Below are 92168 nucleotides of genomic sequence, written 5' to 3'. Positions count from 1 at the left end.
GGGGTTTTGGGGGGGATGGGAGATTGGTACCTTTGCTGTGGCGGGGGGGTGTGTGGAAATAGGGACGTTGAATGTCCCTGTTTCCACACACCCCCTCGATGCCCGGTGACTGTGTGGATTTTGGTGCGTTGGATGAGCGGAAATCCACACAGTCACCGGGCCCACCTGCGCGAAGAGAGCAAGGGACCTTTGCTGTCGCTTCTCTCGATGTTGAGACAAGCGGGAGCAAAGGTCCCTTGCTTCCCCGTCAGGCGTCGCGCCGCCGCAGGACGGCGGAGCCGGTGAGGAGACCGGCGGCCGCCCAAGCCGTACAGAGCGCGATGCCGACCCAGGGCGCGTAGGGCGCGACGCCGCCGAAGATCGGGTTCGGCTCCCCTGAAGTGAGCATCGCGTTGACACCTGCGAAGCCGGGGAAGTAGTTCACGATGTCTTCCCCGCCGAGCGAACCGGCGAACATCGGGATCATCACCAGCAGCACGAACACTGTCACGATCGTCCCCGCCGTGCTCCGCAACGCCGTCCCCAGGCCGAGGCACAGCAGGCCCAACAGGGCGAAGTAGCCGCCCATGCCCGCCGAGGTCGCGAGGACGTCGCCCAACGAGGAATCCCGCGCCGGGATCAGCGGCGCCGAGATCGCCACGCCGACCAGGGTGTTCAGGACGCCGTAGCCGAACAGCACCGGCACCAGGACGGCGGACTTCGCCGCGAGGACCCGGTTCCGTACCGGGACCCACTGCAAGGTCGAGCGGATGCTGCCGCTGGCGTATTCGCTCGTGACGAACAGTGTCGCCAGCGCGACCACGGCGAACTGCGTGAGGTAGAAAGCCGCCCCGGTCACCACGGCGTGCGGGGCCATCGAGCGTTCGACGCCCGCGTTCGCGGCCAAGCCCACCGCGCCGGAGTAGGCGAGCATCAGCAGGACACCGCTGATCAGGCACCACCAGGTCGAGCGGACCGACCAGAACTTCGTCCATTCCGAAGAGACCGCGTTCATCGTGCGCTCCACTGCTTGAAGAAACCGGTCAGCTCGTCACGGAAGATCCGCAGCGCTTCCCGCGAGTCGATCGAGCCGTACTGCCTCTCGACCTCTTCCTTGGGCAGTCGCGCCCGCAGTCCCATCTGGTCGATGAGGATCGCCGCGTCGGTCACCGACGAATGACCGCTGTTCTCGACCGGGAGGTCCTTCTTCGGTCCGGTGAGCCGAGGCCAGGTCTCGTCCCAAGAGGCTCCGTAGTACTTCTTGCCGGTCGGGCTGGACATCAGCAGGAACGGCCGGTCGAGGGAAACGGTGCCGAAGAACGGGCCGTCGACGTTCACGCCCGCCTTGATCCGCCGGTCGGCGACCATCGAGGCAGCGGTCGCCGAACCCCCGGCGGAGTGACCGGCCATCCCGATTTTCTTGGCGTCGATCGACCAGCGCTGGTCCTTCAGCAGGGTGTCGACGACGAACGTCGTGTCGATGGCGCGGTTCGCGATCGCGGCGGGCCAAGGGTCGGGCGACTGTCCACAAGCGACACACTGGCGCAGCCCGTCGGGGAACTCCGTCGCCCAGGCTTCGTAGGCGTGGTCGATCCCGGCGACCACGAAACCTTGCGAGGCAAGGTGTTCCGCCACCGAGGTCAGGGTGATCCGGTTGTTGCCCGCCCCGGGCGACAGCACCACCAGCGGACGTCGTCCGGGCAGCGAAGGCGCGTTCTCCTTCGAGTGGACCCGCACCTTGCTCAGCGCGTCCGGCGGCAGGTCGAGTTTCCGCCCGGCGACCGCCGCCGCGGACTCCGCTCCGGTCATGTACAGCGGATTACGCCCGATCGGGACGGCCGGGTACCAGACGTTGACCATCAGCTCACGCCGCTTTTCCGGCACCCAAGGGTCGGCGCGCTGCTGATCGGTGAGATGCAGCGTGCGCAGCCCGATCGGGAGCGGGCCGCCCGGCGCGGGCAGCGACAGATCAGGTGCGGTCGCCGCCGACGCGGTCGCCGGTACCCCCAGCAGACCGGCGACCACCGCAGCGATGACCAGGAAGGACTTCATGCCGCTACTCCCGTTCCGTATTCGACCGACGACGCGGTCAGTTCCATGTAGGCCTGTTCGAGTGACGCTGTCCGCTCGGCCAGCTCGTGCACGCGGATGCCGAGTTCGTGCACGGTGTCGCCGACGCGCTGCACGGGCAGGTCGTGCACGAGCAGTTCGTCCCGGTCGGTTTCCGTGGTCGCGCCGAGGGCGCGCAGACGCTGTTCGAGCGCTCGCAGTTCGCCGGGAACGGGCACCCGCACCGCGACCGACGTCCGCGAATTGCCCGCGATGAACTCGTCGACAGGCGCGTCGGCCAGCAGCTTTCCCTTGCCGATGATGACCAGCCTGTCGGCGGTCAGCTGCATTTCGCTCATCAGATGGCTGGACACGAACACCGTGCGGCCCTCCGCCGCGAGCGACCGCATCAGGTGCCGCACCCAGCGGACGCCGTCGGGGTCGAGGCCGTTGACCGGCTCGTCGAACATCAGCACCCGCGGATCGCCCAGCAGCGCGCCGGCGATGCCGAGCCGCTGCCCCATGCCGAGGGAGAACGCCCCGGCTCGTTTGCCCGCGACCTCGGTGAGCCCGACCGTCGCGAGCACCTCGTCCACCCGGGAATCCGGGATGCCGTTGCTGCGCGCCATCGCCAGGAGGTGCTTGCCCGCGCTCCGGCCGGGGTGCAGTGCCTTGGCCTCCAGCAGTGCGCCGACCTCGCGCAGCGGGTGCCGCAGGTCCACGTACTTCTTGCCGTCGATGCGGACCTCGCCCGCACTCGGCGCGTCGAGGCCGAGCGTCATCCGCATGGTCGTCGACTTGCCCGCGCCGTTGGGACCGAGGAAGCCGGTCACCTTGCCCGGCTCGACGGCGAAGGTCAGCCCGTCGACCACCGTCTTCTCGCCGTAGCGCTTCGTCAGTCCTCGAAGCGTGATCATCCGCGTCCTCCTTCGTGGTCCCTGAAGTCTTGTGTGCGGAGGCACCTGCGGACATTGCCCCGAAGTCATCGGTCACCCCTTACTTTCGGCAGGTGCCGCTCGGCACGAGTCCCCGCGGAAAGGCAGAATCGGCGCCATGACCACCCGCGAACAACGGCGCGTGAATCCGCTCGACCTGGTGATGCTCGTCCTCGCCGTGTTCTCCGTCGGGCTGCTCGTCTACGTGACGTTCTTCCCGCATTCGGACGAGACGGCGCACACCGTCTTCATCATCGACACGACGGTGTGCGGGATCTTCGCGCTCGAATTCCTGTGGCGGTGGCGGCGCAACGGCTGGGAGAAGTGGTTTCCGCTGCGCAACTGGTACGAGATCCTCGGCATGATCCCGATCGCGCATCCGGCGCTGCGCGGGTTCCGGCTGCTGCGGGTCCTGGTCGTGCTCGTCCGGCTCGCGCGCACGGCCGACCGCGCTTTCGGGGAACGGTTCACCCAGCGCCTGGTCGAACGGCTTTCGCGGCCGATCGTGCTGGCGATCAAGAAGCCGATCACGATCGCGGTGCTCGACGAGGTCGTCAAAGTGCTGGAAACCGGGAACTACCCGCAGAACCTCGCGCGCTCATTGGGCGACAACCAGACGCTGCTGCGCGGGATCATCGCCGAGAAGCTCAAGAACGACCCGCAGGCGGGGCGGCTTTCGAAGCTCCCGTTCCACGACGAGGTGGTGCGTTCGGTGATCGACACCGCGATGCGGGTGATCCTCGAGGTGCTGACGGACCCGCGCATCGACGAGTTCTTCGCGCATGTGGTGCGGGAGAACCGCGAGCAGATCCGGAGCGCGGTGCAGCTCGGGTTGAACGAGCGCGAGGACGACGAGGAGCTGGCGTCGCGGCTGCCGACCCGGCCCCAGCACCAGATGATGGACTGACCGGTCACGTCTCTCGCGAGTGTCATGAAAGGGGCTTTCAGGACGAAAGATGTCCTGAAAGCCCCTTTCATGACATCCGGCGCTGGGTGGTCCGCCGGGTCGGCGCGGCGCTCAGCGGGTCCTCCGGCCAGGGATGCTTCGGGTAGCGCCCGCGGAGGTCGGCACGCACGGCCGCGTAACCGTTGCGCCAGAACGACTCCAGGTCGGCGGTGACGGCGGCTGGCCGTCCGGCGGGGGAGAGCAGGTGCAGGACGACGGGAACGCCGGCCAGTTCCGGCGTCGCCAGCCAGCCGAAGGTCTCCTGGAGTTTCACGGCCAGCACCGGCTGCTCACCCGAGTAGTCGACCCGGATCCGCGAACCCGACGGGACCTCCAGCCGGTCCGGCGCCAGTTCGTCCAAACGCGACGCTTCGGGCCAGGGCAACAGCCCGCGCAAAGCGGCACCCGCGTCCAGTGAGGCGAGATCCGATCGCCGCCGGGCCGAGCCGAGATCGAGCCAGTTGTCCAAAGTGGACAGCAGCGCCGCGTCGGAGGCCGCCGGCCAAGGCGAGCCCAGCACCCGATGCAGGAACGACAACCGTTCGCGCAGGCGACGCCCGTCCTCCGACCACCGCAGCAGACCGAGCCCTTCGGCGCGCAAACCGTCCAGCAGGGCGGCGCGGATCGCGTCCGGCGCGGGTGAGCGCAACGGCTTCTCCGACAGCACGATCGCCCCGAGCCGTCGCACCGAACGTGCCACGACGTCGCCCGAAGCCCAGCGAACTTCGTCCGCCGCCGAAACCAGATTCGGCGCCGCGCGGACGGCGAGATCCTCGTCCGCGGGCGCGGCCAGCCGGATGATGCCCTGCGCACGGCCGGGATCCCGGGTCGCTTCGGCCACCGCCAGCCATTCGACGTCGGCCAGTCCGCTGCCGCGCGGCAGTTCGGCCGCGGTCCCACCGGCCATCAGATAGACCGGCGTCCCCGCGGAACGTCGTCGCGCGAGCCGTTCGGGATGCGCCAGCGCCACGACCAGCGCCGGATCGGCCGCGCCGCCACCGTCGGGCACCAGCTTGGAAAGCCGCCGCACGTCGGACTTCCAGCGTTCGTCGCCCCGCACCCGGCGCAGTTCGGCTTCGAGGTCGGTCAGCGTGCCACCGCTGTCCAGCAGCGCGACGACCTCGGCGGCCGAACGCGCGTTGGTCCGCGCCGCGCCGTCGAGCAGCGCCCGCGCCAGCCGCGGATGCAGGCCCAGCCCGGCCATCTTCCGCCCGCGTTCGGTCACCGTCCCGTCTTCCGCGGTCGCCCCGAGCGTGGTCAGCAACGCGCGACCGGCGGCCAGCGCGCCTTCGCCGGGCGGATCCCACCAGGCGAGGCCGGAACCGTCCGGAGTGGACCAGCACGCGAGTTCGAGCGCGAACCGCGCCAGTTCCGCCGTCCTGATCTCGGGTTCGGGATACGCGGGCAGGGAACCCTGTTCGTGCGCCGCCCAGCACCGGTACGCGCGTCCCGGCGCCTCACGTCCGGCGCGACCGGCACGCTGTTCCGCCACCGCGGCCGAAACCCGGACCGTCGCCAGCCCCGGCAGGCCGCGCCGGTGATCGACCCGCGGCACCCGGGACAGCCCGCAGTCCACCACCGCGCGCACGCCCGGCACGGTCAGGCTCGATTCGGCGACCGACGTCGAAAGCACCACCCGGCGGCGGGCGCGCGGGCGCAGCGCGTCGTCCTGACTCGCCGCCGAAAGCCGTCCGTGCAGGGGCAGCACGTCCGCGTCCAGGCCGTCGAGCAACCCGCTCACCCTGGCGATCTCGCCCGCGCCCGGCAGGAAAGCGAGCACGTCACCGTCTCCTTCGGACAGTGCTTTGTGGATCGCGCGGGCCACGGTCGCCTCGATCCGCTCACCGCGCACGGGCGGGGAGTACGAGACGTCGACCGGATAGGTCCGCGCCTGAGCGGTGATCACCGGCGCGTCCCCGAGCAGGGCCGCCAGCCGTCCGGCCGCCACGGTGGCGGACGTCGCGAGCAGGCGCAGATCGTCCCGCAGCCCGGCGCGGACGTCCAGCAGCAGCGCGAGCAACAGATCCGCGTCGAGGTGGCGTTCGTGGCATTCGTCGAGCAGGACGGTCGAAACCCCGGCCAGTTCGGGATCGCTCTGCACCCGCCGGACCAGCAGCCCCGAGGTGACCACTTCGATCCGCGTCGAAGAAGACACCTTCCGGTCTCCGCGCACCGAATAGCCGACCGTTTCACCGACCCGTTCGCCCAGCAGCGACGCCATCCGCGACGCCGCGGCGCGCGCGGCGAGCCGCCTCGGCTCGGCGACGATCACCCGCCCTTCGCCGTTGTCCAGGGCGAGCGGCACCAGCGTGGTCTTGCCGGTTCCAGGAGGCGCGACGAGGACAGCGGTGCCGTGGGCGTCGAGCGCGGCTTCGAGTTCGGGCAGGACGGCGCGAACCGGCAGATCGGGAAGGGTCACTGCTCGGTGACCTGCGGCGGGGGCGGGATCCGGTAGCCGGACGGGCCGATGTTGCGGTTCAGCGATTCGAGCCATTCCCCGGACGAGATCATCTTCCGGACGGCCTTGGCCACCGCCGCCCGGCCCTCGATGTCGTCCTTGCGCAGGCCGACGCCGTATTTCTCCTTCGAGAACGGTTTGCCGACGACCCTCAGCAACTCCGGGTTCTGCGCCACGTAACCGGCGAGGATGACGTCGTCGGTGGTCACCGCGTCCACCTGTCCCGCGAGCAGCGCGGTGACGCAATCCTGGTAGCGCGGGTACTCGACGAGCTGGACGGCCTGCGCGAACTTGTCGCGCACCTGCTCGGCCGAGGTGGTGCCGCCCACGGCGCACAGCTTGCGGCCGTTGAGGTTTTCGGGACCGGTGATGTCGGTCGACCGGAGCCGGACGAGCAGGTCCTGGCCGGTGTCGAAATAGGGCCCGGCGAAAGCGACGACCTGTTTGCGCTTTTCGGTGATCGAATAGGTCGCCACCATCAGATCCGTGATCCCGGAGGTGATGTCGGTCTCGCGCGACGACGGCCTGCTGTCGTGCCAGGTGATGTGATCTTCGTCGACGCCCAATTCGCTCGCGATGTATTTCGCCACGTCGACGTCGAAACCGACATAGCGGCCGTCGACCGTCTGTTTGGAGAGTCCCGGCTGGTCGAAGCGGATGCCGATGGTGAGTTTGTTGAACGCGACGGCGCGGGCGACCAGGGAATCCGACGGACCCGCCTCCTTGCCGCAGGCCGCCGCCGCTGTGACCAGCATCAACCAGGCCATCAGCAGGGCGCGTCCCCTCATCGGGTGCCTCCGTCCGCCGCCTCACGTTGTTCTCAGGGTCGACGGCTAGCCTAAGCCCGTGCGTAGACCGCCCCAAGTCGTACTCGACGCCGTGGGCACACTCGCCCGGCTCGGACTCGCCGCCGTCTGGTTGGTCTCCGGAGCGCTGAAGATCAGCGATCCGGGGCAGACCTACATCGCGGTGCAGGCCTTCGACGTCCTGCCGGACGGGTTCGTCCGACCGGTCGCGATCGGGATGCCGCTCATCGAGCTGGCGCTCGGCCTGTTGCTGCTCGCCGGGTTCGTGACCCGGTGGGTGTCGGTGCTGTCGGTGCTGCTGCTGGCGGTGCTCATCGCCGCGATCGCCCAATCCTGGGCGCGCGGGCTGAGCATCGACTGCGGCTGCTTCGGCGGTGGCGGTCAGATCGCCGCGGATCAGACGCAGTATCCGCAGGAGATCGCCAGGGACCTCGGGTTCGCGCTCCTCGGTGTCTGGCTGATCGTGCGGCCGCGGACCTGGCTGTCGGTGGACGGCTGGCTCGGGAACTCCGGGGGCCCCGCCGACGACGACTATGTGGGTATCGCTGAAGGGAACGAATAATCGTGGGTGGAGCTGAGCGCAACGCTCGGAAACGCAAGCAGCAGGAAACGGCGGCACGCTCGGTGGCACAGGCCAGGGGCGTCGCGGGCGGCGACAAGAAGAAGGTCGTCGCGATCACCGTCGCGGTGATCGTGCTCGCCGCGCTGGTGATCGGCGGCGTGATCTGGACGACGTCCAGCAAGAACTCCACCGAGGGCAAGGACATCGCGGTACCGACGGGCACCTGGGCACCCGGTGTCGTCGAGAAGCGCGACGGAGCCGTCGTGAGCGCCGGCAAGCCCGGGGCCGCGAAGACCATCGACGTCTACGCCGACTTCCTGTGCCCGATCTGCAAGCAGTTCGAGGAGACGTTCAAGGACAAGCTCCACGAGCAGGTGAACAACGGGACGCTGACCATCCGGTACCACATGCTGCCGATGCTCAACCAGCGCTCCGACCCGCCGGGTTACTCGATGGACTCGGCCAACGCCTCGCTCGCCGCGGCCGACGCGGGCAAGTTCCTCGCCTTCCACGACGCGCTGTTCAAGGATCAGCCGCAGGAGGGCGCGCGCGGGTTCGACAAGGCGCAGCTGATCAAGCTCGGGCAGGACGTCGGGATCACCGACCCGGCCTTCGTGACGGCGATCAACACCGGCGTCTACGAGCAGCAGATCCAGGACGCGTACAAGAAGATCTCGACGGATCCCTCGTTGCAGCAGGACTTCGGCAGCGGGCCCGGTTTCGGCACGCCGACCGTGGCTGTGAACGGTCAGGTCGTGAAGCTGGAGCAGGACTGGGTCGAGAAGACCCTCGGCTAGCTCATCGGAAGTACATGAAGGCCCCCTTCCTTGCGCCTAGGTGCGGGAAGGGGGCCTTCATGTACTTGAGGCGGAGGCGACGGTCGCGAAGGCCTGTACGCGGGCAGTCTCGGCGGAGCGCTGCCAGACGAGGCCCCACTCGACGTCGGGCGAACCGGCGAAGGGCACGAAGCGGATTCGCGGGTGGCTGAAGTACTCGCGCGCGTGCGCGGCTAGCGGGCAGATGCCGGCGCCGGTGGCGATCGCGGCGAGCAGTTCCTGGAACGTCGCGAAGGGCTTGCCCCGGGTCACGGGGTGCCCGGCCGGGGTCAGCCAGCGCCGCGGTTCCTCGACCCAGTACGGCTCCGGCGGATGCGCCGCGCGGAGGACGGTGTCGCGGGCGAGGTCGTCCAGGGTGACGGATTTCCGTCGCGCGAAAGGGTGTTTCGACGACACCGCGAGCACCATCGGTTCGGTGTACACGGCCGGTCCGGTGGCGAGATCGGCTTCGTCGACCGGCAGCAGGGTCACCAGTACGTCGATTTCACCCGAGCGCAGCATCGCGAACGGGTCGGCGAAATCGGCCTCGCGGATGAGCAGTTCCGTGTCCGGGTAGCGCTGCCGGAAACGGTTGAGCGGTTCTTCGATCAGATCGGCGACGCCGGGTGCCTCGAAGCCCAGTCGCAGCACGCCGCCGATCCCGCGTCCGGCCGCGACCGCGCGATCGATCCCCTCGTGCAGCGCGCGGTACGCGGGGCCGAGGTCGTCCCGGAGCCGTTCGCCGATCGGCGTGAGCCGGACCCGCCTGCTGGTGCGGGCGAACAGCGGCGCGCCGATCCGGCGCTCGACCTGTTTGATCGACTGGCTCACCCGTGCCTGCGAGACGTGCAGCCGTTCCGCGGTGCGGCCGAAATGCAGTTCGTCGGCCAGCGCCAGGAAGATCTCGATATCCCGCAGTTCCATAATTCCCAGGTTATCGATCCGGGCCGATGTCGGTCAGTGGGAACCGTCTTTTTCGCAGGTCTAGACCATGGATGCCGTGTCATGCGTTAATTCAAGCCTTGAACTTACGCCCGTGTGTCGAGGAGGACCCGGATGCGGAGATTCACCCTGGGGATAGTGACCGCCGCGCTCGTACTGGGATCGCACACCCCGGCACTGGCCGGAAACGGCCCCGCGTACCGGGACGCCTGGCGGCCGGTGAAGGTCCGCGTCGCCGATCTGCTGTCACGCATGACGCTCGAAGAGAAGATCGGCCAGATGACGCAGGCCGAACGCCTCGGCATCAAGGCGCCCGGCGACGTCACCAAGGGGCTGCTCGGCTCCCTGCTCTCCGGCGGCAGCTCCCAGCCGACCCCGAACAACGCGGTGACCTGGGCCGACATGTACGACGGTTTCCAGAAAGAAGCGCTCGCCACCCGGCTCGGCATTCCGCTGATCTACGGCGTCGACGCCGTCCACGGCCACAACGGGCTCTACGGCGCCACCGTCTTCCCGCACAACATCGGGCTCGGCGCGACGCGCGATCCCGAACTGGTCGAGAAGATCGGCCGCGCGACCGCGGAAGAGGTGTCGGGCACCGGGATCGACTGGAACTTCGCGCCCTGCCTGTGCGTCGCGCGCAACGATCGGTGGGGCCGGACGTACGAATCCTTCGGTGAGGTACCGGAAATCGCCACCGCGATGACGACGGCCATCGACGGCATGCAGGGCCGTTCACTGTCCGCGCCGGGCTCGGTCCTCGCGACCGCGAAACACTACATCGGCGACGGCGGCACGACCGGCGGCGACGATCAGGGCGAGACCGACATCAGCGAAGCCGAACTCCGCGCGGTGCACCTACCGCCGTTCCGTGAGGCCGTCCGTCGCGGGGTCGGGTCGGTGATGATCTCCTACAGCAGCTGGAACGGCCTCAAGATGCACGCCGGTTCCTACCTGATCAACGACGTGCTCAAGGGCGAGCTCGGGTTCTCCGGCCTCGTGATCTCGGACTACAACGGCATCGATCAGATCGACCGGCAACCCGGCTTCACCCCGGCCGAGGTCACCGCGTCGATCAACGCCGGCATCGACATGGTCATGGTGCCCTTCGAGTACCAGAAGTTCATGGACACGCTGAAGGCCGAAGTCCTCGCCGGGCGGGTCACGCGGGCGCGGATCGACGACGCGAACCGGCGCATCCTCACGAAGAAGTTCGAGCTGGGCCTTTTCGAGCGGCCGCTGACCGATCGCCGGTTCATCAAGACCATCGGCAGCGACGAGCATCGCGCCCTCGCGCGGAAGGCTGTCCGCGAATCGCAGGTACTGCTGAAGAACGAGAACCGGGTGCTGCCGCTGGACAAGGCACGCAACCGGATCTTCGTCGCGGGCAAGAGCGCCGACGACATCGGCAACCAGAGCGGCGGCTGGACCGTCGGCTGGCAGGGCAAGAGCGGCCCGGTCACCGAGGGAACGACCATCCTGCAAGGGATCCGGCACACCGCGAAACCCTCGTCCACGGTCACCTTCGACAAGGAGGGGAACGGGATCGACAGGTCGTATGACGTCGCGGTCGCGGTGGTCGGGGAGACGCCGTACGCCGAGGGGCGCGGTGACAAGCCGGAGGGAATGGGGCTCGACGCCGAAGATCTGGCGACCTTGAAGCGCCTTCAGGGCAGCGGGGTGCCGACCGTGGTGGTGCTCGTTTCCGGGCGGCCGCTGGACATCGCTCCGCAGCTGCCGGACTGGGACGGGCTGATCGCGTCGTGGCTGCCCGGCTCGGAAGGCCAGGGCGTCGCGGACGTCCTCTTCGGTGACTACAACCCCACCGGCAAGTTGCCGGTGACGTGGATGCGCAGTGCTGACCAGCAGCCGATCAACGTCGGTGATGGAAAGTCCGGGCTGTTCCCGTTCGGGTTCGGCCTTCGCTATCGGCATGGGTGGTGAGGTATGAGGAGATTCGCGGTCCGGCTCGCTCTGCTGTTCGTTTCGTGTCTCGCGCTGGCGATGGCGCCGGTGACGGCGCAGGCGGCACCCGCGTTCAAGGTGCTGGCCTTCTACAACGGAACCTACGACGCGGCGCACATCAGCTTCGTCAAGGAAGCCAACCAGTGGTTCCCGAAAACCGCTTCACAGAACAACTTCAGCTACACCGCGACCGACAACTGGAACCAGCTCAACTCGCTTCAGCCCTCGCAATACCAGGTCGTGCTGTTCCTGGACGACCTGCCGCAGACCTCGGCGCAGCGCTCGGGCTTCGAGCGGTACATGAACGCGGGCGGCGCGTTCTTCGGTTTCCATGTGGCGGCTTTCAACACCAACCCGTCGGCTTGGGATTGGTACCACAACAGGTTCCTGGGCACCGGCGGGTTCAAGTCCAACACCTGGGGTCCGACGACGGCGACGCTCAAGGTGGAGAACCGGCCGCACCCGTCGACCACGCGGCTGCCCGCGACGTTCACCTCTTCGGTGAGCGAGTGGTACGCCTGGAACAACGACCTGCGCAAGAATCCGGACATCAGGATCCTCGCTTCGGTGGACCCGGTGAGCTTCCCGCTGGGGACCGATCCGAACCAGTCCTGGTACAGCGGGTACTACCCGATCCTCTGGACCAACAACAAGTACAAGATGCTGTACGCCAACTTCGGGCACAACAAGATGAACTACGAGACGAACCAGCCGCTCTCGTCGACCTTCGCGAGTGAGGTGCAGAACCGTTTCACCGTCGACGGTCTGCTGTGGCTCGGCGGAAAGCAAACCGTACGACGATGAGCAGAGCCAGCCGGACCAGGTTCGCGCGATGCCATTTCTTGGCGAGTTCTTCGCGCCGGGCCTGGTCCGGCTGTTCCTTCAGCAGCGTCAAGTTCACCGAACGGACGAGGTGGACCGTGATGCCGGTGGCGACGGCCGTGCCCGCGGCGGCGGTGACGATCGCGCGCCGATCGCCGCCGTCGTGCCAGCTGCCGGTGAGGGCGAGCGCCGTCGACGCGATCGTCGCGGGCGCCGCCGGGATGAAGTAGCGCGCGGGGCTGCCGGACGCGAGGAGCCCGGGGGAGCGATCGCCGGTGAGGCGGGGAACGTCGACGACGGCTTCGTAGAGGTTCCCGAAGAACCAGTGGGCCTGGCCGACCGTGGCGAGCCGGGCCCAGCGGCCGGTCTTGACCTGCATGAACCCAGACTGCCACGGCGGCGGGCCCGGCGACGCGACAGCAAAGGTCCCTTGCTGTCTTTTCGCAGGTCAGAGGCTTCGGTGATAGCAAAGGTCCCTTGCTTCCCCGCGGCCTGGCCTCGTGCGTCGTGAAGGCCTCCTTGCCTACCTTGAAGGTCAGGGGCTCGGCAAAGTCGCCTCTCCACTGGTCAAGGAGGTTGTGAAAGCCACTTTCGCAACGTTGAAGGTTGCGAAAGTGGCTTTCACAACACACCCCCCGACACCACCTACGCGCAGGTCGGTCCAGGTGGTCGTGAGTGGCGTTTCGGGTTAGAGCGGACCGGGTGTTTACCTACCTGCGCCTGACCGGGCGTGCGTGGTGGTTCCGCGGCTGCCAGGGCGTGACGATGAAGGAATTGGGACGTTGAACGTCCCAATTCCTTCATCGTCGCCAGGGATGCCCGGTCTTGGACCTTGATCAACGGAGGATCCGGGACACTCAACGTCCCCGATCCGCCGTTGATCAAGACCGTGCCAGGCGCGACCAGTAGCAGACGAGGTGACGGGGGAAGATTACGGACGTTCAACGGCCGGAATCTCTCCCCGTCGACACCCGGTTACGCGACTTTGCCGGGACCCCTTGCGCCTAGGTACATGAAGGGGGCCTTCACGTACTTCCCTAAGCTGGCCGGGTGGGCGTCGACGCGGATGTACTGACCGGATGGTTCGACGAGGTGGGGCGCGACCTGCCCTGGCGTGAGCCGGAATGCACCGCCTGGGGCGTGCTGGTCAGCGAGATCATGCTGCAGCAGACACCGGTCGCGCGCGTCCAGCCGATCTGGCTCGAATGGATGGCGCGCTGGCCGGTTCCCTCGGCGCTGGCGGCGTCCTCACAGGGCGAGGTCGTCCGCGCCTGGGGCAAGCTCGGCTACCCGCGACGCGCGTTGCGGCTGCACGCGGCGGCCGCCGTCATCGCCGCCGAACACGGCGACGTCGTACCGTCCGATGTGGACACTCTGCTCGCGTTGCCGGGTATCGGCGCGTACACCGCGCGAGCGGTCGCGGCCTTCGCGTACGGCAAGCGGGCGCCGGTGGTCGACACGAACGTCCGGCGCGTGGTCGCCAGGGCGGTGCACGGCGCGGGCGACGCCGGGCCGCCGTCGAACACCCGCGACATGGCCGACGTCGAGGCGCTGCTGCCGCCGGAGGACGCGCCCGCCGCGAAACTCTCGGCGGCGCTGATGGAACTCGGCGCGCTCGTCTGCACCGCCCGTTCACCGCGGTGCGCGGACTGCCCGATCTACGACGACTGCGCCTGGCAGCACGCGGGCAGACCCGCCTACGCCGGCCCGGCGAAACAGGTCCAGAAGTTCGCCGGGACCGATCGCCAGGTGCGCGGGCTGCTGCTCGACGTCCTGCGCGGCAGCGAGGGCCCGGTCGAGAAGGCGCGGCTCGACCTCGTCTGGCAGGAATCCGGGCAGCGTGACCGGTGCCTCGACTCGCTGCTGGTCGACGGCCTGCTCGAACAGACCGGCGACGGCCTCTTCGCGCTCCCTGGCGAACACTAACGCATTACGACAAAAGTTGGTCAATGGTTGTCATCGACGCGATGGCGGGTTAGTTTTCCGGCCAACGCGCATGATGGGAGTTACGCCCGTGGCCGACTTCGACCGACGTACCGCGCTCAAGGGCGGCCTGACGGTAAGCGCCGTCGGGCTACTGGGGACGACGACAATTTCCGCCGCAGTCGCGGCGACTGGGGCAGTACAGGAACCGACGATCCACGACACGGCGGCCTGGGGTGCCCGGCCGCCGAACGGGGCGATCGAGGTGCAGAACCACAAACCGACGTACATCGTCGTGCACCACACGGTCGATCCGGGGAACGTCACCGACTACACGCTCGAACACGCCTACTGGGCGTCGCGCTCGATCCAGAATTTCCACATGGACACCCGCGGCTGGGTGGACAGCGGGCAGCAGTTCACGAACAGCCGCGGCGGGCACATCACCGAAGGGCGGCATCGCAGCCTGGAGATCCTGCGCGGCGGGACCCAGCACGTGCTGGGCGCCAACGTGGGCAACAACAACAGCACCTGCATCGGGATCGAGAACGAGGGCCTGTACAGCAAGGAAGACGTCACGCCCGCGCTCTGGGACTCGCTGGTGAAGATGGTCGCGTATATCGCTTCGCAGTACGGGATCTCGCCGGAGTTCATCAAGGGACACCGGGACTTCAACTCGACCGAATGCCCGGGAACCGTGCTGTACGACCGGCTTCCGGAACTGCGCACCGCGGTCGGGAAGCTGCTGGGCTCCGCGTCGCCGAAGGCCGACCTGCCGGAGTGGCCGCTGCTCAAACCCGGCGACGCCGGGCCGCGAGTTCGGGTGGCGCAGGAACTCCTGCGGACACGCGGATTCGCCGTCCCCGTCGACGGCGTATTCGGTCAGTCCACAAAGGACGCCGTCGCCGCGGTGGCGGCCAGGAACGGACTGGAGCGCGACGCCTGCGGCGCGACCATGGCGACCGACGAGACCGGGTTCCTCGGCTCCGACGTCTGGCCGCTCATCGTCGGGCCGGGCACTGATCTGCGGGCGCTGAAAGCACGACTCGCCGGCTGAACAGCAACGGCGAGAGGACCAAAAGGGCGGCGCACCACGGGAGCAGGGACGTTCCCAGTGGCAGCACGAGTCCGCCGATGAGGGCCCCACCGGCGACGGCGCCGTTCCAGGCCGCGATCGTGAGCGACTGGGCGGCGTCGGCGGTGGGGCCCGCGATCAGGGCGGTGACGGCCTGGAACGCCGTGGGCGCGCCACCGAACGCCAGGCCCCACAACGCGGCGGCGGCCAGCACCAGACCGTGCACCCCGCCGCTCAGTCCGGTCAGGACGATGGCGGTGGCCGTCATGGCGGTACAGGAGACCAGGACGGCGCGCGGATGACGGTCGAGCGCGGAACCGACCGCGACCAGCCCGCCGACCGCGGCACAGCCGAACACCAGCAGCGCCGCGCCCAGCATCGTCGCCGCGTCCAGCCCGGCGAGCACCGGGCCGATGTAGGTGTAGGCCACGTTGTGCCCCAACGAGAACAGCGCCACCGTGGCCAGCACGGGACGCATTCCCGGCAGCCGTGACGCGGCCAGCGGGCGGGTGTGCCCCGCCGGGTCCGCGGGCACGGCGGGCACCGCGACGAGCACCCACACCAGCAGCGGCACGGTGATCAGCGCCATCACGGCGAACGCCCAGCGCCAGCCGGCCAGTTCGCCGAGCGCGGTCCCGGCGGGGACGCCGAGCGCGAAGCCGATCGGGGTGCCGGACATGGCCACGGCCAGCGCGCGCCCGGTGAGTCCCGGCGGGGCGAGGCGCATCGCGTAGCCGGCGACGAGAGACCACATCACCCCGGTCAGCGCGCCGGAAACCATCCGCGTGGCCAGGATCAGCGGATACGACGAGGACACCGCGATCACCAGGTTGGTGACCAGGAAACCGGCGATCAGCGCCAGGAGCAAGCGTTTGCGCGGCACCCGCAGGGTCGCGCTGGTGAGCGGGATGGCGGTGAGCGCGGTGGTGATCGCGTAGACCGTCACGAGCTGCCCGGTGACGGAGGGGGAAACGCCCAGATCCGCGGACATGCCCAGCAGCAGCCCGGCGGGCAGCACTTCGGTGAGGCAGCCGAGGAAGACCGTCGTCGTCAGCGCGAACAGCGCCGGGAAGGGCAGCATGCTTCGACGATCTCCTCCCCGGCGCGGCGCGGATAGTTCCCGGCGGCTATGCCGTCGGGTTATCGGCCGAAGGCGTCCTTCGCCGCATCGGACACGGCAAAGGACGCCTCCACCCCCAGTCCCGGCGGCCCTTCCGGTGACTTCTCAAGAATGGCGAACACCGGATCGGTGGTCCTTCGCACTCCGTCGTCGTCAATTGGCGAGGAGTCGCTGATCCTTTCAGCCGATGCCTTCGGCGGCCGAAGGCTGGATAGTCGGTGAGAGCGGGGCCATCACGAGCGCAGGGGGACGGCAGATGCTCATCACGACGGACTTCCGGACCGACGATCTGCCCGTCGAGGACCGGGAGGACGCCTCTTTCGGCCTTCTCGGCGAATCGTCGATCGTCGAACTCCGCGGCGATCCCCGGCCCGATTTCCGATTCGCCCAGCGCGTGCTGAGCACCGGTGCGATATCCGTCGCGACAGCGACCGGCGCGATGCCCTCGATGCTCCTGAGACGGACGCCACGGCTCGTCAGGCGTTTCGATCCGGGAGTACTGCACCTCTCCTTCTCGGTGGATTCCCGGAGCATCGGGATCCGGAAGGACGAGGTCGCGCTCCGCCCGCACGACTGGTCGATCCTGGACTCCAGGGTGCCCTACGACAGACCGGTGGACGGCGGGATGCGCGGCGAGACGTGGATCGGGTTTCCCTATGCCGCGCTGCCCCTGCGGCAGGGCCGGGTCGAGAGGCTCGTCGGTCGCTCCCTCGGCGGGAGGTCCGGGTACGGCGCGCTGCTGGCCCGAGTGGTGACCCAGATCGTGAGCGACGCCGGGGTCTACCGTCCCGAGGACGCGCCACAGCTGGAGACCACGGTCCTGGACCTGGTGACCGCGTTCTTCTGCCGGGCGCTGGACGACGGCCGCACCGTGCCCACCGAGAGTAGGCGCCGCAACCTCGTCCTGCGGATCCGGGCGTTCGTGCGACAGAACCTGCACGACCCCGGCTTGTCACCCGGCTCGATCGCCGACGCCCACCACATCTCCCGTAGTCACCTGCACATGCTGTTCAAGGACCAGGAGGAGACGGTGGCGGCGTGGATCCGGCGGCAGCGGCTGGAACGGGCCCGCCGCGACCTGGCCGACCCCGCCATGTCCGACACTCCCGTGCACGCGATCGCGGCCCGCTGGGGCTTTCCCCGCGCGGCCGACTTCACCCGGGCGTTCCGGACCGCCTGCGGCGTCACGCCTCGCGAATACCGGCGACAGGCCCGGGATAACCCCGAGGCATGACCGGCTGACACTGCCGCGCGCGGCGCGGGCGTACGCACGATGGCCGGGCATCCTCCCCCGTAGAGAGAAGGCCCGTTCATGACCGTGCGGATTCGGTGGCAAGAGCCACTGTGCACCGCGTTGCTCGCCACCACGATGATCGGCACGTGCCAGGCTTCGGCGGCGGCTCAGCCGGCACCCGGCAGCGACGGGTACGTGCACGTCTCGCCCGATGGCACCGTCCTCGGCCCCGATTCTTATTACCCGAAGGACGGCAACGGCGGCTACGACGTCGACAAGTACTCGCTCGCGCTGGACTACGCGCCGTACTCGATGCTGTTGAGCGGCAAGGCGACGATCACCGCGACGGCCACTCAGGACCTGAGCCGGTTCGACCTCGACCTGCGCGGTCTCACCGTGCGCTCGGTCTCCGTCGACGGAGTGGCCGCGACGTTCCGGCGGGTCGGCGAGCACGAGCTCGTGATCACCCCGAAGACCCCGTTGGCCGCGGGCAAGCGGTTCACCGTGGTGGTCGGTTACGACGGGCGGCCGGAGCCGCTCACCACGGCGCGGGGCCGGGTCGGCTGGCTGGCCACCTCCGGCGATTCCGCCGTGGCCACCGGCCAGCCGCGGTCGGCGATGACCTGGTTCCCGGTCAACGGCACCGAAGTCGACAAGGCGACCTTGCGTGTCTCCGTCACCGTCCTGGACGAATTCGCCGTGGTGGGCAATGGTTTCCAGGTCTCCGACGTGCCGTCGGGCCTCGGACGGCACACCGTCACCTGGGCGGAGGACACCGCCCTCGCGCCGAGCACGGCGATGCTCGGCATCGGACGCTGGGAGGTCGAGCGGATCACGCTTCCCGGTGGCCGGACGGCGATCAACGCCTACCACCCGTGCGCCGTCGACAAGCGCAAGATCGGCGGGCGGCTGCCCGAGGTGCTGGAATTCCTCACCGGGAAGTTCGGCGACTACCCGCAATCGGCGGCGGGCGGCCTGTTCCTCGACCGTTCCCTCGGCTACACGCACGGCGCGCAGACCCGGCCGGTGTACGGCCGCACGGCGACGATGGCCGATCTGGTGTACGCCACCGCGTATCAATGGTGGGGCGCCGGGGTGACCGGCAAGATGTGGCGCGACACGCTGATGCCCGAGTCCATCGCGCAGTACGCGGTGTGGCTGTGGGACGAGGCCAAGAACGGCGCCGATCTGGACCGGCGATACCGCGAAACGGTGACCAAGGTGAGCGAGGACCCGGCTTTCTGGGCGCCGAAACTCACCGATCCGGGCAAGGGCGCCGAGTTCGCGCCCACCACCAAGGCGGTGCTGATGGTGCACGCGCTGCGGCGGCTGATCGGCGACGAGGCGTTCTTCCAGATCGTGTCCGGCTTCCCGGCGATCAACCCGCAGGGAAACCAGAACTGGCACGACTTCGAGCTCTACGTCTCCGCGATGACGCAGCGGGATCTCGGCGAGTTCAACGCCGCGTGGCTGGACGGCACGGTGCGGCCGCCGGACGCGCTCCTGTATCCCGGACGGTGAGCGCTTGCCCGGCGGCGGGCCGGTGACCTGAGCCTCCCTTCGCCTCGGCGCCGGAGATCTTCGTGAGCGGCGAGGTCCGTGAAGGCCTCCTTCCCTACTTTCAGGGTAGGGAAGGAGGCCTTCACGGCTTGGTGCAGGTCCCGGGCACGCGGTCCCGGCACGAGAGCGTCGCGAAAGCCACTTTCGCAACACTGGGCGCCGGACAGCACCGGGCCGAAGGGGTCGTGCTCGGTAAGGACGGCCAGTGGCGGCAGAACATAGTCGTCCCTGACGGGTGCCAAGTCCGTGAAGGCCTCCTTGAGGGACTCTGGGTCCCTCAAGGAGGCCTTCACGGACCAGTGCCCGGCGGTGATCAGCGCGGTGAAGGGGACATTTTCCTCGCGTGGGCGTCGGAGTCCCGGGGCCGACGCGTGCGGGCGGGCACGCCACCTTCGCCTTATCTCCGAATAGGGGGACCGTCCTTACCGCTCACGCTTGTCCAGGTAGGCGGCATAGACCGGCGCCTTCCTCGCCTCGGCCCAGTACGTTTCGACCACGGCGGAGATCAGCTCGTCCCGCCGCCCGGCGACGAAGGTCTCCCGATTCCAGGCGAGAATGTGCCTGCGCGGCAACACATCCCCGCGAAGCGGCCGGGTCACGATGCCGTCGTCGCACGGATCGCAGATCGGCTGCGACAGGCCGATCGCGCCGGCCTTGACCACCAGAAGCGCCACCTGCTGCGAAGTCACCTGATGACTGACCGTCGGGCTGAAGCCGTGCCCCGCGCAGGTGTCGGCGAAGTACTTCGTGAACGTGGCCGCCGAGGAATCGGACACCATCACCCACGATTCGTCCCGCAGCTCTCGCAGGTCGATGCTTTCCCTGCTCGCCAGCGGATGGTCTCTCGGCAGCAGGACGAAGGTCGGCTCGGTCGCGACCACCGCGGTGTCCACGCTCGCCGGTATTTCGAGCTCGTAGCCCGGGTAATCCTTGACCAGCCCCAATTCCGCGCGCCGCTGGGCGAGCAGCGGCAGCAGCCGCTCGGGGTGGTCGTCGTGCACGACCTGCACTTCGGAGACTTCCGGCCAGAGCCGGCTCACCAGTGACGGCAGATACGCGACCAGCGCGCTGGCCACCGCCACCACCCGGACGACGTCGGGTGGGCCGCTGGGACAGACGCGCTGCTCGATGTCTTCGAGCAGTTTGTCCAGCTGTGGCAGCAAAGCGGCGGTGCGGCGCAACAACAGTTCGCCCATCGGTGTCGGTTTGGCACTGCCCTCGCTCCGGTCGAACAACTGGTAGCCCAGCATGTTCTCCAGCCGTTTGAGTTGCGCGGACACCGCGGGCTGGGTGACACCGAGAGCGATCGCGGCACGGGAAAGACTGCCCGTGTCCGCGATCGCCCGGATCACCCGCAGGTGGTGGACATCCAGCTGTACGACGTCGAACTCCTTTGTCACGAACGGGTTTTCGACCCGCCGGAAGAAGTCATCGCCGCGGGAACCGCCGCGGCCGTGGTCCGTCTGCCGAGAAGAATATACAGGAGAAAAGCACCGAGAACGGAGTTCACCGTGGCGATTCCCCACGGCAGCCAGATCCCGACCGCGGCCCCGGCCGCCCAGCAGACCAGCGCGCCGGGCACCCAGGTCGGGCACTTCGACGGCAGTTCCCCGGACGCGCGCGTGGCCTCCAGATCCGGTTTCCAGCGCCGCACCACGTAGTACTCGGCGATCACCACCCCCGCCACCGGCGGCGTGAGCACACCGACCCAGGTCAGGAAGGTGGTGAAGTGATCGAGGATGCCGATCGCGGAGAGCACCGTGCCGAGGCCGCCGAGCAGCAGCGTCGCCGTCGTGCGGTCCAGCCGCCGGGACAGCAGCACCTGCACGGTGTTCACCAGCCCGAGCGAGGACGAGTAAAGGTTCCAGTCGTTGATCTTCAGGATCGCGGTGACCAGGATCAACGTGCCCAGCACACCGGACGACGACGTGATGATCCCGACCACGTCGGCGCTCTTCGCCGCGTGCGCGAGCAGGACGCCGATCAGGCCGATCAGGTACTGGCCGAGGGTGACGCTGACCAGCGTCTGCTTCACCACGTCGGACGCTGTCCGGTTGAACCGCGTCATGTCCGGGGTCATGATCGCGCCCATGATGAACGCGCCGGCCACCAGCGTGGTGCCCTGCGCCAGCGACATCGACGGCCCCGGCGGCGGCTCGGTCGTCAGCGTGGACAGCGAATGGCCGCTGAGCGCGGAGACGATCGAGTATCCCGCCAGCGCGAGGAAGGCGGGCACCGTGAGGTACGCCGTCCAGGCCATCGCGTGGAAACCGAACACGACGATCGCGGTGACCAGCGCGCCGCCCGCGAGCGCCCACACCCACACCGGCGGGCCGCCCATCAGGGCGTGGAGGCCGTGGGCGAACACGTCGTTCTGCACCCCGAACCAGCCGGCCAGGCTCAGCGTCATGAGGAGCCCGACCAGCGAGGACCCGCCGGTGCCGAACCCCGTCCAGCGCGCGAGCACCGACGTCGACAGCCCTTCCCGCGTGCCGGCGACACCCATCAGGATGGTGATGATCTCCAGCAGCACCGAACCGATCGTGATGGCCAGTACCGCGTCCCAGAACGTCATCCCGAACCCGAGGACCGCGCCGAGCAGGAACTGGTGGAACGAGGACACCTGCCCGAACCGTTGCAGCGCGACGGAAACCCAGGAATAGCGGCGCTCGGCGGGTACCCGGCGCAGGGAGAAGTCGTCGTTTTCCACGCCTCACTCCACCCGTTCCGAGACAGCCTGCTCCGGAACGGCCTGTTCGAGGACGACGAAGCCCTGCCCCGGCAGCGGCCGCCACGAGAGTTCGCCGCGGTAGAGCCGTTCGAGGAACGAGACCCGCTGGTGATAGGCGAACACGGAACTGCCGACGCCCGCCACCGCGACGGTGCCGACGAACATCGGCAACTCGGCCAGGAAGTACCGGACCGCGCTGCGCAACTGGTCACGGGTGGGGTGTTCGCCTTCGGGCAGCCGCCGGTCCAGCACCCAGTTCGTGGCGCCGAGACACTGCTCGGCGAACTCCGGGTCCAGGGCGAAGCGTTGGTGCGCCTCGGAAAGCAGGCCGAGATACGCGGGATCGGCTTCGAGCGCCGCGGCGTCCAGGATCAGGGTGTTCGGATCGGAAGGGCAGACCTGCAGCAGCGCCCGGACGATCTTGTTGCGCGTGTAGTTGCCTTGCCGCTGCGCCTTCTGCGCGGCACGAGCCGGGTCGTAACCGAGCGCTTCGAGGGTGAACGCGGACGGGCCGTCCGGGACGAAGAAATGGAAACCATTGAAAGCCGACATGGCCCAGCGGGCGAGATCGGCGATCCGTTCCACCGTGAAATAGCTGTTGAACGGGCTGATGCCGATGCAGACGTGCTCGGCTCGCGCGAGTGGATCAGCGCAATGCTCCGTGAGCGGCAGTGGTCGCAGCAAGACGGCTCCTGATTAGCGGATATGCGGGGAGAATGAGGCGTCGACCGAACGTAGCCACGGCGAGTGACCCCCGGTATTGCCGACCGTGGTTGTCATCGCGTTATAGGAATTCGAGAGATCTTTCGCGCGTACGCGACAACGGTGAAATCGGCGCGACCTTCGGGGGTGCCGGACACGCGCGGAGCGCGGTATACGAAGTCATGGAGATTCAGGTTCGGCATCTTCGAGTGATCTGCGAGATCGCTGCCTCCGGAAGCCTCAACCGTGCCGCCGCCGGACTCGGGCTCGGGCAGCCCGCGCTCAGCCACCAGTTGCGCCGGATCGAGCGGATGGTCGGCGGTTCCCTGTTCCACCGCGACCAGCACGGGGTGCGGCCCACCGAACTCGGCGCGCTGATCCTGCGGCGGGCCAAGGCGATCGTCCTCACCTTCGACGAGCTGGAGCACGACTTCCACCGGCAGGAACCCGAGGTGGGCGAATCGATCAGGATCGGCTGGAACGACAGTGCCATCACGGGTTCGCTGCTCGCCGGGCTGCGCGATCTGAGACCCGGGGAACCGTTTCGCACCCGCGCGGACACCTCGCGCACCCGGCTGCTCGCCCAGGTCGCGAACCGGGGCATCGACCTCGCGCTGATCATGATCTGCGGCAGGCGCGGCCTTCCGGTGCCGCCGGAGGTGCGGACCCTGACCCTGGTCGAAGAACCGTCGTTCGTCGCGGTGCCCGCGGAACACCCGCTCGCCGGTGAAGAGGAGATCGAACTCACCGAACTGGCCGGTGAGGACTGGATCGTGTCGAGCGGCGGCGACGGCTGCCGGGTGGTGTTCCGCGAAATGTGTCTCGCGCACGGTTTCGACCCCCGGATCACCCACGACGTCGACATCGACACCGCGCGGGAAGACCTGGTCAGCGGCGGGCACGGCGTCGGGCTGGTCCAGCCGACCAGGCCGCCGTCGGACGGCCTGTCCATCCGGCCGCTGGCGGGCGCGCCGATGTGCGTGCGGCACGTGCTCGCCTGGCGGGAGGACGGCCCCTGCGCGCCCGGTGTCGCGGAGCTCGCCGGCGAGGCGACGGCCGGCTACTGGCGGCTCGCCGAGCGGACGGCGCCCTACCGTGGCTGGCTGCACCGTCACGGCAGGCTGGCCGCCGGATAACCCTTCGGCATGTCGAGGCGGCACTAGATCGTGTCCCGAGAGACGGCCGACGATGGAAATCGTCAATCGAGGTCGTCTGAGAAGGGGCACCATGCTGCCGTTGATCACTCGTACGGAATTGCTCTCCCGAATGGAGGCCGGAACGGTGGTCGTGGTCGACACGATGCCGGTCGCCTATTTCGAAAAGGAACATCTTCCGGAAGCGCGCAACATTCCGGGATTCCCCTACGAACAGGCCGCCGAATTCACCGACCAGCTGGCACCGACGGTACTTCCGGACAAGACGGCCGCGATCGTCGTCTATTGCGCGAACACGCCGTGCCGCAACAGTGAATTCGTGGGGCGGCGGCTGATCGAGCTCGGGTACAAGAACGTCCGTAAGTACCGCGAAGGCATCGAAGACTGGGTCGCCGGCGGACTGCCGACCGGGTCGTCGTCCTGAGTGGACTTTCCCGCGAAGGAGATTGTCTTGTCCAAGACCAAACGGTTCGTCTGCGTGCTGGCCGGTGTGCTGGCGCTCATCACCGGTTTCGGCAACGGCGCGGCCTCCGCCGCGCCGTCACCGGCGGCCGAGAACGTGATGACGGTGACCTCGGGCAACTACGCCGAAGTCATGGACATCTCGAAACAGAAGCTGGTCATCATGGACTTCGGCGCCACCTGGTGCCCGCCGTGCCGCCAGATGAAACCGGTGATCGAACGGCTCGCCGGTGAGTACGGCGGCAAGTTCCTGCTCGGCGAGGTCGACGTCGACCAGAGCCGGGACCTGTCCACCAAGTACAACATCCGCTACCTGCCGACGCTGGTCGGTGTCCGCAACGCCGCCGAACTGCCGTCCGCGCGGAACATCGGCTACCCGGGCGAGACGAAGCTGCGCGCCTGGATCGACGCTCAGCTCGCCAAGCGCTGACCCAGGACGTCGGAGAGAAACGCTTCGACGGCACCGAGGTAGGTCTCCGGTGCTTCGTCGTGCACCACGTGCCCGGCGCCTTGGACGACGATATGCCGTCCAAGGCCGCCGGGCACGCGCGCGGCCAGTTCGGCCTGCTGGCCGTGCGGCATCGCCGTCCGCTCGCCTTCGATCGCGAGCAGCGGGCATTCGACGCGCTCGACGAATTCCCAGAAATCCCGGCGACCCCATTCCGCCGCGATCTCGTAAAGATCGGAAAGCGACGCGATCAGGTGATATCCGTCTTCCCGTTCCTCGACGCATTCGATGAAATAGTCGCCGGTGTCGCCGAAGAATTCGCGCACGTGGGCCAGTGACCGGAACGGGACCGGCCAGGATTCGAAGTAGCCGCGCCAGGTGTCCACGGTCCGGCCGCGCTGATCCGGCGCGAAGTCCTCGCAGACCACGGCGCGGACGAGTCCGGGATGCGTGGCCGCGGTGACCCACGCGTGCAGGCCGCCCATGGAATGTCCGATCAGGACCGCGGGTTCGTCGAAGGTCCGCAGCACCTCGGCGACGTCTTCGGCGAACCGCTCGGTGCGCCAGGTCCCGCCACGCGGTCCGCGACCGTGACCGCGCGCGTCGAGGCCGTGGACACGCCCGTACGGTTCGAGCCTTCGCGCGACCCGCCACCAGGTCGTCGCCCTGCCCATCAACCCGTGCAGGAGGACGATCGGCGGGCCTTCACCGCCGAAAGTGATCAACCCGTCGCGCTCGATCACCACTAAGCTCCCCTCCATGCGCAGCCGTGTCCCCGCCGCCAGTCTGGTCCTGGGGGTCGTCTGCGCCCTGATTATCGGTTGCAGTGCCGATCCTCCCCCGGCCGCGCCCCCTCCACCGCCGCCGATGCATCCGGCGCCGGGCGCGGCGGGCGCGGGCGATCCGTACTACCCGATGGACGGAAACGGCGGCTACGACGCCGTCGAATACCAGGTCGGGATCACTTACGACCCCGCGAAAGGGCGTCTCGACGGCGACACCACGGTGATCGCGAAGGCGACCCAAGACCTCGATCGGTACAACTTGGACTTACGCGGCTTGACCGTCCAATCCGTCGAAGTGGAGGGGAAACCGGCGAAGTTCGCCCGCGAGGGCGAGTTCGAGCTGGTGGTGACGCCCGCCGAGCCGATCCGGAACGGGACCACCTTCCACACGAAGGTCCTCTACGGCGGCGACCCGTCGGCGACGCCCAAGGCGGGCGGCAGCGAGAACGGCTGGCAGAAGTCCAAGGACGGCGGCGCGTTCATCGTCGGCGAGCCGCATTCGGCGTCGTTCTGGTATCCGGTCAACGAAACCCCGCGCGACAAGGCGATGTTCACCCTCACCGCCCGCGTGCCGGACGGCTGGACCGTCATCTCGAACGGCCGCGAGATCCAGAAGACCTCGGCGAACGGCTGGTCCACGACGTCCTGGCAGGAGCGCACGCCCGTGGCGCCGTACCTGACCACGGTGGCGATCGACAAGTTCACCGTCGACCGGATGGCGCTCCCGGACGGGACGCCGCTGGTCAACGCGTACGCGCCGGGCGCGGAGGACAGGCGCGACACCGGCAGGCGGCTGCCGGAGATCATCGGCTTCCTGACCTCGAAGTTCGGGCCGTACCCGGTGGACGCGGCGGGCGGGATCTACCTCGACGAGGACATCCACTTCTCGCTGGAGACCCAGACCAGGCCGACGTACGCGAAATGGGCCGACCTGATCACCGTCGTGCACGAAACCGCACACCAGTGGTTCGGCGATTCGGTGACGTTGAACTCGTGGTCCGACATCTGCCTGAACGAATGCTTCGCGTCGTACGCGCAATGGCTGTGGCAGGAATCGCGGGACAACGAGAACCTCGACGACCGCTACCGCGCCGCGCTCGAAATCATGCGGGGCAGCAAGGATTTCTGGACGCCGAAGCTGGTCGACATGGGGGTCGGGCAGGAATTCCACGGCGTCTACGACAAAGGGATCCTGGCCATCCACGCGCTGCGGCGGAAGATCGGCGAAGGCACGTTCGCGCGGCTGCTGAAGGAGTGGCCGGCGGCGTACCGGAACGCCAACGCGTCGTGGCCGGATTTCGAGGCGTTCACGATCAAGCTCGCGGAGCAGGATCTGCGGCCGTTCTTCGACGCGTGGTTCCACGGCACGACGATCCCGCCGGACGCCGAACTCCTGCCCGGCACCCTCCGAGGCTGATCCCGGACGCGGCGCGTTTTCAGGTGGCGTGATCGAGTCTCCTGCCGGGCAGGGCTTTCGGCGGCCGGCCCTGCACTGGTCCGCGGGAGCAGATCACGACTTCGACCGTCCACATGAGACACTCTTTCCAGCCGGAACGCCCGTTTTGGGCACTTTGCGCGGCTTTGCGAAGGGGTCGTGAGTGGCAAGGATGGTTCTAACCCTCTTTATCACTCACGACCCCACGCAGAACAGCCCATACAGGCATGAATCGGACGCTCAACTGCCGCTAAGTGGCCCATGTGGACGCTTGGGCCGCCCGCCAGTCCGGTCCCCGCCCTCAAGGCAGCGAGGAAACGCCTGCTCGGCAGGATCGACCTGCCATATTCGCCTGTGAAGGGCGGGTCCCCGGACCGGCGCGTTCAGTCCTCTGAATGCGGTTGAGGGCGAGCTGGGCTGTCCGTGAAGGCCTCCTTGCCTACCCTCAAGGTAGTGAAGGAGGCCTTCACGGAACGCCTGGTCGTCACAGGCGCCCCAGGGACCTCGGCGGTCACCGTCGAAGCACACGCGGCTGAGCGAAGGAAACTCGGCCTTCCCCCTCCTCGCACCCGAGACCAGCGCGTTTAGTCCTCTGAATGCGGCGTGGGGTAGTCCGGCAGGTCGATGCCGTTCACCACGTCCCGCATCTTCCGCGAGGCCAGCGCGGCGACCGGCTTCAGCCGCATCACCCGCAGCATCAGGTACCGCATCCGCAGCGCCGTCCGCGACTTCGCGAAGATCGACTCCGCGTTCGCCCGCCCCATCTCCTGCGTCTTCTCGACGAACTCGCGCATCACCGCTTCGTAGCGCTTGAGCCCGCCGTCGAGGTCGGCCGCGAGTTCCCCGGCGAGGACGTACGCGCCGACGAACGCCAGGCTCGTGCCCTGCCCCGAGAGCGGCGACGGGCAGAAGGCGGCGTCGCCCAGCAGTCCGATCCGGCCGCGCGACCACGACTCCATGATCACCTGCGCGCACGAGTCGAAGTAGAAGTCGGGAGCGTCGTCCAGCCGCTCCAGCAGCCAGGGCGCCTCCCACTCCATTCCGGCGGCGAAACCCCGGACCAGCTCTTTCTGCGCTTCGACGTCGCGATAGTCGTAGTCGACCTTCTCCGAAGCGAACCCGAAGTAGGCCATCGCCTCGTCACCGTCACGGATGCCGCGGATCCCGGCGGACCGGCCGACGTCGTCGAAGCCGATCGCCCAGTTCCGCAGGCCGAGCCGGTTCGGCACGGTGAAGAACGCCAGGTAGGCCCCCAGGTGCCGGACGTAGCGGGACTCCTCGCCGAAGGCCAGCGCCCGCACTCCCGAATGGAGTCCGTCCGCCCCGATGACCATGTCGAACGTCCTCCGGGAACCACCCGCGAAGGTGACGTCGACGCCGTCGGCTCGCTCGTCCAGCGCGGTGATCCGGTCGCCGAAGACATACTCCGTCGTCTCCCGGGTGGCCTCGTACAGCACATCGGTCAGGTCGCCGCGGAGGATCTCGATCTCGGCGACGACGCCGTCGCCGTCGAAGTCGTCCGCGCGGATGGTGGCCTTCGTGCGGTTCTTCCGGTCGACCAGCGTCTCGCCCTTGGTGTCCGTGCACGCCTCGCGGATGCGTCCGTCCAGGCCCATCCGGCGGGCGACCTCCTTGGCCGTTCCGCGCAGGTCGACGGCCTGACCGCCGGGTCGCGGCGAAGGCGCGCGCTCCACGACGGTCACCTCGAAGCCGTACCGGGTGAGCCAGAAGGCCAGGGCCGGGCCGGCGACGCTCGCTCCGGAGATGAGGATCTTCGTGTCAGCCATCCCCTGGAAGGTCCCACGCATCACATCGCGGCGCAAAAGACTTTCACCGTAGGGTGGACGGCATGGCTGTCGTGAAGATCAACGCGATCGAGGTCCCCGAAGGCGCAGGCCCCGAGCTGGAGAAGCGGTTCGCCGCCCGGCTGCACGCCGTCGACAATCAGCCCGGTTTCCTCGGCTTCGAACTGCTCCGCCCGGTTTCCGGCGAAAGCCGCTACTTCGTCTACACGAAGTGGGAGTCCGAAGAGGCCTATCAGGCGTGGGCGTCCGGCCCGGCGCGTGAGGCGCACGCGGGCGAGCGCGCGAAGCCGGTCTCCAGCGGCGCGAACCTGCTGGAATTCGAGGTCGTCCAGGCTTCGAAGCCGGGTGAGTGAGCTCGAACGAGCCGCGGAACTGATCGACGGCGCCGGCGCGCTGCTCGTCTGCGCCGGCGCCGGGATGGGGGTCGACTCCGGCCTGCCCGATTTCCGGGGTGACGAGGGTTTCTGGAAGGCGTATCCGCCGTACGAGCGGCTGGGCATCAGCTTCGTCGAGCTCGCCGACCCGCGGCATTTCGCCGAAGATCCCGAGCTCGCCTGGGGCTTCTACGGGCATCGGCTCGCGTTGTACCGCGCGACCCTCCCGCACGAAGGGTTCCGTCTCCTGCTGTCCTGGGGAGCGGCCAAACCCGGCGGCACGCGCGCGTTCACGTCCAATGTGGACGGACAGTTCCAGAAGGCCGGGTACCCGAACGTCGCCGAAGCACACGGGTCCATCCATCATCTCCAGTGCCTCGACCGGTGCACCGGCGAGATCTGGCAGGCGGACGACATCGAAGTCCCGATCGACGAGGACACGATGCGTGCGCCGGCACCGCTGCCGTCGTGCCCGCGCTGCGGCGGCCTCGCCCGGCCCAACATCCTGATGTTCGGCGACTACGACTGGCTCGGGCAGCGCAGCCAGGCCCAGCTCGACGAGCTGAACGCGTGGCGCCGGAAGCATCGCGACCTCGTGGTGGTGGAACTCGGCGCCGGCCAGGCCGTCCCGACGGTGCGGCGCTATTCGGAGCTGGCCAGCGCCGCGACCGGCGCGCTGGTCCGGATCAACCCGCGCGAGCCGCAGGTTCGGCACGGCCGCGGCGTCTCGCTCGCGACCAACGGCCTCGAAACCCTCACGGCACTGGACTCCCTGCTCGCCTCGTGAGTGGTAAGGACGGTTCTGACGACCAAAACGCTCACGACACCTCTGCCTCACTTTCGCGTGACCGGATGGACGGCACCTGTGATCAGACGGACGACACACGTGACCGGACGGACGACACACGACGGGGACTCGGCTGGCGCCGCGTGTCGTCCGTCTGATCACACGAGCCGTCCACCCAGTCGCGTGTGTCGTCCGTGCGGTCACGCGAAACCCGCCGGACGGTAGGTACTCAAGACACGATCGGCTCTAACCGTCCTTACCACTCACGAGGACGGCAGGACGACCTCCGCGTACACCGCGTCGTGATCGCTGCCGGGCATCTCCAGCACCTTGAAGTCCGCGATGGCCGTCCGTTTGTCCGCCAGCACATGGTCGATCGGCACCGGCGGCACCATCCCGTTCGTCCAGGTGCCCTGCAACGCCTTCCCGAGCTGATCGGCCGCGTCCACGTATCCCCTGGTCAGCAGCTCACGGAAGAGCGAGTGGTCGAGGCTCGCGTTGAAGTCGCCCGCCAGGATCCGGATGTCGTGCTCGGCGTCGGCGTAGGGCAGGTCCTTGGCTTCGTCGACCCACACGTGCCTGTCCCACATCGGCGCCGCCGGATGGACCGCGACGACCTCGATCCGGACGCCGTCGCCGAGGTCCAGGCTCGCGCTCGGCTGCTTGTAATCCGAAGCGCCGCTCAGCTTCAACGGCGTGAGCGGGTACCTCGACACCAGTCCGGAGCCCGACGCCCACTCCGCCGGATGCAGGACGCGGTACGGCAGGAGCTGGAACAACCCGGCCCGGTCGAGCCCGGCGATCGCCTCGGGTGTCATCTCGGTCAGGCTCAGGACGTCGACCTGGTGTTCCTTCACATAGCCGACGATCCGGTCCGGATCCGCCTGCCCTCCGAGCATGTTCGACGCGAGCACTCGGACATGCTTGCCACCGAGCGCTTTCTGCTCACCTCCGAATGCCCGGGGCAGCACCAGCGCGGCGATCGTGCAGGTCAGCACCAGGGCGACGGCCGCGGTCCACCAGCGGTGGAGGCCCAGCGCGAGGACGCCGAGCACGAGTGTCGCGATCCCGGCGTACGGCGTCAGCGCGAGCGCGGCGATCGTGTACGTGTTGCCGTCGTAGCCCACCAGCCGCATCGCCGTCAGCACCGCGAACGGGACGACCGCCGCGATGAGCAGCCCGCTGACCAGCTTCCGCCCGGCAGCCCGACGCGCCGCCGGACGGACCGGCCGTTCTTCGATCACCATGACGTCGAGTATGCCGATCGAGCGTGCTGTGACGGCGGTCTCCACAAGACCTCCACAACCTCCTCACACCGCGTCTACCAGCGCTTATCAGTTCCTGTCAGGTTCTGTCAGCGCGCTGTGCGCGGTCTGCCAGGCCCGGGGTGCACCTTTGTCCGCGGGGCGAGATCCACAGGAGGAAGCGATGACTCACGCGATCAGGGCCGAGGGCCTGGTCAAACACTATGGGGAGACGAAGGCGCTCGACGGGGTCGATCTGGAGGTCCCGGCGGGCAAGGTGGTCGGGGTGCTGGGGCCGAACGGCGCGGGGAAGACGACCGCCGTCCGGATCCTGGCCACCTTGATCCGGCCGGACCGCGGCCACGCGAGCGTCTTCGGCTACGACGTGGTCAAGAACCCGATGGCCGTCCGCGGCATGATCGGGCTGACCGGGCAGTACGCGTCGGTCGACGAAGACCTCTCCGGCACGGAGAACCTGGTCCTGATCGGCAGGCTGCTGGAGTTCTCCAGGGCGGACGCGAAGAAGCGCGCGGCCGATCTGCTGGAGCGGTTCGAACTGACCGACGCCGCCGGGCGCGCGATCAAGACCTACTCGGGCGGGATGCGGCGGCGGCTCGACCTCGCCGCGAGCCTGGTCGGCCGTCCCAAGGTGCTGTACCTGGACGAGCCGACCACCGGCCTCGACCCGCACGCCCGCAACGAGGTCTGGGCCGTGGTCCGGACGCTGGTCGCGGACGGGACGACGGTGCTGCTCACCACGCAGTACCTGGAGGAGGCCGATCAGCTGGCCGACACGATCACCGTGTTCGACCACGGGCACGTCGTGGCGAACGGGCGGGCCGACGAACTCAAGCGGCGGACCGGCGGCCAGACGTTGCAGGTCCGGCCGACAGCGCTCGCCGATCTCGACGCTGTCGAGCGCATCCTGGCCGGGCTCACCGGGACCCGGCCCAACCGGGACGACGACACCGGGCTGCTGACCGCGCCCGTCGCCGACCCGGTCCTGCTGTCCACTTTGGTCCGCAAGCTGGACGAAGCCGGGATCACCGCGGACGAGCTGGCGCTGCGGCTGCCCAGTCTCGACGAGGTGTTCCTCGCGCTGACCGGCAAGAAGACCGATGAGTCCACAAAGGACACGACTCCGGAAGGGAGCCTGGTATGACGACCATCGCCGCACCCGCACCACCACGGCGCGTTTCACTGGCCGGCAGTGCCAGGCACGGGTTCTCCCTCGCCTGGCGCGGGATTCTCAAGATCCGCAAGAACCCGGAGCAGCTGGCCGACGTCACCATCGCGCCGATCATCTTCCTGGTCATGTTCGTCTACCTGTTCGGTGGCGCGATCATGGGCAGCACCGAGGGTTACCTCCAGATGATCGTGCCCGGCATCATGGTGTTCAACATCCTGCAGGCCAGCATGACCGTCGGCGTCCAGCTGAACACCGACGTCACCAAGGGCGTGTTCGACAGGTTCCGCGCGATGCCGATCGCGCGGTCCGCGCCGCTGATCGGCGCCGTGCTGGCCGACATCGTGCGCTACCTGGTGTGCATCACCGTGCTGATGATCGTCGCGACGATCATGGGTTACCGGATCCAGACCGGTCCGGCGGAGTTCGTCCTGGCCGTCGTGCTGGCGATCGCGTTCGCCCTGTCGTTCTGCTGGGCCTCGGTGTTCGTCGGGATGCTGGTGAAGAGCCCCGGCGCGGTGCAAGGCCTGATGTTCGTGGTGCTCATGCCGCTGACCTTCGGCAGCAACGTCTTCGTCCCGACCGGCACCATGCCCGGCTGGCTGAAGGCGTGGGCCGACATCAGCCCGGTGACGCAGATGTCCGACGTGCTGCGCGGGCTGATGAACGGCGGCGCCATCGCCGGACCGCTGACCGGCTCGCTGATCTGGATGGCGGCCGCGATCGCGGTCTTCTTCCCGCTCGCCACGTGGGCTTACCGGAAGCGCGTCTGACCGGGGGTAAAGGGGGACGGGGGCTTTCCTCGCGGCGACGCGAGGAAAGCCCTCTTCAGCTTGCTTCGGAGCTGACCCAGGAGAGCACCTCGGACCTGGGCAGTCCGGCGTCCTGCGCGAGCAGTGCTTCGTACCGTTCCGCACCGAAGTGTTCGCGGAGGTCCTCGATCAGCTGCCGGATGCCGGGCTCGCCGAGGTCCAGCTTGCCGCGGATGAGTTTCGCCGCGCCGAGCAACCGGACGGCGCTCTCGGGCCGGCCCTGGCGGAACCGGATCAGGGCGAAGAGCTCGACGATCCGGCCGAGGTCGGGCATGTCCGCGCGCTCCGTCGTGGACTTCACGACGATCGCGGCCCCTCGCTCGGCCTCCTCCAGCTCTCCGGCCGCCAGCGCCACCTCCGCGTCGATGAGCCCGCCGAACTCCTCGCCGAACAGTCCCGGCAGCGGCACCTCCGCCATCAGCTCCCGGAACCTGGCGGCGGCCGCGCGTGCCTCGGGCACGCGTCCGGCGCGGCTGTACAGGTCGGCCTTGCCCACCAGCACCATCACCGCGAGCTGGTTGTTTCCCGTGTCCGTCGCGTACTGCTCCGCCTCGCGGATTTCGCGCAGTGCCGTGTCCAGGTCACCGGCCCGCGCGTACTCCGTGGCGAGCCGCCAGCGCTGTTGGATCACGTCGTCCTGTGAGCCCAGTTCGAGTGCGAGGGCGAGCCCTTGCCGGTACAGCGCGAGCGCGGCCTCGTGATCGCCCGACATCGAGATGTCACTCGCCTTCATCCCGACAGCCATCGCGGTGCCCCAGCGGTCACCCACGGCCGAGAACCCGGCCAAGGCGTTGTCCCTCGCCCGTTCGGCGCCTTCGGGGTCGCCCTGGTCGGTGAGCACGAAACTCTGCGCCCACGACCCGGCGGCGCGCGCCCACGGGTCTTCGCTCGACAGCACTCGCTCCACCTCCCGTAGGGCGAGTTCCCGGTTCTGGCAGAAGAACGCGAGCATGGGCAGGCCGATGGCCAGGCCGGCGAACCGGGTGTGCGCGTTCGTCCGCACGCATTCGTCGATGAGTTCCTGCACGGCTTCGGGGTCGCCGACGCCGGGGATCATCGCGGTGATCTCGCGCATCGCCCGGAACGCGGCCGCGAAGTCCTCGTCGAGACGGTCGCCGAAAGCGAGCACTTCGACGACGAACGACTCGACCCGGTTGCTGTCCCCCTTGATCAGCCAGTACCAGAAGACGCCGCCGAACAGATGCGTCGCCATTTCCACGTCACCGGAGTCGATGGCCTGCCGGAGGGCCGTCACGATGTTGCCGTGCTCGGCGTCGTAGCGGGAAATGGCGGTGAGCTGGTCCCTGGTCCGCAGCAACGGCTCCAGCCGCTCGGCGAGCTCGGCGTAGTAGCGGTGATACGCCTTCGTCAGCTGTTTTCGTTCGCGGGCGTCGTCGAGACGCTCCGCTCCGTACGCCCGGATCGTCTCCAGCATGCGGTAGCGCGGCTCGCCGTGATCACCCTTCGTAGCGTCCACAATGGACTTTTCGACGAGCGAGCCGAGGACGTACATGACGTCTTCGGCGAGCAGACCGTCCCCGGCACAGACGCTTTCGACCGCTTCGACTTCGGCACCGGCTCCGAAGACCGAAAGCCGCCTCGCGAGCACGCGTTCGGCGTCGTCGAGCAGGTCCCAGCTCCACTCGACGACCGCGCGCAGCGTGCGCTGCCTCGGCAAAGCCGTCCGGCTGCCGGAGGTCAGCAGGCGGAACCGGTCGTCGAGGCGCCGCGAGATCTGCGCGACGGTCATCGACCGCAGCCGCGCGGCGGCCAGTTCCAGCGCCAGCGGCATCCCGTCCAGCCGTCGGCAGATCTGCGCGACGTCGTCCACAGTGGACTCGTCGAGGACGAAGTCCGGGCGCACGGCCACCGCCCGGTCGACGAACAGCCGGATCGCGCCCGCCTCGGCGGCCTGCGGGACGGTCGGTTTCCCTTCCGGCACGGACAACGGTCCGAGCGGGCACAACGTCTCGCCGTCGATGGCCAGCGCCTCGCGGCTCGTCGCGAGGATCCGCAGGGTCGGCACCCGGCGCAGCAGGGTGTTCGCCAGCTCCGCGGCCGCGTCGACCACATGCTCGCAGTTGTCCAGCACCAGCACCGATTCGCCGGCGCCGAGCGTCTCCACGACCCGGACCAGCGCCTCCACCGGCCGTCGCATCGGGTCGCCGCTGTGCGAGAGACCGAGATCCCACAGCTCCAGCGCGGCGAAGACCGCGCCGGGCAGGTCACCCGGATCTCGGACACCGGCGAGCGGCACGAACCACACCCGCCCACGCGTATGCGCCGGATGCCGCGTCGCCACCTCGGTGGCCAGCCGTGTCTTCCCCGCGCCGCCGGGCCCGACGAGCGTCACCAGCCGCGCGCCCGCGAGGAGTTCGGCGACCAGTTTCAGCTCGTCGTCGCGGCCGACGAAGCTGGTCAGCCGCACCGGGAGATGATCCGCGGCCGCAGGTGGCGGGCCGAGTTCGCCGCGCAGCGCGGCGAGGTGGATCTCCTGGAGTTCGGCCGAGGGGTCGACGCCCAGCTCGTCGGCCAGTGCCGTCCGCACCTCCTCGTAGAAGGCGAGGGCGTCGGACTGCCGGTCCGCCGCGCACAACGCCCGGATCCACAGCCCGGCGAGCCGCTCGCGCAGCGGATTCCGCGCGGCCGCTTCCTTGAGATCGGCCAAGACCCTGTCGTGCCCGCCTAGGCGGATCTCGGCCTCGAAGCGGTCTTCTTCGGCTTCGAGACGCAAATCCTCCAGCCGGGTGGCCGGCGCTTGCGCGAACGGAGCGTCGAGAACGTCGGACAGCGCTTGACCACGCCAGAGGCCGAGCGCCTCGGCGAGGATCGCGGCCGCACCGGCGTCCCGGCCCGCCGTCAGTTCCGCGCGCCCCTCGGCGGCGAGGCGCTCGAAGCGGCAGGCGTCGACGTCCTCACGGGCGACGTCCAGCCGGTAACCACCCGAACCCGAGTCGAGGGCGACTCCCTCCGCACGCAGAACCTTCCGCAACCGCGAGACCAGTGATTGCAGCGCGTTCGCGGCGTCGGCGGGCGGTTCCGCGCCCCAGAGACCGTCGATGAGCGCCGAGGCCGGAACGGCGCTGCCGGGCTCCAGCGCGAGCCTGGCCAAGAGCATGCGGAGGCGGGCACCGCCGATGTCGACCGGGGTGCCGTCACCGGCCTCCGCTCCGACCGGACCCAGCAGCGTCACACGCACGGACCCCAGCTTTCCAGAACACGCAACCGGATACCCCGTCCAGGCTGTGTCTCGCGAAGCACGCGGCCGGGTTCCGTACCCCTTCCAGGCGACGGAAGTGGGGATTATCCGGGCACGAGGGAGCTTTCCGGGCGACCGGCCGAGGTCACGGCGTTACGTTCGGGGCCTGAACACAGCCGATCGACTGGGAGCGTGAATGAGGTACCGGAGCGCGGCAGTCATCGCCGCCGTCCTGGCCGCGAGTGTCCTCGGTGGCGGGACCGCCCTCGCCGACACCGGCAAACCCGGCGCCGACGGCGCGGGCGACAGCTACTACCCGCAAGACGGCAACGGTGGCTACGACGTCGCCGACTACAACCTGAAGGTCGGCTACGAGCCCGCCACCAAGCAGCTCACCGGCCTGCAGACGATCACCGGCCGGACGACGCAGTCGCTGAGCTCGTTCAACCTCGACCTGCGCGGGCTGACCGTCGACTCGATCAAGGTCAACGGGCGGAAAGCGACCTTCACCCGGACCGGCGACCACGAACTGGTCGTCACCCCGGCCCGTCCGCTGCGAAACCACGAGCGGTTCAGCGCCGAGGTCGCCTACCACGGCGTCCCGGAGCCGATCCAGGATCCGCTGCTGGGTGAGAACGGCTGGCAGTACGCGAAATCCGGCGGTGCTTTCGTCGCGGGCGAGCCGAAATCCGCGACGACCTGGTATCCGGTCAACGACACCCCGCGCGACAAGGCGACCTTCCACCTCGCGATCACCGTTCCCTCGGAATGGGGCGTGATCTCGAACGGCGTCGAGCGCGGACAGGTCAAGAACGGCAAGAACACCACCTACACCTGGGCCGAAGAGACCCCCGCCGTGCCGTACATGACGACGGTCGCGATCGACAAGTGGGAGTTCGAGCGGACGAAGCTGTCCGACGGCACCCCGGTCGTCAACGCCTACGCCCCCGGCACCCCCGCCGCGACCAAGCAGGCCGAGGCACGGCTGCCGGAGATCATCGACTTCCTCGCGTCGAAGTTCGGCCGGTACCCGGTGGACGCGGCGGGCGGCATCTTCCTCGCCGAGCCGATCGGGTTCTCGCTGGAGACGCTGAGCAGGCCGATCTACTCGGGCGCGGCGGGCAACGTCCCGACGATCGTGCACGAGAACGCCCACCAGTGGTGGGGCGACTCGGTCGCCGTCGACAAGTGGAAGGACGTCTGCCTCAACGAATGCTTCGCCTCGTACGCGGAGTGGATGTGGTCAGAGGCGAAGTCGGGCCAGGACCTGAAGGCGCGCTACCTGAGCGCCGTGCAGAAGGCGACGGACCGGTTCTGGGCCGGGAAGCTCTACGACATGGGCCCCGGCAACGAGTTCACCTACGTGTACTCGAAGGGCCCCGTCGCGCTGCACGCGCTGAAGAACTACATCGGCGCGGCGCCGTTCGACCGCATCCTGAAGACGTGGCCCGCCCGGCACCGCGACGGCAACGCGAGCCTGCCGGAGTTCCAGAAGTTCGCCGAGCGCGTCGCGCACAAGAACCTGCAGGGTTTCTTCGACGCGTGGTTCTACGGCAACACCAAGCCGGCGCCCGAGTACCTCTACCCGGGGGACCTCAAGCCCGCGGCCTGACGCGAGTGGTTCTCGTGAGTGGCAAGACCCGAGGTGAAGGGGACTTTCCTCGCATGCAATGAGGGGAAAGTCCCCTTCACATCACTCGTCACCGCCGAACGCCGGTCCGTGAAGGCCTCCTTGAGGGAGTCTGGGTCCCTCAAGGAGGCCTTCACGGACTTGGCACCCGACCGGACGCACCTTTGCCTCACCCCTCAAGAACCGGCTTTGCCACTCACGAGCCCCAGCCGGAGGTGTGTCACACGTTAGGGTGAGGGGCATGACGTCTGTGCTCCTCACCGGCTTCGAACCGTTCGGCGGTGAGCGGGTGAACCCGTCGTGGCAGGCGGTTTCCCTGCTCACCGGTCGGCGGCGCGACACGGTGGCCGTCGAGCTGCCGTGCGTGTTCTCGCGTTCGCTGGTCACCTTGCGCGACGCGATCGACGAGTACCGGCCGGAACTGGTGATCTGCGTCGGGCAGGCGGGCGGCCGCGCCGACGTCACCCCCGAACGGGTCGCGATCAACCTGATCGACGCCCGCATCCCGGACAACGCCGGCTCGCAGCCTGTCGACGTCCCGGTGATCCCCGGCGGGCCCAGCGCCTACTTCACGACCCTGCCGGTGAAGGCGAGTGTCGCGGGGATCAAGAACGCGGGGCTTCCCGCGTCGGTCTCGCACACCGCCGGGACGTATGTGTGCAATCAGGTCTTCTACGGGCTGATGCACTTGCTGGACAACGATTTTCCCGGCGTGCGCGGCGGTTTCGTGCATATTCCCTACACGCCGGAGCAGGCCGCGCGGACGACGGCGCCGAGCCTGGCCACGCATCGCGCGGCGGAGGCGCTGGAGATCATCGTGGACACCGCGCTCTCGGTCACCGAGGATCTCTCGACGCCGGCGGGCACCCTTCACTGATCACGGTTCGGCCTCCGGAAATGTCATGAAAGGGTCGTTCAGGACATCATTTGTCCTGAACGACCCTTTCATGACATCCGGTCAGGGCTTGAGCTGCGCGGTGAAGAACTCGACCATCTCCGCGGTCGTCCGCGTGGTGCCGTCGTTCCGGGTCGAGACGAGCATCGCGGTCAACGGCGCGTCTTCGGTCCCGAAGAGCACGATGCCGCTTCGCTTGCCGACGCCCGCCAAATAGCGTCCTCGCAGGCCGTCGGCCGCCCAGGTGCCTTCCACGGGCTTGCCCTTGGTCATCTGCTGCCGGACGCCGTCCTCCAGCCCGGTCATCGCGACGCCCTGGTAGTAGTTGATCGCGTTAGACGCCTTGTCGTCCTTGAACACACAGGTGACCGCGGTCGCCGCGCCCACCGTGGTCGCCGCGTCCGGCGCGTCCCGGCAGTCGTCCCGCTGCGGGATGACGGCGGCGATCCGGCGAAGGCAGTCCGTGAACCCCTGCGCGTCCTTCACTCCCGGCTGATCGCAGCTCACCTGCTTCACCGGGGCGGGCCCCTGCGCCGCGACAGGCTGCTCATCGCCGCCGCTGAGCAGGACGATCGTCGTCACGATCGCCGCGAGGGCGAGCCCGATGACGCCGTACGTCGTGGGCTTCTGCCAGTTCCGGCCCGGCGGGGGCGGCGTGGGTGGCGTCCAGCGCGGTGGCTGCGGGCGGCGGGGCGGCTGCTGTTGTACGGGCTGTTGCTGAACGGGCCGCTGCCGCACGGGCGGCGCGACCGGCGCGAAGGCGGGCACCGTCAGCTGGGAGTCCTCGCCGCCCGCGGGCACGTGATGCAGCCCGAACGCGACCGCCGTCTCCGGCTGGTCCTGCGTCGTCGGCGCGACCCTGAGCTGGTTCGCCAGCAGGCTCGCCAGCAACGGCATCCGGCTCGGCCCGCCGACGAGGTAGACGCCGCCGAGCCGGTCCGGGGACAGCCCGGCGCGGTGGATCGTGGCGGCCAGGAGTTCGGCGCTGCGCAGGAAACTCGGCCGGACGAGCGCCTCGAGCTCCATCCGCGTCACCCGCACGTCGCCGAACGGCTCCGGCATCGGGATCTCGGTCTGCTGGTGCCGCGACAGGCTTTCCTTGGCGTCACGGACATCCTGCAGCAACGACCGGCGCGTCCGGCGGTCGCTGACCGACTGCGGGCGCAGGATCCGTTGCCACCGCGCGGGTTCGGAATGCGACACCTCGCGGCCGATGTGCACCAGCAGCGCTTGGTCGATGTCGAGGCTGCCGAGATCGGGCAGGCCGTCCTCGGCGAGCACCGCGAACCCGTGGGCGCTGACCCCGACGACAGCGCAGTCGAATGTGCCCGCCCCGAGGTCGTACACCGCGATCGGACCGGGCGGCCGGTGACCGTGGTTCAGGGAGGCGTAATGCGCGGCGGCGGCGACCGGCTCGGGGATGAGCACCGTCGTGCCGAATCCGGCCTTGAGCGCGGCATCGTGGAGGATCTGCTTGCGATCCTGGCCCCAGCCCGCGGGATGGGAAATGCGCACCTGGGCGGGCCGGCGCTGGAGGATCAGCTCGGCCTCTTCGCCGACCCGGCGCAGGACCGCGGCGAACGCGTCGGCGATGGGGAGCGTGACGTCACCGAGCTGCAGCGCGACCTCGTCGATGCGCCGCTTCGGATTCGCCTCGAACCGGCTCGGATCCAGCCTGGCCCGGCGTTCGGCGTCGCGGCCAACGAAGACCGTGCCGTCCTTGTCGACGTAGATCGCGGACGACATCGTCACCGATCCGTCGATCTCGACGACCTGCGTCCCTCTGCCGTGGATCGAGAGCACCCCCACCGTGCTGGAGGTACCGAAATCGATCGCCAGAACGTCCACCTGACCCCCTCCCGGACCCGAGGGCATCGTCTCACGTGATGATCAGGCGGCCGGGACGGGTCAGACGGCGGTGGAAACGGTGACGTCGTGATCGTCGAAATCGGCCACTACCCGCATCCGGCCGCCCAAGGCGCCGATGTACCTGCGAAGGGTGTCCAATTCCATCTGGCTCGGATCGCCCTGCTCGAGCTGGCTGATCCGCGGCTGGCTCACGCCCATTCGCTTGGCGACCTCGGTCTGACTCAGCCCTACTTCTTCGCGGAGTCGCGACAAGCGAAAGCCGAGAACGTAGGCCTGCGTGGCTTCACGCGCCTTGGACCGCGCGGCTTCGACGTCGCGGCCCGCGTCCAGATCCGCGGCGAGCTTTTCCGCCTTGACCTCTTTCCAGGACCGACCCATTTCAGCCTTCCTCCATCGCGTCCAGATGCCGCCGGTATCGCTCCTCCGCGATCGGGATGTTGATGTCGTACCACCGTTTCCAGTTTCCGGCCTTGTCACCGGCCACCAAGAGCACTGCCTTCCGCGCCGGATCGAAGACGAACAAGATCCGGATCTCGGACCGTCCCGCTGACGCCGGGCGCAACTCTTTCAAGTTGTGCCTGCGCGAGCCGCTGATCCGATCGACCAGTGGCCGCCCGAGCCGCGGTCCCTCACAAGCGAGCATGTCGATCGCCTCTTCGACTCTGTCGGCCGTAAGCGGTTCTTCCCGGCACAGCGCTGTGAACCAGCGATCCACCTCGTCGTGAAGTTCGATCTCCCACGTCATCAGTCGACCATAATGTAGACCTTATATCGATCGGGCCTCGAAGACCAGGGTTCCCACGAAAGCGCGCTTTCGGTTGCTAGACACGAACGGGTGCTCCGCAGACGCGAGTCCCGCCCCTGATCACGCGAGTCCCGGCCCCAAGCACGCGAGTCCCGCGCCTCATCACATGTGTCGTCCGTCTGATCACATGTGTCGTCCATCCACGCACACGCGCTGTCCGTGCGGAAAAGGCGAACTCGCGTGATTGGACACGGAACTCACGTGATTGAAGGCGGAACTCGCGTGATCAGAGGACGACACGGCCCCGGACGCGAAAGTGCCCGCCGCGGCAAACCCGCGACGGGCACTTTCAGAACCAGAGAGCCTTACTCGCCCTCGGCTTCACCGTTCTCTTCGGTCGAGCCGGCGCCGATGCTGACCGGCGGGGCATCCGGGACCGACGAGGGACGGGCTTCGCCACGGAAGACGAAGTGCGCCTTGTCGTCCTTCTCGCCCTCTTCGTCGTTCCAGCCTTCGACGTCGACCAGGATGATCTGCCCGGCCTGGACCTCGCCGAACAGGATCTTCTCCGACAGCTGGTCCTCGATCTCGCGCTGGATCGTGCGACGCAGCGGCCGCGCGCCCAGCACCGGGTCGAAGCCGCGCTTGGCGAGCAGCGACTTGGCCTTGGGCGTGAGCTCGAGCTCCATGTCCTTGGCCTTGAGCTGCGTCTCGACCCGGGCGATCATCAGATCGACCATCTCGATGATCTGTTCCTTGGTCAACTGGTGGAAGACGATGATGTCGTCGATCCGGTTCAGGAACTCGGGCCGGAAATGCTTCTTCATTTCCTCGTTGACCTTTTGCTTCATCTTCTCGTACCGGTTGGTGCTGTCACCGCCGGACGAGAACCCGAGCGAGACGGACTTGGAGATGTCCGAGGTACCCAGGTTCGAGGTGAAGATGAGCACGGTGTTCTTGAAGTCGACCGTACGACCCTGACCGTCGGTGAGACGGCCGTCTTCGAGGACCTGCAGGAGCGTGTTGTAGATCTCCTGGTGGGCCTTCTCGATCTCGTCGAACAGCACCACCGAGAACGGCTTGCGCCGCACCTTCTCGGTCAGCTGGCCGCCCTCTTCGTAGCCGACGTAGCCCGGAGGGGCACCGAAGAGCCGCGAAGCGGTGTAGCGGTCGTGGAACTCGCCCATGTCGATCTGGATGAGCGCGTCGTCCTCGCCGAAGAGGAACGCCGCCAGCGCCTTGGACAGCTCGGTCTTACCGACACCGGACGGACCGGCGAAGATGAACGAACCGGAGGGGCGCTTCGGGTCCTTCAGACCGGCGCGGGTACGACGGATCGCCTGGGAGACGGCCTTGACCGCGTCCTCCTGGCCGATGATCCGCTTGTGCAGCTCGTCCTCCATGCGGAGCAGACGCGTGGTCTCCTCCTCGGTGAGCTTGAACACCGGGATGCCGGTCCAGTTGGCGAGGACCTCGGCGATCTGCTCCTCGTCGACCTCGGCGACGACGTCGAGGTCGCCGTCCTTCCACTGCTTCTCCCGCTCGCCCTTCTGGCCGAGGAGGGTCTTCTCCTCGTCACGGAGGCGGGCGGCGCGCTCGAAGTCCTGCGCGTCTATCGCGGACTCCTTGTCCCGGCGCACGTCGGCGATCTTCTCGTCGAACTCGCGCAGGTCCGGCGGCGCGGTCATGCGGCGGATGCGCATCCGGGCGCCGGCCTCGTCGATCAGGTCGATCGCCTTGTCCGGGAGGAACCGGTCGTTGATGTAGCGGTCCGCCAGGGTGGCCGCCTGCACCAGCGCGCCGTCGGTAATCGAGACGCGGTGGTGCGCCTCGTACCGGTCGCGGAGGCCCTTGAGGATCTCGATCGTGTGCTCGAGCGACGGCTCGCCGACCTGGATCGGCTGGAAGCGGCGCTCCAGCGCGGCGTCCTTCTCGATGTACTTGCGGTACTCCTCGAGGGTGGTCGCGCCGATCGTCTGCAGCTCGCCACGGGCCAGCATCGGCTTCAGGATCGACGCGGCGTCGATCGCGCCCTCGGCGGCACCCGCGCCGACGAGCGTGTGCAGCTCGTCGATGAACAGGATGATGTCGCCGCGGGTCTTGATCTCCTTGAGCACCTTCTTGAGGCGCTCTTCGAAGTCACCGCGGTACCGGGAACCGGCGACCAGGGAGCCGAGGTCGAGGGTGTAGAGCTGCTTGTCCTTCAGCGTCTCGGGGACCTCGCCCTTGACGATGTTCTGCGCGAGCCCTTCGACGACGGCGGTCTTGCCGACGCCGGGCTCGCCGATCAGGACCGGGTTGTTCTTGGTGCGCCGCGACAGCACCTGCATGACCCGCTCGATCTCTTTACCGCGGCCGATGACCGGGTCGAGCTTGCCTTCGCGGGCCTGGACGGTCAGGTTGCGGCCGAACTGGTCGAGCACCAGCGACGACGACGGGGTGCCTTCACCGCGTCCGGAGCCGGTCTCGGTCGACTCCTTGCCACCCTGGTAGCCCGACAGCAGCTGCAGGACCTGCTGACGCACCCGGTTGAGGTCCGCGCCGAGCTTGACGAGCACCTGAGCGGCGACGCCTTCTCCCTCGCGGATCAGCCCGAGCAGGATGTGCTCGGTGCCGATGTAGTTGTGGCCGAGCTGCAGCGCTTCGCGCAGCGACAGCTCCAGCACCTTCTTGGCCCGCGGGGTGAAGGGGATGTGCCCGCTCGGGGCCTGCTGCCCCTGGCCGATGATCTCCTCGACCTGCTGGCGGACGCCCTCCAGCGCGATGCCCAGCGATTCCAGCGCCTTGGCGGCGACACCTTCACCCTCGTGGATCAGACCCAGGAGGATGTGCTCGGTGCCGATGTAGTTGTGGTTGAGCATCCTGGCCTCTTCTTGGGCCAGGACGACCACCCGCCTCGCGCGGTCGGTGAACCTCTCAAACATGTGCACTCCCTCGACTGCTGCGACGGCGGCCCGTTTCCATCGTGCTTTCACCGCGATGGATTCAGCACCGTGAGACCACTCTAGTAGCCATGCGGTCGCGCTGGCGTACCACTACGGCTGATTGCGGCCCGTTCGCGCCCTGGCCGTTCTCCGGCCGTGCGCTCTTTCATCTTCCGGTTGCCCTGCACCTTTACGTCAAGCACAACGTGCGAACGCGCACGCGGATTCCGCCGGATGCGCGTTGTCCGCTGAGCGCGAACACGGTCCGCGAGCGCGAGTCCGCCCAGTGGATGGACACCCGTCCGGAGTAGTCACGGATCGCATGTAAGGTTAGGCGAACCTAATGACGGGAGGGCGACGTGTCGCGTCACCGTGTGCTCGCGTCCCCCGAAGACGGGCTCCGTGCCTCCCTATCACGGCTGCCGGAGGACGCCCGGGTCCGCGCGGACATACCCGAGGACGAGCCGGACTGGGTCCGCTGTGCCGATCTACTCGGCGAACCGGCACGGCTTGTGCGCTGGCGGGAGCGGCTCGGCGGCTGGCTGGCCGCGGAGTACCCGGAGGCACCCGGCGTCCCCGAGCGGACCCCGGCGAGCTGGATCCTGTCGTGGTACCTGCACGTCCCGGCGTTCGCCGGCGCGATGCTGCTGCACCACGCGCGCCGCGTCCCGTCGCTGGCGCCGTCCGCGCTGGCGTTCCGGATCGGCGACGGACGGCCGCATCCCGACTCTGTCGCCATCCTCGGCGGCGGCTTCCACTGCTTGCCGACCGACCCGGGCTCGGCGCGCCGGGAGGCCGTCGTCGTTCCCGACGAGCGAGCGCTGGCGACGGTGCTGCGAGGCAGGTTCGTCGCGCACGCGAGCCGGTTCATCGACGTCTACGGACCGCTGACGAGGCTCGGGCGGCGGCAGCTTTGGGCGGCGGCCACGGACGCGCTCGACAACGCGCTGTGGTCGGCGGGGCGGCTGGGCGGGACCCCGGAGGCCGAGGGCGCCGGGGTCGCGGACGCCGCGCTGGTCCTCGAATCGCGGTTCCCGCCGCTGACGTCGGCGTCGAAGCTGAGGCTCGTGCCGGGAGTGGACGGGCGCCGCGAGTGGACGAGAAACCGCGAAAGCTGCTGTTTCTCCTATCTACTGCCCGCGGAATCGGAATGCGGCGGTTGTCCGCGAATCCGTTAAAGGGTCCAGGCGGCATTCCGTCCTGTCGCACCCAAAGCGCGTTCGAAGGCCGTTGCGCCTTCCGCAACGGTGACTTCTTCGCCGTAAACCTTCATCGAGCGTGCCTGCTCGCCCATGGCGACGGCGGACACGTACACGGCCTCGGCCGCTTCGGGTGCAACGTCGATGGTGCGGCCGAGCGCGCGAGCGAGATCCCAGCCGTGGAAGACGAACTCGCCGAGCACCATGTCACCGACGATCGATGCGGGCATTTGCGCCGTGCCGAGCGCCGTCATGCCCTGCCACGCTTCAGGCGTGACGAAGACGTCCACGAGCCGGGCGGTCTGCCGTTCGGCCACGTCGAGCCAGCCGGGGCCGACGAGGGCCGCCTCCGCCTCGCCCGTGGCCACCTCGGGCGGCGGCGCCTTGCGTCCGGCGGCTTCGAGCCAGGGACCCCAGTAGAGAAGGTGGTTCAGCAACGCGCGGACGTCGTACTCGGCGCACGGGGTGCGGGCGGCGAACTCGGTCTCGCCGATCCCACGCAGGATTCCGGCGAATTCCGCGGCGGCGGGGGCGATCAGGGCGGCGTGTTCGGACATGGGGGCATGAGTTCACGGGAACGGCCGCGCCGTCTTGAAAAAACGCGACAAGGTCCGGCCTCGTGAGTGGTGAGGCTGGTTCTAACCAGCCTCACCACTCACGAGACCACCGGACGAATCCGCCTGACAGGGCTAAGTTGAGCCGGTGAGCGGGCACCGGATCCCGGCGGGGATCGTCAACGCGCGGGAAGCGAGTGCGGCGTTCGAACTCGTCCGCCATCCGCCGTCGCCGGAGCTGCGGCCGTTCGTGGACCACCACTGGGTGCTGCGCTGGGATCTGACCGGCCGCCCGTCCCATGAACAGGTGGTCCTGCCCAATCTCGCGGTCAACGTCACGTTCTTCCGCGACGCGGCCGGCGCCTTCGGGCCGGGGAAACGCCCTTTCCGCTACGTCGTCGCAGGCACGGACCACGGTATCGGCGTTCGATTCCGGCCGGGGGCATTCCGGGCATTCCTCACCGGTCCGGTCACGATGATCTCCGGTGGTTCCGTTCCGCTCGCCGATCTCTTCCCCGGCGCCGGACCGGTGACGGAATCGGTACGGAATGCGACGGACGACTTCGAAATGGTCCGCCGGTGCGAGGAACTGCTCCTGGCGAAACGCCCCGTGCTCACCGCCGCGGCCAAGACGGCCATCGAAGCGGTGGAAACAATCGCCGCGGAACCGGCGATTACCCGGGTCGGCGAGCTGTCAAGCCGGACGGGTCTGTCTCAGCGAAGTCTGCAACGACTGTTCGCCGACCATGTCGGCGCCGCCCCCAAATGGGCGATTCAGGTATACCGATTGAACGAAGCGGCGGCACGGATCGCCGCCGCGGAACGGCCGGACTACGCGGAACTGGCGACAGCGCTGGGCTATAGCGACCAAGCGCACTTCATCCGGGATTTCCGCTCCGTGACCGGATGGGCGCCCACGGAGTACGCCCGCTTGAACCGTGTACAAGAACAAGAAAGCCGCCGGGAACAGTTTCCCGGCGGCCGTCAGGTCTGAAAGACCTCAGTTCTTCTTGTGGTAGGCCTCCACGACCTCGGACGGGATACGTCCACGGTCGGAAACCTGGAAGCCGTTCTTGCGGGCCCAGGCGCGAATGGCCTGGTTCTGCTCGCGGTCCACGGTCGCGGGGCGGGCGGCGGCCTTCACGCCGGCGACCGGACGAATGGCGGTGCGCTTACGGCCACCCGCGCGACGGGCGTGCTCCACATACTGGGCCAGCGCGTCGCGAAGCTCTTCCGCGTTTTCCGCGGAAAGGTCGATCTGGTAGCTGACACCGTCCAAACCGAACTCGACGGTCTCTTCCGCCTCAGTGCCGTCGAGGTCGTCAACGAGCGAGACGAGCACCTTCTGTGCCATCTGTTTCCTCCTGCTGGGGGCTTACACGAATGATCTGGTACGGGGCATGCCCCGGACAGAAGACTTTGTCTAGCGACATTAATACCCGCTACCGAGACATAACGCAAATCTCGTTTACGAGAACGATCGAGGTATCTGTCACGCGGACGGGTTATTCAGGGCGTACGAGCGGGAACAGGATGGTCTCCCTGATACCAAGGCCGGTCAGCGCCATCAGCAACCGGTCGATCCCCATTCCGACACCACCGCTCGGCGGCATTCCGTACTCCAGGGCACGGAGGAAATCCTCATCGAGGTTCATGGCCTCACTATCACCCTGCGCACCCAGCCGAGCCTGTTCCACCAGACGCTGACGCTCGACCACGGGATCGACCAGCTCGGAGTATCCGGTGGCCAGTTCGAATCCGCGCACGTACAGATCCCACTTCTCGGCCACCCCCGGCTTGCTGCGGTGTTGCCTGGTCAGCGGGGATGTCTCGACCGGAAAATCACGGACAAAAGTAGGTTCGTGGAGATGATCGCCGACGAGATGTTCCCAAAGTTCTTCGATGATTTTGCCGTGGCCTAACTTTGGGTCGAGCTCCAGCTCGCGCGCTTCGGCATAGGAACGAAGCTTGTCCACCGATGTCTCGGGAGTGACCTCTTCCGACAACGCCTCGGACAACGACTCGTACATTCCGAGTGTGGTCCACTCGCCGGACAGGTCGTACTCCGAACCGTCGGCGAGAGTGACCACCTGAGTACCGAGAACGTTCTGCGCCGCCTCCTGGATGAGCTGACGCGTCATCACCGCGTTGGAGTCATAGGTCGCATACGCTTCGTAGTACTCGAGCATGGCGAACTCCGGCGAGTGGGACGAGTCGCTGCCCTCGTTCCGGAAGTTCCGGTTGATCTCGAAGACCTTCTCGATACCGCCGACCACGCAACGCTTGAGGTAGAGCTCCGGAGCGATCCTCAAGTACAGATCGAGGTCGAAGGCATTCGAATGCGTGACGAATGGCCGCGCCGCGGCGCCACCGTGCAGCGTTTGCAGCATCGGGGTCTCGACCTCGAGGAATCCCCGGCCGTGAAACGAGTCACGCAGGGAACGCAGCACACCGGCCCGGGTACGGACCACGTCCTGGGCCTTGGGGCGCACGATCAAGTCGACATAACGCTGCCGGATCCGCGTTTCCTCGGCCAGCTCTTTGTGCGCCACGGGCAACGGGCGCAATGCTTTCGACGCGATCCGCCAGGAGTCGGCCATCACGGAAAGCTCACCGCGCTTGGAGGTGATGACCTCGCCCTCGACGAATACGTGATCGCCGAGATCGACATCGGACTTCCACGCCGCGAGCGCGTCCGCGCCCACCTTCGCGAGGCTGATCATCGCCTGCAACTCGGTGCCGTCGCCTTCGCGGAGACTCGCGAAACACAGTTTGCCGGTATTGCGCATGAACATGACGCGGCCGGTGACGCCGACGATCTCGCCGGTGGCCGTGTCGACGGGGAGGCCGGAATGCTTCTCGCGCACTTCGGCCAGCGAGTGCGTCCGGGGCACCTCTACCGGATACGGATCGATACCCTCCGCGATTATCCGGTCGCGCTTGTCCCGGCGCACCCGCATCTGTTCCGGCAGGTCTTCGTCGGGGCTCACGCCCTCGGATGCGGGGATTTCAGTCATGGCGCACAGCGTACGAACCCACGGGTTCCCTACGCCAACCGGATTACCTTTTCCGCGTCCGGGCCGGTGGGTTTTCTCTCCATTAACCTGGATCGTGTGAACTCATCCACTCCCGGCATCGAACCCGAACTGCACGCACGCCGCGCCGCCTCGTTCGGCGCGGAGGCCGCCGCCTATGCCGAGCACCGGCCCGACTATCCGGAAAAGGCACTGGCCTGGGCACTGGACGGCGTGAAGGGAACACCGGAACGGGTCCTCGACCTCGCCGCGGGAACCGGCAAGGTCAGCGAGGGCCTGCTCGGGCTGGGCGTCGCGGTCACCGCGGTCGAACCGGACGCCCAAATGCTCGGACAACTCACCAAGACGCTTCCCGCCGTGACACCGCTCATCGGGACGGCCGAGCGGATCCCGCTGCCGGACGCCTCCGTGGACGCCGTGGTCGTGGGCCAGGCCGTCCACTGGTTCGACCTCGACCGGGCCTATCCGGAGATGGCCAGGGTGCTGAAACCGGGCGGAGTCGTTGCCGCGCTGTGGAACCACGACGACGAATCGGCGGCCTGGCTGGCCGAGTTGAACACGCTGATCAAGACCTCGATGAGCAGGCGCTGGCTGAGCGACTACGAATCGCTACCGGAACACGAGGCTTTCGAGCCGTTCGAGAAGAAGACTTTCGGTCACAAACAACCCAGGACGGCGGAAACCCTGGTGGCGACTCTCGCCACGCATTCGCACATGCTGGTGGCCACGGAGGAGGAACGCGAAGCCAAACTCCGCACGGCCCGGGAATTCCTCGACCGGAACCCGGAAACCGCCTCGGGGGAATTCGACCTGCCGATCACCACCACGGTCTTCCGCGCCGGTAAACGATGACCGACTGGAAGGCGTGACTCGCGTGATCGAACCCGGAACTCGCGTGCTTGAAGCCGTGACTCGCGTGATCAGGGCCGTGACTCGCGTGCTCGGAGGCGGATCTCACGAGTGCGGGGTCCAGACACGCGAGTGACGGCTCCAAGCACGCGTGTCACGGCTTCAAGCACGCGTGTGACGGGTTTGAGCACGCGTGTGACGGGTCACGGACAGACGCCCACGGAACCAAGGCCTCATGACGCGGAGAGTTCCGCTGGTCGCCGCCCGCTGACGCCTCGCGTTTAGTCCTCTGGATGAGGTAGTTGCACACGCAAGGACCGCATCCAGAGGACTAAACGCGGTGGTTTCGTTCGTAGACCAGCCGCAGGCCCAGCAGCGTCAGATCCGGCACGTGCTCGGTGATGGTCTCCGATTCCTCCAGCACCAGCGGTGCCAGGCCACCGGTCGCGATCACCGCGACCGGCTCCGTCCCGCCCGGGGAGAGCTCGCGCTCGATCCGCTTCACCAGGCCGTCGACCTGGCCGGCGAAACCGTAGAGGATGCCGGATTGCAGGCATTCCACGGTGTTCTTCCCGATCACCGACCTCGGCGGCACCAGTTCCACCTTGCGCAGTGCCGCGGCCCGCGCGGCCAGGGCGTCGACCGAGATCTCGATACCGGGCGCGAAAGCGCCGCCGAGGAACTCGCCCTTGGCGGAGATGGCGTCCACATTGGTCGAAGTGCCGAAATCCACCACCACGCAGGCGGTCCTGGGGTGCAGATGGTGCGCGGCCAGAGTGTTCACCAGCCTGTCCGCGCCCACCTCTTTGGGATTGTCGACCAGGAGCGGCACACCGGTGCGCACTCCCGGCTCGATGACGATCTTCGGCAGTTCGGCGTAATACCGCGAAAGCATGACGCGAAGCTCCCGCAGTACGGCGGGAACCGTCGAAAGCGCGCTGATCCCGGTGATCGCGTCGGCGTGCGGGCCGAGGAGCCCGCGCATGGTGAGCGCGAGCTCGTCGGCGGTTGTCCGCGCGTCGGTGCGCATACGCCAGTCACCGATGAGCTCTCGGCCGGAGTACAGCCCCAGAACGATGTTGGTGTTGCCGACGTCGATCGTGAGCAGCAACGACTCAGCTTTCGGCGTGCAGCAGCGCGTCGAGACGGCGGGCGTCGGCGGTTTCGGCGACCGGGAAGGTCATCGTGTCGTCGTCGGCCAGCGTCACGGTTCCGCTCATCAGACCGGATCCCTCCGGCGCGTGCCCGGGGTTGGCGCCCTTCTCGACGATCCGGTTGTCCGCGTCGACGAAGACGACCCGCGGCCGGAACGCGGCCGCCTCGGCGTTCTCCATCTGCGCGTACGAAATCAGGATCACCAGGTCGCCGGGGTGCACCAGATGCGCCGCGGCGCCGTTGATGCCGAGCACCCCGCTGCCGCGTTCGCCCGCGATCACGTAGGTCTCGAGCCGGGCGCCGTTGGTTACGTCCACAATGGACACCTGTTCGCCCGGCAGCAGATCCGCCGCGTCCATCAGGTCCTCGTCGACGGTCACCGACCCGACGTAGTGGAGATCGGCCTGGGTGACCGTCGCCCGGTGAATCTTCGATTTCAGCATGGTGCGGTACATCGTGGACTCTCCCTATTCCCCTGCGTCCAGCGCGTGTTCCGGATGGTCCGCGGCGGCGCCGAGCACCACGCCGACGTTGTCGATCAGCCGGGTACTCCCCACCCGGGCCGCGATCAGCAACCGCGCTTCACCGTCGACGGGCGCGGGCCCGAGGTCGGTTCCCCTCAATTCCAGATAGTCGATCTCGACCGCGGGCCGCGCGGCGAGGGTCTGCCTGGCGGTCGCCAGCACGGCTTCCGCTCCGTCGCGCCCGACGAAGGCACCCGCGGTGAGTGCCGCCGACAACACGATCGCGTCCTCGCGCTGCTCAGGGGTCAGGTAGACGTTGCGCGAGGACAACGCCAGCCCGTCGCGTTCCCTGACCGTCGGCACCCCGATGACGCGGGTTTCGAAGTTCAGGTCACGCACCATCTTCTTGATCAGCACCAGCTGCTGGTAGTCCTTCTCCCCGAAGAAGGCGTAGTCCGGCCGCACGATGTTGAACAGTTTCGCCACCACGGTGAGCACGCCGGCGAAATGCCCCGGCCGCACCGCTCCCTCCAGCTCGTCGCCGAGCTCGCCCGGGTGCACCGTCACGGTGGCACCCTCGGGATACAGGTCCGACGCCTTGGGCAGGAAGCCCAGTTCGACGCCGTCCTCCTTCAGCACTTCGAGGTCCTTGTCCAGCGGACGCGGGTACGCCTCGAAGTCCTCGCCTTCCCCGAACTGCAGGGGATTCACGAAGATCGATGTCGCGACGACGGTGTTCGGCAGCCGCTTCGCCCGGCGGATCAGCTCGCGGTGTCCCGCGTGCAGGGCGCCCATCGTGGGCACCAGCGCGACCTTGCGGCCGACCCCGTGCAGGGCGCGCGTCACCTGGCTGACCTGCTCCGGCGGCTGGAAGGTGTGCAGCGTGCCTCGGGCGAATTTCGGTGTGGTCACTGCTTTTGCTGCCCTTCGGCGGGATCTGCGGGATCGGCGGGATCACTGAGGAGTTCCGTGAGCTCGGCGGCGGCCGAGGCGTCCAAGAGCCCGGCGGCGTCGCCGCGCGCCAGCGTGCGCTTGGCCAGCGCGCGATAGCTCGGGACGATGTCGGGGCCACGTTCGGCCAGCACCGTGAGGTGCTTGCGCACGGTGCCGAGATCACCACGGGCCACCGGCCCGGTGAGCGCCCGGTCCCCGTGTCGCAGAACATTATCCAACGCCGCCGACAACAACGGAGCCACCACGCGTTCGGGCTGGGCGATTCCCGCCTCCCGCAACAGTTCCGCGCAGTCGGCGACCAGTGTCATCAGGTGGTTCGCGCCGTGCGCCAACGCCGCGTGATAGAGCGCTCGCGCTTCGTCAGGGACCCGGACGGGCTCCGCGCCCATCTCCACGGTCAGCGCTTCACCGACGTTCCACGCCGCTTCGTCACCCTCTGTCGCCGTGACGCCGACGCTGCACGCGGCCAGCCTGTCGAGGTCTTCGGCGCGGCCGGTGAAGGTCATCACGGGGTGCAGGGCCAGCGGCAGCGCCCCGGCCTCGGCGGCGGGCGCGAGGACGTCGATGCCGTGCGCCCCGGAGGTGTGCACGACGATCTGTCCCGGGCGCAGCGAACCGGTGGCGACGAAACCGCGCACCATCCCGGCGAGCGCGTCGTCGGGCAGGGCCAGCAGGACGAGATCGGCACGACGGGCGACCTCGTCGGGCGGCAGGAGGGGGACGTCGGGGAGTAGTTGCTCCGCCCGGCGTACCGAAGCGCTGGAAAGGCCCGATGCGGCGACGACCGTGTGCCCGGCCCTGGTGAGCGCGGCGCCGACGACACTGCCGACCCGGCCGGCGGAGATGACGCCGACGGCCAGTCGAGCGGGCCTCATCATGGCGTGCGCCAGTGGACGCTCATGGTCGAAAACTCCTCAACTCGTTCCAGTCCCGCTCGGCAATCGCGGGTACCAGACGACGGCGCGAGGGTAACCCTCCGGCACGCGTCTGAAACGGCCCTCGTGACCAGCTTCACCTGACAGTGGTCACCCGCGCGGCGCGCCGTCGGCGAGCCGCACGGCCTCCGCACGCGACGTCTTGAGCACTTGAAGCAGCTCACGCTGCCGCTGTTTCGCCTCGTCGGTGAGCTTCCGGCCGCGCCGCAGGAACGCGAGCTCGGTCACGCTGGCCTGGTAGCGGCCGACAGCCTTCGCCGCTTCCCGGCCCGACTGTTTCCTCGCCTGTTTCCGCCACGACCGCCGTCCGGACAGGCTGGCCAGCAGCGCGACCTCGGAGGGGGCGATCCAGCGCGCGTCGACCATCATCGGCAACGCCGCCGCGACGATCCGCTGCTCGCGGCGCCGCTGCATGACCACCACCGAGAAGACCCCGATGAACAGCGGCACCATGATCAGGAAGTACACGTTCAGGAAGGTCTTGGCGCCGCCGAGCAGCGCGGCGCCGTTCCACAGCGCGTGCAGCAGCACCGCGACGACGTAGCCGCCGATCGGCGCCAGGATCCGCAACGAGCGGACCTTGGTGCTCGCGGCGACACCGAGCCCGATCCCGGTCATCACGGCGAACAGCGGATGCGTGAACGGCGAAAGCACGCCGCGGAGGAAGAACGCCGCGAGCACGCCCGCGCTCGTGCCGTCGCCGAAACCGTGCTCGGCGAAGGCGCGGCCGAAGTAATAGATGTTCTCGGTGAAGGCGAAGCCCGCGGCGGTGAACCCGGCGTAGACGATGCCGTCCACGACGCCGTCGAACTCGCTCGGGCGGCGCCACCACAGCAGGAGGATGAAGGCTGCCTTCGCGGCCTCCTCGACCAGCGGCGCGGAGATCAGGCCGCTGATCTTGCCGCCTCCGCCGCTGCCGAGCAGCAGGTCACCGACGGCTTCGGCGCCGCTGTTGAGCAGCAGCGCGATGATCGTCGCGACGCACGCACCCCAGACGAAGGACAGCAGCAGGAGCTTCGGCGGTTCCGGTTCCCAACGGTCGACCCACAGGAACGCGGTGACCACCACGGCGACCGGGACGAGCGCCGCGAGCACACCGATCGTCACGGCGGGCAGGCCGACCTTCTCGGTGACCGTGCCGAAGACGAACAGTCCGCAGAGCGCGACGGCGATCAGCCCGAGCACCGGCAGCAGCACGGTGATCGACCGGGACCGGCGGGCCCGGTCGGGACCGGGTGCCGGGGAGGAAGGCTCGCTCACAGCGGGTCACCCTACCGTCGGTACGGGGTCAGTCTTCGGCACGCCGCCTGCGCCGCGGGGTGGACTCGTTCGCGCCGTTGGCGGCGAGCAGGTCCATCACCGACCGGCCGGACGCGTGCGAGCCCGCCGCGGGTGTCTCCTGATGGCTGTGCGAGGACCCGTTGCGGGACGGCGCCTCGTCTTCGTCCGGCTTCGACCGCTTGCCGCCGTGGCGGCCGCCCGACTCGGCGCCGTTCTGCCAAGCCGGGGGTTCGCCGTCCGGGCGGCGGCGACGGCCGCCCCCGGTGGGCTCCGGGACGCTCGGGGCCGGGGTGAGCGAGACCGAGGAGTCCTCCGACGCCCGGCGACGACGTCCGCCGCCGCCGTTCTGTGTCACGCGGATCTCTTCGGGCAGCGTCGGGTTGACCGCGGGCGGCTCCGCCGCGGGCGAGCCGTGCCGCGACGGCGCCTCGGCGGCCGGACGGCGCACCGGTTCGGGCTCCGGCGGCCGCGCGGGCTCGGGACGGCGGACGGGCTCGGCCACGACCGGGATCGACGGCGGGGTCGGCGGCTCCGGGTCACGACGTGGTTCAGGGCGCGGCTCGGGACGCGGTTCCGGCCTCGGCAAGGAGGCCGACTGCTGCGGCTTGGGGCGCAGCCGGTCCTGGAAGTCGTCCTTCCTGGGGAACGCGGCGCTCAGGTCGGAGACAGGCCGCTCCTGCGTCCACGACGGCTTCCACTCGCCGGTGGCCTCCATCGGCTCCGCCGCGGCGGCGGGCTTGTTCGCGGGCGCCGGCGTGCCACCGGCCGGGCGGGATCGCTCGACCGGCTTCATGCCCGGCCGGGTCAGGCCGAGCTCGCGGTTCGGCCGCGGACGGTCCGGCTCGACCTTCTTGACCGGCTTCGCCTGCGCGGCGGGCTTCACCGGCGGCGTCTGCGTGCGGGTCGGCTCGTCCGGCCGCGGGGCGGGCGGACGCTGTACGGTGCCCGCGTCGAGGCGCTGCTGCAACGAAGCCTGCTGCGGGCGGCGAGGCGGTTCGGCGCGCTGGGGCTCCGGACGCGGCGGCTCAGGGCGCTGGGCTTCGGGACGCTGTGTTTCCGGGCGCTGCGCTTCGGGGCGTTGGGGCTGCCGGGCGACGGTGGGCATCGACGGCTGCGAGACCTCGGCGCGCGAGATGCCCGGCATCGACGGGCGGGACACCTCGGCCGGGGTCACCGGCGGCGGGGTCTTGCGCCGTTCGTCGACCCTCGGCATCGGCCGGGAGATCTCGGCGGGCGACATCCCGGGGTTGGACATTTCGAGCCGCTCGCGACGGGCGGCTTCGGCGGCGAGAGCCTCGGCGGCCTTCGAAGCGCGGGCGTCCGCCTTGCGCATGCTGCGGCGCGTCGATTCGTCGGCAGGCTTCGGCCGCTGGACCTGACTGCTCTGGCCGTACCCGCCTGCACCGTTGACCTGGCCGTTCGCCGGTTTGCGGCGGGCGGCGGGCGGGGTCCCGGCTCGGGCGGCCGCGGGTTCGAGGACGCGGTCGATCATCTCGGTCGGGCGTTCTCGCTCGCGTTCACGCTCGTCGACGTCGATCGTGGTGCTGCTCTTGGCCGCCATCAGCTGGGGCTTGCCGTTGCCGTTCTCGGCCCCCGCGCTCATCAGCTGCTTGTTGTCGAGGGACCGCATCCGGGTGGCCTGCGCGGTGAGCGCGACGCGTTCGAGAAGGACCTCGCCGCCGAAGAGCGACTGGAGGCTTTCACGCAAGGCGCTCACCTCGGCTCTGAGCGCTTCGAGCTCGTCGTGGGAGCGGGTCTCGGCGGCCTGCCGGTTCTCCGCTTCCATCTCCAGCTCGAACTCGCGGCGGGCGGCGATCTCGCGTTCCAGTTCCAGCTCGTAGACGGCCTGCGCCTCGGCGACGGCGTCCTCGCTGTGGGAAACGTGTTTCCGGTAGCGGACGGCCAGGAACGCACCGATCAAGGCGGCCCACAGCGCCGCGACGATCCCCAGCCGCAAGTAGCGGAGGTCGTCGGAAAGCACCAATGCGAGAGTCGCGCCGACGGCGAGAACCAAGCCGACGACAAGCCACGGCCTACCCGCAAGGCGGCCGCGCGAGTCGTCACCCACCCCGGTCATGCCCAACACCGTACCTTCTAGTAATCCGAACGAGACCTAGTCGGTACTTCGAGCGGTGGCTCTCGAGCGTTAACCGGTCGGCTCGGGATCGCGGTCCCGATCGCTGCCTTCGGGGGTCCGGCAGCAGTGTTCGAGCCACAAAGCCGCAGCTACCAGTGCCACCGAGCTGACGATCCCCACCGTCGCCGAGCGGAGATCACCGGCGGCCGCGAGGAGTTCGTCACGTCGCGGAAAAAGATACGCGAAAGCCGCCAGCCAGACGCCCGTCATGGCGGATCCGGCGAGAGAAGAGGCCTTCGCGAGGGCCACCGATCGGGCGACCGAGATCGCGGACAGCACCCGGCCCTCCTTGATCCGCGAACGGATGATGAAGGCGAGCACGACCTCGCAGAGCGCGAGGACGAGCAACGTGATCCCGGCGAAGAGCGGGAGCGCGGGAATGGATCCGTAGGCGACCTGGAAGACGAGATAGGCCAGGACCAAGCCCAGGAGGCCGGCCACCGCCAGCTCGCGTGGCCGGGTGAAGTGCATGGTCCAACGCTACCTGGCAGGCTTGACTCTCCACCAACTGGAGAGTCGACGATGAAGCACATGGGCACCGCAGCGGTCTTCACCATCGGGGAGCTGGCCAAACGAACCGGCCTGCCGGTGAAGACCATCCGCTTCTACTCCGACGAAGGGCTCCTGCCGCCGACAGACCGCACCGATTCCGGCTACCGCCTCTACGACGCCACCGCGATGGCGCGCCTGGAGCTGGTCCGGACGCTGCGGGAGCTCGGACTGGGGCTAGCGGACGTGGAACGGGCGCTGACCAGGGAAGCGACCATCGGGGACCTCGCGGTCCAGCACGTCGCCGCCCTGGACGAGCAGATCCGGCGGCTGGAACTGCGCCGCGCGGTCCTGCGAGCGGTGGCCAAACGGGACTCGCCACTGGAGGAGGTCGAACTGATGAACAAACTCGCGTCGATGTCGGACGAAGACCGCAAACGCTTGCTCGACGAGTTCTGGGCGGACATGGTCGAGGGGCTCGAACTGGATCCGCAGTTCTACGAGCGGATGATCTCGGCGAAACCGGAACTGCCCGACGACCCGACGCCCGAGCAACTGGAGGCGTGGATCGAGTTCGCCGAGCTCGTGCAGGACGACGAGTTCCGCGCGTCGATCCGCCGGATGAGCGAGTGGCACTCGCAGCTGAGGAAGCAGGACGGGGCGGACTTCGGCTCGAAGCAGCAAGAGCTGTGGATGGCGTGGAGCGCGAAGGCGTCCGAAGCGCTCGAAGCCGGCCTCGCGCCGGACTCGCCTGAAGGCCGGGAACTGGCGGAGACGATCTTCACGCAGTCTTCGCGAAACGGCCGGGACCCTGCCGACCCGGCCTGGCGGAAACGGCTGACCGACGGGATGGTGATCAGCTACGACCCGCGGGCCGAGCGGTACTGGATGCTGCTGGGGAAGATGAACGGCTGGCCGTCGTTCCCCACGCAGATGCCGCAGGCGGAGTGGATCATCGCCGCCCTGCGCTCCGCGCTGGAGTAGCAAGGGACCTTTGCTATCGCCCCGCCCCGCCGGCGTTTCGTCCTCTGGATGCGGTAGTTGGTGGTGCGAACTACCGCATCCAGAGGACGAAATGCGAGAGGTCAGGCGAGGGCGAGGGAGGTCAGCCGGACGGAATCGCGGTCCGAGGCGGGGCGGGCGGCGAGGAGGTCGGCGATCCGACCGTGGCCGGGGAGCACCGCGGCGGGCTCGATCTCCAGCCAGGGGATCAGCACGCTCGCGCGCTCCGGCGTGCCGGGATGGGGAAGCAGCAACTGGGGGTCGTCGGAGCAGACCCCGGCCACGGTCACTATGTCGACATCCAGCGTGCGCGGCCCCCATCGGACCTCGCGCACGCGTTCGGCGGCCTCCTCGGCGGCCTGCCCGGTGCGCAGCCAGTCCCAGTGATCGCGCGCCGGGTCGTCGACCAGGACGACGGCGTTGAGGAAGTCCGGCTGGTCCTCGACACCCCACGCCTTCGTCTCGTAGACCGACGACACCGCGACGACCGCCGGGCGCACGGCGTCGACGGCCGACTGAAGGAACGCGAGCCGGTCCCCCAGGTTCGACCCGAGCGAAAGCAGCGCGCGGCTCATCGCTCCCGCCGCACACTCACGGCGACGTCGTCGAAGTTCAGCGGGATCGGCGCGGACGGCTTGTGCACCGTCACCTCGACGGCGGTCAGCCGCTCGTCGCGCAGCACCTCGTCGGCGATCTTCCCGGCGACACTCTCGATGAGGTCGTACGGCTCGCCCGCCACGATCCCGGCGGCGAGCTCCGCCAGTTCGCCATAGTGCAGCGTCTTGGTCAGGTCGTCGGACGCGGCGGCCGGACCGAGGTCCAGCCACACCACGATGTCGACGACGAACTCCTGCCCGTCGCGCTTCTCGTGGTCGAAGACCCCGTGCCTGCCGAAGACCCTCAAGCCGGTCAACGTGATCCGGTCAGACAACGGGACTCCCCTTCCGCCAAGCCGCCGCGACGGTCACGGCGTCGATACTCGCGCCGACTTCGTGCACCCGCACCCCCCACGCGCCTGCCGCGGCGGCGAGCGCGGACACGGCCGCGGTCGCGTTCTCACGACCGTCCGGCGGGGCGGGTTTTCCGTCCTTTCCGGACAGGAGGCGTCCCAGGAACCGTTTGCGCGAGGCGCCGACGAGAACCGGGAAACCCAGTGACAGGAAGGAATCCAGGCCGTTCAGCAGCGCCCAGTCGTGCTCGGCGTTCTTCGCGAACCCGAGCCCCGGGTCGAGCACGATCGCGCCGGCGTCGACACCGGCGGCGACGGCTTCGTCCACTCGGGACAGCAATTCGGCGCGCACATCGGCGACGACGTCCTCATAGGACGCCAGCGCGTTCATGTCCTTGCTGTGCCCGCGCCAGTGCATCAGAACATACGGGACACCGGTCTCGGCGGCGACCTTCGCCATGTTCGGATCGGCCAGCCCACCGGAGACGTCGTTGATGACGGTCGCGCCCGCCTCGACGGCGGCGAGCGCGACCTCGGCCCGCGTGGTGTCCACCGACATCGCCACGCCGTCGGCGGCGAGTGAGCGGATCACCGGCATGATCCGGGAAATCTCCGTCTCGGCGTCCACCCGGGACGCTCCCGGCCGCGTCGACTCCCCGCCGACGTCGATCAGGTCCGCCCCGCGCGCCCACATCTCGTGCGCGTGCTCCAGCGCCTGCTCGACGCCGAGGTACCGGCCGCCGTCGGAAAAGGAATCGGGCGTGACGTTGAGAATGCCCATCACCGCGCACCGGCCGGGCCGGGGCAGGGCGGTCATCGGCGGCCCTTGATCAGGTCCAGCGCCTCCGCCCGCGAGGACGCCGAAGACTGCAGCAGCCCGCGCACGGCCGACGTCGTCGTCCGGGCACCGGGCTTGCGGATGCCGCGCATGGCCATGCAGAGGTGCTCGGCCTCGACCACGACGATCGCGCCGCGGGGCGCGAGTTTGCGCATGAGCGCGTCGGCCACCTGTGAGGTCAGGCGCTCCTGGACCTGCGGGCGCTTGGCGTAGAGGTCGACGAGGCGGGCCAGTTTGGACAGGCCGGTGACCTTGCCGTGGCCGTTCGGGATGTAGCCGATGTGAGCGACGCCGTGGAATGAGAGCAGATGGTGTTCACAGGTTGAAAACATCGGGATGTCCGTCACGAGGACGAGTTCTTCGTGCGCCTCGTCGAACGTGCGGTCCAGGACGTGGTCCGGCTCGGTGTAGAGACCGGCGAACATTTCCCGGTAAGCGCGAGCGACCCGGGCCGGGGTCTCCAAGAGACCGTCCCGGTCCGGGTCCTCACCACAGGCGAGCAGGAGTTCGCGTACGGCTTTCTCGGCCCGATCCTGGTCGAAGACCGGGCCTTGGCCGTTACCGCTTGGTGTCGTCCTGTCCGTCGTCACGCCGTTGCTGTCCTTCGTCCTGCTGACCACCGGGCTGGTCAGGGAACCAGCCTTCACGCGGGCGGTCTTCGGCGGGACGCCAGGGCTGGTTCGGCTGGCCGCCCGGCTGGGTCGCCGGGGTCCATCCGGGAGGAGCCCCGTAGTTCGGCGGGCCGCCGACGGGACCGCCCTGGTAACCACCTGCCGGACCGCCCGGCTGCTGCCCACCATATGCCTGGGGCCAGTGGCCGGTGCCGTTCGGCCCACCGTTCGGGCGGCCCCCGTTGGGGTAGGCGCCCGGCTGCGGCGGAGCGTACGGGTTCGCGTTCGGGTCCGGCGGCGGGACCGGGGCACCGTACGGCGGGCCACCGGGAAGGTCGCCGCCGCCCTGCGCGGTACCGACCGGGGTCGGCGCCGGCTGGAGGACCGGCTGCTCCTTCTTCTCCTCCGGCGGCGGCCACGGCTCGCCGCGCTCCATCGCCAGCTCGCCGGGGGTCTTGATCGGCGGCTTGTCGGACGGCTTGCGGTCGCCGAACTCGTTGAAGATGGTGATGTGCGGGCGCTTTTCGACGGTCGCGAAGATCCGCTCGAGGTCCTTGCGGGTCAGCGTCTCCTTCTCGAGGAGCTCGATGACCAGCTCGTCCAGCACGTCACGGTAGGTGCTCAGCACGTGCCACGCCTCGGTGTGCGCGGTCTCGATGAGCTTGCGCACCTCCTCGTCGATCTCGTGCGCGACTTCCAGCGAGTAGTCCGCCTGGCGGCCCGCCGAGCGGCCGAGGAACGGGTCGCCCTGCTCCTGGCCGTACTTGACCGCGCCGAGCCGGGCGCTCATGCCGTATTCGGTGACCATCGCGCGGGCGATCTTGGTCGCCTGCTCGATGTCGGAGGAGGCACCGGTGGTGGGCTCGTGGAAGACGAGCTCCTCCGCCGTGCGGCCACCCATCGCGAAGACCAGGCGGCCGATCATCTCCGAACGGGTCATCAACTCCTTGTCGTCCTCCGGGACGAGCAGGGCGTGACCGCCGGTGCGCCCGCGCGGCAGGATCGTCAGCTTGTAGACCGGCTCGATGTCCGGCATCGCCCACGCGGCCAGCGCGTGCCCGCCCTCGTGGTAGGCCGTGATCTTCTTCTCCTTCTCGGAGATGATCCGGCTCTTGCGGGCGGGGCCGCCGACGACGCGGTCGACGGACTCCTCCAGGGCGGCGTCGGTGATGACGTGCCCGTTCTGGCGGGCGGTGAGCAGCGCGGCCTCGTTGAGCACGTTCGCCAGGTCGGCGCCGGACATGCCGACGGTCCGCTTGGCGAGGCTGCTCAGGTCGGTGCCCTGCGCGATCGGCTTGCCCTTGGCGTGCACCTCGAGGATCGCCTTGCGGCCGCGCATGTCCGGTGCGGACACCGGGATCTGGCGGTCGAACCGGCCGGGACGCAGGAGCGCCGGGTCGAGGATGTCGGGACGGTTGGTCGCGGCGATCAGGATGATGCCGCCGCGCGCGTCGAAGCCGTCCATCTCGACGAGGAGCTGGTTCAGCGTCTGCTCGCGTTCGTCGTGGCCGCCGCCGAGGCCGGCGCCGCGCTGGCGGCCGACCGCGTCGATCTCGTCGACGAAGATGATGCAGGGCGCGTTCTGCTTGGCCTGCTCGAACAGGTCGCGGACTCGCGAGGCACCCACACCGACGAACATCTCGACGAAGTCGGAACCGGAGATCGTGTAGAACGGCACGCCCGCCTCACCGGCGACGGCTCGCGCGAGCAGCGTCTTACCGGTACCGGGCGGCCCGTAGAGCAGGACGCCCTTGGGGATCTTCGCGCCGAGCGCCTGATAGCGCGCCGGGTTCTGCAGGAAGTCCTTGATCTCGTACAGCTCTTCGACGGCCTCGTCGGCGCCCGCGACGTCCCCGAAGGTCGTCTTGGGCATGTCCTTGTTGAGCTGCTTGGCCTTCGACTTGCCGAAGTTGAGGACGCGGTTCCCGCCGCCCTGGGCGTTGTTCATCATCCACATCAGCAGGCCCAGCACCAGCGCCAGCGGAATGGCGAAGATCAGGATCTGGGTGAGGACGTTCTGCTGGGTGACCTTGGTGGTGAACTTGACCGGGTTGTCACCGCTCTTGAGGCCGATGAGCTGGCCGTAGATGGTGCCCGCGACGTTCGCCGGGTACTGCGCGATGATCTGGTCGACCTGCTGGCCGTCGACCTCGATCTTCTTGTTCAGCAGCAGCTTGACCTGCTGCTCCTTGTCCTCTTGCGAGGCTTCCTTGACGTTGTTCGCGGTGATCTGCTGGTTCGCGACCGAGATCGGCACCTGGGTGTAGCCACGATCACTGTCGAAGATCGTGTTGTATGCGAGAAACGCCAGTACCGCCGCGAGAATCCAGAGCACTGGGTTCCTGAGCACGCTCTTCCGGTTCATACGACTCGGCCCTGGTGGCCTCGACCCTTCCTGGTTGGGCGGCTTCCTGTGATACCCGCCATCACGATCTTGACGACCCATGGTGCTCCGACACCCGCCCCTCAGGATACCGCCCGCCTGGACGGACGAGGGTGGTGAGCCTCTCGGACGTCAACGGCGGACGCCGCGCGAGGGTTCCCGGAGCGCGACCCTAGCGTGTGTCGACCGCCACACCGGCGGCCATTTCGCCCAGGCGCATGCGGAGTGTCTTGACGTCGGCGGGTGAGACGGTGACCCACTCGCGACCGTCCGGACCGGCCTGTGACGTGCTGAGGTAGCGGCCGCTGGAGGTGTCGAACCAGCCGAGGACCCGGGAGCGCTGCTTGGCGCCCACGTGGGACCGGCTGTTCGCGGCGAGCTGACCGCCGCGCAGCCGCGGCTGGCCGGTGAGCTTGCCGAACGCCTCGCGCGGATCCGCGGTGATGCGTTCACTGAGCGAGACGCGGGACTTCTCCTTGCGGCGGGTCTTCGCCGCTTCGGGCTCCTCGGCCTGCTTCGTCGGGTTGACGGCGCCGCGGATCGGCTCGGTGCGGCGGGCGTCGTCGATCGGCAGCGTGATGGAGGCCTCCGAACCGCGCTGCCCTGGGGGCAGCAGGTCGACGACCGCTGTCGGGAGCCCGTCGGCGGGCGCTTCGCGCAGCCAGATCCCGGACTGGTCCTGGATGGCGATCACCCCGTCGCGGCCGTCGGTGGCGCCGAGCACGGCGATCGTCGGGGCCTGGAATTCGGGGATGTGCAGCGCGTCGATGGTCAGTGAGCCGCGGGCGAGGAGATACAGCCAGTCCTCGATGCGCCGTTCGAGCCGTCCCCGGCCGTCGCGGAGGCCGCGGGCCTGGAGTTCGCCGTCGACGCGCTGGCGCAGCGCCCGGCGTTCGAGCTCTGTCGCGCCGTGCGAACGCACGCGCAGCGGATACGGCAGGTCACCGAGCTCGGCGGACTCCCAGAGGAAGTCGAACGCCAGCGGCGTGAAGTGTTCCTGGTGCATTGGTTCGTGCCCTCCCGGCACCTTGGCTTCTGGACCTCGGGACGCCCAGAGGGTTCACGATAGCGAAGGGGTACGACAGTCGTCGTCCGGATGCGGGAAGTGACACTCGCGGGACGGCAAGGCGACCGAGACGGGTCTCCCCAAGGGCGCCCCGCGCCCGGCGGAGACTTCACCGTCGCGCGCCCTCTTTTGGGCCGAAGGCCCACGGAAATTCGTTGAAGGGGCGCCCTCGCTCTCAACCCGAGTTGGTAGCGGCTCTGCGCCCCTTCGGCGAGTTTCCGTCAGCGCGCGACAGAAGATTCAGCCGCGATCTTCCCCAGCATCTCCGTGAGCCGGTGCCGCAAAGTCGCCGGATCCGCGGGCGCGATGGTGATCCAGTCGCGGCCGTCGGAGCCGCGGGTGGCCTGGGTGAAGTACCGGCCGGACTGCGTGTCGAACCAGCTCAGCACCGAAGACCGGCTCCGCGTGCCGTGCTTGCTGCGCGCGTTGGCGCCGAACTGCCCACCGCGAAGCCGCGGCTGCGCCTGGAGCCGCGAAAGGGCTTTGCGGTCCTCGTCGGACGTCGCCGAGCCGTCGACCTGCGGCTGGCGGCGCTGCAGGAAGTCCGCGCCCGAAGCGCCGACGAGACCGTCCAGCGGGAGGGTGATCGACTTCTCCGTGCCGCGCGAACCCGGCGGCAGGAGGGAGACGATCGCGCTCGCGAGGCCGTCCGGGGCGATCGGGTGGAAGTGGAAACCGCGCTGGTCCTGCACCGTCAGGAGGCCTTGACCGCCGAGCAGCGACGCGACCGCGAGCAGCGGTTCGGTGTTGGGGTTGTTGAGCTGGACGCAGTCCAGGCTCAGATCCGGCAGCGCGAGAACGCCGAAATAGTCCTCGATGTGGGGTTCGGGACGCCCGCGCTCGTCGGCGAGACGGCGCTGGTTCAGCGACTGGAGCGTCCGCGTCCGCAGCGCGCCGCGCTCGTCCATGGTCGCCCCGTGCGAACGGAGCCGCAGCGGGTACGGCAGCTCGCCGGCGTTCGCGCTCTCCCACAGGAAGTCCAGCTCGACCGCGGTGAGCAGTTCACCGTTCGCCATCTTCCGCCCCTAGTGTCTATTGGTGAACCCGCGTCCGCGATCGGCGTCGGCAGGACGCCGCCTGGTCATCTGCCTCACGACCGCGGGCAGGGCGTCCTGCCACCGCGATAGCGGGGCCTTCGGCCGGGGCGGGTTCACGCGTTGTCGCCTTTTCGGCGTCCGACTTCAGCTCCGCCGACAGGCTCGCACAAGTCAGCGGGCGCGCGGCTGGTGAACGGCCCCGCGCCCCGGGAAAACCGCGCAATCGCTCGTCGTCTTCGGTCCAGGCACCGATGACCGGCGGCGGGGTCGCCTCGTTGGCACCGAAGGCGTCGTCCGGGTCCGGCTCGATGAGGAACGACGCGTGCGTGTGCTCCTCTTCCTGCTCGGCCTGCGCACCGTGGGCGCCCATGCCCATGCCGCCGCCCATGCCCTGCATCGGCGGGGTCGGGCCGCCACCGATGGTGCCGCTGGAGGACACGATGCCCTGCTGCGGCACGGCCTGGGACGCGGCGCTCTGCGCGGGCGCGGCGTTGTCCGTCGCCGCGGCGCCGGTGCTGTCGGAGTCCTTGGCACCGGACTTGTTGCCCTGTCCGAGCGCCTTGGCACCGGCGTAGCCGAGGCCGCCGCCGAGACCGGCCGCGGTGAGCGCCTGGCCGAGCCCGCTGCCGCCGCTCGCCGCCGGGGCATGCGGGGCGATCGGGGCACCGGCACCGGACGCGACACCGGCGCCCGGCGCGACACCCGAAGCCGGGAGGTTCCCGGTGGCGGGGTTGTAGCCGGCCTGCGAGAACACGCCCGAATCCGGACCGGCGTGGACGACCGGAGCCGCGCCATTGCCCTGCGGGCCGCCGTAGCCGTGCGTTCCGGCGAAGCCCGGGGTGCCGGAGACGGCGCCCGGGTTGAGGCCGCCGCCACCGACGTTGCCGACACCGCTGAAGCCGACGTTGGTGTGCGTGGCCGTCGGCTTCATGCCGAGGGAATCGGGGCCGAAGCTCGGCGTCGAGCTGTCGACCTCACTCATTTCCTTGGTGTAGGCCTCGAGGAACCTGGCCTGCTCCGCCCGCACTTCCTTGTCCTGGTCGGCGAGGGGCTTCTGGTCGGTGATCATGCCGACCGGGCCCGCCGCGAGGGCCGCGCCCATCGCGCCTTCAGGGGTGTAGTTGGTCGGCTTCGGCATCAGCTTGACCTTGGTGGCCGCGTCGGCCTGCTTCTGCAGCCTGTCCGCCATCGTGTTCGCGGCCTCGGAGGCCTGCGAACCCGAGTTCGCGATGGCCACCAGCGAACCCTGGGCGCTCGCCGCGCCCTGGCCGATCCAGGCGGAGCCCAGTTCGGAGATCGCGTTGTAGAGGTCGTTCGACGCCTGGCTCAGCTTGGTGCCGTGCGAGGTCCACGACTGGCCGATCGACGTCGCGGTGCTCGGGTCGTTGCCGATGTTGGCCTGGTTCCACAGGTCCTGGCTGCTCGGGGCGCTCTCCCAGTTCGGCGGGTTCGTGATGGCGCGGTCCGCGCCGATGTCGAATCCGTCCGAGCGCCCGCGAGCGCTGGAGACGATCCCCGCGGCCTGCGAGTTGTCGCCGAGCTGGACCGGGGTGCCGCTGGTGTTGCTCTCGCCGTAAGAGTCGGCGCTGTGCTTCGGTGGCATGGCTTTCTGACTCCCCCTCAGACGTTCCGGAACGGCTCGGCCGCGGCCTGGTCGATCTCGTGGTAACGGGCCATCGCGGTGACGATGCCGGACTCGGCCGCCTCGTACTGCTGGTAAAGGTTCTGGAGGGCGGCGGTGTACGAGTCACCGCCACCGTCGGCGCGGTTCGCGACCTTCGCGGCGATGGCGTTGCCCACCGGGTTGTTGCCCAGCTTCGGCGCCTGACCGAGGTCACCGGCACCGTGAAGCAGGGCCTCGACGGCGTCCTTGCCGGTGCGGATCTTGTTCAGTGCGGTCTGGGCCGCGTCCGGGTCGATCCCGACCTGGCCCTGGGCCGCGGCGTTCTTGAACGCGTTCGCGTCCGCCAAGCTGCTGTTCCCCATCTGAGCTCTCTCCGTTTCCCCCGGGCCAGGCCACGACGGATTCGTGGCAAAGGTCTTCGCATAGGTTAACGCACCTGATCGCAGCCTATGACGCGTTCACCACGCTCAGGGTTCCGTATTTCCGCACGAGCGGGCAAGCGGTTCTCAGGACGTGTAGACGTGCGGGTCCAGGGTGCCGATGTAGGGCAGGTCCCGGTAACGCTCCGCGTAGTCCAGGCCGTATCCGACTACGAATTCGTTGGGGATGTCGAACCCGATGTACTTGACCGGTACATCGACCTTGACCGCCTCCGGCTTGCGCAGAAGAGAGACGACCTCGAGCGAGGCCGGGTTGCGGCTCGCGAGGTTCTTCAGCAGCCAGGACAGCGTGAGCCCGGAGTCGACGATGTCCTCGACGATGAGCACGTCGCGGCCGGCGATGTCGCGGTCGAGGTCCTTGAGGATCCGCACCACGCCGGACGACGACGTCGCCGAGCCGTAGGAGGAGACCGCCATGAACTCGAGCTGGGAAGGAAGAGGGAGCGCCCTGGCGAAGTCGGTCATGAACATCACCGCGCCCTTGAGCACGCCGACGAGCAGGAGATCTCCCTGCCCGGCGCCGGGTCCGTCGGCCGGATAGTCCGCGGCGACCTGCGCGGCCAGCTCGGCGATCTTTTCGTTGATCTGCTGCTCGGTGACGAGCACGGAGGCGATCTCGCCTTCGTACACAGGACGATCCCCTCTAGGTGGTGGACTGGGGTGCTTCGACGGAGAGCCTGCCATGCGCCCGTGCGGCCACCAAGTCGCCGGGTAGCCAAACGCCCCCCTGACCCCGCCAATTGCCCACCAGCGCGTCGATCGAACGCAGATGGGCGTCGGTGAGTTCACGGACCCCGGAGTCCAGCAGCCACCTGCGGAGGACACGTCGCCGCAGCGCGGGCGGCTCGGTGGCGAGCACCGCGACGTCGAGCCCTTCCTCGGTGAAGGCGCGCAGGTAGACCTCGCCCGCGAGTGTGTCCAACGCCTCGGTGTCCTCGCGCAGTTGCGCCGCCGTGCGGGCGAGCGAAGCCGCGACACCGCCTGCCAGCACATCCTCCAGAAGGGGCAGTACTTCCGTTCTCAACCGGACACGGGTGAACCGCGGGTCCTCGTTGTGCGGGTCCTGCCACGGGTCGACGCCGAGCGCCCGGCAGGCCTTCCGGGTGGTGGCGCGCGTGACGCCGAGCAACGGCCGTCCCCACGGCGGATCGTGCGGCCGCATGCCGGCCAGCGAACGCGGTCCCGAACCCCGGCCGAGGCCGAGCAGGACGGTTTCGGCCTGGTCGTCGAGGGTGTGACCGAGCAGGACGAGGCCGTGCCCGCCGGGCCCGCTGTCGAGTGCCGAACGCAAGGCGCCGTAGCGGGCCCGGCGGGCCGCCGCTTCCGGTCCGCCCGCGCCCTCGACCCGCACCTTCAGGACTTCGGCGCTGTGGACGCCCAGTTCCCGCGCCGTGTTCGCGGCCAGGGCGGCGGTCTCGGCGGAACCGTCCTGGAGACCGTGGTCGACGACGAGCGCCCGCACCTTCAGCCCGGCGCGGGTCCCGGTGAACGCGGCCGCCTCGGCCAGCGCGAGCGAATCCGCGCCGCCGGAGACGGCGACGCACACCTCTTCGAAAGCACCGGCCGACGTGAGGAAGTCCCGCACGGCCGTGCGTACGGCCGCGATCGCCGGATCCGGTCCGCTCACCCGTGCAGGCGCCGCACCCAGGCCGCCGGATCGGTGATCTCGGCGCGGGTCGGCAGCGTGTTCGGCGACGTCCAGACGGCGTTGAAACCGTCCATGCCGACAGCCTCGACGACGTGTTTCGTGAACTTCGCGCCCTGCTCGTACTGGCGCATCTTCGCGTCCACGCCGAGCAGGCTGCGCAGCACGCGGTCGATCAGGCCGCCGCCCTTGCGCCGCGCGGTGAACCGCGAACGGATCAGCTCGACACTCGGCACGACCCGTGGCCCGACGGCGTCCATCACGAAGTCGGCGTGCCCCTCCAGCAGGGTGGAGAGGGCGAGCAGTCGGTCGAACACGGCGCGCTCGCTCGGCGACTGGAGGAGTTCGGCGAGACCGGCGCCGCCCGTCTTGCCCTTGCCGATCTGCTTGATGGTGTCCGGCAGGCGGCCGACCAGATCGCTCAGCCCGTCCGCGTCCCGGCCGGCGAGCCCGCCGATCAGGCGCTCGACCTCGTCGGCGAAGTAGTCGCGCAGCCAGGTGACCGCGGTGAACTGCAATCGGTGGGTGCATTCGTGCAGGCAGACCCAGAGCCGGAAGTCGTGCCCCGGCACGTCCATCGCCCGCTGGGCGGCGACCACGTTCGGCGCGACGAGCACGAGCTGCCCCTGGCGTTCCGGCCCGCCGAACGGGTCGTACTGGCCGAGGACGCGGGAAGCCAGGAACGCGAGCACCAGACCGGTCTGGACGCCGGCGCCACCGGCCAGCACGGGTGCCAGCGGCCCGCCCTGCGCCTCCGGCAGCGCGCGCCCGGTGAGCGCGTCGAGCCCCGAGGCGGCCGAGCGGACCCAGCCGGGCCTGTCGACGACTTCGGCGGGCAGCAGCGGCAGGTCGAGGCCTAGTCCGGTCAGCTCGCGGACGTGGCCTTCCGCCTCGATGGTCAGGTCGCGTAGCTCGGCGACGGCTTCGTCGGCCTCTTCGCGGTCGACGACCGGACCGCCGCGCACCAGGAGCGCGCCCGTCGAGGCGGCCAGGGACCAGTCGACCATCGAACGCGTCTTGGTCGGCGTTTCCTCAGTCACTCTTATGACGCTACCCGCTGGAAGGCCGAATTCCGCCCTGACTTCCTCACGCTCCGATTCCGGTCGCTCACCGGATCACCGGCAGCCGCATTTGTGCAGGGTCGCCGCGACGACGTCGAGCGCGGCCCGGCCCTTGTTCTGGTCCGAACCGGACGACATCAGCGCGAACACCAGCATCCGGCCGTCGGTGTCCAGCACCACGCCCGCCAGGGTGTTCACGCCGGACAGCGTCCCGGTCTTGCCGCGCACCCAGCCGCGGCCCGCCGCCGAAGCCGGGTCGCCGTAGCGCTTCTCCAGCGTCCCGCTGCCGCCCGCGACGGGAAGACCGGCCAGCAGCGGCCGCAGTTTCGCCGTCCTCGGGTCCTTGCCGTCCGGCGCCGCCGCGACCGCGAGGATCTCGCTGAGCACCTTGGCCGGGATCTTGTTCTGGTCGGACAGCCCGCTGCCGTCGTTGATCTGGACGCCGGTCAGGTCGAACCCGGCTTCCTTGAGCACGTTCATCGTCGCTGTCGCGCCGCCGGTGAACGATGCTTCGCCGCCCTTCGCGAGCGCGATCTGGCGGGCGAGGACGTCGGCCATCAGGTTGTCCGAAAGCTGCAGCAGCGAGTTCGCGAACTCGGTGAGCGGCTGCGACTTGACCTCGCCGAGTACCTTCGCGTCCTTCGGCGCCGTCGTCGTGCCGCCGGCCTGGGCTTCGAGCTTCCCCGCGATCTTCTGGGTCAGCGCGGCGGCCGGGTTCGCGACCCGGGGCGCGTGGTCGTTCTTCGGGTCGTTGCGGCCGCCGTCGGCCATCACGGGGAGGACCGGCGCCATGTAGGTGTTCCCGGCGGCGGTGTCCTCCGGGTCCCAGCCCTTCGCGGACGTCGGGCCCTTGAACACGCTGATATCCAGCTGGACCTTGGTGATCTTGCCGCCGCCCGCCTTCTTGACCTGGGCGACGAGGTCGTCGACGTGGGCGGCTCCCGGGTACAGCGGCGAGTCGGTGCCCAGCGGCAGCGAGGTCAGCGAGGGGTCGCCGCCCGCGACGAGGATGGCCGTGGACGGGTCGGCGCCCTGGACGACCTTCGTGGAGATCTGCGTCCCGTGGTCCATCGACAGCAACGCGGCCGCGACGACGAGGATCTTCGTGGTCGACGCCGGGGTCAGCGGGGTGCCGGAGTTCTTGTCCCAGAGCACGTCTCCGGTCGACGCGTCCACCACGGTGCCGGTGAGCGTGCCGAGGTCCGGGGCGCCGGCGGGGCCGGACAGGGCGGCAGCGAGACCTTCCTTCGTCGGCGCGACGCCGTTGATGTCCGGCCCGTGCAGGACCCGGGTGACCCCGGCGGGTTTGGGGATGTCGCCCTTCGGCGCGTTCGGCGCCCAGGGCAGGCCGAGCCGGTTCGACACCTTCGGCATCGCGGCGGCGCCGCCCATCCCGGCCAGCAGCAGGACGACGACCAGGGTCGTGATCAGCAGGGCCTTGCGTTTGCGCTTCGGCTTCGGCGCGGGTGCCGCCTCGGTCTCGGCGGCCGGTGGCTCCTGGGAAGGCGGCTCGGGCCGCTGGATGCCGACGGTGGCCTCGGAGTCGAAGCGCTCTTCGGCGGGCTCGATGCGGACCGGGCGCGCGTGCATGGTCGCGGACGGGACCGGCGCGGGCGGCGGCGGCTCGATCCGGCTCTGCTCGGGACGGCGAGGCGGCTGGGGCTCCTGGAGCGGGGGTTCCGGCCTCTGGGGTTCCTGGAGCGGGGGCTCCGGCCGCTGGGGCTCCGGCCCCGGCTCGGGTCTCGCCAGCTCGTGATCACGCGTGGGCGTCGCGGCGCCCCGGTCGAACTGATCCCAGTCCGGTTTGTCTGTTTGCTGCGGCCGGACAGGCTGGACGAAGACGGTTTTCGGCGCCTCGGGCTCCGGATCGACCGGAGTCACCGGCTCGAAGGCGGACCACTTCGGTGTGGGGGTCTCCGGGACGTCCGGCTCTTCCTCGACTTCGACGACCGGCTGGAACCAGGAATCACTTTCGGGTGTGACCTTCGGCACTGCCAGCTCTTCGGTCTTGCCGTTCGCCAGCCCCGACATGGGCAGCCAGACGGTGGCCTCGCTCTGCCCTTTCGTGCCCTTGGGCTCGACGGATGAGGTGTCCTTGTCGTCCGACGGCCAGCTCGGGACATCGTTTTCCGGCACGTAACGCTCCTTCATCCACCGTCCGGGGAAGGGGCCAAGCTCACATACGACCACATCGATGCGACCGCCCGAGCCCCCGTGGTCCACACTAGTGAAGACAAGACGATGATTTCGGTGAGCCGTCCGCGAGGCGGGGCGTACCAAAGACGAGAGCAGCGAGGCCGGCGTGGAATTCGACGTCACTATCGAAATCCCCAAGGGGGAGCGCAACAAGTACGAGGTGGACCACAAGACCGGTCGGATCAAACTCGACCGGACCTTGTTCACGGCCACCCAGTACCCCGCCGACTACGGGTTCATCGACGACACCCTCGGCCAGGACGGCGACCCGCTCGACGTGCTGGTGCTCGTCCAGGAACCGACCTTCCCGGGCTGCCTGATCCGCTGCCGCGCGATCGGCATGTTCCGGATGACCGACGAGAAGGGCCCGGACGACAAGGTCCTCGCGGTCCCGACGAACGACCCGCGCCTCGAACACCTGCGGGACATCCACCACCTGAACGAGTTCCACAAGCTCGAGATCCAGCACTTCTTCGAGGTGTACAAGGATCTGGAGCCGGGCAAGAGCGTCGAGGGTTCGACCTGGGTCGGGCGTACCGACGCCGAGGCCGAGATCAAGCGTTCGTACGAGCGTGAGACCGACCGGCTGGCCAAAGAGGCCGTCGACGGTCCGTCGCACTAGTACTCAGAGCTGAAGGGGCCCTTCACCGCATGTCGTGCGGTGAAGGGCCCCTTCGCTGCGTCTTATGCGGGTATGGCGTCCTTCAGCCCCCGCCGTACCGCTACGCCGAGTAGCCCGGGATCGGGAACGGCGCCAGGAACTCGCGGATCTCGGCGGCGATGGTGTCCAAAGCGGACTGTTCCTCGCCAGCCGCCGCGGTGATCGTGCGGTCGATCCACTCCGCCACCTTGACCTGGTGCTCCGGCTTGAGCCCGCGGGTGGTGATCGCGGAGGTGCCGAGCCGGATGCCGGACGGGTCGAACGGCTTGCGCGGGTCGAACGGCACGGTGTTGTAGTTCAGCTCGATGCCGGCGCGGTCCAGCGCCTGCGCGGCGGGCTTGCCCGGCACGTTCTTGTTCGTCAGGTCGATCAGCAGCAGGTGGTTGTCGGTGCCGCCGGACACGAGGTCGTAGCCGCGTTCGACCAGCGCCTCCGCCAGCGCCCGCGCGTTGGCGACGATCGTGTGCGCGTACTCGGCGAACTCCGGCTTCTGCGCCTCGCCCAGCGCGACGGCGATCGCGGCGGTCGTGTGGTTGTGCGGACCGCCCTGCAAGCCGGGGAACACCGCCTTGTCGACGGCTTTCGCGTGGTCGGCGTCGGAGAGGATCATCGCGCCGCGCGGGCCGCGCAGGGTCTTGTGCGTGGTCGTGGTGATGACCTGCGCGTGCCCGACCGGCGACGGGTGCGCGCCGCCGGCGACCAGTCCGGCGATGTGCGCGATGTCGGCGACCAGGACGGCGTCCACCTCGCGGGCGATCTCGGCGAACGCCGGGAAGTCGATGGTGCGCGGGATCGCGGTGCCGCCCGCGAAGATCAGCTTCGGCCGGTGCTTCAGCGCGAGTTCGCGGACCTGGTCGAGGTCGACACGGCCGGTCTCCTTGCGGACGCCGTAGCGGACCGGGGTGAACCACTTGCCGGTCGCGGACACGCTCCAGCCGTGCGTGAGGTGACCGCCGTCCGGCAGCGCCATGCCGAGGACGGTGTCGCCCGGCTGCGCGAACGCCAGGTACACCGCGAGGTTCGCCGGGGAACCGGAGTACGGCTGGACGTTGGCGTGTTCGGCGCCGAAGACGGCCTTCGCGCGCTCGATGGCGAGGTTCTCGACCTGGTCGATGAGCTGCTGGCCCTCGTAGTACCGCTTCCCGGAGTAGCCCTCGGAGTACTTGTTGGTGAGGACGGTCCCGGTCGCTTCCAGGACGGCCTGGGAGACGTAGTTCTCGGACGCGATCAAGCGGATCTTGTCGTGCTGCCGCTTCGCCTCGTCCTCGATGAGCCCCGCGATCCGCGGATCGGCGGTGGCGAGCGCGGAAAGTGCTGGCTGGTGTGTCATGGCGTACTCCGGCTCAGGAGTGGCCTTCACCCAGGCGCGCGGTGCCGGCCCGAATTCGCTTCCCGGTGGTGCTCCACCTCAAATGCGCCAGTCGCTGGTGCCCTCAGAGCCTAGTGCACCCCGCCGGGGCGGAATCCGGCATGCGGACGATGTCCGGCACACCAACGGCGGCTGCACCCGGCCGTCCGATCGCAGAACGCCTCCGCGCAGACGGCACAGCGTTTGATCCGCCTCCAGCCACCGAACGCGACCAGTTCCGCCAGCCCGGAGGCGCCCGCGACCAGGTCGCCGCAGCCCGGCCACGACGTCACCTGCACCAGGCGCCAGCCGTTTCCGGCCTCGGCCAACCGCGGCGCGGCGCCGGTCCCGGCGAGGATCCGGTTGAGCCGGTCGGCGGCGGCGCGTTCGTCGGGCAGCGCCGAAACGACTCCGGCGAGCCAAGGATTCCCTTGGGCCAGCAGCCTTTCCGCGACTTCGAGAGCCGGGTCGAGGTCGCGGAAAGGCGGGACGATCGTGTGCTTGCGCGTCACGGTTCTTCGATCGCGACGCCCATCGAGCGAGCGGTGCCCGCGATCGTGCGCATGGCCGCTTCGATGTCGCCGGTGTTGAGGTCCGGCAGTTTCCGCTCGGCGATCCCGCGCAGCTGTTCCCGGGTCAGCTTCCCGGCGACCTCATGCCCTGGACGGCCTGATCCCTTGCCGCCCAAGGCTTTCTTGATGAGGAACGACGCCGGCGGGGTCTTCAGCCGAAGTTCGAAGGACCGGTCCTCGAACACCGACACGACCACCGGCACGATGTCGCCCCGCTGCGCCGCCGTCGCCGCGTCGTAGGCCTTCTTGACCTCGACGAGGTTCACGCCGGTCTGCCCGAGCGTCTTTCCGAGGTCGACCACCGGCGCGTCGCCGGCGGTCAACTCGAGCGTCGCCTGGTGCGTTTTCTTCTTCGACTTCGGTGCCATGCGCCCGAAGCTAGGGTCTCCAGCTACTGGAGAGTCAATCGATCGGCTTCACGCTTTCCGCGTGCCTTCGCGCCAGCTCCTGGTAGATCACCGCGTTGTGCTCGACCCAGCCTCGGGCGGTGCCGTCGAGCGGGACGTGCTTCTTCGCCGGGCTGCCCATCGCGACCGTCTCCGGCGGGATGACCATGCCGGGCGTCACCGTGGCGCCGGCCGCGACCAGGGCCTTCGCGCCGATCTGGGCCTTGTCGAGCACGGTCGAGCCGTTCCCGATGAGCGCCTGCTCGCCGATCGTGCAGTCGTGCACGAGGCACTGATGCCCGACGGTGACGTTCTTGCCGACCTCGGTCACGCCGCCGTTGACGTGGATGACCGAGTTGTCCTGGATGTTGGCGCCCTCGCGGATGAGGATCTTCCCGAAGTCGGCGCGGAGCACGGCGCCGTACCAGACGGAAGCGCCCTTTTCGACGACGACGTCGCCGATCAGGGTGGCGGTGGGGGCGATCCACGCTTCGGGATCCACCTGGGGGCGGTGCCCCTCGAATTCGAACATCGGCATGCCTCGCACCCTATGCGCGGGGGCTGAAGGGGACCATGCCCACATAGGACGAGACGAAAGGGCCCTTCACCGCATGACATGCGGCGAAGGGCCCCTTCAGCCCACGGTAGGGGTCAGCCGATGGCGGTGTTCAGCAGGAGGTCCACGGCCTTGTCGTTACGCGTGGTCTCCCGGACGATCACCTCGTCGGGCGGGTAGAAGCCGGGGTTCGAACCCCGCGGGTACATCTCGAAGGTGAAGCTCAGGATCTTGTGGGTGCCCCACATCCAGTCGTCGATCGTCCCGTCCGTGATGTACAGGTCGCTCGACTGCTGCGGCGTGTAGCCGTTGGTCGCCGCCAGCTGCCTGCCCAGCGTCTGGAAACGCTGCGCCTCGGCCGCCGTCATCCCCGGCGCGGTGTCGTTGTACGTGAAGCCGAACGGCCACAGGACGAGCTCCGAATAGGTGTGGAAGTCGATGCTCGCCTTGATCTGCTGGACGCCGCCGATCTTGCGCGAGTTGACGAAGTTGGACACGGCCTTGGTCTCCGGGGCGGAGAACGCCGAGGGACCGCGGTAGGTCTCACTGCTCGTCGAGCCCGAGGAACCGCCGCAGCAGCCCCAGTTGTAGCCCCAGTTCCGGTTGGTGTCGGTGCCGTTGCCCTGACGGTTCTTGCGCCAGTACTTGTAGCTGCCGCCGGAGATGTCGTACTCCGAGCCGTCCGGGTTGACGTTCGGGATCACGTAGATCTCGGTGCTGTCGACGAACCGCTTGATCGCCGGGTCGGAGGCGTAGCCCTGGGTGAACCGGTTCACGATCCGCAGGCACATCTCGGTGGTGAGGTGCTCGCGCGCGTGCTGATTGCAGGTGAAGAGGACCTCGGGCTCGTTCTCGTCGGTGCCGACGTTGTCGCTGATCTTGAGCATGTTCAGCGCGCGGCCCTGGTAGGAGTTGCCGACGCTGCTCAGCTTCGCGATCGAACCGTAGTTCGCCTGCGCGTTGCGGAGTTCCGTGGTGACCTCGGCGTAGTTGTGGAAGCCGGAGTCCGACGGCGGGAAGTCGTTGATCGCGTTCGTGCCGACCTTCTCGGACCTGTCGACGACTCCACGCTGCTCGACGCGGAAGCCGAGCGAGCGGACCTTCGCCGCGTCGCGCGCCTCACCGATGAACGTGGTCGTGCCGCCGGCGGAGCCGAGGACGTCGACGCCCAGCCGGGAGATCTGGGTGCGCTGCTGTGAGGTGCCGGTGCCGAAGACCTCGTAGATCTGGACCTGCGCGTCTTCGGCCTGCTGGTCGGCGGTCGCCGGACTCGCGGCGACCGGGATGGTGAACGCCGCGACGGCCGCGATCGCCACGGCCATGCACCGTCTTATGCGCATCGTCGTCTCCTAGCTCTGGGGCAGGGAAGGGGAACCCCACCATGGCCGGAGCCGGGAAACCGAACAATCCGTAACGGTACGGATCTAATGCGTATTTCTAGCCGTAGTTCGCGAAGCAGAGCGCTTCGATGTCGCCGCGCAGTGCGGCGAACGGCCGCCGCCGGACGCGCTGCTGGACGATCGCGCCGAGCAGGTAGGACAGCAGGGCCCTGGCCCGCGCGCGGGGGTCTTCCACGTCGAGCGGGGCGAGCAGCTCCGCGAGCAGTTCGGTGATCGACGTCAGCATGACGTCGATGGCCTGCGGGTGCTGCGCGCGGCCCGCGGCGATCCAGTATTCGAACCAGAGGAAGGCCGCGTTCGGGCGGCCGGAGAACTCGGCGAGGAAGGCCTCCAGCGCCGCGAACAGCCGCTCGTCCGGGTGATCGTGTTTCTCCGAAATTTTGCGCAAATCGGCGGTGAACGTTGTGATGTGCGCCGCCATCGCGCGGTCGATCAAGACGTCGATGTCGGCGAAGTAGTAATGAATCGCACTCTTCGTGAGCGGCCCGGCGTCCGCGATCGCGCGCACGGTGCAGCCCGCCAGCCCGTCCCTGGCGAGCACGACACGCGCCGCTTCGACGATCTGTTCCTGTTTTTGCAGCTGATTGGGGGAGAGCCGCGCACTGCGGCCGGGAACGGCGGTCACGAAGTTCCTTACACCAAGTAGTCAGGACGGGAGCCCTGAAGCTTAGGGCAACCGTCCTGGCCGATCACAGCGGGTGAAAAATCTAGGTGGCTAGCGATCGATCCGTAGCGGACAATGCGCGGCATGGTGACCTCAGGGGACAACGGGTTCAGCCCGGCCGCGCGGCGGCAGCTGGAGAAGGAACTCGCCGATCTGCGAGCGCAGCGCGATGCGATGGCGCCGAGGATCGGCGAGCAGGAACGGACCGGCGACGCGGCCGATCAGGCCGAGGTGCTCGACCGCGCGGAGGCCGCCGCCTACCTCGAGCGGCGCATCGCCGACGTCGCGGCGAAGCTGGAGCACGGCGGGCGCGACAGCAAGGGCCTGCTCCCCGACGGCACCACCGTCACCATCAGGTACGCCGACGGCGACGAAGAGGAACTCCACATCGTCACGATCCCGGGCGAGGACTCCGACGCCTTCACGGTCACCTCGGACAGTCCCCTCGGCCTCGCGCTCGTCGGCGCCAAGGAGGGCGACGAGATCACGTACCGGACGCCGCGCGGCGAGACCAGCGCCACCGTCGTCACCTTGAAGCCGCCTGCCTGACCTGTTTCGCGCCTGACATCCCCCGCCGGAATGTCATGAAAGGGTCGTTCAGGACACTTTTCGTCCTGAACGACCCTTTCATGACACCTGGCGGGGGATGTCACGTACCAGGACGGCAGAGGACCGGGTTCACCAGTTCGGCGCACGGCCGGTGCCCGTGGGACCGGACGACGTCCTTGCCGACCTGATTGGTCAGGTACCGCAGGAAGCTCGCGACGAGCGAGTCGGCCTTCGGCTCGCCGAACGTGTACGCGTACTCGGTCTCCCAGAACGGGTACGCCGCGTGGATCGCGCCCTCCAGGGTCGCCTGGTGGCCGTCGATCCGGACCGGCAGCACGTCCTCGCGTTTCGTGGCGGCGCCGAGTTCGCTGTACCCCAGCGCCCCCGGCACGCGCGATACAGCGTCGAGGACGTCGTTCGTGGACGGCTTCGCGCAGCGCACCACGCCCGGCTGGGCGCCCGGCGCCTGTTTGAGGCAGTCGTCGGAGTTGTCGCCGGGTTCCCGTTTGCCCGCCAGGATCCGGCCCTCGAACGTCCGTCGCGTCCCGGAGTCGGAATGCCGGTCGACGAGCCGGACCGGCTGGTCCTTGCCGCCGATCTCCTTCCAGTTCGCGATCTTGCCGTCGTAGACGTCGCGGATCTGCGCGAGCGAGAGATCCTGCACGCCCGCTTCGGAGTTGACCACGAGCGTGAACAACGAGAACGCGACCGGACGCGGCAGCAGCTGCGGGAAGCCCTCGCCCTTGGCGCCGTCGGAGAACGCCAGCACGCTGTCGTTCCCGGCCCGGTTCAGACTGCCGAGGCCCTCCGCGCTCCCCCGGCTGTCGAAGGTGAACGACGCGCCCGGGCACGTCTTCGTGTACGAAGCCGCCGCCTCCTTCAGCACCGGCGCGAAAGCCGTCGATCCGGTGATCGTCAGCTTCCCGGACGCGCAGTCCAGCGGCGGCGGCTTGTCGTCGAAGACCAGTGAGCGGGTCAGCTGGAAGATGCTGACCACGACGAGGAACAGGATCAGCGCCATCACCGAGGTCGTCGGCCCGGTGCGGCTCTTGGTCTCGCGGAGGCTGCCGCCCTTGATCTCGCCGATGACCTGAGGGTCGTCGAAGTCGTCCGGCGTGCCGTTGGGGATCCGGTCGAGGACGGCGAGGATCTTGTAGTGCGCGCCGCGGTTCAGCGGCACCCTCGGCAGGTCGATCACCCCGGCGGGCCGTTCGGGATTCTCGTCCCGCGCGCCGAACCCGGAGTCGTCGCCGAAACATTCGTGCAGATGCGGCGAGCTGAGCTCGGTCACCACCATCCCCGCCACCGTGCGGCCGGGGAACTTCACGCGGATACCGACGCTGTCGTTCTCGTTGACCGCGTAATCGTCGGTGTCGATGTCGGTGGTGCCGCTGTTTTCGATGCGCAGCAACACGAACGACGGGTCGACGAGCCGCTCGCCGTTCTCGTGCTGCAACTGCGCGAGCGCGTCGGCGGTCGGCGCGAACCCGCGTCCGGACGCGGTCGGGGTGTCCATCTGCACGCGGTAGCCGAGCCGTTTTCGGCCGACGAGCACGAACTCCCACAGGAACGCGACGGCCGGGACGGCGATCCCGACCACCGCGAGCAGGACGTCCCAGGGAAAGCCTTCCAAGACCAGCCTCCAGGTTCGGGGAATCGAACCTAAGGCTCATCGCGGCCCGGGACGGCGGACTTCAGCCAGTGTTCATCGGGCGTCCGCGAAGGCGTAGTCGTCGAGGTCGAAGAACCGGCTCGTCACCATCGTTTCCAGCGTCGGCGACGCCCGGAAGGGCACGTCCCCGTTGACGTCGAAGTAGTAGCTGTTGGCCAGCGAGCAGCTGTCCTGGAAGAACACCTGGTGCTTGCGCCGGTCCAGCATGCTCCGGAAGTACCGGTCGTTGGCCTCGTTCGTGACCTCCACCCGGGTCGCGCCGGTCTTGCGCGCGTTGCGCAGGCAGCGGACGATGTGCGCGGTCTGCGTCTCGATCAGGTTGAAGTACGAGGAACCGTTGTAGCCGTAGGGCCCGAGAATGGTGAACAGGTTCGGGAAACCGGGGACGCTGACGCCCTGGTAGGCCTGGAACCGGTTCTCCTCCCAGAACTTCTCCAGATCGACGCCATCGGCGCCGCGGACGGTGAACGCGGGCATGTTGCCCTTCTCGAACACCTTGAACCCGGTCGCGAGTACCAGGACGTCGACCGGATGCTCCGTGCCGTCAGCGGTGCGCACGCCGGATTCGGTGATCGTGTCGATGCCCGTGGTCTCCAGAACGACGTTTTCGCGGTTGAACGTCTGGAGGTACTCGTTGGAGAAACTCGGCCGTTTGCAGCCCAGCGCGTAACGCGGGGTGAGCTTTTCGCGGGTTTCGGGGTCCTTGACCGCGCGGCGCAGATGCGCGTGCCCGATCCGCTCGCCCGCGCCCGCTGTCGGCAGGAGGTTGTGGAAATGCGCGGCCAGCGGGAAAGTCAGTTCGACGAGCGCCTGGCTGGCCAGCCGGGACAGCCTCTTGGCGCCCGGCAGCCGTCGCAGCGCCAGCCGCACCGGGTCCGGCAGGGCGACGTCGGGTTTGGGCAGGCACCAGATCGGCGTGCGCTGGAACACCGTGAGCCGGCCGGCTTCCGGCGCGATGGACGGGATCACCTGCACGGCCGAGGCCCCGGTCCCGACGACGGCGACGCGTTTGCCGCGCAGGTCGACGCCGTGATCCCAGCGCGCGGTGTGCATGACCGTGCCGCGGAAGCCGGCGAGCCCGTCGATGTCCGGCGGCTTCGGCTGGGTGAGCACGCCGGTGGCGCCGACGACGAACCGCGCCGTCATCGACCAGCCGTCGGCGGTTTCGAGGCACCACAAGTGCTTTTCGTCGTCGAAGGTCGCGGAGACGACCTTGCTCCCGAGGCGGGTGCGGCGGCGGATGTCGTATTTGTCGACGCAGTAGTCGGCGTAGGCCTTCAGCTCGCGGCCGGGCGCGTAGACCCGCGACCAGCCGGAGATCTGCTCGAACGAGAACTGGTAGCTGAACGACGGGATGTCGACGGCGACACCGGGATAGGTGTTCCAGTGCCACGCTCCGCCGACGCCGTCGCCCTCCTCCAGCATGAGGAAGTCGCCGAAACCGGCCTTTTGCAGCAGGATCGCGGCACCGATCCCGGAAAAGCCACCGCCGATGATCGCGATCTCGTGGTCCGGCGTCATGCGGGCAGTCCTTCCGTGGCGAAAAGCGAACTGGCGCCGAGCACGACGACGTCGGCCCGGTGCTCGATCCCCTCGGCGGTGCGGATTCCGTGGGGCGCGAAGGCATAAACGGGCCAGGTGATGAGCTTGCAGCCCGGCCGCCGCAGCGCGCCGTAGTAGCCGAGCCCGGACGCGGTCTTCCGCGAGCCGAACCGTCGGTCCGGCGTCAGCAGCCTGCGGATCCAGGGGTCTTTCACCTGCCAGCGCAGGAAAACGCGGGCGACGGCGATGCGGAGGACGTTCGGCCCCGGCACCGGCATCGGCACCACCCAGTCCGGTTCCTCTTGGAACACCTTGACCGATCGCGCGGTGGCCGCCACTTCGGGCACGATCTGCGCCGCCTCGCGGCCGGGCGCGACGACGGCGACGCGCTGACCGGCGAAGTCGTGGCCGAACCATTCGGTGCCGCGCAGCACCTCGCCCTGGAATTCTCCCAGCTTCATGACGCGACCGGTTCGTGGGTGATCTCCTCGGTCCACGACTGCGGCTTTCCCAGCAGCCGCGAGGGGATCAGGCGGGTCACCTTCACCATCGGGTCGGCCAGCAGCCGGTGGTAGACGTGTGAACGGTCGACGATCATCGCCGCCTGCGCCTTGAGCACGTGATACGCGGGGATGCGTTTGGTGAACTCGCCGCGGCCGCCGATGGTGGAGAATCGCTTCACCGCGTTGTACAGCTTCTTCTCCGGCAGGCCCATCGCGACGATGTTGTCCCGCATCTTGTTGATCAACGGGACGAAGACGACGATCAGGCCGAGCACGATCTGCGGTTTGAGCGAGCCGACGGATTCGGTGATCAGCTTGGTCGTGGAACCGGCGCCGATCAATTCGAGGACTTCGAAATCGGCCGTGATGTGCCGGGCCTCGTCCGAGTTGATGTGCCGGAACACCTGGTGGCACACCGGATCGGAGACCTCGTCGAGCAGGAACTTCACCAGCGCGCCGTCGAGGGCGCATTCGAGCAGCGGGATGAGCGTGGCCAGCGCCGTCAGCGGCAGCGTGTCGCCGTAGTCGTCGAGGACCTTGATGGCGAGCTTGACGTTGATGTTCGGCTCGGGCATCGAGCCGTGCTCGTCGAGCATGCCCCAGCGCTTCATCAGCGCCAGTTCCGCGTTGGCGTGCTTCTGTTCCTCGGCGTGGAAGTACCGGTAGATCTCCTGGATCACCGGCGTCGGCGCCTTCTTCGCGAGCGAGGCGAACCCGCGGGCGCCGACGTGCTCGATCCACACGAGATCGGCCATGAACGGCCGCATCTTGGCGCGGAGTTCGTCGGTCATCGTCTCCGCGCCGGGCGCGTCCCAGTCGATGTCGGCCAGCGACCACTGCTTGTCCTTGATGGTCTGGAGCATCGCGGCGAAGTCGTAGGCCATCACTTCTCCTTTTCGGCGGGCAGGAACCGGCCGAGGAGACCGGCGATCCGCGTGTACGGGACGGGCACGAACCGCTTGGCGTGCCACAGAAGCTGGGCGTCGGGTTGCGGCACCACGTAGAGCCGCCCGCGATCGTGGGCGTCGAGCGTCAGCTTCGCGACCTTTTCGGCGGAGAACCCGACCAGATCGGACACCTTCCGCGCGAGGCCGCGCGCCTCGTCTTCGATGAGTTCGCCGTCGAAGATGTTGGTGCGGACGAAGGTCGGGCACAGCACGGTGACCGCGACGCCGGTGCCGGACAGCTCGGCGGAGAGGGTCTCGGACAGGCTGACGACCCCGGCCTTGCTCACGTTGTACGCGGCCATTCTCGGCGCGGCGGTGAAGCCGGCGGCCGAGGCGACGTTGATGACGCCGCCCGCCCGCGCCGCCCGCATGGCGGGGACGAAGGTGTGGCAGCCGTGGATCACGCCCCAGAGGTTCACCCCGAGGGTGCGGTGCCAATCGGACAGCGGGCTCTCCCCGACCGGTTTGCCGCCGGCGCCGATCCCGGCGTTGTTGACGACGAGGTCCGGCTCGCGGCCGAGCCAGGACCGCGCCTGGCTCGCGAGTTCACCGACTTCGTCCACACTGGACACATCACAGGCGATGGCGACCGCGTTCTCGAGCGACTTCGCGGTTTCTTCGGCGGCTTCGAGGTCGATGTCGGCGCAGACGACGCGGCTGCCGCGCCGGACGAGTTCGGCCGCCATCGCCCTCCCGATCCCGCTGCCCGCGCCGGTGACGACGGCGTGCGCTCCATGAGTCCGCTTGGTCATGCCGCCCTCGCGATCGCTGGAAGGTTTTCGGTGAGGAAGCGGCAGGCCCGCTCCATCGCCGGTCCCGCTTCGGGGATGAAGCGGGTCAGTGCCTGAAAGACGTGCATCTGGCCGGGGACCACGTCCAGTTCGCAATCCGCTCCGGTGCGGCGCAGGGCCCTGGCCAGCTCGATGGCGTCCGCGGCCAGCATTTCGAGACCACCGGCCTGGATGATCGTCGGCGGGAACCCCTTGACGTCGTCGAAGGCGAACCGCAGCCGCGCCGAGCCGAGGTCGGCGTCCACTGTGTACAGACCGACGAGCCGTGCGGCCGCGGCGGCGGAGATCATCGGGTCCGGGCTCATGCGTTCTCGTTGGGCGGCCAGCGAGAACGTCACGTCGAACAGCGGCGAGAACAGCGCCAGCGCGGCAGGCGGATCTTTTCGTTCCCGGATCAACTGCGCGGCCAGGTCGACAGCGAGATGCCCACCCGCGGAGTCGCCCGCGACGAGAATCCGGCGATATCCCTGGTCGAGGAGCCTGTCGTAGGCCGCGCGGACGTCGTCGGCGGCGTTCGGGAAGCGATGCCGGGGCGCGAGCCGGTACTCGCAGGCGAAGACCGGCAGGCCGGTGCCGTCGGAGACCCGCGTGGTCAGCCCGCGATGCGTTCGCGCCGAGCAGAGCGCGTACCCGCTGCCGTGGATGTAGAGGACCACGGCGTTGCCTTCGGTCACTTCGGGACCACGGACCCACTCGCCGCGGATGCCCGGCTCGACGCGACTTCCCTTCAACGGCGGCGAAGCGAGCCACAAACCGCTCGCGATGAAGGCGCGGGAGAAGGCGATCCCGGCGCGGTTCGCCGGGATCGCGTTGGCGATCGGCCGCACGAAAGCGGACGTCAGCGCGGCGGCCAAACCGGGTCGCAGGCCATTCTGCGGTCGCATGCCCTCAGAATGAATCTGACGGCACCTGCTGTCAAGATGGGGAGGTGACCGCGTCCCGCCGCTACAGCGGCAAGACCGCCGACGAGCGCCGAACCGAACGACGGCTCGCCCTGCTCGGCGCCGCCCTCGACATCTGGCAGGAACAGGGCTGGGCGGCGGTCACCATGCGGGGCGTCTGCGCGCGGGCGAACCTGACCGACCGGTACTTCTACGAGAGCTTCGCCAACCGCGACGCACTGCTCGCCACCGCCTGGGAACAGGTCCGCGACGAGACCCTGCGGATGGTCCTCGACGCCGTCGCCTCCCGGATCGAGCAACCGGCCTTGGAGCAGCTCCGCGCCGCCGTGGACGTCGTCGTGCACCACGTGCAGGAAGAGCCGGCGCGGGCGCAGATCCTCTTCGGTGACCACGCGGGGAGCGCGGTGCTGGAACAGCTGCGGCGGCAGACCGTCCAGGAGACCACCGGCCTGCTGATCGAACTCGCGCGGCCACATCTGAAGCCGGACGTGGACGGGCTGGAATTCCGGGTCAACGTCCTGCTGGGGATCGGCGGCTTCGTCGAGATCATGCTCGCGTGGCGCTCCGGCCTGCTCGACGCGGACGCGGACACGCTCGTCGATCACCTCACCGGCGTGGGCACTTCCCTGTCGCGGATGTTCCTCAAAAATCACGCCGAAGGGGAGATTTCGGCGGATTGAAGCAGCCCGGCCCGAAGTGTTCACTGGTGGGCAGGAGTGCGACGGTGATCATTTCGGGGGAAATGAATGCAGGTCATTTCGGCGTTGATCGGCGTGATCGTCGGAGGCGCGATCTCGTTCACGGTGCAGCGGCTGGAGTCGCAACGGGCGACCCGTGTGAGCAGGACACATCGGCTCTACGAGACGTGGCAATCCGCGGAAAGCCTGGTCCACCGCGTTAAGGCGGTTCACGTCCTGCGCGACAACATGGAGTCACCGGAACCGGTGGGGTTCATGTCACTGATGAGCAGCGAGTCCTCACTGGAAGCCGATGACCAGTTCGCCCTGACCCGCGTTTTGCATTTCTTCGAGGAATGCGGCGCGCTTCTCGAAGTCAAGGCCATCGATTCGAGGCTGTACAAAAAACTCTTCGAGCGATATGTCGTCTACTGGGTGGATGGCTACCTGCGGCCGCTGCACGAGGTCTCCGCCAGGACGGAGAGCGAGACCGAGACCGGCTGGTTCCCCCGGGTGGCGCGTCTCCGGTCCGCGATGGACCAGCTGCGGTAGTTCCCCGGATCGGGTGAACTTGACCAAGCAGCTGCCTGACGGCCGGTCAGCCATCGCACAAAAGGTCAGGGCCCCATCCGGAGTGTTCCGAATGGGGCCCTGACCTGCGGAGCCGCCTAGGGGAATCGAACCCCTGACCTATTCATTACGAGCGCAATCCCTCACTTCTTTTTGCAGGTCCGAACACCTATGCGCGCTTGTCGCGCCGTGCACGCCTGTGCTCTGACGTCCACAGACGTCCGGGGCCGTTGTCACGCAACTAGTCATGCACCCGCCGACGGGTTGAGTCCACCAGTTCCGGGCGTCTTCGTGCCCCGGCTAGCTTCCATCGCAACCCTGCATAGGAGTAGCGCAATGTAGCGAACGAGGCACTGTTTCCGACCACCTTGAAGTGACCTCCACCGCACCACGCCCAGTTCCCACGATGGACGACCTATCCGCTACTGAACAGGAAGTCATCGAGGCTGCCCGCAGGGGCTTTGAGCTGGTATGCAGCAGTCTAGGAAGTCACGTGCTGCTGTCGACCATTACGAAGGAGCACCGAATCCGTGCTGACGTGATCCGCGAGTTGCTGATGGGACGACATGGTCAACTCGATCCCCACGGCGTCCGGGTCCGGGGCGCGTCTATAGTCGGCAAGCTCGATCTGGATGGCATCGATACAGCCGTCGGACTTGAGCTGACCGGCTGCTCTTTCACCGAAGCGATCACCGCACGTGGCGCCCACCTGTCCAGGCTCAGACTGGCAGCGAGCCGTATCGGCGCCCTAGAAGCTGAGGGCCTGCGCCTAGACGGCGATATGGACCTCGATCGCGTGCGGCTTACCGGCCAGAACGCGACAATCTGGTTGTATGACGCGCGCATCGGCGGCACGTTGCGTTGTCAGTGGATGCACGCAGACTACTCGAAGACTCCTGCCCTGGCTGCCGACCGCCTGCAAGTGGATGGGAGCGTTCTCCTCCGGGGCGCGCGGTTCACCGGAAGCGGCCAACGCGGGGCCGTTGTAATGCTCGGTGCGCGCATCGGCAGCCAGTTCGCCGCTGAGGGAATGCACGCCACCAACTCGAACGGCCCCGCCCTCAACGTCGACGGCCTGCAGGTCGACGCTGGCGTGTTCCTGACGGACGCGCGGTTCACCGGTAGCGGTCAACGCGGGGCCGTTGTACTGCTCAACGCACATATCGGGAATGCCTTCCACGCCAGTCGGGTGCACGTCACCAACTCGAACGGTCCCGCCCTCAACGCCGACGGCCTGCAGGTCGACGCCAGCATGCTTATGAAGGATGCATGGCTCACCGGCGGCGATGAACGCGGAGCCGTTTCATTGCTCGGAGCACACATCAGCGGCCAGCTCAACGTCTGCCTGGCGCACGTCACCAACTCGAATGGCCCCGCCCTCAACGCCGACACCCTGCGGGTCGACGCCAGCATGCTTATGAGAGGTGCACGGTTCACCGGAAGCGGCCAACGCGGGGCCGTTGTACTGCTCAACGCGCGCATCGGCAGCCAGTTCGCCGCTGAGGGAATGCACGCCACCAACTCGAACGGCCCCGCCCTCAGCAATGACGGCCTGCAGGTCAACGACAACATGTTCCTGACGGACGCGTGGTTCATCGGTAGCGGTCAACGCGGGGCCGTTGTACTGCTCGGTGCGCGCATCGGCAGCCAGCTCGTCGCCGTGGGGATGCACGCGACCAACTCGAACGGCCCCGCCCTCAACGCCGACAGCATGCAGGTCGACGACACCATCGCCCTGGTGGATGCGCGGTTCACCGGCAGCGGGCGGCACAGTGCGCTCATCTTGTCTTCAACCCGAGTCGGTAATCGACTCGACTTCACGGGAACGAGAGTCTCCGGCGGTGCCACACGAGGCATCACGCTCAGAGATGCAAGGGTGGCTGGCGCGGTCATCTTTAGAGCCGAACTCGTGTGTTCTCAACCCTGGGGCCGTTCGTGTCCCCGCGCCCGTCGCATCCACTTAAGTGGCTTCACGTTCGCCGAACTCGCGAACACGGACTGGCGAGAGTGGCTGCATCTTATCCGTTTTCACACAACTCACTACTCGCCGTCGCCGTATCAGCAACTGGCCGCAGCGGAGCGAGCCGCTGGACACGACGGCAACGCCCGTCTCATTCTCATCGCCCAGCAACAGGATCTACACCGCCGAGCACAGGATGGCCTTGGCGGACGGCTGACTCGCAGTTTTCACAAACTATGGGGGCTACTTGGAGGTTACGGCTACCGTGCCCGTCGAACTGCCGCTGCCCTTCTAATCGTTCTTGCCGCGGCAGGCGGCCTCGGTCTCTGGGCGGGGCATGTTGAGACCAACCCCGGTTACGCTGCTGAACGCACCACCGCCTCTGGCTCACCCGGCCAGCAATGCACCCCAATTGAACTGATCGGACTCGGCCTCGACCGTGGACTCCCTCTCGCCCCGACCGGGCTACGCGCCCGCTGCGACCTGGACACCACCAACACCCCAGGACAGGTATTCACTGTCGCCGTGTGGATCATCCAAGCTGCGATCTGGGGCCTCGCCACCCTTGCACTCGCCGGCTACACCGGTCTCGTCCGCAAACCTGCATAACGAATACCGCGCAACTGCCACAGTCAGAGACGGTGTCTGCTTTACAGGGAAACGCCTGCGTGGCCGTAATCTGCATATTTACTGCATTCGGTTCCCTGTGCGCCCGCACTGTGCCCGTAGCGGGTCGCTGGTGCGCCGTCCGCGAGCCCAGTCCGCTACCTCAGTGCAGCCCGGCTGATCCAGGCTGCATCACCCGGCGCATGCGCCGGGTGATACCCGGGCCCGAACAGTGCGCCTGATGCAGTCTGGCCCACAGGATCCCCCTACTACATGGCCCACACCAGTGGCGACCAGAGCCCCGAAAGGGACGTGAAGGGGCCGTTGCCAGTCGAGACGTTGGCCGCAGTCGTGGCTGCGAACAACGCTGGGAGTTCACCCTAGGAGCCACGCGACGAACTCCAGCGTCTACATACAGGACCCATCGCCACCACAGAACACCACATGTGGGTTCAACAGCCATCCTGCGGCCAACGCTTCGAACTCGTACACCGTTGAGCACGCAGTCAATGATTGGATGAAGCGATACGAAAAGGGCAAGCGAGACCCGAGCACGATCAAAACCGTTCGTTCGCTGGTCAGCAACCACATCGTGCCGTCTTTGGGCGCTCGCCCGCTGGTGAAACTCGAAGTCGACGACGCAGAAGATTGGCTCGCGAAGGAGGCTGAAGTCCTGGTGACGTCGACCGTCCGCAACCTTCGATCCATCCTCAGGCGAGCGATCAATCGTGCCCAGATTGGTAAGCGGGTCGCCTACAACGTGGTACTGCTATGCGACGAATTGCCTGCAGGGAAAGGCGCCGGCCGCCCGTCGAAGGCACTCACGCTGGAACAGGCGGAGGCAGTACTCGCAGCAGCGGAATTGTCGCCGATGCGAGCCTACATCGTCGTATCGCTCCTGACGGGGGCAAGAACGGAGGAAATGCGTCCATTGACCTGGGATCACGTCGACCTGGTCGGCACGTCGGAGGCCTCGCCGGCCATCCCGCCGAATATCAAGGTGTGGCGTTCGGTCCGGGCGCGCGGCGAGACGAAGGCCCGGAAGTCAAGACGCACGTTGGCGCTGCCCGAACGAGCGGCGGAGGCCTTGAAAGCGCACCAGATGGGACAGAAGGCAACGAAGGCCGGCGCGGGCAACGATTGGTACGAACAGGGCTTAGTGTTCGCGACCAACGTCGGAACCGAGCGGGACGTCAACAACGCCCGGCGGGACTTCCGCCGGGTGATCAAAGCGTCCGGGCTCAACCCAACCCAGTGGACACCCCGGGAGCTACGGCACAGCTTCGTCTCGATCCTCTCGGACGGCGGGATGTCGATCGAGGAGATCTCACGGCTGGTCGGGCACAGCAGCGCCACCGTGACAGAGCTGGTCTACCGGAAGCAAATCCGCCCGGTGGTCGAGTCCGGGGCGACCGCGATGGACCGGATATTCCCCGTAACGGGTGAACCTGCGAAACCGTCGACTCCAACCGATCGGGCATCATAGTCACGCAGTTAGTCACGCACCAAACGAGTCAGGGCCCCATCCGGAGTGTTCCGAATGGGGCCCTGACCTGCGGAGCCGCCTAGGGGAATCGAACCCCTGACCTATTCATTACGAGTGAATCGCTCTGGCCGACTGAGCTAAGGCGGCAGACGCCGGGCTCTCACCCGGCGACGGGACCCAGTGTAGCGGAGGGGTTGAACGTCACCTTCTCCGGCCACCGTCGTTAGGGTCCTATGACGCCGGTCTCAGTCCCCCAAGATCGGCCCATCCCCACTGGAGGACCCGTTCATGCGGCAACGACTGCCCCGCGTGCTGGCGCTTCCGGCCGCCGCGGCCCTGCTCCTGCTGACCGCGGCTCCGGCGCTCGCCCAGGACATCCCGACCACGCCGATCCCCGATCCGGCCAATCCCGGGCAGCCGCCGATGTCCGCGCCGATCGGGCCGCAGCCGCTGGGCAGGGCGGTCGGTGACGCGGGAGCGGCGCTGGGCGTGCTGCGGCTGCTGCCCAACGCGGTGCCGACGAGCGCGATCCTGCCCGGAGCGGACAAGCTGCTGCCGAAGCAGTCCGCGCTCGAAGCCGGGATGGGGCTTTCCAGCGCGCAGGCCAACTCCGAGGCCTACCTGAACTACGAGAAGTCGATCGCGCAGTCTTCGCCGTTCGGCCTGTCCGCCGCGGGCAACGCGCCGCAGACGCCGGGCAGCCTCGTGCAGACGGCGCTGCCGGACAACCCGAAGCCGATCAGCGGCGGCCTCAACGCGCCGAAGAACCCGCTGTTCAACCTCGGTCTGCTGAACGGCGAGGCGCACGCGCGCTGGAGCCCGACGCTCGGGCCGTGTGTCGGCACGATCGCCGACTCCAGCACGTCGATCGCGAACCTCGCGCTGCTGCCGACCATCCCGAACATCCCGGGCGCCGACCAGCTGACCCAGGCTTCGGACCAGCTCAAGTCGGGCCTGTCCGCGCTCGGCCCGCTGGCCAACCTTGGCGGGCTGCTTTCGGGGAACAGCACCAACGCCGACGGCAAGGGCGCGGTGCTGAGCCTGCCGAACACGCTGTCGTCGCGATCGGTCGTGCGGCTGGTCGACATCCCCGGCTCCAAGAACAAGGCCGTCGAATCGACGTCGACCTTGCAGGCCGCCAGCATCGAACTGCTGAAGGGCACGCCGCTCGGCCTGACGATCAAGGTCGCCAGCCAGCCGACGCTGCGGGTCACCTCGACCGGTGACAAGAAGACGTCGAAGGTCGAGTACAGCGCGCCGGTGCTGCAGATCGTCCGCGGCGACAAGGTGCTGTTCACCCTCGACGCGAACAACCCGACCAAGGACATCCCGATCGGCATCCCGCTGCCTTCGCTCAAGCAGGTGCCGGGTTTCGAGCAGCTGAAGAACGTGCCGGTCATCGGCGGGCTCGCCGAGATGCTCGACGGTGCCACCAAGCAGCTCCCGGGCGGCGAGGCTGGGAACGGGCTCACCCTCGACCTCGGAGTGCTGAAGCTTTCGATCGCCGGACTGAACCAGAAGTCGAGCGACACGACCTCGCCGTTCAAGGGTTTCCAGCTGGGCGCTTCGGCGCGGCTGCTGGACCTGCAGATCCTGCCGACCACCGCACTGCAGAAGGCGCTGCCGCCGGACGTCGCGAAGAAGCTGCCGTCGTCGTTGGCGCAGATCTCGCTCGGTGAGCAGATCGCCCGGGCGCACGCGCCGGCCGGCGGTGTCGAATGCGGCACGGCGACCCCGCCGCCCGCGGGCAACAACGGTGGCGCCGCGCCGAAGGGGCCGGTCAAGAACCTGGCCTACACCAACGCCGCCTACGACACGGTGCCGATGTTCTGGTCGGGTACCGCGATGCTGCTGATCGGCGTGGTCCTCGTGGCCGCCATGCCGGGACGGCGACGGCTCGCGGTGGTTCCGGTCTCGATCGAGAAGAAGCCTTTCAAGCCTTCGCCGCGTCCGCGCTCGGAGGACTAGACGGGGCGAGGAGGGTGATGAACGGTCCTTTCACTCCTGGCCCCCGCGTGGGAGGCCTGTTCGTACCGCTCTCGATCGCGTGAAGTACGTGAAGGCCCCCTTCACTGCGCTAGGCGCAGTGAAGGG

General features: G+C 68.5%; 83 protein-coding genes, 1 tRNA gene, 1 pseudogene and 1 riboswitch. Of the genes and pseudogenes, 30 read left to right on the top strand and 55 right to left on the bottom strand.

The annotated features are described in order from the left end of the window. Positions 1–247 precede the first annotated feature (247 nt). The 3 genes from ACFWMR_RS12540 to ACFWMR_RS12530 are packed head-to-tail and all read right to left on the bottom strand — an operon-like array spanning position 248 to position 2945. On the bottom strand, positions 248–994 hold the full coding sequence (locus tag ACFWMR_RS12540) for an ABC transporter permease (RefSeq protein ID WP_378378436.1): 747 nt from the start codon (positions 992–994) through the stop codon (positions 248–250). Then, positions 991–2031: an alpha/beta hydrolase family protein gene (locus ACFWMR_RS12535; protein WP_378378435.1), complete on the bottom strand. Its 1041-nt coding sequence runs from the start codon at positions 2029–2031 to the stop codon at positions 991–993. The genes ACFWMR_RS12540 and ACFWMR_RS12535 overlap by 4 nt, the downstream gene beginning before the upstream one ends. After that, positions 2028–2945 carry an ABC transporter ATP-binding protein gene (locus ACFWMR_RS12530; RefSeq protein WP_093936116.1) on the bottom strand — a complete coding sequence of 306 codons (918 nt, stop codon included), beginning with the start codon at positions 2943–2945 and terminating at the stop codon, positions 2028–2030. The genes ACFWMR_RS12535 and ACFWMR_RS12530 overlap by 4 nt, the downstream gene beginning before the upstream one ends. Positions 2946–3081: 136 nt before the next feature. Here ACFWMR_RS12530 and ACFWMR_RS12525 point away from each other — a divergent pair, with 136 nt between their 5' ends. Continuing rightward, on the top strand, positions 3082–3870 hold the full coding sequence (locus tag ACFWMR_RS12525) for an ion transporter (RefSeq protein ID WP_378378434.1): 789 nt from the start codon (positions 3082–3084) through the stop codon (positions 3868–3870). Positions 3871–3937: 67 nt separating this feature from the next. Here the strand turns inward: ACFWMR_RS12525 and hrpB are convergent, their stop codons facing one another. Then, positions 3938–6328 (bottom strand): ATP-dependent helicase HrpB, encoded by a 2391-nt coding sequence (gene hrpB / locus ACFWMR_RS12520; RefSeq protein WP_378378433.1) that lies wholly within the window; start codon positions 6326–6328, stop codon positions 3938–3940. Further along, positions 6325–7155 (bottom strand): glutamate ABC transporter substrate-binding protein, encoded by an 831-nt coding sequence (locus ACFWMR_RS12515; protein WP_093936119.1) that lies wholly within the window; start codon positions 7153–7155, stop codon positions 6325–6327. Before ACFWMR_RS12515 ends, hrpB begins: the two co-directional genes overlap by 4 nt. Before the next feature lie 91 nt (positions 7156–7246). On the opposite strand from ACFWMR_RS12515, the gene ACFWMR_RS12510 reads away from it, so the two are divergent. Together ACFWMR_RS12510 and ACFWMR_RS12505 are read left to right on the top strand one after the other, a co-directional pair. Then, positions 7247–7735, top strand: a complete 489-nt coding sequence (locus tag ACFWMR_RS12510) for a MauE/DoxX family redox-associated membrane protein (protein WP_093936120.1) — start codon at positions 7247–7249, stop codon at positions 7733–7735. 2 nt (positions 7736–7737) lie between these two features. Beyond that, positions 7738–8532 carry a DsbA family protein gene (locus ACFWMR_RS12505; RefSeq protein WP_378378432.1) on the top strand — a complete coding sequence of 265 codons (795 nt, stop codon included), beginning with the start codon at positions 7738–7740 and terminating at the stop codon, positions 8530–8532. 57 nt (positions 8533–8589) lie between these two features. Here ACFWMR_RS12505 and ACFWMR_RS12500 read toward each other — a convergent pair whose 3' ends face one another. Continuing rightward, entirely contained in the window at positions 8590–9474 is an 885-nt protein-coding gene (locus ACFWMR_RS12500; RefSeq protein WP_378378431.1) for a LysR family transcriptional regulator, read from the bottom strand. A gap of 132 nt (positions 9475–9606) precedes the next feature. On the opposite strand from ACFWMR_RS12500, the gene ACFWMR_RS12495 reads away from it, so the two are divergent. Further along, entirely contained in the window at positions 9607–11436 is a 1830-nt protein-coding gene (locus tag ACFWMR_RS12495; protein ID WP_378378430.1) for a glycoside hydrolase family 3 protein, read from the top strand. A gap of 3 nt (positions 11437–11439) precedes the next feature. Continuing rightward, complete coding sequence (locus tag ACFWMR_RS12490; RefSeq protein ID WP_378378429.1) at positions 11440–12261, top strand: ThuA domain-containing protein; 822 nt, start codon at positions 11440–11442, stop codon at positions 12259–12261. On the opposite strand, the gene ACFWMR_RS12485 is transcribed toward ACFWMR_RS12490, so the two are convergent. After that, positions 12209–12658, bottom strand: coding sequence for an anthrone oxygenase family protein (locus ACFWMR_RS12485; RefSeq protein ID WP_378378428.1), 450 nt, complete (start codon positions 12656–12658; stop codon positions 12209–12211). The two genes, ACFWMR_RS12490 and ACFWMR_RS12485, sit on opposite strands and share 53 nt — an antisense overlap. A gap of 671 nt (positions 12659–13329) precedes the next feature. Here ACFWMR_RS12485 and ACFWMR_RS12480 point away from each other — a divergent pair. Beyond that, positions 13330–14205, top strand: a complete 876-nt coding sequence (locus tag ACFWMR_RS12480; protein ID WP_378378427.1) for an A/G-specific adenine glycosylase — start codon at positions 13330–13332, stop codon at positions 14203–14205. 88 nt (positions 14206–14293) lie between these two features. Then, on the top strand, positions 14294–15259 hold the full coding sequence (locus ACFWMR_RS12475) for a peptidoglycan recognition protein family protein (RefSeq protein ID WP_093935402.1): 966 nt from the start codon (positions 14294–14296) through the stop codon (positions 15257–15259). Here the strand turns inward: ACFWMR_RS12475 and ACFWMR_RS12470 are convergent. After that, a complete protein-coding gene (locus ACFWMR_RS12470) occupies positions 15204–16358 on the bottom strand; it encodes an MFS transporter (RefSeq protein WP_378378426.1) in 1155 nt (384 codons plus the stop codon). The two genes, ACFWMR_RS12475 and ACFWMR_RS12470, sit on opposite strands and share 56 nt — an antisense overlap. Before the next feature lie 295 nt (positions 16359–16653). On the opposite strand from ACFWMR_RS12470, the gene ACFWMR_RS12465 reads away from it, so the two are divergent. Further along, a complete protein-coding gene (locus ACFWMR_RS12465; protein ID WP_378378425.1) occupies positions 16654–17631 on the top strand; it encodes a helix-turn-helix domain-containing protein in 978 nt (325 codons plus the stop codon). Between the two features lie 78 nt (positions 17632–17709). Further along, the gene (locus ACFWMR_RS12460) at positions 17710–19152 is read left to right on the top strand and encodes a M1 family metallopeptidase (protein WP_378378424.1); all 1443 of its coding nucleotides are present in this window, start codon (positions 17710–17712) and stop codon (positions 19150–19152) included. 461 nt (positions 19153–19613) lie between these two features. On the opposite strand, the gene ACFWMR_RS12455 is transcribed toward ACFWMR_RS12460, so the two are convergent. Genes ACFWMR_RS12455 through ACFWMR_RS12445 form a run of 3 tightly spaced genes read right to left on the bottom strand, consistent with a single transcriptional unit; the run spans position 19614 to position 22606 of the window. After that, entirely contained in the window at positions 19614–20591 is a 978-nt protein-coding gene (locus ACFWMR_RS12455) for a LysR family transcriptional regulator (RefSeq protein ID WP_093935405.1), read from the bottom strand. After that, a complete protein-coding gene (locus ACFWMR_RS12450; protein WP_378378423.1) occupies positions 20588–21901 on the bottom strand; it encodes a purine-cytosine permease family protein in 1314 nt (437 codons plus the stop codon). Before ACFWMR_RS12450 ends, ACFWMR_RS12455 begins: the two co-directional genes overlap by 4 nt. Before the next feature lie 3 nt (positions 21902–21904). Next, positions 21905–22606, bottom strand: a complete 702-nt coding sequence (locus tag ACFWMR_RS12445) for a tRNA-dependent cyclodipeptide synthase (RefSeq protein ID WP_378378422.1) — start codon at positions 22604–22606, stop codon at positions 21905–21907. A gap of 200 nt (positions 22607–22806) precedes the next feature. On the opposite strand from ACFWMR_RS12445, the gene ACFWMR_RS12440 reads away from it, so the two are divergent. The 3 genes from ACFWMR_RS12440 (at position 22807) to ACFWMR_RS12430 (ending at position 24670) form a co-directional block, all read left to right on the top strand. After that, positions 22807–23760, top strand: a complete 954-nt coding sequence (locus ACFWMR_RS12440; protein WP_378378421.1) for a LysR family transcriptional regulator — start codon at positions 22807–22809, stop codon at positions 23758–23760. 91 nt (positions 23761–23851) lie between these two features. Then, the gene (locus ACFWMR_RS12435) at positions 23852–24202 is read left to right on the top strand and encodes a rhodanese-like domain-containing protein (RefSeq protein WP_093935409.1); all 351 of its coding nucleotides are present in this window, start codon (positions 23852–23854) and stop codon (positions 24200–24202) included. Positions 24203–24229: 27 nt separating this feature from the next. Beyond that, positions 24230–24670, top strand: coding sequence for a thioredoxin family protein (locus ACFWMR_RS12430; RefSeq protein WP_093935425.1), 441 nt, complete (start codon positions 24230–24232; stop codon positions 24668–24670). On the opposite strand, the gene ACFWMR_RS12425 is transcribed toward ACFWMR_RS12430, so the two are convergent. Further along, positions 24652–25449 carry an alpha/beta fold hydrolase gene (locus tag ACFWMR_RS12425; protein WP_378378420.1) on the bottom strand — a complete coding sequence of 266 codons (798 nt, stop codon included), beginning with the start codon at positions 25447–25449 and terminating at the stop codon, positions 24652–24654. The genes ACFWMR_RS12430 and ACFWMR_RS12425 overlap by 19 nt on opposite strands. Here ACFWMR_RS12425 and ACFWMR_RS12420 point away from each other — a divergent pair. Beyond that, the gene (locus ACFWMR_RS12420) at positions 25448–26890 is read left to right on the top strand and encodes a M1 family metallopeptidase (protein ID WP_378279871.1); all 1443 of its coding nucleotides are present in this window, start codon (positions 25448–25450) and stop codon (positions 26888–26890) included. The genes ACFWMR_RS12425 and ACFWMR_RS12420 overlap by 2 nt on opposite strands. Positions 26891–27492: 602 nt before the next feature. Here the strand turns inward: ACFWMR_RS12420 and ACFWMR_RS12415 are convergent. Then, positions 27493–28695: an FAD-dependent monooxygenase gene (locus tag ACFWMR_RS12415; protein ID WP_378378419.1), complete on the bottom strand. Its 1203-nt coding sequence runs from the start codon at positions 28693–28695 to the stop codon at positions 27493–27495. 62 nt (positions 28696–28757) lie between these two features. On the opposite strand from ACFWMR_RS12415, the gene ACFWMR_RS12410 reads away from it, so the two are divergent. Both ACFWMR_RS12410 and ACFWMR_RS12405 read left to right on the top strand, forming a co-directional pair. Next, positions 28758–29066, top strand: a complete 309-nt coding sequence (locus ACFWMR_RS12410) for an antibiotic biosynthesis monooxygenase family protein (protein ID WP_005165349.1) — start codon at positions 28758–28760, stop codon at positions 29064–29066. Beyond that, the gene (locus ACFWMR_RS12405) at positions 29059–29874 is read left to right on the top strand and encodes an SIR2 family NAD-dependent protein deacylase (protein ID WP_378378418.1); all 816 of its coding nucleotides are present in this window, start codon (positions 29059–29061) and stop codon (positions 29872–29874) included. Before ACFWMR_RS12410 ends, ACFWMR_RS12405 begins: the two co-directional genes overlap by 8 nt. 263 nt (positions 29875–30137) lie before the next feature. On the opposite strand, the gene ACFWMR_RS12400 is transcribed toward ACFWMR_RS12405, so the two are convergent. After that, complete coding sequence (locus tag ACFWMR_RS12400) at positions 30138–31166, bottom strand: endonuclease/exonuclease/phosphatase family protein (protein ID WP_378378417.1); 1029 nt, start codon at positions 31164–31166, stop codon at positions 30138–30140. A 136-nt stretch (positions 31167–31302) separates the two neighbouring features. Between ACFWMR_RS12400 and ACFWMR_RS12395 the strand changes: the two genes are divergently transcribed. Beyond that, on the top strand, positions 31303–32280 hold the full coding sequence (locus tag ACFWMR_RS12395; RefSeq protein WP_093935415.1) for an ATP-binding cassette domain-containing protein: 978 nt from the start codon (positions 31303–31305) through the stop codon (positions 32278–32280). Continuing rightward, on the top strand, positions 32277–33077 hold the full coding sequence (locus ACFWMR_RS12390) for an ABC transporter permease (protein WP_093935416.1): 801 nt from the start codon (positions 32277–32279) through the stop codon (positions 33075–33077). Before ACFWMR_RS12395 ends, ACFWMR_RS12390 begins: the two co-directional genes overlap by 4 nt. A 55-nt stretch (positions 33078–33132) precedes the next feature. Here the strand turns inward: ACFWMR_RS12390 and ACFWMR_RS12385 are convergent, their stop codons facing one another. Beyond that, positions 33133–36315, bottom strand: coding sequence for a BTAD domain-containing putative transcriptional regulator (locus ACFWMR_RS12385; protein ID WP_378378416.1), 3183 nt, complete (start codon positions 36313–36315; stop codon positions 33133–33135). Positions 36316–36511: 196 nt separating this feature from the next. Between ACFWMR_RS12385 and ACFWMR_RS12380 the strand changes: the two genes are divergently transcribed. Continuing rightward, on the top strand, positions 36512–37927 hold the full coding sequence (locus tag ACFWMR_RS12380) for a M1 family metallopeptidase (RefSeq protein ID WP_378378415.1): 1416 nt from the start codon (positions 36512–36514) through the stop codon (positions 37925–37927). Positions 37928–38186: 259 nt separating this feature from the next. Next, positions 38187–38822, top strand: a complete 636-nt coding sequence (pcp, locus tag ACFWMR_RS12375; RefSeq protein ID WP_093937983.1) for a pyroglutamyl-peptidase I — start codon at positions 38187–38189, stop codon at positions 38820–38822. Positions 38823–38903: 81 nt separating this feature from the next. Here the strand turns inward: pcp and ACFWMR_RS12370 are convergent, their stop codons facing one another. From ACFWMR_RS12370 to ACFWMR_RS12355, 4 genes are all read right to left on the bottom strand, one after another. Continuing rightward, the gene (locus ACFWMR_RS12370; RefSeq protein WP_378378414.1) at positions 38904–40688 is read right to left on the bottom strand and encodes an Hsp70 family protein; all 1785 of its coding nucleotides are present in this window, start codon (positions 40686–40688) and stop codon (positions 38904–38906) included. 60 nt (positions 40689–40748) lie between these two features. Beyond that, positions 40749–41087, bottom strand: coding sequence for a helix-turn-helix domain-containing protein (locus tag ACFWMR_RS12365; protein WP_378378413.1), 339 nt, complete (start codon positions 41085–41087; stop codon positions 40749–40751). Between the two features lies 1 nt (position 41088). Then, the gene (locus ACFWMR_RS12360; RefSeq protein ID WP_378280270.1) at positions 41089–41454 is read right to left on the bottom strand and encodes a type II toxin-antitoxin system RelE/ParE family toxin; all 366 of its coding nucleotides are present in this window, start codon (positions 41452–41454) and stop codon (positions 41089–41091) included. A gap of 365 nt (positions 41455–41819) precedes the next feature. Then, complete coding sequence (locus ACFWMR_RS12355; RefSeq protein WP_005165370.1) at positions 41820–44378, bottom strand: ATP-dependent Clp protease ATP-binding subunit; 2559 nt, start codon at positions 44376–44378, stop codon at positions 41820–41822. Between the two features lie 359 nt (positions 44379–44737). Here ACFWMR_RS12355 and ACFWMR_RS12350 point away from each other — a divergent pair, with 359 nt between their 5' ends. Next, on the top strand, positions 44738–45556 hold the full coding sequence (locus ACFWMR_RS12350) for a (2Fe-2S)-binding protein (protein ID WP_378378412.1): 819 nt from the start codon (positions 44738–44740) through the stop codon (positions 45554–45556). Here the strand turns inward: ACFWMR_RS12350 and ACFWMR_RS12345 are convergent. Beyond that, the gene (locus ACFWMR_RS12345) at positions 45553–46134 is read right to left on the bottom strand and encodes a TIGR03086 family metal-binding protein (RefSeq protein ID WP_378378411.1); all 582 of its coding nucleotides are present in this window, start codon (positions 46132–46134) and stop codon (positions 45553–45555) included. The two genes, ACFWMR_RS12350 and ACFWMR_RS12345, sit on opposite strands and share 4 nt — an antisense overlap. Positions 46135–46279: 145 nt before the next feature. Between ACFWMR_RS12345 and ACFWMR_RS12340 the strand changes: the two genes are divergently transcribed. Beyond that, entirely contained in the window at positions 46280–47125 is an 846-nt protein-coding gene (locus tag ACFWMR_RS12340; RefSeq protein WP_378378410.1) for an AraC family transcriptional regulator, read from the top strand. Positions 47126–47131: 6 nt separating this feature from the next. Here the strand turns inward: ACFWMR_RS12340 and ACFWMR_RS12335 are convergent, their stop codons facing one another. Further along, positions 47132–47485 carry a histone-like nucleoid-structuring protein Lsr2 gene (locus tag ACFWMR_RS12335; protein ID WP_005165380.1) on the bottom strand — a complete coding sequence of 118 codons (354 nt, stop codon included), beginning with the start codon at positions 47483–47485 and terminating at the stop codon, positions 47132–47134. Positions 47486–47636: 151 nt separating this feature from the next. Beyond that, the gene (gene lysS, locus ACFWMR_RS12330) at positions 47637–49148 is read right to left on the bottom strand and encodes a lysine--tRNA ligase (RefSeq protein ID WP_093937976.1); all 1512 of its coding nucleotides are present in this window, start codon (positions 49146–49148) and stop codon (positions 47637–47639) included. Between the two features lie 96 nt (positions 49149–49244). On the opposite strand from lysS, the gene ACFWMR_RS12325 reads away from it, so the two are divergent. Further along, positions 49245–50018 (top strand): class I SAM-dependent methyltransferase, encoded by a 774-nt coding sequence (locus ACFWMR_RS12325; RefSeq protein WP_378378409.1) that lies wholly within the window; start codon positions 49245–49247, stop codon positions 50016–50018. 328 nt (positions 50019–50346) lie between these two features. On the opposite strand, the gene ACFWMR_RS12320 is transcribed toward ACFWMR_RS12325, so the two are convergent. The 7 genes from ACFWMR_RS12320 to ACFWMR_RS12290 form a co-directional block, all read right to left on the bottom strand. Next, complete coding sequence (locus ACFWMR_RS12320; RefSeq protein ID WP_378276636.1) at positions 50347–51126, bottom strand: type III pantothenate kinase; 780 nt, start codon at positions 51124–51126, stop codon at positions 50347–50349. Positions 51127–51130: 4 nt separating this feature from the next. Beyond that, positions 51131–51625 (bottom strand): aspartate 1-decarboxylase, encoded by a 495-nt coding sequence (gene panD, locus ACFWMR_RS12315; protein WP_007028536.1) that lies wholly within the window; start codon positions 51623–51625, stop codon positions 51131–51133. 12 nt (positions 51626–51637) lie between these two features. Further along, positions 51638–52546 carry a pantoate--beta-alanine ligase gene (gene panC, locus ACFWMR_RS12310; protein WP_093938589.1) on the bottom strand — a complete coding sequence of 303 codons (909 nt, stop codon included), beginning with the start codon at positions 52544–52546 and terminating at the stop codon, positions 51638–51640. Next, positions 52543–53478 carry a Rossmann-like and DUF2520 domain-containing protein gene (locus tag ACFWMR_RS12305; protein ID WP_378378439.1) on the bottom strand — a complete coding sequence of 312 codons (936 nt, stop codon included), beginning with the start codon at positions 53476–53478 and terminating at the stop codon, positions 52543–52545. The genes panC and ACFWMR_RS12305 overlap by 4 nt, the downstream gene beginning before the upstream one ends. Before the next feature lie 135 nt (positions 53479–53613). Further along, entirely contained in the window at positions 53614–54783 is a 1170-nt protein-coding gene (locus ACFWMR_RS12300) for a PrsW family intramembrane metalloprotease (protein WP_378378408.1), read from the bottom strand. A gap of 28 nt (positions 54784–54811) precedes the next feature. After that, the gene (locus tag ACFWMR_RS12295) at positions 54812–56881 is read right to left on the bottom strand and encodes a DUF6779 domain-containing protein (protein ID WP_378378407.1); all 2070 of its coding nucleotides are present in this window, start codon (positions 56879–56881) and stop codon (positions 54812–54814) included. 69 nt (positions 56882–56950) lie between these two features. Next, positions 56951–57412 (bottom strand): DUF3180 domain-containing protein, encoded by a 462-nt coding sequence (locus tag ACFWMR_RS12290; protein ID WP_005168043.1) that lies wholly within the window; start codon positions 57410–57412, stop codon positions 56951–56953. A gap of 60 nt (positions 57413–57472) precedes the next feature. On the opposite strand from ACFWMR_RS12290, the gene ACFWMR_RS12285 reads away from it, so the two are divergent. Further along, positions 57473–58414 carry a MerR family transcriptional regulator gene (locus ACFWMR_RS12285; RefSeq protein WP_378378406.1) on the top strand — a complete coding sequence of 314 codons (942 nt, stop codon included), beginning with the start codon at positions 57473–57475 and terminating at the stop codon, positions 58412–58414. A gap of 101 nt (positions 58415–58515) precedes the next feature. On the opposite strand, the gene folK is transcribed toward ACFWMR_RS12285, so the two are convergent. The 13 genes and pseudogenes from folK to dacB all read right to left on the bottom strand — a co-directional run bounded on the left by folK (position 58516) and on the right by dacB (position 72237). Next, on the bottom strand, positions 58516–59007 hold the full coding sequence (folK, locus tag ACFWMR_RS12280) for a 2-amino-4-hydroxy-6-hydroxymethyldihydropteridine diphosphokinase (RefSeq protein WP_378378405.1): 492 nt from the start codon (positions 59005–59007) through the stop codon (positions 58516–58518). Further along, complete coding sequence (gene folB, locus ACFWMR_RS12275; protein WP_093933318.1) at positions 59004–59363, bottom strand: dihydroneopterin aldolase; 360 nt, start codon at positions 59361–59363, stop codon at positions 59004–59006. Before folB ends, folK begins: the two co-directional genes overlap by 4 nt. Then, on the bottom strand, positions 59356–60198 hold the full coding sequence (gene folP, locus ACFWMR_RS12270; RefSeq protein WP_378276641.1) for a dihydropteroate synthase: 843 nt from the start codon (positions 60196–60198) through the stop codon (positions 59356–59358). Before folP ends, folB begins: the two co-directional genes overlap by 8 nt. After that, a complete protein-coding gene (folE, locus tag ACFWMR_RS12265) occupies positions 60195–60809 on the bottom strand; it encodes a GTP cyclohydrolase I FolE (protein ID WP_378378404.1) in 615 nt (204 codons plus the stop codon). The genes folP and folE overlap by 4 nt, the downstream gene beginning before the upstream one ends. Beyond that, entirely contained in the window at positions 60778–63195 is a 2418-nt protein-coding gene (ftsH, locus tag ACFWMR_RS12260) for an ATP-dependent zinc metalloprotease FtsH (RefSeq protein WP_093933319.1), read from the bottom strand. The genes folE and ftsH overlap by 32 nt, the downstream gene beginning before the upstream one ends. A gap of 190 nt (positions 63196–63385) precedes the next feature. Beyond that, the gene (locus ACFWMR_RS12255) at positions 63386–64219 is read right to left on the bottom strand and encodes an ESX secretion-associated protein EspG (RefSeq protein ID WP_093933320.1); all 834 of its coding nucleotides are present in this window, start codon (positions 64217–64219) and stop codon (positions 63386–63388) included. A 281-nt stretch (positions 64220–64500) separates the two neighbouring features. Further along, positions 64501–65295: an ESX secretion-associated protein EspG gene (locus tag ACFWMR_RS12250; protein ID WP_378378403.1), complete on the bottom strand. Its 795-nt coding sequence runs from the start codon at positions 65293–65295 to the stop codon at positions 64501–64503. 244 nt (positions 65296–65539) lie between these two features. Continuing rightward, positions 65540–66919 (bottom strand): annotated as a pseudogene (locus tag ACFWMR_RS12245) (WXG100 family type VII secretion target); the annotation flags it as partial. Between the two features lie 17 nt (positions 66920–66936). Next, positions 66937–67302, bottom strand: a complete 366-nt coding sequence (locus ACFWMR_RS12240) for a hypothetical protein (protein ID WP_005160136.1) — start codon at positions 67300–67302, stop codon at positions 66937–66939. A 144-nt stretch (positions 67303–67446) separates the two neighbouring features. Further along, complete coding sequence (gene hpt, locus ACFWMR_RS12235; RefSeq protein ID WP_378378402.1) at positions 67447–68010, bottom strand: hypoxanthine phosphoribosyltransferase; 564 nt, start codon at positions 68008–68010, stop codon at positions 67447–67449. A 13-nt stretch (positions 68011–68023) separates the two neighbouring features. Next, positions 68024–69007 (bottom strand): tRNA lysidine(34) synthetase TilS, encoded by a 984-nt coding sequence (tilS, locus tag ACFWMR_RS12230; RefSeq protein ID WP_378378401.1) that lies wholly within the window; start codon positions 69005–69007, stop codon positions 68024–68026. After that, positions 69004–70032, bottom strand: coding sequence for a zinc-dependent metalloprotease (locus ACFWMR_RS12225; RefSeq protein WP_378279806.1), 1029 nt, complete (start codon positions 70030–70032; stop codon positions 69004–69006). Before ACFWMR_RS12225 ends, tilS begins: the two co-directional genes overlap by 4 nt. A gap of 108 nt (positions 70033–70140) precedes the next feature. Then, the gene (dacB, locus tag ACFWMR_RS12220) at positions 70141–72237 is read right to left on the bottom strand and encodes a D-alanyl-D-alanine carboxypeptidase/D-alanyl-D-alanine endopeptidase (RefSeq protein WP_449224328.1); all 2097 of its coding nucleotides are present in this window, start codon (positions 72235–72237) and stop codon (positions 70141–70143) included. Between the two features lie 151 nt (positions 72238–72388). On the opposite strand from dacB, the gene ACFWMR_RS12215 reads away from it, so the two are divergent. Then, complete coding sequence (locus ACFWMR_RS12215; protein ID WP_020632071.1) at positions 72389–72904, top strand: inorganic diphosphatase; 516 nt, start codon at positions 72389–72391, stop codon at positions 72902–72904. A 100-nt stretch (positions 72905–73004) separates the two neighbouring features. Here the strand turns inward: ACFWMR_RS12215 and ACFWMR_RS12210 are convergent, their stop codons facing one another. The 6 genes from ACFWMR_RS12210 to ACFWMR_RS12185 all read right to left on the bottom strand — a co-directional run bounded on the left by ACFWMR_RS12210 (position 73005) and on the right by ACFWMR_RS12185 (position 77830). Beyond that, complete coding sequence (locus ACFWMR_RS12210; RefSeq protein WP_378378399.1) at positions 73005–74273, bottom strand: serine hydroxymethyltransferase; 1269 nt, start codon at positions 74271–74273, stop codon at positions 73005–73007. Between the two features lie 21 nt (positions 74274–74294). Beyond that, a riboswitch (ZMP/ZTP riboswitch) is annotated at positions 74295–74373 on the bottom strand. Positions 74374–74383: 10 nt separating this feature from the next. After that, positions 74384–74803, bottom strand: a complete 420-nt coding sequence (locus tag ACFWMR_RS12205; RefSeq protein WP_378378398.1) for a hypothetical protein — start codon at positions 74801–74803, stop codon at positions 74384–74386. Further along, entirely contained in the window at positions 74800–75231 is a 432-nt protein-coding gene (locus ACFWMR_RS12200) for an uL11 family ribosomal protein (protein WP_378378397.1), read from the bottom strand. The genes ACFWMR_RS12205 and ACFWMR_RS12200 overlap by 4 nt, the downstream gene beginning before the upstream one ends. 34 nt (positions 75232–75265) lie before the next feature. Further along, positions 75266–75787, bottom strand: a complete 522-nt coding sequence (locus ACFWMR_RS12195) for a gamma carbonic anhydrase family protein (RefSeq protein WP_063275571.1) — start codon at positions 75785–75787, stop codon at positions 75266–75268. A 113-nt stretch (positions 75788–75900) separates the two neighbouring features. Continuing rightward, positions 75901–77127: a M14 family metallopeptidase gene (locus ACFWMR_RS12190; RefSeq protein WP_378378438.1), complete on the bottom strand. Its 1227-nt coding sequence runs from the start codon at positions 77125–77127 to the stop codon at positions 75901–75903. 115 nt (positions 77128–77242) lie between these two features. Continuing rightward, positions 77243–77830, bottom strand: a complete 588-nt coding sequence (locus ACFWMR_RS12185; protein ID WP_005160156.1) for a TetR/AcrR family transcriptional regulator — start codon at positions 77828–77830, stop codon at positions 77243–77245. 123 nt (positions 77831–77953) lie between these two features. On the opposite strand from ACFWMR_RS12185, the gene ACFWMR_RS12180 reads away from it, so the two are divergent. Then, positions 77954–78418, top strand: coding sequence for a GreA/GreB family elongation factor (locus ACFWMR_RS12180; RefSeq protein ID WP_093933331.1), 465 nt, complete (start codon positions 77954–77956; stop codon positions 78416–78418). A 100-nt stretch (positions 78419–78518) separates the two neighbouring features. Here the strand turns inward: ACFWMR_RS12180 and ACFWMR_RS12175 are convergent, their stop codons facing one another. From ACFWMR_RS12175 to ACFWMR_RS12150, 6 genes are all read right to left on the bottom strand, one after another. After that, a complete protein-coding gene (locus ACFWMR_RS12175; RefSeq protein WP_378378396.1) occupies positions 78519–80051 on the bottom strand; it encodes a PstS family phosphate ABC transporter substrate-binding protein in 1533 nt (510 codons plus the stop codon). A 72-nt stretch (positions 80052–80123) separates the two neighbouring features. Next, positions 80124–81611: a flavin-containing monooxygenase gene (locus tag ACFWMR_RS12170; protein ID WP_378378395.1), complete on the bottom strand. Its 1488-nt coding sequence runs from the start codon at positions 81609–81611 to the stop codon at positions 80124–80126. Further along, on the bottom strand, positions 81608–82093 hold the full coding sequence (locus tag ACFWMR_RS12165) for an FAD-dependent oxidoreductase (RefSeq protein WP_378378394.1): 486 nt from the start codon (positions 82091–82093) through the stop codon (positions 81608–81610). Before ACFWMR_RS12165 ends, ACFWMR_RS12170 begins: the two co-directional genes overlap by 4 nt. Continuing rightward, positions 82090–83019, bottom strand: a complete 930-nt coding sequence (locus ACFWMR_RS12160; protein ID WP_005160164.1) for a hypothetical protein — start codon at positions 83017–83019, stop codon at positions 82090–82092. Before ACFWMR_RS12160 ends, ACFWMR_RS12165 begins: the two co-directional genes overlap by 4 nt. After that, positions 83019–83834 (bottom strand): SDR family NAD(P)-dependent oxidoreductase, encoded by an 816-nt coding sequence (locus ACFWMR_RS12155; RefSeq protein ID WP_378378393.1) that lies wholly within the window; start codon positions 83832–83834, stop codon positions 83019–83021. The genes ACFWMR_RS12160 and ACFWMR_RS12155 overlap by 1 nt, the downstream gene beginning before the upstream one ends. Continuing rightward, on the bottom strand, positions 83831–84757 hold the full coding sequence (locus tag ACFWMR_RS12150; RefSeq protein WP_378378392.1) for an alpha/beta hydrolase: 927 nt from the start codon (positions 84755–84757) through the stop codon (positions 83831–83833). The genes ACFWMR_RS12155 and ACFWMR_RS12150 overlap by 4 nt, the downstream gene beginning before the upstream one ends. Before the next feature lie 44 nt (positions 84758–84801). Here ACFWMR_RS12150 and ACFWMR_RS12145 point away from each other — a divergent pair, with 44 nt between their 5' ends. The 4 genes from ACFWMR_RS12145 to ACFWMR_RS12130 all read left to right on the top strand — a co-directional run bounded on the left by ACFWMR_RS12145 (position 84802) and on the right by ACFWMR_RS12130 (position 90074). Beyond that, positions 84802–85455 (top strand): TetR/AcrR family transcriptional regulator, encoded by a 654-nt coding sequence (locus ACFWMR_RS12145; RefSeq protein WP_378378391.1) that lies wholly within the window; start codon positions 84802–84804, stop codon positions 85453–85455. 66 nt (positions 85456–85521) lie between these two features. Further along, positions 85522–86004 carry a hypothetical protein gene (locus ACFWMR_RS12140; protein WP_378378390.1) on the top strand — a complete coding sequence of 161 codons (483 nt, stop codon included), beginning with the start codon at positions 85522–85524 and terminating at the stop codon, positions 86002–86004. Between the two features lie 511 nt (positions 86005–86515). After that, a complete protein-coding gene (locus tag ACFWMR_RS12135) occupies positions 86516–88591 on the top strand; it encodes a hypothetical protein (RefSeq protein WP_378378389.1) in 2076 nt (691 codons plus the stop codon). Between the two features lie 352 nt (positions 88592–88943). Further along, entirely contained in the window at positions 88944–90074 is a 1131-nt protein-coding gene (locus ACFWMR_RS12130) for a site-specific integrase (protein ID WP_378378437.1), read from the top strand. A 73-nt stretch (positions 90075–90147) separates the two neighbouring features. Here ACFWMR_RS12130 and ACFWMR_RS12125 read toward each other — a convergent pair. Beyond that, positions 90148–90221 (bottom strand) — tRNA-Thr (locus ACFWMR_RS12125). Positions 90222–90362: 141 nt separating this feature from the next. Between ACFWMR_RS12125 and ACFWMR_RS12120 the strand changes: the two genes are divergently transcribed. Then, positions 90363–92042, top strand: a complete 1680-nt coding sequence (locus ACFWMR_RS12120; RefSeq protein ID WP_378378388.1) for a hypothetical protein — start codon at positions 90363–90365, stop codon at positions 92040–92042. The last annotated feature ends 126 nt before the right edge of the window (positions 92043–92168 follow it).

Origin of the sequence: Amycolatopsis thailandensis, from assembly GCF_042723255.1 — a bacterium.
GTDB classification, from domain to species: domain Bacteria; phylum Actinomycetota; class Actinomycetes; order Mycobacteriales; family Pseudonocardiaceae; genus Amycolatopsis; species Amycolatopsis thailandensis.
Note: the sequence above shows the minus strand (reverse complement) of the source record. Positions and strands in the feature narration are given on the sequence as shown.

Excerpts from the sequence above, each read along its gene's own strand:
- ACFWMR_RS12540 (WP_378378436.1), bottom strand. The coding sequence starts at position 994 with ATGAACGCGGTCTCTTCGGAATGGACGAAGTTCTGGTCGGTCCGCTCG.
- ACFWMR_RS12535 (WP_378378435.1), bottom strand. The coding sequence starts at position 2,031 with ATGAAGTCCTTCCTGGTCATCGCTGCGGTGGTCGCCGGTCTGCTGGGG.
- ACFWMR_RS12530 (WP_093936116.1), bottom strand. The coding sequence starts at position 2,945 with ATGATCACGCTTCGAGGACTGACGAAGCGCTACGGCGAGAAGACGGTG.
- ACFWMR_RS12525 (WP_378378434.1), top strand. The coding sequence starts at position 3,082 with ATGACCACCCGCGAACAACGGCGCGTGAATCCGCTCGACCTGGTGATG.
- ACFWMR_RS12515 (WP_093936119.1), bottom strand. The coding sequence starts at position 7,155 with ATGAGGGGACGCGCCCTGCTGATGGCCTGGTTGATGCTGGTCACAGCG.
- ACFWMR_RS12500 (WP_378378431.1), bottom strand. The coding sequence starts at position 9,474 with ATGGAACTGCGGGATATCGAGATCTTCCTGGCGCTGGCCGACGAACTG.
- ACFWMR_RS12495 (WP_378378430.1), top strand. The coding sequence starts at position 9,607 with ATGCGGAGATTCACCCTGGGGATAGTGACCGCCGCGCTCGTACTGGGA.
- ACFWMR_RS12490 (WP_378378429.1), top strand. The coding sequence starts at position 11,440 with ATGAGGAGATTCGCGGTCCGGCTCGCTCTGCTGTTCGTTTCGTGTCTC.
- ACFWMR_RS12485 (WP_378378428.1), bottom strand. The coding sequence starts at position 12,658 with ATGCAGGTCAAGACCGGCCGCTGGGCCCGGCTCGCCACGGTCGGCCAG.
- ACFWMR_RS12470 (WP_378378426.1), bottom strand. The coding sequence starts at position 16,358 with ATGCTGCCCTTCCCGGCGCTGTTCGCGCTGACGACGACGGTCTTCCTC.
- ACFWMR_RS12465 (WP_378378425.1), top strand. The coding sequence starts at position 16,654 with ATGCTCATCACGACGGACTTCCGGACCGACGATCTGCCCGTCGAGGAC.
- ACFWMR_RS12460 (WP_378378424.1), top strand. The coding sequence starts at position 17,710 with ATGACCGTGCGGATTCGGTGGCAAGAGCCACTGTGCACCGCGTTGCTC.
- ACFWMR_RS12440 (WP_378378421.1), top strand. The coding sequence starts at position 22,807 with ATGGAGATTCAGGTTCGGCATCTTCGAGTGATCTGCGAGATCGCTGCC.
- ACFWMR_RS12435 (WP_093935409.1), top strand. The coding sequence starts at position 23,852 with ATGCTGCCGTTGATCACTCGTACGGAATTGCTCTCCCGAATGGAGGCC.
- ACFWMR_RS12420 (WP_378279871.1), top strand. The coding sequence starts at position 25,448 with ATGCGCAGCCGTGTCCCCGCCGCCAGTCTGGTCCTGGGGGTCGTCTGC.
- ACFWMR_RS12425 (WP_378378420.1), bottom strand. The coding sequence starts at position 25,449 with ATGGAGGGGAGCTTAGTGGTGATCGAGCGCGACGGGTTGATCACTTTC.
- ACFWMR_RS12415 (WP_378378419.1), bottom strand. The coding sequence starts at position 28,695 with ATGGCTGACACGAAGATCCTCATCTCCGGAGCGAGCGTCGCCGGCCCG.
- ACFWMR_RS12410 (WP_005165349.1), top strand. The coding sequence starts at position 28,758 with ATGGCTGTCGTGAAGATCAACGCGATCGAGGTCCCCGAAGGCGCAGGC.
- ACFWMR_RS12395 (WP_093935415.1), top strand. The coding sequence starts at position 31,303 with ATGACTCACGCGATCAGGGCCGAGGGCCTGGTCAAACACTATGGGGAG.
- ACFWMR_RS12390 (WP_093935416.1), top strand. The coding sequence starts at position 32,277 with ATGACGACCATCGCCGCACCCGCACCACCACGGCGCGTTTCACTGGCC.
- ACFWMR_RS12380 (WP_378378415.1), top strand. The coding sequence starts at position 36,512 with ATGAGGTACCGGAGCGCGGCAGTCATCGCCGCCGTCCTGGCCGCGAGT.
- pcp (WP_093937983.1), top strand. The coding sequence starts at position 38,187 with ATGACGTCTGTGCTCCTCACCGGCTTCGAACCGTTCGGCGGTGAGCGG.
- ACFWMR_RS12365 (WP_378378413.1), bottom strand. The coding sequence starts at position 41,087 with ATGGGTCGGTCCTGGAAAGAGGTCAAGGCGGAAAAGCTCGCCGCGGAT.
- ACFWMR_RS12360 (WP_378280270.1), bottom strand. The coding sequence starts at position 41,454 with ATGACGTGGGAGATCGAACTTCACGACGAGGTGGATCGCTGGTTCACA.
- ACFWMR_RS12355 (WP_005165370.1), bottom strand. The coding sequence starts at position 44,378 with ATGTTTGAGAGGTTCACCGACCGCGCGAGGCGGGTGGTCGTCCTGGCC.
- ACFWMR_RS12345 (WP_378378411.1), bottom strand. The coding sequence starts at position 46,134 with ATGTCCGAACACGCCGCCCTGATCGCCCCCGCCGCCGCGGAATTCGCC.
- ACFWMR_RS12335 (WP_005165380.1), bottom strand. The coding sequence starts at position 47,485 with ATGGCACAGAAGGTGCTCGTCTCGCTCGTTGACGACCTCGACGGCACT.
- lysS (WP_093937976.1), bottom strand. The coding sequence starts at position 49,148 with ATGACTGAAATCCCCGCATCCGAGGGCGTGAGCCCCGACGAAGACCTG.
- panD (WP_007028536.1), bottom strand. The coding sequence starts at position 51,625 with ATGTACCGCACCATGCTGAAATCGAAGATTCACCGGGCGACGGTCACC.
- ACFWMR_RS12295 (WP_378378407.1), bottom strand. The coding sequence starts at position 56,881 with ATGACCGGGGTGGGTGACGACTCGCGCGGCCGCCTTGCGGGTAGGCCG.
- ACFWMR_RS12290 (WP_005168043.1), bottom strand. The coding sequence starts at position 57,412 with ATGCACTTCACCCGGCCACGCGAGCTGGCGGTGGCCGGCCTCCTGGGC.
- ACFWMR_RS12285 (WP_378378406.1), top strand. The coding sequence starts at position 57,473 with ATGGGCACCGCAGCGGTCTTCACCATCGGGGAGCTGGCCAAACGAACC.
- folK (WP_378378405.1), bottom strand. The coding sequence starts at position 59,007 with ATGAGCCGCGCGCTGCTTTCGCTCGGGTCGAACCTGGGGGACCGGCTC.
- folP (WP_378276641.1), bottom strand. The coding sequence starts at position 60,198 with ATGACCGCCCTGCCCCGGCCCGGCCGGTGCGCGGTGATGGGCATTCTC.
- ftsH (WP_093933319.1), bottom strand. The coding sequence starts at position 63,195 with ATGAACCGGAAGAGCGTGCTCAGGAACCCAGTGCTCTGGATTCTCGCG.
- ACFWMR_RS12255 (WP_093933320.1), bottom strand. The coding sequence starts at position 64,219 with ATGCACCAGGAACACTTCACGCCGCTGGCGTTCGACTTCCTCTGGGAG.
- ACFWMR_RS12250 (WP_378378403.1), bottom strand. The coding sequence starts at position 65,295 with ATGGCGAACGGTGAACTGCTCACCGCGGTCGAGCTGGACTTCCTGTGG.
- ACFWMR_RS12240 (WP_005160136.1), bottom strand. The coding sequence starts at position 67,302 with ATGGGGAACAGCAGCTTGGCGGACGCGAACGCGTTCAAGAACGCCGCG.
- ACFWMR_RS12225 (WP_378279806.1), bottom strand. The coding sequence starts at position 70,032 with ATGGTCGACTGGTCCCTGGCCGCCTCGACGGGCGCGCTCCTGGTGCGC.
- dacB (WP_449224328.1), bottom strand. The coding sequence starts at position 72,237 with ATGAAGGAGCGTTACGTGCCGGAAAACGATGTCCCGAGCTGGCCGTCG.
- ACFWMR_RS12210 (WP_378378399.1), bottom strand. The coding sequence starts at position 74,273 with ATGACACACCAGCCAGCACTTTCCGCGCTCGCCACCGCCGATCCGCGG.
- ACFWMR_RS12200 (WP_378378397.1), bottom strand. The coding sequence starts at position 75,231 with ATGGCACCGAAGTCGAAGAAGAAAACGCACCAGGCGACGCTCGAGTTG.
- ACFWMR_RS12195 (WP_063275571.1), bottom strand. The coding sequence starts at position 75,787 with ATGCCGATGTTCGAATTCGAGGGGCACCGCCCCCAGGTGGATCCCGAA.
- ACFWMR_RS12190 (WP_378378438.1), bottom strand. The coding sequence starts at position 77,127 with ATGGCCGTGGCGATCGCGGCCGTCGCGGCGTTCACCATCCCGGTCGCC.
- ACFWMR_RS12180 (WP_093933331.1), top strand. The coding sequence starts at position 77,954 with ATGGTGACCTCAGGGGACAACGGGTTCAGCCCGGCCGCGCGGCGGCAG.
- ACFWMR_RS12170 (WP_378378395.1), bottom strand. The coding sequence starts at position 81,611 with ATGACGCCGGACCACGAGATCGCGATCATCGGCGGTGGCTTTTCCGGG.
- ACFWMR_RS12165 (WP_378378394.1), bottom strand. The coding sequence starts at position 82,093 with ATGAAGCTGGGAGAATTCCAGGGCGAGGTGCTGCGCGGCACCGAATGG.
- ACFWMR_RS12160 (WP_005160164.1), bottom strand. The coding sequence starts at position 83,019 with ATGGCCTACGACTTCGCCGCGATGCTCCAGACCATCAAGGACAAGCAG.
- ACFWMR_RS12155 (WP_378378393.1), bottom strand. The coding sequence starts at position 83,834 with ATGACCAAGCGGACTCATGGAGCGCACGCCGTCGTCACCGGCGCGGGC.
- ACFWMR_RS12150 (WP_378378392.1), bottom strand. The coding sequence starts at position 84,757 with ATGCGACCGCAGAATGGCCTGCGACCCGGTTTGGCCGCCGCGCTGACG.
- ACFWMR_RS12140 (WP_378378390.1), top strand. The coding sequence starts at position 85,522 with ATGCAGGTCATTTCGGCGTTGATCGGCGTGATCGTCGGAGGCGCGATC.
- ACFWMR_RS12120 (WP_378378388.1), top strand. The coding sequence starts at position 90,363 with ATGCGGCAACGACTGCCCCGCGTGCTGGCGCTTCCGGCCGCCGCGGCC.